Source organism: Variovorax sp. GW821-FHT09D05 (assembly GCF_059416325.1).
The window spans coordinates 223,471-311,432 of sequence record NZ_JBWKOZ010000011.1 but is presented as its reverse complement, the minus strand read 5'-3'; the positions used below and the strand labels follow the sequence as shown (position 1 = coordinate 311,432).

The 87,962-nt window shown below is 66.8% G+C and carries 78 protein-coding genes (1 of these 78 running past the window's edge); 35 read left to right on the top strand and 43 right to left on the bottom strand.

Translation table 11 applies throughout. From position 1 onward, the window contains the following. Positions 1-209 precede the first annotated feature (209 nt). From glgX to AC07O3_RS28525, 4 genes are all read left to right on the top strand, one after another. Complete coding sequence (glgX, locus tag AC07O3_RS28540; protein WP_495340896.1) at positions 210-2,294, top strand: glycogen debranching protein GlgX; 2,085 nt, start codon at positions 210-212, stop codon at positions 2,292-2,294. 91 nt (positions 2,295-2,385) lie between these two features. Continuing rightward, on the top strand, positions 2,386-3,693 hold the full coding sequence (gene glgC / locus AC07O3_RS28535; protein WP_093053999.1) for a glucose-1-phosphate adenylyltransferase: 1,308 nt from the start codon (positions 2,386-2,388) through the stop codon (positions 3,691-3,693). 17 nt (positions 3,694-3,710) lie between these two features. After that, positions 3,711-5,192, top strand: coding sequence for a glycogen synthase GlgA (glgA, locus tag AC07O3_RS28530; RefSeq protein WP_093076951.1), 1,482 nt, complete (start codon positions 3,711-3,713; stop codon positions 5,190-5,192). Between the two features lie 34 nt (positions 5,193-5,226). Then, positions 5,227-7,710 (top strand): glycogen/starch/alpha-glucan phosphorylase, encoded by a 2,484-nt coding sequence (locus AC07O3_RS28525; RefSeq protein ID WP_093053995.1) that lies wholly within the window; start codon positions 5,227-5,229, stop codon positions 7,708-7,710. A gap of 1 nt (position 7,711) precedes the next feature. Here AC07O3_RS28525 and AC07O3_RS28520 read toward each other — a convergent pair whose 3' ends face one another. The 4 genes from AC07O3_RS28520 to AC07O3_RS28505 form a co-directional block, all read right to left on the bottom strand. Continuing rightward, positions 7,712-8,182: an ExbD/TolR family protein gene (locus AC07O3_RS28520; protein WP_495340895.1), complete on the bottom strand. Its 471-nt coding sequence runs from the start codon at positions 8,180-8,182 to the stop codon at positions 7,712-7,714. 12 nt (positions 8,183-8,194) lie between these two features. Further along, positions 8,195-8,890 carry a MotA/TolQ/ExbB proton channel family protein gene (locus AC07O3_RS28515; RefSeq protein WP_495340894.1) on the bottom strand — a complete coding sequence of 232 codons (696 nt, stop codon included), beginning with the start codon at positions 8,888-8,890 and terminating at the stop codon, positions 8,195-8,197. Positions 8,891-8,905: 15 nt separating this feature from the next. Next, the gene (gene dapB / locus AC07O3_RS28510; RefSeq protein ID WP_495340893.1) at positions 8,906-9,748 is read right to left on the bottom strand and encodes a 4-hydroxy-tetrahydrodipicolinate reductase; all 843 of its coding nucleotides are present in this window, start codon (positions 9,746-9,748) and stop codon (positions 8,906-8,908) included. Between the two features lie 104 nt (positions 9,749-9,852). After that, positions 9,853-10,416 carry an outer membrane protein assembly factor BamE gene (locus tag AC07O3_RS28505; RefSeq protein WP_093053987.1) on the bottom strand — a complete coding sequence of 188 codons (564 nt, stop codon included), beginning with the start codon at positions 10,414-10,416 and terminating at the stop codon, positions 9,853-9,855. A gap of 94 nt (positions 10,417-10,510) precedes the next feature. Between AC07O3_RS28505 and fur the strand changes: the two genes are divergently transcribed. Beyond that, positions 10,511-10,930: a ferric iron uptake transcriptional regulator gene (gene fur / locus AC07O3_RS28500; protein ID WP_019655576.1), complete on the top strand. Its 420-nt coding sequence runs from the start codon at positions 10,511-10,513 to the stop codon at positions 10,928-10,930. A gap of 16 nt (positions 10,931-10,946) precedes the next feature. On the opposite strand, the gene hprK is transcribed toward fur, so the two are convergent. The 4 genes from hprK to AC07O3_RS28480 all read right to left on the bottom strand — a co-directional run bounded on the left by hprK (position 10,947) and on the right by AC07O3_RS28480 (position 15,436). Next, positions 10,947-11,906 carry an HPr(Ser) kinase/phosphatase gene (gene hprK / locus AC07O3_RS28495; RefSeq protein ID WP_093053985.1) on the bottom strand — a complete coding sequence of 320 codons (960 nt, stop codon included), beginning with the start codon at positions 11,904-11,906 and terminating at the stop codon, positions 10,947-10,949. Between the two features lie 95 nt (positions 11,907-12,001). Next, positions 12,002-12,469 carry a PTS sugar transporter subunit IIA gene (locus AC07O3_RS28490; RefSeq protein WP_093053983.1) on the bottom strand — a complete coding sequence of 156 codons (468 nt, stop codon included), beginning with the start codon at positions 12,467-12,469 and terminating at the stop codon, positions 12,002-12,004. A 185-nt stretch (positions 12,470-12,654) separates the two neighbouring features. After that, positions 12,655-12,984 carry a ribosome hibernation-promoting factor, HPF/YfiA family gene (hpf, locus tag AC07O3_RS28485; protein ID WP_056515121.1) on the bottom strand — a complete coding sequence of 110 codons (330 nt, stop codon included), beginning with the start codon at positions 12,982-12,984 and terminating at the stop codon, positions 12,655-12,657. Between the two features lie 331 nt (positions 12,985-13,315). Next, the gene (locus tag AC07O3_RS28480) at positions 13,316-15,436 is read right to left on the bottom strand and encodes an ATP-dependent helicase (RefSeq protein ID WP_495340900.1); all 2,121 of its coding nucleotides are present in this window, start codon (positions 15,434-15,436) and stop codon (positions 13,316-13,318) included. Between the two features lie 227 nt (positions 15,437-15,663). Here AC07O3_RS28480 and corA point away from each other — a divergent pair, with 227 nt between their 5' ends. The 3 genes from corA to AC07O3_RS28465 all read left to right on the top strand — a co-directional run bounded on the left by corA (position 15,664) and on the right by AC07O3_RS28465 (position 19,936). Continuing rightward, complete coding sequence (gene corA / locus AC07O3_RS28475) at positions 15,664-16,650, top strand: magnesium/cobalt transporter CorA (RefSeq protein ID WP_093053979.1); 987 nt, start codon at positions 15,664-15,666, stop codon at positions 16,648-16,650. 120 nt (positions 16,651-16,770) lie between these two features. After that, positions 16,771-19,143 (top strand): phosphoketolase family protein, encoded by a 2,373-nt coding sequence (locus AC07O3_RS28470; RefSeq protein WP_495340892.1) that lies wholly within the window; start codon positions 16,771-16,773, stop codon positions 19,141-19,143. A 40-nt stretch (positions 19,144-19,183) separates the two neighbouring features. Further along, the gene (locus AC07O3_RS28465; RefSeq protein WP_093076942.1) at positions 19,184-19,936 is read left to right on the top strand and encodes a YoaK family protein; all 753 of its coding nucleotides are present in this window, start codon (positions 19,184-19,186) and stop codon (positions 19,934-19,936) included. A gap of 1 nt (position 19,937) precedes the next feature. Here the strand turns inward: AC07O3_RS28465 and AC07O3_RS28460 are convergent, their stop codons facing one another. The 10 genes from AC07O3_RS28460 to AC07O3_RS28415 all read right to left on the bottom strand — a co-directional run bounded on the left by AC07O3_RS28460 (position 19,938) and on the right by AC07O3_RS28415 (position 31,120). Next, positions 19,938-20,708 (bottom strand): 5'-methylthioadenosine/adenosylhomocysteine nucleosidase, encoded by a 771-nt coding sequence (locus tag AC07O3_RS28460; RefSeq protein WP_495340891.1) that lies wholly within the window; start codon positions 20,706-20,708, stop codon positions 19,938-19,940. A gap of 3 nt (positions 20,709-20,711) precedes the next feature. Continuing rightward, complete coding sequence (locus AC07O3_RS28455) at positions 20,712-22,343, bottom strand: ABC transporter substrate-binding protein (protein WP_093076939.1); 1,632 nt, start codon at positions 22,341-22,343, stop codon at positions 20,712-20,714. Between the two features lie 35 nt (positions 22,344-22,378). Beyond that, positions 22,379-23,416: a dipeptide ABC transporter ATP-binding protein gene (locus tag AC07O3_RS28450; RefSeq protein ID WP_495340890.1), complete on the bottom strand. Its 1,038-nt coding sequence runs from the start codon at positions 23,414-23,416 to the stop codon at positions 22,379-22,381. Then, positions 23,413-24,438 carry an ABC transporter ATP-binding protein gene (locus AC07O3_RS28445; protein WP_495340889.1) on the bottom strand — a complete coding sequence of 342 codons (1,026 nt, stop codon included), beginning with the start codon at positions 24,436-24,438 and terminating at the stop codon, positions 23,413-23,415. Before AC07O3_RS28445 ends, AC07O3_RS28450 begins: the two co-directional genes overlap by 4 nt. A gap of 17 nt (positions 24,439-24,455) precedes the next feature. Next, positions 24,456-25,361, bottom strand: a complete 906-nt coding sequence (locus AC07O3_RS28440; RefSeq protein ID WP_093053965.1) for an ABC transporter permease subunit — start codon at positions 25,359-25,361, stop codon at positions 24,456-24,458. 4 nt (positions 25,362-25,365) lie between these two features. Further along, the gene (locus tag AC07O3_RS28435) at positions 25,366-26,370 is read right to left on the bottom strand and encodes an ABC transporter permease subunit (protein ID WP_093053963.1); all 1,005 of its coding nucleotides are present in this window, start codon (positions 26,368-26,370) and stop codon (positions 25,366-25,368) included. A gap of 63 nt (positions 26,371-26,433) precedes the next feature. Further along, positions 26,434-28,113, bottom strand: coding sequence for a long-chain-fatty-acid--CoA ligase (locus AC07O3_RS28430; protein WP_495340888.1), 1,680 nt, complete (start codon positions 28,111-28,113; stop codon positions 26,434-26,436). Between the two features lie 102 nt (positions 28,114-28,215). After that, complete coding sequence (locus tag AC07O3_RS28425; RefSeq protein WP_495340887.1) at positions 28,216-29,640, bottom strand: NAD(P)(+) transhydrogenase (Re/Si-specific) subunit beta; 1,425 nt, start codon at positions 29,638-29,640, stop codon at positions 28,216-28,218. Then, positions 29,637-29,969, bottom strand: a complete 333-nt coding sequence (locus tag AC07O3_RS28420; RefSeq protein ID WP_093053957.1) for an NAD(P) transhydrogenase subunit alpha part 2 — start codon at positions 29,967-29,969, stop codon at positions 29,637-29,639. The genes AC07O3_RS28425 and AC07O3_RS28420 overlap by 4 nt, the downstream gene beginning before the upstream one ends. 20 nt (positions 29,970-29,989) lie before the next feature. Continuing rightward, positions 29,990-31,120 carry a Re/Si-specific NAD(P)(+) transhydrogenase subunit alpha gene (locus tag AC07O3_RS28415; protein ID WP_093076932.1) on the bottom strand — a complete coding sequence of 377 codons (1,131 nt, stop codon included), beginning with the start codon at positions 31,118-31,120 and terminating at the stop codon, positions 29,990-29,992. Between the two features lie 441 nt (positions 31,121-31,561). On the opposite strand from AC07O3_RS28415, the gene AC07O3_RS28410 reads away from it, so the two are divergent. The 3 genes from AC07O3_RS28410 to AC07O3_RS28400 all read left to right on the top strand — a co-directional run bounded on the left by AC07O3_RS28410 (position 31,562) and on the right by AC07O3_RS28400 (position 33,298). Next, the gene (locus tag AC07O3_RS28410; RefSeq protein ID WP_093053953.1) at positions 31,562-32,275 is read left to right on the top strand and encodes a response regulator transcription factor; all 714 of its coding nucleotides are present in this window, start codon (positions 31,562-31,564) and stop codon (positions 32,273-32,275) included. 76 nt (positions 32,276-32,351) lie between these two features. Next, positions 32,352-32,786 carry a DUF4019 domain-containing protein gene (locus AC07O3_RS28405; protein WP_093175266.1) on the top strand — a complete coding sequence of 145 codons (435 nt, stop codon included), beginning with the start codon at positions 32,352-32,354 and terminating at the stop codon, positions 32,784-32,786. A 23-nt stretch (positions 32,787-32,809) separates the two neighbouring features. Beyond that, positions 32,810-33,298, top strand: a complete 489-nt coding sequence (locus AC07O3_RS28400; protein ID WP_495340886.1) for an NUDIX hydrolase — start codon at positions 32,810-32,812, stop codon at positions 33,296-33,298. 1 nt (position 33,299) lies between these two features. Here the strand turns inward: AC07O3_RS28400 and mnmA are convergent, their stop codons facing one another. Continuing rightward, on the bottom strand, positions 33,300-34,400 hold the full coding sequence (gene mnmA / locus AC07O3_RS28395; protein ID WP_093076927.1) for a tRNA 2-thiouridine(34) synthase MnmA: 1,101 nt from the start codon (positions 34,398-34,400) through the stop codon (positions 33,300-33,302). A 145-nt stretch (positions 34,401-34,545) separates the two neighbouring features. Between mnmA and AC07O3_RS28390 the strand changes: the two genes are divergently transcribed. Further along, complete coding sequence (locus tag AC07O3_RS28390) at positions 34,546-36,273, top strand: long-chain-fatty-acid--CoA ligase (protein ID WP_495340885.1); 1,728 nt, start codon at positions 34,546-34,548, stop codon at positions 36,271-36,273. Positions 36,274-36,276: 3 nt separating this feature from the next. Here the strand turns inward: AC07O3_RS28390 and AC07O3_RS28385 are convergent, their stop codons facing one another. From AC07O3_RS28385 to AC07O3_RS28365, 5 genes are read right to left on the bottom strand one after another with little or no spacing between them, the layout of a single operon-like run. Continuing rightward, entirely contained in the window at positions 36,277-37,272 is a 996-nt protein-coding gene (locus AC07O3_RS28385) for an LLM class flavin-dependent oxidoreductase (protein ID WP_495340884.1), read from the bottom strand. Between the two features lie 45 nt (positions 37,273-37,317). Then, complete coding sequence (locus AC07O3_RS28380; protein ID WP_495340883.1) at positions 37,318-39,000, bottom strand: FxLYD domain-containing protein; 1,683 nt, start codon at positions 38,998-39,000, stop codon at positions 37,318-37,320. A 45-nt stretch (positions 39,001-39,045) separates the two neighbouring features. After that, positions 39,046-39,642 carry a hypothetical protein gene (locus AC07O3_RS28375; RefSeq protein WP_307615375.1) on the bottom strand — a complete coding sequence of 199 codons (597 nt, stop codon included), beginning with the start codon at positions 39,640-39,642 and terminating at the stop codon, positions 39,046-39,048. Positions 39,643-39,655: 13 nt separating this feature from the next. Further along, positions 39,656-41,449 carry a VanW family protein gene (locus AC07O3_RS28370; RefSeq protein WP_495340882.1) on the bottom strand — a complete coding sequence of 598 codons (1,794 nt, stop codon included), beginning with the start codon at positions 41,447-41,449 and terminating at the stop codon, positions 39,656-39,658. Continuing rightward, the gene (locus AC07O3_RS28365; protein ID WP_495340881.1) at positions 41,446-42,051 is read right to left on the bottom strand and encodes a DUF6891 domain-containing protein; all 606 of its coding nucleotides are present in this window, start codon (positions 42,049-42,051) and stop codon (positions 41,446-41,448) included. Before AC07O3_RS28365 ends, AC07O3_RS28370 begins: the two co-directional genes overlap by 4 nt. A 275-nt stretch (positions 42,052-42,326) precedes the next feature. On the opposite strand from AC07O3_RS28365, the gene AC07O3_RS28360 reads away from it, so the two are divergent. Further along, positions 42,327-43,019 (top strand): hypothetical protein, encoded by a 693-nt coding sequence (locus AC07O3_RS28360; RefSeq protein WP_495340880.1) that lies wholly within the window; start codon positions 42,327-42,329, stop codon positions 43,017-43,019. A gap of 85 nt (positions 43,020-43,104) precedes the next feature. Here the strand turns inward: AC07O3_RS28360 and AC07O3_RS28355 are convergent, their stop codons facing one another. After that, positions 43,105-43,485 carry a helicase SNF2 gene (locus tag AC07O3_RS28355; protein ID WP_093053935.1) on the bottom strand — a complete coding sequence of 127 codons (381 nt, stop codon included), beginning with the start codon at positions 43,483-43,485 and terminating at the stop codon, positions 43,105-43,107. 251 nt (positions 43,486-43,736) lie between these two features. On the opposite strand from AC07O3_RS28355, the gene AC07O3_RS28350 reads away from it, so the two are divergent. Then, entirely contained in the window at positions 43,737-44,213 is a 477-nt protein-coding gene (locus AC07O3_RS28350) for a DUF6314 family protein (RefSeq protein WP_495340879.1), read from the top strand. A 1-nt stretch (position 44,214) separates the two neighbouring features. Here the strand turns inward: AC07O3_RS28350 and AC07O3_RS28345 are convergent, their stop codons facing one another. The 5 genes from AC07O3_RS28345 to AC07O3_RS28325 all read right to left on the bottom strand — a co-directional run bounded on the left by AC07O3_RS28345 (position 44,215) and on the right by AC07O3_RS28325 (position 48,850). Beyond that, positions 44,215-44,808, bottom strand: a complete 594-nt coding sequence (locus tag AC07O3_RS28345; RefSeq protein WP_495340878.1) for a biotin transporter BioY — start codon at positions 44,806-44,808, stop codon at positions 44,215-44,217. 31 nt (positions 44,809-44,839) lie between these two features. Further along, the gene (locus tag AC07O3_RS28340; RefSeq protein ID WP_495340877.1) at positions 44,840-45,433 is read right to left on the bottom strand and encodes an energy-coupling factor transporter transmembrane component T family protein; all 594 of its coding nucleotides are present in this window, start codon (positions 45,431-45,433) and stop codon (positions 44,840-44,842) included. After that, positions 45,426-46,172 carry an energy-coupling factor ABC transporter ATP-binding protein gene (locus AC07O3_RS28335; protein ID WP_093076914.1) on the bottom strand — a complete coding sequence of 249 codons (747 nt, stop codon included), beginning with the start codon at positions 46,170-46,172 and terminating at the stop codon, positions 45,426-45,428. Before AC07O3_RS28335 ends, AC07O3_RS28340 begins: the two co-directional genes overlap by 8 nt. A 42-nt stretch (positions 46,173-46,214) precedes the next feature. Beyond that, complete coding sequence (locus tag AC07O3_RS28330; RefSeq protein ID WP_495340876.1) at positions 46,215-47,051, bottom strand: isocitrate lyase/PEP mutase family protein; 837 nt, start codon at positions 47,049-47,051, stop codon at positions 46,215-46,217. 95 nt (positions 47,052-47,146) lie between these two features. Further along, complete coding sequence (locus tag AC07O3_RS28325; protein ID WP_495340875.1) at positions 47,147-48,850, bottom strand: M14 family zinc carboxypeptidase; 1,704 nt, start codon at positions 48,848-48,850, stop codon at positions 47,147-47,149. Positions 48,851-48,964: 114 nt separating this feature from the next. On the opposite strand from AC07O3_RS28325, the gene AC07O3_RS28320 reads away from it, so the two are divergent. The 4 genes from AC07O3_RS28320 (at position 48,965) to AC07O3_RS28305 (ending at position 51,296) form a co-directional block, all read left to right on the top strand. After that, positions 48,965-49,678, top strand: a complete 714-nt coding sequence (locus tag AC07O3_RS28320) for a YebC/PmpR family DNA-binding transcriptional regulator (protein WP_093053924.1) — start codon at positions 48,965-48,967, stop codon at positions 49,676-49,678. Positions 49,679-49,699: 21 nt separating this feature from the next. Beyond that, complete coding sequence (locus AC07O3_RS28315) at positions 49,700-50,098, top strand: GFA family protein (protein ID WP_495340874.1); 399 nt, start codon at positions 49,700-49,702, stop codon at positions 50,096-50,098. A 140-nt stretch (positions 50,099-50,238) separates the two neighbouring features. After that, positions 50,239-50,937 carry an HAD-IA family hydrolase gene (locus tag AC07O3_RS28310; RefSeq protein WP_495340873.1) on the top strand — a complete coding sequence of 233 codons (699 nt, stop codon included), beginning with the start codon at positions 50,239-50,241 and terminating at the stop codon, positions 50,935-50,937. Positions 50,938-50,942: 5 nt separating this feature from the next. Beyond that, on the top strand, positions 50,943-51,296 hold the full coding sequence (locus AC07O3_RS28305; protein ID WP_093076905.1) for a cupin domain-containing protein: 354 nt from the start codon (positions 50,943-50,945) through the stop codon (positions 51,294-51,296). A gap of 15 nt (positions 51,297-51,311) precedes the next feature. Here AC07O3_RS28305 and AC07O3_RS28300 read toward each other — a convergent pair whose 3' ends face one another. The 7 genes from AC07O3_RS28300 to AC07O3_RS28270 all read right to left on the bottom strand — a co-directional run bounded on the left by AC07O3_RS28300 (position 51,312) and on the right by AC07O3_RS28270 (position 58,322). After that, a complete protein-coding gene (locus AC07O3_RS28300) occupies positions 51,312-52,469 on the bottom strand; it encodes an NAD(P)/FAD-dependent oxidoreductase (protein ID WP_093076903.1) in 1,158 nt (385 codons plus the stop codon). Further along, positions 52,466-53,881, bottom strand: a complete 1,416-nt coding sequence (locus tag AC07O3_RS28295) for an FAD/NAD(P)-dependent oxidoreductase (protein ID WP_495340872.1) — start codon at positions 53,879-53,881, stop codon at positions 52,466-52,468. The genes AC07O3_RS28300 and AC07O3_RS28295 overlap by 4 nt, the downstream gene beginning before the upstream one ends. Further along, positions 53,878-54,258 (bottom strand): (2Fe-2S)-binding protein, encoded by a 381-nt coding sequence (locus AC07O3_RS28290; RefSeq protein ID WP_093076901.1) that lies wholly within the window; start codon positions 54,256-54,258, stop codon positions 53,878-53,880. Before AC07O3_RS28290 ends, AC07O3_RS28295 begins: the two co-directional genes overlap by 4 nt. 19 nt (positions 54,259-54,277) lie before the next feature. Then, complete coding sequence (locus tag AC07O3_RS28285) at positions 54,278-54,772, bottom strand: Lrp/AsnC family transcriptional regulator (RefSeq protein ID WP_097200498.1); 495 nt, start codon at positions 54,770-54,772, stop codon at positions 54,278-54,280. A gap of 78 nt (positions 54,773-54,850) precedes the next feature. Next, entirely contained in the window at positions 54,851-56,254 is a 1,404-nt protein-coding gene (locus tag AC07O3_RS28280; protein ID WP_307615384.1) for an aspartate aminotransferase family protein, read from the bottom strand. 162 nt (positions 56,255-56,416) lie between these two features. Further along, the gene (locus AC07O3_RS28275) at positions 56,417-57,349 is read right to left on the bottom strand and encodes a 2-hydroxyacid dehydrogenase (RefSeq protein ID WP_495340871.1); all 933 of its coding nucleotides are present in this window, start codon (positions 57,347-57,349) and stop codon (positions 56,417-56,419) included. A gap of 94 nt (positions 57,350-57,443) precedes the next feature. Continuing rightward, the gene (locus AC07O3_RS28270) at positions 57,444-58,322 is read right to left on the bottom strand and encodes a GNAT family N-acetyltransferase (RefSeq protein WP_495340870.1); all 879 of its coding nucleotides are present in this window, start codon (positions 58,320-58,322) and stop codon (positions 57,444-57,446) included. A gap of 222 nt (positions 58,323-58,544) precedes the next feature. On the opposite strand from AC07O3_RS28270, the gene AC07O3_RS28265 reads away from it, so the two are divergent. The 9 genes from AC07O3_RS28265 to AC07O3_RS28225 all read left to right on the top strand — a co-directional run bounded on the left by AC07O3_RS28265 (position 58,545) and on the right by AC07O3_RS28225 (position 70,073). After that, positions 58,545-60,026: an aldehyde dehydrogenase family protein gene (locus AC07O3_RS28265; RefSeq protein ID WP_495340869.1), complete on the top strand. Its 1,482-nt coding sequence runs from the start codon at positions 58,545-58,547 to the stop codon at positions 60,024-60,026. Positions 60,027-60,242: 216 nt separating this feature from the next. Continuing rightward, entirely contained in the window at positions 60,243-60,908 is a 666-nt protein-coding gene (locus tag AC07O3_RS28260) for a haloacid dehalogenase type II (RefSeq protein WP_093053896.1), read from the top strand. Positions 60,909-60,939: 31 nt separating this feature from the next. Next, positions 60,940-62,232, top strand: a complete 1,293-nt coding sequence (locus AC07O3_RS28255; RefSeq protein WP_495340868.1) for an NAD(P)/FAD-dependent oxidoreductase — start codon at positions 60,940-60,942, stop codon at positions 62,230-62,232. A 69-nt stretch (positions 62,233-62,301) separates the two neighbouring features. Next, positions 62,302-63,924 carry an ABC transporter substrate-binding protein gene (locus AC07O3_RS28250; RefSeq protein WP_495340867.1) on the top strand — a complete coding sequence of 541 codons (1,623 nt, stop codon included), beginning with the start codon at positions 62,302-62,304 and terminating at the stop codon, positions 63,922-63,924. Between the two features lie 10 nt (positions 63,925-63,934). Beyond that, positions 63,935-64,891, top strand: a complete 957-nt coding sequence (locus tag AC07O3_RS28245; protein ID WP_097200506.1) for an ABC transporter permease — start codon at positions 63,935-63,937, stop codon at positions 64,889-64,891. Between the two features lie 16 nt (positions 64,892-64,907). Continuing rightward, complete coding sequence (locus AC07O3_RS28240; RefSeq protein WP_495340866.1) at positions 64,908-65,825, top strand: ABC transporter permease; 918 nt, start codon at positions 64,908-64,910, stop codon at positions 65,823-65,825. After that, positions 65,825-67,471: an ABC transporter ATP-binding protein gene (locus AC07O3_RS28235; protein ID WP_495340865.1), complete on the top strand. Its 1,647-nt coding sequence runs from the start codon at positions 65,825-65,827 to the stop codon at positions 67,469-67,471. The genes AC07O3_RS28240 and AC07O3_RS28235 overlap by 1 nt, the downstream gene beginning before the upstream one ends. 11 nt (positions 67,472-67,482) lie before the next feature. Further along, positions 67,483-68,571: a tartrate dehydrogenase gene (locus AC07O3_RS28230; RefSeq protein ID WP_093076886.1), complete on the top strand. Its 1,089-nt coding sequence runs from the start codon at positions 67,483-67,485 to the stop codon at positions 68,569-68,571. 17 nt (positions 68,572-68,588) lie between these two features. Further along, complete coding sequence (locus tag AC07O3_RS28225; RefSeq protein ID WP_495340864.1) at positions 68,589-70,073, top strand: NAD-dependent succinate-semialdehyde dehydrogenase; 1,485 nt, start codon at positions 68,589-68,591, stop codon at positions 70,071-70,073. A gap of 15 nt (positions 70,074-70,088) precedes the next feature. On the opposite strand, the gene AC07O3_RS28220 is transcribed toward AC07O3_RS28225, so the two are convergent. The 3 genes from AC07O3_RS28220 to AC07O3_RS28210 form a co-directional block, all read right to left on the bottom strand. Continuing rightward, positions 70,089-72,326, bottom strand: coding sequence for a LamG-like jellyroll fold domain-containing protein (locus AC07O3_RS28220; protein WP_495340863.1), 2,238 nt, complete (start codon positions 72,324-72,326; stop codon positions 70,089-70,091). Positions 72,327-72,503: 177 nt separating this feature from the next. After that, complete coding sequence (locus tag AC07O3_RS28215) at positions 72,504-73,763, bottom strand: NAD(P)/FAD-dependent oxidoreductase (RefSeq protein ID WP_495340862.1); 1,260 nt, start codon at positions 73,761-73,763, stop codon at positions 72,504-72,506. A gap of 74 nt (positions 73,764-73,837) precedes the next feature. Then, positions 73,838-74,980 (bottom strand): saccharopine dehydrogenase family protein, encoded by a 1,143-nt coding sequence (locus tag AC07O3_RS28210; protein WP_093175327.1) that lies wholly within the window; start codon positions 74,978-74,980, stop codon positions 73,838-73,840. Positions 74,981-75,399: 419 nt separating this feature from the next. Here AC07O3_RS28210 and AC07O3_RS28205 point away from each other — a divergent pair, with 419 nt between their 5' ends. The 7 genes from AC07O3_RS28205 to AC07O3_RS28175 all read left to right on the top strand — a co-directional run bounded on the left by AC07O3_RS28205 (position 75,400) and on the right by AC07O3_RS28175 (position 82,786). Continuing rightward, entirely contained in the window at positions 75,400-76,203 is an 804-nt protein-coding gene (locus tag AC07O3_RS28205; protein WP_495340861.1) for a transporter substrate-binding domain-containing protein, read from the top strand. Between the two features lie 10 nt (positions 76,204-76,213). Further along, positions 76,214-77,017, top strand: coding sequence for an amino acid ABC transporter permease (locus AC07O3_RS28200; RefSeq protein ID WP_093053866.1), 804 nt, complete (start codon positions 76,214-76,216; stop codon positions 77,015-77,017). A gap of 1 nt (position 77,018) precedes the next feature. Beyond that, positions 77,019-77,825, top strand: a complete 807-nt coding sequence (locus AC07O3_RS28195; RefSeq protein ID WP_093175330.1) for an amino acid ABC transporter ATP-binding protein — start codon at positions 77,019-77,021, stop codon at positions 77,823-77,825. Between the two features lie 88 nt (positions 77,826-77,913). Then, complete coding sequence (locus AC07O3_RS28190) at positions 77,914-78,366, top strand: Lrp/AsnC family transcriptional regulator (RefSeq protein WP_093053860.1); 453 nt, start codon at positions 77,914-77,916, stop codon at positions 78,364-78,366. A gap of 15 nt (positions 78,367-78,381) precedes the next feature. Next, positions 78,382-79,074 (top strand): aspartate/glutamate racemase family protein, encoded by a 693-nt coding sequence (locus AC07O3_RS28185; protein ID WP_495340860.1) that lies wholly within the window; start codon positions 78,382-78,384, stop codon positions 79,072-79,074. A gap of 364 nt (positions 79,075-79,438) precedes the next feature. After that, on the top strand, positions 79,439-81,202 hold the full coding sequence (locus AC07O3_RS28180) for a branched-chain amino acid transaminase (protein WP_495340859.1): 1,764 nt from the start codon (positions 79,439-79,441) through the stop codon (positions 81,200-81,202). Positions 81,203-81,220: 18 nt separating this feature from the next. Further along, positions 81,221-82,786 carry an acetolactate synthase large subunit gene (locus AC07O3_RS28175; RefSeq protein WP_495340858.1) on the top strand — a complete coding sequence of 522 codons (1,566 nt, stop codon included), beginning with the start codon at positions 81,221-81,223 and terminating at the stop codon, positions 82,784-82,786. A gap of 8 nt (positions 82,787-82,794) precedes the next feature. Here AC07O3_RS28175 and AC07O3_RS28170 read toward each other — a convergent pair whose 3' ends face one another. The 3 genes from AC07O3_RS28170 to AC07O3_RS28160 are packed head-to-tail and all read right to left on the bottom strand — an operon-like array spanning position 82,795 to position 87,225. Continuing rightward, positions 82,795-84,261 (bottom strand): aminotransferase-like domain-containing protein, encoded by a 1,467-nt coding sequence (locus AC07O3_RS28170; protein WP_495340857.1) that lies wholly within the window; start codon positions 84,259-84,261, stop codon positions 82,795-82,797. Positions 84,262-84,268: 7 nt separating this feature from the next. Then, the gene (gene hydA, locus AC07O3_RS28165; protein ID WP_495340856.1) at positions 84,269-85,723 is read right to left on the bottom strand and encodes a dihydropyrimidinase; all 1,455 of its coding nucleotides are present in this window, start codon (positions 85,721-85,723) and stop codon (positions 84,269-84,271) included. Between the two features lie 2 nt (positions 85,724-85,725). Continuing rightward, complete coding sequence (locus tag AC07O3_RS28160; RefSeq protein ID WP_354337193.1) at positions 85,726-87,225, bottom strand: NCS1 family nucleobase:cation symporter-1; 1,500 nt, start codon at positions 87,223-87,225, stop codon at positions 85,726-85,728. A 226-nt stretch (positions 87,226-87,451) separates the two neighbouring features. On the opposite strand from AC07O3_RS28160, the gene AC07O3_RS28155 reads away from it, so the two are divergent. Beyond that, positions 87,452-87,962: the 5' portion of a FadR/GntR family transcriptional regulator gene (locus AC07O3_RS28155; protein ID WP_093076867.1), read on the top strand. Its footprint extends 260 nt past the window's final position; only the first 511 of its 771 coding nucleotides appear in the window; the start codon lies at positions 87,452-87,454; the stop codon falls past the right edge of the window.

Genomic DNA, 87,962 nt, shown 5'->3' with positions numbered 1-87,962 from the left:
AGGGCTCGCCCTTGTCTGAGCGAAGCGAGTTTGGGCGAGACCCCGCGAAACGCGAGCACCGCAGGTTGCCCCTTCGCAAAGCGAAGGGGTCGCAGACAGTGGGGTCGCCTTTTCTTTGGCTACTTTCTTTTGGCGAAGCAAAAGAAAGTAGCTCGCCCGCCGGGGCGAGTCCCGGCCTCGGAAAGCAAACCCACCCAAAGGCCAGCCAAATGCTGAGCCCAGGCACCCCCTTCCCCTTGGGCGCAACACCTTCACCACAAGGCGTGAACTTCGCCCTGGCAGCCCCAACAGCAGAAGCAGTAGAACTCTGCATCTTCGACACCACAGGCAAAAACGAACAACAACGCCTGAAACTGCCAACACAAACAAACGGCATCTGGCACGGCCACCTCCCCAGCGCATCTCCAGGCCTGGTCTACGGCTACCGAGTCCACGGCCCCTGGTCCCCTCAAGAGGGAACCCGCTTCAACCCAGCCAAGCTCCTGCTCGATCCCTACGCCAAAGAGATCGTGGGCAACTACGATGGCAGCGACATCTTCCTGGGCCACGACCCAGCGAACCCAGACAAGAGAGACACCCGAGACAACGCCGCAGTCGCCCTCAAGGCCCGGGTAGCTGCATCAGGTCCGGCACCAGCCACTCCCGGCCACGCTCGCATCGCAGCAGGCGACCGAGTCCTCTACGAGCTGCACGTAAAAGGCCAGACAAAGCTCCACCCCGCCGTCCCCGCAGCCCTGAGAGGTACCTACGCCGGCCTGGCGGAACCCGCCGTACTCGACCACCTCCAGGCCCTGGGCATCACAACCCTGAGCCTCATGCCCGTCCAGCACCGAGCAGACGAGCAGCGCCTGCAGCACATGGGCCTGAGCAACTACTGGGGCTACACCACCATCGGCTGGTTCGCCCCCGAAGCCCGCTACTGGAGCGGCCGCCCCGGCACCACCCCCGCCGGCGAATTCCGCGCCATGGCCGAAGCCATCCGCGCGCGCGGCATGGAACTGGTGATCGACGTCGTCTACAACCACAGCGCCGAAACCGACGAGCTCGGCCCCACGCTCTCGCTGCGCGGCATCGACAACGCCCTTTACTACCACCTGCGCCCCGACGACCGCGCCCTCTACGAGAACTGGACCGGTTGCGGCAACTGCCTCAACCTCGGCGAGCCGCGCGTGCTGCAGCTGGTGATGGACAGCCTGCGCTTCTGGGCCTGCGAGATGGGCGTGGACGGCTTCCGCTTCGATCTCGCCCCGGTGCTCGGACGCGATGCACAACGGGGGTTCGATGCGCGCGCGCCCTTCTTCGCCGCCATCGCCCAGGACCCGGTGCTCTCGCGCACGCTGCTCATTGCCGAGCCATGGGACATCGGCCCGGGCGGCTATCGCCTGGGCGAGTTCCCGCCCGGCTGGCTCGAATGGAACGACCGCTACCGCGACACGCAGCGCGGCTTCTGGCTGCGGCAGGACCACGACGACAAGGCGAGCCTTGGCGACTTCGCCCATCGCTTCACGGCCTCCAGCACCCAGTTTGCACACAACGGCCGCGCACCGACCGCGAGCGTCAACTTCGTCACCGCGCATGACGGCTTCACGCTGCGCGACCTCGTGAGCTACAACGAGCGCCACAACCTCGCCAACGGCGAGGACAACCGCGACGGCCACGGCCACAACATGAGCAACAACTGCGGCGTCGAGGGCCCGAGCGACGACCCCGCCGTGCTGGCCTTGCGCAGTCGCCTGCAGCGCGCGCTGCTCGCCACGCTGATGCTGTCCCAGGGCACGCCCATGCTGCTGGCCGGCGACGAACTCGGCCACAGCCAGCAGGGCAACAACAACGCCTACTGCCAGGACAACGAAACCACCTGGCTCGCATGGATAGGCGCGTCCGCCCCCGGCAGCGACGCCGCCCGCATGAGCGCCTTCGTGGCGCGCCTGGCCGCCTTGCGCCGCGAGGCCCCGGCCCTGCGCAGCACCCGCTGGTGGCCGGCCGAAGCGCCGCAGGGCACGCCACTCGGCATTCGCTGGCTGCGCCCCGACGGCGAGCCGATGACGCCCGCCGACTGGAACAGCACGGGCACGGCCCTTGCAATCCTCTTCGGCGATGGCACCGACGACAACAGCAGCGCGTGGCTGGTGATGGTGAACGCAGGCCCGCAGGCCGTGTCCTTCACGCTGCCCGCGGGCACGTGGCGCCTGAGCCTTTCCACCGACCCCGGGCACGACCCGGGCGAGGTGGGCCAACCGCTCGGCGACACGGCACAAGTTCCTTTTTCAAGCATCGGGATTGCAAGAACGTAGGAGCCAGGCGCACGGCGCGGTGCTAGTCTCGATGCAGAAACTCTGACGACGAATTCCAACAAGCGAATAGACGAACGAACGGAGACACAGGATGGACAACCTCACACCGCAAGCGCACCCGCAGCAGGAGCTGCAGGCCCATCAACTGGTACGCCGCACCATCGCCCTGGTGCTGGCCGGCGGACGCGGCTCCCGCCTCAAGCAGCTGACCGACCGGCGCGCCAAGCCGGCCGTGTACTTCGGCGGCAAGTTCCGCATCATCGACTTTGCGCTGTCCAACTGCCTGAACTCGGGCATCCGGCGCATGGCGGTGGTCACGCAGTACAAGTCGCACTCGCTCATGCGCCACCTGCAGCGCGGCTGGAGCTTCTTGCGCGCCGAGCTCAACGAGATGGTCGACGTGCTGCCCGCGCAGCAGCGCGTGGGCGACGAGCACTGGTACCGCGGCACGGCCGATGCGGTGTTCCAGAACCTCGACATCATCCAGACCCGCTCGACCAAGCACGACTACGTGGTGGTACTTGCCGGCGACCACATCTACAAGATGGACTACTCGATCATGGTGAAAGACCATGCCGAGCACGGCCTGGGCTGCACGGTCGGCTGCATCGAGGTGCCGCGCATGGAAGCCACGGCCTTCGGCGTGATGGCCATCGACGACGGCCGCCAGATCACGGCCTTCCTGGAAAAGCCCGCCGATCCGCCCGCCATGCCCGGCCACCCCGACGTGGCGCTGGCGAGCATGGGCATCTACGTGTTCGACTCCGAGTACCTCTACCAGCTGCTCGAAGAAGACAGCGTCAACCCCGATTCGAGCCACGATTTCGGCAAGGACATCATTCCCCGCGCCGTGGCCCAGGGCCGCGCGCTGGCCCATCCTTTCGGCATGTCGTGCGTCACGCGGGCCTCGCGCGGACCCGACGCCAAGGCCTACTGGCGCGACGTGGGCACGATTGATGCATTCTGGGCAGCCAACCTCGATCTGGCCTCCATCACCCCGGAGCTCGACATCTATGACACGGACTGGCCCATCTGGACCTACCAGCGGCAGCTGCCACCAGCCAAGTTCGTGCTCGACCGGCACGGCCAGCACGGCATGACGGTCAACACCATCGTCTCGGGCGGCTGCATCGTCTCGGGCTCCAAGGTCAGCAGCTCGGTGCTGTTCTCGGGCGTGCGCATCCATTCCTTCTGCGAGATCAACGAGGCCGTGCTGCTGCCCGACGTGGAAGTCGGCCGCGGCGCCCGGCTCAACCGGGTGGTGATCGACCGCGCCTGCGTCATACCCGACGACATGGTGATCGGCGAAGATGCCGCGGCCGACGCCGCCCGCTTCGAGCGTACCGAGAACGGCGTGGTGCTCGTGACACGCGAGATGCTCAAACGACTGGCCGCCTGAGGCCACAACGCCCCACGATGCGAATCCTCCAGGTCAGCGCCGAACTCTTTCCCCTCCTCAAGACTGGCGGCCTGGCGGACATCGCCGGCGCCCTGCCCCTGGCGCTCATGGCCGAAGGCGAGGACGCGCGCGTGCTGCTGCCGGGCTTTCCGGCCATCGTGGCGGGCGTGCGCGACCTGGCGCCCGTGGACGGTTTCAATGCGCCCTGGGGCGAGCGCTTCGGGCTGCGCCTGGGGCACATCGACATCGACGGGGCGCCCGGCATCCCGGCCTACGTGATCGACGCACCCGCGCTCTACGGCCGGCCCGGCAATCCTTACGAAGACACCTCGCGCCAGCCCTACGGCGACAACCACCGCCGGTTCGCCTTGCTCGGCTGGGCCGCGGCGCAACTGGCGCAAGGGCTCGATCCGCAGTGGCGGCCGGAGGTGGTGCACGCGCACGACTGGCACGCCGCGCTCGCGCCGGCCTACCTGCACTTCGCGCGGCAGGCCGGTGGGCCGCACGTAGGCAGCGTCTTCACCGTGCACAACCTGGCCTACCAGGGCATCTTCGCGCCCTGGAACTTCACCGAGCTCGGCTTGCCCGGCGCCGCGTTCCAGATGAACGGGCTCGAATACCACGGCCAGGTCTCGTTCATGAAGGGCGGCCTGTATTTCGCCGACCGGCTCACCACGGTCAGCCCGACCTACGCGCTCGAGATCCAGACGCCCGAGCAGGGCTGCGGACTCGACGGCCTGCTGCGCCAGCGCAGCGGGGTGCTCAGCGGCATCCTCAACGCGGTCGACGACAAGGTCTGGAACCCGGCGACCGACGCCGCGCTGATGCAGGGCTATCACACGCCCGAAGGCCGCCACATGGCCGGCAAGGCGCGCTGCAAGTCGGTGCTGCAGCATCAGCTGGGGCTGGCCGAGCGGCCGGATGCGCCGCTCTTCATTCTCGTGAGCCGGCTCACCGAGCAGAAAGGCCTGCACCTGGTGCTGGGCGGGCTCGATGCGCTGCTCGCCCAGGGCGGCCAGCTGGCGCTGCTGGGCAGCGGCGAGACCTGGCTGGAGGAAGCCTTCCGGCAGCGCGCGGCTGCCACGCCGCAATCGGTCGGCGTCACCATCGGCTACAACGAGACGCTGGCGCACCAGATGTTCGGCGCGGGCGACGTGACGCTGGTGCCTTCGCTCTTCGAGCCCTGTGGCCTCACGCAGATGTACGGCCTCAAGTACGGCAGCCTGCCGCTAGTGCGCCGCGTCGGCGGGCTGGCCGACACGGTGGTCGACAGCTCGCTCGAAGACATGGCCAGCGGCGAAGCCACGGGCTTCGTCTTCGACAGCTTCGAGGTTGCCGACTACGAGCGCGCCGTGCGCCGCGCCTTCGCGCTCTACGAGCGTGCGCCCGACTGGCGGCGCGTACGCGGCAACGCCATGCGGCGGCCGGCCGACTGGGCCACTGCGGCCGCGCAGTACATCGATGTCTACCGGCAGGCGCTCGAACAGCCGCGTGCCTGACCACCACAACAACTTCCACGCAACAAGGGCGCCCATGACGATCAAAGACTTCGCCTATGACCACCCCGACCGCGACGTCGCGGCCTTCAAGCGCGCGGTGGCCAACAAGCTGATCTACGCGGTCGGCAAGGACCCGGTCGCCGCCAGCCAGGACGACTGGCTCAACGCCACCTCGCAGGCAGTGCGCGACCAGCTGGTCGAGCGCTGGATGATGACCACGCGCGCCAACTACGCGCAGGACCTCAAGCGCGTCTACTACCTGTCGATGGAATTCCTCATCGGGCGCACCTTCACCAATGCGCTGCTGGCCGTGGACCTCTACGACACGGTGCGCGAGGCGCTGGCCGACTTCGGCGTCGACATGGACGCACTGGCCGAGCGCGAGCCCGACGCAGCGCTGGGCAACGGCGGCCTGGGCCGGCTCGCGGCCTGCTTTCTTGACTCGATGGCCACGCTCGGCGTGCCGGGCATGGGCTACGGCATCCGCTACGAATACGGCATGTTCCGCCAGCGCATCGTCGACGGCCAACAGGTCGAGACGCCCGACTACTGGCTCACGCGCGGCAACCCGTGGGAATTCCAGCGGCCCGAAGTGAACTACCGCGTGCGCTTCGGCGGCCACGTGCAAAAGCGCGAGGGCACCAACGCCCCTTACGGCGCGGCCGACTGGGTCGACACGCACGACGTGCTGGCCGTGGCCTACGACACCATCATCCCGGGCTACGGCACGCAGGCCACCAACACGCTGCGCCTGTGGTCGGCACGCGCCACCGAGGAAATCGACCTCTCGGCCTTCAATCGCGGCAACTACATGGGCGCGGTCGAGAGCAAGAACCAGTCGGAGAACGTCTCGCGCGTGCTCTACCCCGACGACTCCACGCCCTCGGGCCGCGAGCTGCGGCTGCACCAGGAGTATTTTTTCTGCAGCGCCAGCGTGCAGGACCTGCTGCGCCGCTACCTGCGCAACCACAAGACCTTCGACCAGCTGTCCGAAAAAGTCAGCATCCACCTGAACGACACGCACCCCGTGCTGGCGGTGCCCGAGCTCATGCGCCTCTTGCTCGACGAACACGGCCTCGCGTGGGACGTGGCCTGGGCGCACACGCAAAAGGTGTTCAGCTACACCAACCACACGCTGATGCACGAGGCACTGGAGACCTGGCCGGTGGAAATGCTGGGGCGCATCCTGCCGCGGCACCTGCAGATCATCTACGACATCAACGCGAAGTTTCTCGCCACCGTGACGCAGAAGGTCGGCAACGATGTGGAGCTGATGCGCAGGCTGTCGCTGGTCGACGAGGCCGGCGAGCGGCGCGTGCGCATGGCCTACGTGGCGGTGCTGGCCAGCCACTCGATCAACGGCGTGTCGGGGCTGCACTCGGAGCTGATGAAGCAGTCGATCTTCTCGGATTTCGCGAAGATCTTTCCCGAGCGCTTCAACAACAAGACCAACGGCGTCACGCCGCGCCGCTGGCTGGCGCAGGCCAACCCGCCGCTGGCGGCGCTGCTCGACCAGCGCATCGGCAAGGGCTGGCGGCGCGACCTGTCGCAGCTCGAGGCGCTCAAGCCCATGGCCGCGCAACCGGCCTTCGTACGTGCATTCCGCCATGCCAAGCGCGAGAACAAGCTGCGGCTGGCCAACTGGGTCGAGCAGCACCTGAAGCTCGACATCGATACCGACGCGATGTTCGACGTGCAGGTCAAGCGCATCCACGAATACAAGCGGCAACTGCTCAACGTGCTGCACGTGGTGGCGCGCTACCACCGCATCCTCGACGCTCAGGCGGCGGGTGGGCCGATCGATATCGTGCCGCGCGTGGTGGTGTTCGCGGGCAAGGCGGCTTCGGCGTATGCGATGGCCAAGCTCGTCATCCGGCTCATCAACGACGTGGCGAGCACCATCAACGCCGACGCGCGCGTGGGCAAGCTGCTGAAGGTGGTGTTCCTGCCGAACTACAGCGTGAGCCTGGCCGAGATCATCATGCCGGCGGCCGACCTGTCGGAGCAGATCTCCACGGCGGGCACCGAGGCCTCGGGCACCGGGAACATGAAGTTCGCGCTCAACGGCGCGCTCACCATCGGCACGCTGGACGGCGCGAATGTGGAAATGCGCGAGAACGTGGGGCCCGAGAACATCTTCATCTTCGGCAACACCACGCCCGAAGTGGCCGACATCCGTGCACGGGGCTACCAGCCGCGCGAAATCTACGAAGAGAACGCCGAGCTCAAGCGCGTGCTCGACGCGATCCGCGACGGCGCGTTTTCAGCAGGCGAACCGGCGCGCTACCAGGGCATCTACGACGCGCTGGTGAACTGGGGCGACCACTATTTGCTGCTGGCCGACTACGCGAGCTACGTGGCCAAGCAGGCCGAAGTCGATGCGCTATACCGCGACTCGGATGCGTGGACGCGGATGGCGATTCTCAATGTGGCGGGTATGGGTGCGTTCTCGTCGGACCGCACGATTGCGCAGTACGCGCATGAAATCTGGCACACCAAGCCCGTGGTGCTGGGCTAGGCTAGCTTCCGGGCTTCTTCGGCGGCTCGGCCTCGGTCACAAAGCCGATGCGGCTCAGCCCGGCCTTGTTCGCAATGCCCATCAGCGCCACCACCTTGCCGTAAGGCACGGTCTGGTCGGCGCGCAGTTGCACTTCGGTGTCCTTGCTGTCGGCAGCGGCCTTTTCGAGGCGGGTGGCCAGTTCTTCGTCGGTCAAGGCCTGGTCGTTCAGGAAGACCTTGCCCGAGGCATCGACGGACAGGCTCACGAACTTGGGCGCGTCGTTGGGCTGGCCAGCGTCGGTCTGCGGCAGGTCGAGCTTGATCGAGCTGGCCATCAGCGGCGCGGTGATGATGAAGATCACCAGCAGCACCAGCATCACGTCGACCAGCGGCGTGACGTTGATGTCGGACAGCGGCCGCTGCGCGCCCGCTCCCATGGCACGTCCACCGCCGCCGGCGCTGCTACCCAGTGAAGTGCGACCGAAGGCCATGGTGCTGAGTGCTCAGACCGGCATTGGCCGCGCGGGCGGCGGTGCAGCGGGCTCGGGCGGGGCGCCGAAGCTGCCCAGCAGGTCATGCGCGAAGCCTTCGAGCTCGGCCTCGATGCGGCCGATGACGCGGCCGAAGACGTTGTAGGCCAGCACGGCCGGAATAGCCACGGCCAGGCCGAAGGCCGTCATGATGAGCGCCTCGCCGACCGGTCCGGCCACCTTGTCGATGGTGAAGCCGCCGGTCTGGCCGGCAATGCCCGTCAACGCGCCGTAGATGCCCCAGACCGTGCCCAGCAATCCGACGAAGGGCGCGGTGGCGCCGACCGTAGCGAGCAGGATCTGCCCCGCCTGCAGCCGGCGCAGCGCGCCGTGCAGGGCGTCGCGCAGCACGCGCGTGAGCCGCTGGTTGCGGTCGACCGTGGCGCCCAGCGTGCCGGCCGGCGCACCGGCGGCCACGCTCTTGATGGCCGACACGGCGGGCGACACGAGCGTCGCGCGGTCGAAGGCCTTGAGCTTCTGCTCGGCGTCGACCAGCGTGGACGACTGCCAGAACGCCGCGATGCTGCGCAGCACGTCGCGCGTGCCGCCGCGCAGCAGCCACGCCTTCCAGAGAATGATGACCCAGCTCGCGATCGACATCGCCAGCAGCAGCGCCGCCACCGAACGGCTGACGCCGTCGCCATGGGTCAGCAGATCGAGCACGCTCATCGGCGGTCCTTTTGGTTAGCGCAAGCCCAGCACGTCGTACATGTCGAACAAGCCGGCGCGCTGTTCGGCCAGGAAGCGCACCGCGCGCAGGCTGCCCTGGGCGTAGGTGGTGCGGCTCGACGACTTGTGGGTGATCTCGATGCGCTCGCCGGTGCCCGCGAACAGCACGGTGTGGTCGCCCACGATGTCGCCGCCGCGGATGGCCGAGAAGCCGATGGTGGAAGGGTCGCGCTCGCCGGTGATGCCTTCGCGGGCGTACACGGCGCAGTCCTTGAGGTCGCGGCCCAGCGCATCGGCAATCACTTCGCCCATCTTGAGCGCGGTGCCCGAGGGCGCGTCGACCTTGTGGCGATGGTGCGCCTCGATGATTTCGATGTCGTAGCCCGTCGACATGGCCTTGGCCGCCATTTCGAGCAGCTTGAAGGTGACGTTGACGCCCACGCTCATGTTGGGCGCCATCATGATCGCGATGTCTTTCGCAATCTCGGCGATCTCGGCCTTCTGCTCGTCACTGAAGCCGGTGGTGCCGATGACGGCCTGCACGCCAAGTTCGCGACAGACCGCGAGGTGCGCGAGCGTGCCTTCGGGGCGGGTGAAGTCGATGAGCACCTGCGCGTCCTTCAAGCCGGCGCGCAGGTCGGACACGATGGACACGCCGCTGTCGAAGCCCAGGAAGGCGCCGGCATCGGTGCCGAGGGCCGGGCTGCCCGCGATGTCGAGTGCGCCGGCCAGTCGCAGGTCGGGCGCGTTGCGCACGGCCTCGATCAGCATGTGGCCCATGCGGCCCGACGCCCCGGCGACGGCGACACGGCGCGGCGCAGTGGAGGAACTGGAAGGAGTGGTGGTGGATTCAGTCACGCGGATTCAGTCTTCGAAATTTCGAAACGGCCAATGGCATGCATGGACACGAAACGGACGCCGCCTGACTCGGCGGGCGCCGCCCGCTGTTGCTTGTGCGGCGCTCAGCGCGCGGCTTCGAGCGGGGGGTAGGCGGCCGGCAGCGGCGGCAGGGAGGCCGACGTGCCTGCGGCGGCGTCGGCTTTTTTATCGTCCTTGGCGGGTGCGAATTTCTTGAGCTCGTCTTCCGAGGCCTCGAGCGTCGGCACCTTGCCCGATTTCTTGCGGGTGTCGAGCGTGGCGACGAATTCTTCTTCGCTGGGCATTTCGTCGCCCTCGAAGCGGTCCAAGAGCTCGCCATTGAAGAACACGGTCAGGTGGCGTTCCTGCGGGTCGACGCCCTGGCGGCGGATCGTGAACACGTAGTCCCAGCGGTTGGCGTGGAATACGTCGTTCAGCAGCGAGGTGCCGAGGATTTCACGCACCTGCTGGCGCGACATGCCCGGCTTGAGCGCCGCGACCTGTTCCTTCGACACGAAATTGCCCTGCACCACTTCGACTTTGTAAGGTGTAACAGCGGCCAGCGCGCCACGCGTGCGATCGCTGAAACCGCTGCAGGCACCAAGGCAGAGCGTTGCGGCAACGGCAGCAACCAGCAGCCAGGGACGGCGTTGGAGAATGGCAGGCATGGGAGGAAAAAGGGGGTAGCGATATGATCGGCCATTGTAGCGGCTGGCCTTTTTCGGGGCCTTTTTGCCGCAGCCCCAGGGCGCAGGAACCAACATGGCCAACATCGACGAACTGAAGAACACCGGCCTCAAGGCCACTCTACCGCGCCTGAAGATCCTCGAGATCTTCCAGACCGGCAGCCAACGGCACATGACGGCGGAAGACGTGTTTCGCGTGCTGCTGAACGAACATTCCGACATCGGCCTTGCCACCGTCTACCGGGTGCTGACGCAGTTCGAGCAGGCCGGCATCCTCGAGCGCAGCCACTTCGAAAGCGGCAAGGCCGTATACGAGCTGAACGAAGGCACGCACCACGATCACCTGATCTGCACCTCCTGCGGCAAGGTCGAGGAGTTCTACGACGCCGAGATCGAACGCCGCCAGCAGATGATCGCCAAGGACAAGGGCTGGATCCTGCAGGACCACGCCATGTCGCTCTACGGCCTGTGCGGAGACTGCGCAAAGAAGCGCTGATCCGTCTCCCTCGTTTTCAGTCCCCGTCGCGGGAGTTTTCCATCGCCTTGTGGTGGCGCGCCACGAAGTCGGCGTACGTGTCGATGCCGCGCAGCTGCAGGATCGAATTGCGCACCGCCGCTTCCACCAGCACGGCGATATTGCGCCCCGCCACCACCTGGATGATGACCTTGCGCACCGGAATGCCCAGCACGTCCTGCGTGAGCGGCGCCGAGGGCATGCGCTCGTAGTCGCGCTCGAAGCTGTCGCGCCGCACGAGGTGCACGATGAGCTTCAGCCGCATCTTCCGGCGCACCGCCGTCTCGCCGAAGATCGCGCGGATATCCAGCAGGCCGATGCCGCGAACTTCGAGCAGGTTCAGCAGCAGGTCGGGGCAGCGGCCTTCGATGGTGTTCTGGTTGATGCGGAACAGGTCGACCGCATCGTCGGCCACAAGGCCATTGCCGCGCGAGATCAGCTCCAGTCCCAGCTCGCTCTTGCCCAGGCCCGACTCGCCCGTGATCATCACGCCCATGCCCAGGATGTCCATGAACACGCCGTGCATCGAGGTGCGCTCGGCAAAGTGCTTGGACAGGTAGGCGCGCAGCAGGTCGATCACGAAGGCCGACGACTCGCGCGTGGCGAACAGCGGCAGCTGGGCGCGCTCGCAGATCGACAGCAGCTCGTCGGGCGCAGCCTGGCCGTCGGCCAGCACCAGCATCGGTGGCTCCAGCGTAACGATGCGGGCGATGCGCCGCGCGCAGTCTTCCTCGCTGCCGCGCGTCAGGTAGGCCACCTCACGGGCGCCGAGGATCTGCACGCGGTACGGGTGGATGTAGTTGAGATAGCCAACAAGGTCGGCCGCCGACTGGGCGCGGCTGATGACTTCGGGGTCGAACTGGCGCTCTGAAGCACCGAGCCCCGCGAGCCATTCCCAGCGGAGCGAACCGCGGAACTCCTCGAACATGGCATCGGCGCTGATGACGGTCGGCTTCATGCGTTCAGGAGACGGCGCCCGGCGCCGGCATTGGATGAGTGACGGGAAGAAGTGCCGCGCAGCTTATCAGCAGCCGCACGCGCCGACACATGCGCTCAGGCGACTTGGGTCGACTGCCAGCCGGCAATGAGGCCGTGCAATGCAGAAGCGTCGGTGCTGGACTTGATCTGTTCGCGCAGGCTGGCGTCGCTCAGCAGTTCGGCGATTTCAGAGAGGATTTCGAGGTGCTTCTGCGTGGCCGCTTCGGGCACCAGCAGGAAGATCAGCAGCGCGACGGGTTGCTCGTCGGGTGCGTCGAAGCCGATGGGGTTGGCCAGCTGGAACACCGCGGCCATCGGCGCCTTGAGGCCCTTGATGCGGCCATGCGGAATGGCAACGCCGTGGCCCAAACCGGTGGAGCCGAGGCGCTCGCGGGCAAACAGGCTGTCGGTGATGAGGGCACGGCCCAGACCGTGAAGGCTTTCGAACAGCAGGCCGGCTTCTTCGAAAGCACGTTTCTTGCTAGTAGCGTCAACGCTCACAAGCACTTGAGCGGGCGGCAGGATGGACGCGAGGCGATTCATGGTGGGTGCAGAGCGGGGGCGATTATGCACCCGCTTGGTAAAAACCCCCAGTCCCCCTATTTACTTTCTGTCTACATGTTGTCCTGAGGCCTCGTGCTTCCCTCTGGGGGCTTGCCAAAGCCCTACCGCAACAGTCGGAAAACAAAAAGCCGCCCGAAGGCGGCCTTGATGCGAGCCGGGGGCTCTTACATCACGCGCTTGGGCGCCGCGTGATGGTGGTCCTGCAGGCGATCCTTGTGGCGCACCACCTGGCGGTCGAGCTTGTCGACCAGTTCATCGACCGCAGCGTAGAGATCAGCGTGGCTCGACTCCGCGAACATGTCATTGCCCTTGACGTGAATGTTGCACTCCGCCCTTTGGCGGCGTTCCTTTTCCTTCTGCTTTTCCACCGTGAGGATCACCTTCACATCGACAACCTGGTCGAAATGTCGGGTGATCCGGTCCAGCTTGCTCGTGACGTAGGTGCGCAAGGCAGGGGTGACGTCGAGGTGATGACCGCTGATCGTCAAATTCATGAATGACCTCCTGGAATTGACGGTTGGGGAAATGACCGCGCTACGGAATGCAGCGTGGCCGGCGAAAAACGGGAGTTTTGAGAGGGGGAACGGGAGGAAGGGAAGAAGAGGAAAGAGGGGTGGGTCGATTCACTATGCCCAAGCTGTCACGGTATTGCAATACCTGAGTTGCCCGGGGTTTTGCGGCTTCGTGCGCAGCTTTTCACACGCTAGCGAATCAATAGCAGCTGGCGCTCGCGGGGCAGGCGATGCAGCGCTTCGAGAACAAATGTTTCAGCCCCGGTCCACGTGTGACCCTGCCACCGGAAGGGCCAGCAGCCCGCTCAGCGATTCAGCGCCAGGCCGCGCGCATCCGGTTGCGCAGGTCGATCACCGCGCTCGGCGGCGGCACGGCCGGCGGGCGTATCGGCGGAGGCGGCCAGGTCTGCTGCTCGAAGCCTTCGAGATCGGCATCGGCGATGAAGCGCGTGCGGTTGGCATACAAGTGCCGGTCGCCGCGCGCCGCTTGCTGCGTGATGTGGAAGCGCTGCGGTATCAGCAGGTGCAGGTGGTCGCGCGCCCGGGTCATTGCCACGTAAAGCAGCCGGCGCTCTTCTTCCAGCTCGTGCGCGCTCTGCGCCACGTCGGCCGGCAGGCAGCCGTCGACCACGTTGAGCACGTGCACCGAATTCCACTCCTGCCCCTTGGCCGAATGGATGGTCGAGAGGATCAGATAGTCCTCGTCGAGCAACGGCGGGCCCGGACGGTCACTGGTGGCTTCGGGCGGGTCGAGCGTGAGTTCGGTGAGGAAGCGTTCGCGCGAGGCATATCCGGCCGCGAGTCGCGCCAGTTGCTCCACGTCTGCGCGCCGCACGCCGGAAGTGTCTTCATACAGCCGCTCAAGGTGCGGCAGATACCAGTCCATCGCCAGCTCGACATCGGCCGGCCACTTCAGCGCGGGTGCGCGCAAGGCGGCGTAGGCCTCGGCAAAGTCGGCCCACTGCGCGCGTGCCGCGGAAGGCGGCACGAAGTCACGCACCGCCGCAGCGGGGTCGGCCGCCTGGTCCATTGCATCGAGCAGGCGCGCGCCCGTGACAGGGCCGATGCCCGGGATCAACTGCGTCACGCGAAAGCCCGCCATGCGCCCGCGCGGGTTCTGCGCAAAGCGCAGCACCGCGAGCAGGTCCTTCACGTGCGAAGCCTCGAGAAACTTGAGCCCGCCGAACTTCACGAACGGGATGTTGCGCCGCGCCAGTTCGAGTTCGAGTGCCGCGCTGTGCGTCGAAGTGCGAAACAGCACCGCCTGCGACTTCAGCGCGAGCCCGCCCTCGCGGTGCGCCAGCACCTTGTCGGCCACCCAGCGCGCCTGCCCCGCTTCGTCGGGCACGAGCACCAGCAGCGGCTTGCCGGCCGAGGGCTTGTCGGTCCACAGCGTCTTGGCATGCCGCTCGGCCGCATGCGCGATCACGCGGTTCGAGACATCGAGGATCGGCTGCGTCGAACGGTAGTTGCGCTCCAGCGTGACCACGCGCGCGGCCTGCGTGAACTGCGACGGAAAGTCGAGGATGTTGCGCACCGTCGCGCCGCGAAAGGAATAGATCGACTGCGCGTCATCACCCACCACTGTCACGCCGCGCCCGTCGGGCTTGATCGCGAGCAGGATCGAAGCCTGCAGCAGGTTGGTGTCCTGGTACTCGTCGACCAGCACGTGGTCGAAGCGCTCGCCGATGTTCGCAGCCAGCGCGGGCTCGGCGGCCATCTCGGCCCAGTAGAGCAGCAGGTCGTCGTAGTCGAGCACGTTCTGCCGTTGCTTGGCCTCTACGTAGGCGCCGAACAGCTTCTTCAGTTCGGCCTCCCATTCACCGCACCAGGGAAAGGCCTCCTTCAGCACATCGGCCAGCGGCGCGTGCGTGTTCACGCAGCGCGAGTAGATCGACAGGCAGGTGCCCTTGCGCGGAAAACGATTGACGGTGGAAGACAGGCCCTGCTCGTGACGCACCAGCCCCATCAGGTCTTCGGCATCGCCGCGGTCGTGGATGGTGAAGTTCTCGTCGAGCCCGATCTGCGGTGCGTACTCGCGCAGCAACCGCGCGCCGATGCCGTGGAAGGTGCCGGCCCACGGCAGCGCGGGCGGGGCTTCGGACTTCAGGCCGAGCACGCGTGCCAGCACCTGGCCTGCGCGGCGCTCCATCTCCTGCGCGGCACGGCGCGAGAAGGTCAGCAGCAGCAGGCGCTGCGGATCGACACCGCCGGCAATGAGGTGTGCGACACGGTGCGCCAGCGTGCTGGTCTTGCCCGAACCTGCGCCGGCGATCACGAGCAGTGGCCGCTCGTCACGCTCGGCAATGGCTGCTCCCACCCCATGTTCGACCGCCGCGCGCTGCGCGTCGTTGAGCGTGGCCAACGCGTCGGCCAGGCGCTCGGCCTGGGTCTTCGCGACAGCGGAAAAAACGGGGAGCGCAGCGGTCTGCATGGGCACGACTTTACTGTATGCCCGTCCAGTCCAGCCACCGTGCTGCCATGTGGCCGGTGACATAATCGCGCCTCGCTGCAACCGGAGATTCTTCCCAATGGAAACCGCCCCGTCTCGGCAGCTTTCAACTCCCTTTCACTGACGCGTTTTTCTTAGCGCACGTCGGGCCCGGGAATTGAAAGCGCCCCTCCCTCGCCCATCGTTCAGTCATTCCCGGGAGTGAGCCAATGCTCAACATCTTCACGCTCGCCAACGGCCGCCTCGTTCAGGAAGAAATCGAGGCGCTCGAGGAGCTCTCCAAGTTCCAGCCGATCTGGGTCGACCTCGAGTCGCCCACGCTCGAAGAAAAGCGCTGGATCAAGCAGTACTACGGCCTGTCCATTCCCGAAGACGCGATGGACGAGGACATCGAGGAGTCGGCCCGCTTCTACGAAGAAGACAACGGTGAGCTGCACATCCGCTCCGACTTCCTGATCGACGACGACGAAGACCCGCGCACCGTGCGCGTGGCCTTCATCCTCAACCAGCACAACACCGACCTGCGCAGCCGCGGCGTGCTGTTCTCGATCCACGACGAAGACGTGCCCGTGTTCCGCCTGCTGCGCATGCGCGCGCGTCGCGCACCGGGGCTGATCGAAGACGCCAAGGAAGTGATGCTCAAGCTCTTCGACGCCGACGCCGAATACTCGGCCGACACGCTGGAAAACATCTACGACGAGCTCGAAGTGGCCGGCAAGAAGGTGCTCTCGGGCAATGTCAGCGACGAGCTGGCCGGCGAAGTGCTCGGCGCCATCGCGCGGCAGGAAGACTTGAACGGCCGCATCCGCCGCAACGTGATGGACACGCGCCGCGCGGTCAGCTTCATGATGCGCAGCAAGATGCTCAACGCCGAGCAGTTCGAGGAAGCCCGGCAGATCCTGCGCGACATCGAGTCGCTCGACAACCACACGGCCTTTCTCTTCGACAAGATCAACTTCCTGATGGATGCGACCGTCGGTTTCATCAACATCAACCAGAACAAGACCATCAAGATCTTCTCGGTGGCCAGCGTCGCGCTGCTGCCGCCCACGCTGATCGCGAGCATCTACGGCATGAACTTCAAGTTCATGCCGGAGCTCGACTGGGCCATGGGCTATCCGTATGCCATCGTGCTGATGGCGGCGAGCGCGCTGGTGCCGATGTGGTACTTCCGCCGGCGCGGCTGGCTCAAGTAGCCTGAGCGGGGCGCGCCGGCGCGCGCAGCCTCACGGGCGCTTTCCTGACAGGGCGGTGCGCATGCGCGCCGCATGATGGTCCGATGGCCGGCGCCGCTTCGGTCCATCGGAGCCGTCCCCATGCCACATTCCCCCGCCCCTGCCATCCCCGCGCGCTTCGCGTTGCTCGACGCCTGGTGGCGCGCCGCCAACTACCTGTCCGCGGGACAGATCTACCTGATGAGCAACCCGCTGCTGCGGGAGCCGCTGGCCCTCGAGCACATCAAGCCGCGCCTGCTCGGGCACTGGGGAACCACGCCGGGGCTCAACTTCATCTACGCCCACATGAACCGCGCCATCAACGCGCGCGACCTCGATGCCATCTTCATCGCCGGCCCCGGCCACGGCGGGCCGGGCGTGGTGGCCAGCACCTACCTCGAAGGCACCTACACCGAGGTCTACCCGCACATCTCGCGCGACACCGAAGGCCTGAAGCGGCTGTTCACGCAGTTCTCGTTTCCGGGCGGCATCCCGAGCCATGTGTCGCCGGAAACGCCGGGGTCGATCCATGAGGGCGGCGAGCTCGGCTATTCGCTGCTGCATGCGTACGGCGCGGTGTTCGACAACCCCGAGCTGCTGGCCTGCTGCGTCATCGGCGACGGCGAGGCCGAAACCGGCGCGCTCGCGGCCAGCTGGCATTCCAACAAGTTCCTCAACCCCGCGCGCGACGGCGCGGTGCTGCCGATCCTGCATCTCAACGGCTACAAGATCGCCGGCCCAACCGTGCTCGCGCGAGTCGGCGACGAGCAGCTCACGCAGCTGATGCGCGGCCACGGCTACGAACCGCGCTTCGTGTCGGGCCACGACCCCGCGCTGATGCACGGCCTGATGGCGGACGCACTCGACGCTTCGCTCGATGCGATCCGTGCAATCCAGGTGGAGGCGCGCTCGGACGGCTTCGGACAGCGGCATCGCTGGCCGATGATCGTGCTGCGCTCGCCCAAGGGCTGGACCGGGCCGAAGACGGTGGACGGCGTGCGCATCGAAGGCACGCAGCGCGCGCACCAGGTGCCGCTGACCGGCTTCGCCGAGAAGCCCGCCCACATCGCGCTGCTGCAGGAATGGATGCAGAGCTATCGCCCCGAAGAACTGTTCGATGCCGACGGTGCCCTGCGCGCCGACATCGCTGCCCTCGCGCCTCGAGGCACGCGCCGCATGAGCGCCAACCCGCACACCAACGGTGGCCTGCTGCTCAAGAACCTCAAGCTGCCCGACTTCCGCGACTACGCCGTGGCGGTGCCGAAGCCAGGCGCCGTCGACGCCGAGGCCACGCGCGTCACCGGCGAGTTCCTGCGCGACGTGATGCGGCTCAACGCCGGCGAGCGCAACTTCCGGATCATGGGCCCGGACGAGACCACGTCGAACCGCCTGGGCGCGGTCTTCGAGGCGACCGACCGCATGTCGAGCGCCGAGATCCTGCCGGGCGACGACCACGTGGCACCCGACGGCCGCGTGATGGAAGTGCTCAGCGAACACCTCTGCCAAGGCTGGCTCGAAGGCTACCTGCTGACCGGACGGCACGGTTTCTTCTCGTGCTACGAGGCCTTCATCCACATCGTCGACTCCATGTTCAACCAGCATGCGAAGTGGCTGAAGGTGACGCGCAACATCCCCTGGCGGCGCCCCGTCGCGTCGCTGAACTACCTGCTGACCAGCCATGTCTGGCGCCAGGACCACAACGGCTTCAGCCACCAGGACCCGGGCTTCATCGACCACGTCGTCAACAAGAAGGCCGAGGTCGTGCGGGTCTACCTGCCGCCCGACGCCAACACGCTGCTGTCGGTGACGGACCATTGCCTGCGCAGCCGCAACTACGTCAACGTGATCGTGGCGGGCAAGCAGCCCGAGGCGCAGTGGCTCGACATCGCCGCGGCCGAGCGCCACTGCAGCGTGGGCCTGGGCATCTGGGACTGGGCCAGCAACGACAACGGCGTGGCGCCCGACGTGGTGATGGCCTGCGCCGGCGACGTGCCCACGCTGGAGACCATGGCGGCGGTGGACCTCCTGCGGACCCTGCTGCCGGACCTCAAGGTGCGGGTGGTGAACGTGGTCGACCTGATGGCGCTCGAATCACCCTCGGGGCATCCGCACGGCCTGCCCGATGCGGTCTTCGACTCGATCTTCAGCACCGACGCACCGGTAATCTTCGCCTTTCACGGCTATCCCGCCCTGATCCATCGGCTGACCTACAAGCGGCGCAATCACGGCAACTTTCATGTGCACGGCTACCTGGAAGAAGGCACGACCACCACGCCCTTCGACATGACGGTGCTGAACCGGCTCGACCGCTTCCACCTCGCGGCCGATGCCATCGATCGCGTGCCCCGCATCCGCGACACGGCGGGCCACGTGCAGCAGCACCTGCGCGACCGGCTGCTCGAGCACCGGGCCTACATCACCCGGCACGGGCAGGACATGCCCGAGATCGCCGACTGGCGCTGGGTGCGACACTGAGCGCTTGCGGGGCCGACGGACGACGCCCCGGGAGACCACCGTGCGCAGACTTCGTTTCCTCACCAACCGCCATCGAGCGCCGTCTACCAACACCGCGCTCGGCCTGCTGCTGGCCTTCAATGCCGGGGCCGTCAACGCGGGCGGATTCCTTGTGCTGCACATGTACACCTCGCACATGACCGGCTTCGCGTCGCAGCTCGCGGACGGCATGGTGCTGGGCAACGCCACGCTGCTGCTGAACGCGCTGGGCGCGATCCTGGCGTTCCTGAGCGGCGCCGCAGTATGCGCGGTGCTTGTGAACTGGGCGCGGCAGCACCGGCTGCACGGCGTCTATGCGCTGCCTCTGCTGCTGGAAGCCGCGCTGATGTTTCCGTTCGGACTCGCGGGAGCCATCACGCTGACCTGGCCAACGCCGTTCGCGGTACCGCTCACGGTGCTGCTGCTGTCGTTCATCATGGGCCTGCAGAACGCCGTGGCGTCGAAGACCTCGGGCGGCAGCACGCGCACCACCCACATGACCGGCAACATCACCGACATGGGGATCGAGCTGGGCAAGATGCTCTACTGGAACCGGCGCATGCCGTCGACACCCCTGCCGGTGCGCCACGACCGCAGCAGGTTGCGCCGCTGCGGCGGGCTGGTCGGCATGTTCGTGCTTGGGGGAACGGTGGGCGCGCTCGGCTTCAAGCACGTGGGGTTCGTCTGCGTCGTGCCGCTGGCCGCCCTGCTGCTGGTGCTGTCGATCCCGCCCCTGCTTCGCGACCTTCCGCATTGGCGGCGGGCCACGCCTTAGCTCAGGCCCTTTTCGCGTCCCGACCGGCCAGCCACGCGTTCACGAGCGCGAGGCTGTAGCGGCTCGCGACCTCGGCCACGAACCGTGCGAAGTCGCCATGCGCCTCATCGTCCGCGCGATCGGAGATCGTCCGCATGGCCGCGAAAGGCACGCCGTAGTCATGGCACACCTGCGCCACCGCGGCGCCTTCCATCTCGACCGCGAGTGCGTCGGGCAAGCTGAGGCGCAGCGCTTCGCTTTCGGCGGCGGTCGAGACGAAGCGATCTCCACTCACCAGCAGGCCGCGATGCACCTTGGGCGACTGGAGGCCGAACTCGTCGACCGCCTCTTGCCCCACCAGGGCCACCGGATCACGCAGCGTCACTTCGGCCACACCCGCCAATGCGTCGCTGATCGCCGCATCGGCCGTGAAGCGCGAAAGGCCCAGCAAGGGCACTTCGTATTTCGGAAAGATGGGCGAGGCATCGAGGTCGTGCTGCAGCAACTGCGTGGCAACGACCACGTCGCCGACATTCACGCCCGGCGCGAGTCCGCCCGCGACACCGGTGAAGACGATGGCCCCGACGGCAAATCGCTCGAGCAGCATCGTGGCCGTCACCGCCGCCGCGACCTTGCCGATGCGCGACAGCACCGCGACCACAGGCTGGCCATGCAGATGGCCGACCCAGAAGTCGCGCCCGGCGATGCGCACGCGCTGCTCGTCGGGCATCTGCGCGAGGAGCGCACTCAGCTCCTCGTGCATTGCCGCGACGATGGCGATGGGCGCAGCCACCTGTTACTTGATGTCCACGCCGTAGAAGGTGTGGCGGCCGAAGGGGCTGAGCTTGAAGTCGACCACTTCCTTGCGTACCGGCTTCAGCTGCACCGCATGCGCGATCGTGAACCACGGCGCCTGCTCCTTGAAGATCAGCTGGGCCTTCTTGTAGAGCGCGTCGCGGTCGGCCTGCTTGGTCGTGCTCTTGGCCTTCACCACGAGGTCTTCATACGGCTGGTAGCAGAACTTCGAAATGTTGCTGCCGCTGGCCGACTTGGCCGAGGCGCAGCCCAGCAGCGTGTACATGAAGTTGTCCGGGTCGCCGTTGTCGCCGGTCCAGCCCAGCATGCCCATCTGGTGCTCGCCAGCCTGCAGGCGCTTGCGGTACTCGCCCCACTCGAAGCTCTTGATCTCGGCCTTGACGTTGATCTTGGCGAGGTCTGCCTGCATCAGCTCGGCAATGCGCTTGGCGTTCGGGTTGTACGGGCGCTGCACCGGCATGGCCCACAGGTCGGTCGAGAAGCCGTCGGGGAAGCCGGCCTGCGCCAGCAGCTTCTTGGCGGCTTCGGGATCGTACGGGTCGTCCTTCACGGCATCGTTGTAGGACCACATGGTCGGCGGAATCGGGTTCTTCGCGGCCACGCCGGTCGAGAGGTACACGCCGTCGATGATCGCCTTCTTGTTGATCGCCATGTTGATGGCCTTGCGCACGCGCACGTCGTCGAAGGGCTTCTTCGTGGTGTTGTACGAGAGGTAGCCGACGTTCAGGCCGGGCTGCTCCAGAAGCTGCACGTTCGGGTCCTTGCGGATCGCGTCGAGGTCGGCCGGGTTCGGGTAGGGCATGACGTGGCATTCGCCCTTTTGCAGCTTGGCCCAGCGCACCGAGGCATCGGGCGTGATGGCGAACACGAGGTCGTCGATCTTCGCCTTGCCGCCCCAGTACTGCGGGAAGGCCTTGAAGCGGATGATCGCGTCCTTCTGGTACTGCACGAGGTAGAAGGGGCCGGTGCCGATCGGGTCCTGGTCGACCTTCTCGGGCGTGCCGGCCTTCAGCATGGCAATGGCGTATTCCTTCGACTGGATGCCCGCGTACTGCATGGCCAGGTTCGCGAGGAACGGCGCCTCGGGCTGGTTGAGCACGATCTTCACCGTGTAGTCGTCGATGCGGTCCACCGTCTTCAGCAGCTTGGGCATGCCCATGTCGTTGAAGTAGGAGTGATTCTGGCTCGTGACCTTGAAGAAGGGATCGCTCTCCTTCCACTGGCGCTCGAGCATGAAGATGAAGTCGTCGGCGTTGAAGTCGCGCGTGGGCTTGAAGCTCTTGCTCGTGGTGTGCCACTTCACGCCCTTGCGCAGGTGGAAGGTGTAGACCGTGCCGTCGGCGGAGATGTCCCACTTCTCGGCCAGGCCCGGCACGACCTTTGTGCCGCCGCGCTCGAACTCGACGATGGTGTTGTAGACCTGCGTGGTCACGTCGAACGAGGTGCCGGTGGTGTTCATCCCCGGGTAGAAGTTCTCGGGGCTGCCTTCCGAGCAATACACCAGCGTCTTGGCAGACACTGCGCCACAGGCCAGGGTAAGGGCCGCAAGCGCTGTCGGTGCCAGGAGCGCCAGGCTTCGTGAGCGGCGCGAAACGGTGGGCTGGGTCTTCATGTGGACTCCTTGAGACACGGTTGAAAAAGCGAACGTTAAGGGTTCGTCGCCATCGCGATGGCGGCGGAGGGAACATCGGCGCGCACGAGCGGCGCACCGTCGAGAAACTTCTCGGAGAAGTGGCAGGCCACCAGCCGCTCGTCGAGCATGCGCAGCAGCGGCCGCTCTTCGTGGCAGCGCGGCGCCACGTGCGGGCAGCGCGTGCTGAACACGCAGCCCGAAGGCGGATTCAGCGGCGACGGCAGCTCGCCCTTGAGCACGATGCGCTGGCTGCTGAGGCCCGGCGTCGAGGCCAGCAGCGCCTGCGTGTACGGATGCAGCGGCCGCGCGAAGATGCGCGACTTGGGGCCCTGCTCCACCGCGTGGCCGAGGTACATCACGAGCACGTCGTGCGCGATGTGCCGCACCACGCCGAGGTCGTGCGAGATGAAGAGATACGCCAAGCCCAGTTCGGCCTGCAGGTCGGCCAGCAGGTTCAGCACCTGCGCCTGGATCGACACGTCGAGCGCCGACACCGGCTCGTCGGCCACCAGCAGGCGCGGGCTCAGCATCAGCGCGCGTGCAATCGCGATGCGCTGGCGCTGGCCGCCCGAGAACATGTGCGGATAGCGGTTGGCGTACTCGGGCCGCAGGCCCACGCGCGCGAGCATGTCGCGGGCCTTGGCGGCGCGCTCCGACTTGCCCATGGTGGTGTTGATGGCCAGAGGATCTTCGAGCACCGTCGAGATCTTCTTGCGCGGATTGAGCGAGCCGTACGGGTTCTGGAACACCAGCTGCACGGCCTGCCTCAACTCGCGCTTGCGCTCTGGCGGCGGGTTCACCGCATCGGCGCCGATCAGCGTGAGCTGGCCTGCCGTGGGCTTCTCGATCAGCGCGACCATGCGCGCCAGGGTCGACTTGCCGCAGCCCGATTCGCCGACCACGGCCAGCGTGCGCCCGCGCTCGATGCGGAACGAGATGTCGCCCACCGCGCGCAGATGCGACGGCGCGCGGAACAGACCGCGGCGGATGTCGTAGGTGCGCTGGAGGTTGTTCGCCTCGACAACCACTTCAGTCGATGTGCTCTCGCTCATGACAGCACCTCGGCCGCTTGCTGCTTCGGCGGATCGCTCTCTATGGCCGCCTTGCGCTCCGGCTCGCCGAGCGGAAAGTGGCAGCGCACCTCGGCGCTCTGCCACTCGCGCAGCGCGGGCCGCACCTGGCAGGCACGCTCGGTGACGTAGCTGCAACGCGGCGCGAACAGGCAGCCTGAGGGCCTGTCGTGCACGCCGGGCACCACGCCGCTGATGGTGGCGAGCCGACCCTCGGGCGCGGCGCGCTCGGGCAGCGCAGCAAGCAGCGCCTCGGTGTACGGATGCTGCGGCGACGCGAAGAGCCGGTCGACGCGCTGGTGCTCCATCACCTGCCCCGCGTACATCACGGCAATGCGCTGCGCCATTTCGCTGACCACGCCCATGTTGTGCGTGATGAGCACCAGCGCCATGCCGCGCTCCTTCTGCAGGTCGCGCAGCAGGTCGAGGATCTGCGCCTGGATGGTCACGTCGAGCGCGGTGGTCGGCTCGTCGGCGATCAGCAGGCGCGGGTTGCAGGCGATGGCCATGGCGATCATCACGCGCTGGTTCATGCCGCCCGAGAGCTGGTGCGGATAGCTGCCCAGGCGCGACGACGCGGCCGGGATGCCCACCTGCTCGAGCAGCTCGGTCGCGCGCTTCTTCGCCTCGCGCTTGTCGAGCTTCAGGTGCAGTCGCAGCGTCTCCATCAGCTGGAAGCCGATGGTGAAGCAGGGGTTGAGGCTGGTGGTCGGCTCCTGGAAGATCATCGCGACCTCCTTGCCGACCAGCGCACGGCGCGCCTTGTCGGAAATGCCGAGCAGTTCCTTGCCCGCAAAGCGCATGTGGTCCGCGCGCACGCGGCCCGGAAAGCCGACAAGGCCCATCAGCGCCATCATCGTGACGCTCTTGCCCGAGCCCGATTCGCCGACGATGCCTAGCACCTCGCCTTCTTCGAGCGTGAGACTCACGCCGTCGACCGCATGCAGCACGCCGCCCTGGGTGGGGAACTCGACGTGCAAATTCTTTATTTCAAGCAAAGGCATCTTTTCTTTCCTTTGCTTCAGCGCTTGAGCTTCGGGTCGAGTGCATCACGCAGACCGTCGCCCAGAAGATTGAAAGCCAGCACCGCCGCGAGGATCGCCATGCCCGGGAAGGTGACGACCCACCACGCGCGCAGTACGAACTCCCGCGCATCGGCCAGCATGGTTCCCCACTCGGGCGAAGGCGGCTGCGCGCCGAGCCCGAGGAAGCCGAGCGCCGCCGCATCGAGGATCGCGGTCGAGATACCGAGCGAGGCCTGCACGATCAGCGGCGCGGCGCAGTTGGGCAGCACCTCGCTGAACATCAGGCGCAGCGTGCCGGCGCCGCTCACGCGCGCGGCGGTCACGTAGTCGCGCGAGACCTCGGCGATGACGGCGGCGCGCGTGATGCGCACATAGTGCGGCAGCACCACGATAGCCACCGCGAGCATCGCGTTGACCAGCCCCGGCCCGAGGATCGCGACGATCACGATGGCCAGCAGCAGGCTCGGCAGCGTGAGCACGATGTCCATCAGCCGCATGATCGCGATCTCGAGCACGCCGCGGAAGAAGCCCGCGATCAGCCCGAGCACCACGCCCACGACCACCGACAGCGCCACCACCGCGACACCGATCGACAGCGACAGCCGCGCGCCGTACATCAGCCGCGAAAGAATGTCGCGCCCGATCGCGTCGGTGCCCAGCAGGTAGCTGACGGAGCCGCCCTGCTGCCACGCCGGCGGCTGCAGGAAGACGGCGCTGTTGGTTTCGTTCGGCGCGTGCGGTGCGATCCACGGCGCGAACAGCGCAACCAGCAGCAGGAAGACGATGGTGGCGAGCCCGATGACCGCGCCGCGGTTGGCCGAGAACGCCGTCCAGAACTCGCGCCACGGACCGGGAGGGGCGGTGCTTTTCGCACCTGTGGAAATGGTTTGTGTCGAGGCCATGAGCTCAGCGCCGGATGCGGGGATTGATGACGCCGTAAGCCACGTCGACGAGCAGGTTGACCAGCATCACGATGCCGCCGAGCAGCAGCATGCCGCCCTGCAGCACCGGATAGTCGCGTCGGCCGATGGCCTCGATGAGCCACTTTCCGACGCCGGGCCAGGAGAAGATGGTCTCGGTGAGGATCGCGCCCGTGAAGAGCACGCCCACCTGCAGCCCGATGACGGTCACGACCGGGATCAACGCATTGCGCAGCGCATGCAGCCCCACCACGCGAAAGCGCGACAGGCCCTTGGCGCGCGCGGTGCGGATGTAGTCCTCGCCCAGCACTTCGAGCATGGCCGAGCGCGTCATGCGCGCAATGACCGCAAGCGGCACCGTGCCGAGCACGATGGCCGGCAAGATGAGGTGATGCAGCGCCGACCAGAAGGCATCGACGTCGCCGGCACGCAGCGAGTCGATCAGCAGGAAGCCGGTGTCGGGCTCGATGTAGTACTGCACCGCGATGCGCCCCGACACGGGCGTCCATCCGAGCTGTACCGAGAAGAACAGGATGAGCAGCAGTCCCCACCAGAAGATCGGCATCGAATAGCCGGTGAGCGACGTGGCCATCACGCCGTGGTCGAAGATGGAATTGCGCCGCACCGCCGCGAGAATGCCGGCCGGCAACCCCAGCAGCAGCGCGAAAAGAATGGCGCAGACCGCAAGCTCGACAGTGGCCGGGAAGAGCGCAAGGAACTCGCTCATCACCGTGTCCTGCGTGATGAGCGACTTGCCGAGGTCGCCGTGCAGCACGCGGCCGATGTAGATGCCGTACTGCACGATCACCGGCTTGTCGAAGCCGTAGGCGGTGCGCAGTTCGGCATGGCGCGCGGGGTCGATCCCGCGCTCGCCGGCCATGGTTTCAATGGGGTCTCCCGGCACGAGCCGGATGAGGAAGAAGGCGAGCAGTGTCATGCCGATGAAGGTCGGCACCAGCAGGCTCACACGGGTCAGTAGGAATCGAAACATCGACCCGCGAATATGCAAGATCGATGCCGTGGCCCTACCCGGGCCGAACCCTTACTTCAGCGCTTACTTCTTGGCGTCGCGCAGCTCGCGGCGAAGGATCTTGCCGACCGGCGTCTTCGGCATGTCGCTACGAAACTCTACGATTCGCGGCTGCTTGTAACCCGTAAGGTTTGCTCTGCAGTATTCGCGCACCTGCGCCTCGGAGAGCGAAGGGTCTTTCTTCACGATCACGAGCTTCACGGCCTCGCCGGTCTTGTCGTCGGACACGCCGACCGCCGCGCATTCGAGCACGCCCGGAATCAGTGCAACCACGTCTTCGATCTCGTTCGGGTACACGTTGAAGCCCGACACCAGGATCATGTCCTTCTTGCGGTCGACCACCTTGAAGTAGCCGCGCTCGTCGACCACGCCGATGTCTCCGCTCTTGAAGTAGCCGTCGGGCGTCATGACCTTGGCGGTCTCGTCGGGGCGCTGCCAGTAGCCGGCCATCACCTGCGGGCCCTTGATGGCGATTTCGCCGCGCTCGCCGGTCGGCACTTCGTTGCCGTCGTCGTCGAGCAGCTTGAGCCAGGTGCTCGGCAGCGGCAGGCCGATGGTGCCGGTGTAGGCGGTGCTGTTGGTCGGGTTGCAGGTGGTTGACGGCGAGGTTTCCGACAGGCCGTAGCCTTCGCAGATCGGGCAGCCGGTTTTCTCGAGCCAGAGCTTCGCGACCGCGGCCTGCACCGCCATGCCGCCGCCGACCGAGACCTTGAGGTTCTTCCAGTTGACGGTGTTGAAGTCGGGGTGGTTCGCCAGCCCGTTGAACAGCGTGTTGACGGCAGGGAAGCTGTGAATGGTGTGCTTCGACAGTTCCTTCAGCACGCCGGGAATGTCGCGCGGATTCGGAATCAGGATCAGCTTGCCGCCCGTGCGCATGTTCAGCATCATGCCGACCGTGAACGCGAAGATGTGATACAGCGGCAGCGCGCACACGCTGGTGGGCTGCTCGTTGGCCGGCACCTTGTTCATGACCGGCTCGTTCCAGGCCTCGGACTGCAGCACGTTGGCGATCACGTTGCGATGCAGCAGCACCGCGCCCTTCGACACGCCGGTGGTGCCGCCGGTGTACTGCAGCACCGCCACGTCGTCGGGGCCGATGGCCACGGGCTTGAGCGATGCGCTCGCGCCCTTGTCGAGCGCGTCGTTGAAGCGCACCGCGCCCGGCAGGTTGAACTGGGGCACCCTCTTCTTGACGTTGCGCACCACGTAGTTGACGAGCGCGCCCTTCAGGAAGCCGAGGCGGTCCCCCATGGAGGCCAGCACGATGTGCTTGACCGGCGTGGCCCCGATGCATTGCTGCAGCGTGGTGCCGAAGTTCTCCATGATGATGATCGCCTTCGCGCCGGAGTCCTTGAGCTGGTGCTCGAGTTCGCGCGGCGTGTACAGCGGGTTCACGTTAACCAGGATCAGCCCGGCGCGCAGGATGCCCGCAACCGAGATCGGGTACTGCGGGCAGTTGGGCATCATGACCGCCACGCGGTCGCCCTTGGCTAGGCCCAGGCCCTGCAGGTAGCCCGCGAAGGCCTTGCTCTGCCTGTCGGTTTCCGCGTAGCTGATGTCCTTGCCCATGAAGCTGTAGGCCGTGCGGTCGGCGTACTTCGTGAAGCTCTCTTCCATGAGCGCGACCAGCGAGGGGTACTGCGAGGCATCGATATCGGCGGGCACACCCTGCGGGTAGCTGCTGAGCCAGGGACGATCGGTCATTGGATTTGTCTCCTCCGGGAAGTCGGACTTGTTGAAAACGAAAACGGCGCTCGAAGTGGCGCCGCGAAGAACTCGCCCGCCGTGCGGGCAGGGACCTTCGGCCTATTCGATGGCCTTGCCCATATCTTCCACTACTTTTTTAGCATCGCCAAAGACCATCATGGTCTTGTCCATGTAGAAGAGCTCGTTGTCCAGCCCGGCATAACCGGCGGCCATGGAGCGCTTGTTCACGATGACGGTCTTGGCCTTGTAGGCCTCCAGGATCGGCATGCCGTAGATCGGGCTGCCCTTGGTGTGCGCGGCGGGGTTCACCACGTCGTTGGCGCCCAGGATGATCGCCACGTCAGCCTGGCCGAACTCGCCGTTGATGTCTTCCATCTCGAACACCTGGTCGTAGGGCACTTCGGCCTCCGCCAGCAGCACGTTCATGTGGCCAGGCATGCGGCCCGCCACCGGGTGGATCGCGTACTTCACGGTGATGCCCTTCTCGGTGAGCTTGGCCGCGAGTTCCTTCACCGCATGCTGCGCGCGCGCGACTGCAAGGCCGTAGCCCGGCACGATCACCACCGTCTCGGCATTGCCGAGCACGAAGGCCGCGTCGTCGGCGCTGCCGGTCTTCACCGGGCGCTGCTCCTTGGCCGCGCCGCCGGCGGTGGCCGCCTCGCCGCCGAAGCCGCCCAGGATCACGTTGAAGAACGAGCGGTTCATGGCCTTGCACATGATGTAGCTCAGGATCGCACCCGAGGAGCCCACCAGCGAACCGGCCACGATCAGCATCGCGTTGTTCAGGCTGAAGCCGATGCCCGCGGCCGCCCAGCCCGAGTAGCTGTTGAGCATCGACACCACCACCGGCATGTCGGCGCCGCCGATCGGGATGATGATGAGCACGCCCATCACGAAGGCCAGCGCCAGCATCGCGAAGAAGGCCGGCCAGCTTTCGGTGAAGACGAACACCAGGCCCAGGCCGATGGTGGCCAGGCCCAGCACAAGGTTCAGCATGTGCTGGCCCCCGAACTGCACCGGCGCGCCCTGGAACAGGCGGAACTTGTACTTGCCCGAGAGCTTGCCGAAGGCGATGACCGAGCCGCTGAAAGTAACGGCGCCGATGGCCGCGCCCAGGAACAGCTCGAGCCGGTTGCCGCTCGGAATCGGGTCGCCCTTGATCGCGATGCCGAAGGCATGCGGCTCGGCCACTGCGGCGACCGCGATGAACACCGCGGCCAGGCCGATCATGCTGTGCATGAAGGCGACCAGCTCGGGCATCTTGGTCATCTCGACCTTGTTGGCCATGTAGGCGCCGAGGCCGCCGCCGAGCACCAGCGCGACCAGCACGTAGCTCAGCCCGTTGAGGTTGCCGCTGGCGAGCTTGTAGATCAGCGCGCCGGTGGTCAGCACGGCGATCGCCATGCCGGTCATGCCGAAGATGTTGCCGCGGATCGAGGTGGTCGGATGGCTCAGGCCCTTGAGGGCCTGGATGAAGCAGATGCTGGCAACGAGGTACAGCAGCGTGACGAGGTTCATGCTCACTTGGCGGCTCCCTCTTCAGCCTTCGGTGCGACGGCCTTCTTTTCTTTCTTCTTGAACATCTCCAGCATCCGCCGCGTGACGAGGAAGCCGCCGAAGACGTTCACCGCGGCCAGCGCCACGGCCAGCACGCCCATGGTCTTGCCCAGCGGCGTGTCGGTGAGCGCGGCCGCCAGCATGGCGCCCACGATCACGATGGCCGAGATGGCGTTGGTCACGGCCATCAGCGGCGTGTGCAGCGCGGGCGTGACGGTCCACACGACGTGGTAGCCGACGTAGATGGCCAGCACGAAGATGATCAGGTTGATGACTGTGTGCGAAACGATGTCCATGTTCTTCTCCTCGGCGGGCGTTATTTCTTCGTGACCTGGCCGTCTTGCGTGACGCGGCAGGCGGCGACGATGTCGTCCTCGAGGTCGATCTTCAGCGCGCCCTCCTTGGTGACGATGAGCTTGAGAAAGTCGAGCACGTTGCGCGCGTAGAGCGCCGAGGCATCGGCCGCCACGAGCGCCGCGAGGTTGGTTTCGCCGACGATGGTCACGCCGTGCTTCACCACCGTCCTGTCGGCTTCCGACAGCGGGCAGTTGCCGCCCACGCCGCCCGCGCCCTTGCCGGCGGCGATGTCGACGATGACGGAACCCGGCTTCATCGACTTGACCATGTCCTCGGTGATGAGGGTCGGCGCGGCACGGCCCGGAATGAGGGCAGTGCTGATGACGACGTCGGCCAGCGCCACGCGCTTGGCGACTTCGACCTGCTGGCGCGCGAGCCAGCTCGGGGGCATCGGCTTGGCATAGCCGCCGACGCCGACCGCGGCTTCTTTTTCTTCGTCGGTGTCGTACGAGACTTCGATGAACTTGCCGCCGAGCGATTCGATCTGCTCCTTGACGCTGGGGCGCACGTCGGACGCCTCGATAACGGCACCCAGGCGCTTGGCCGTGGCAATGGCCTGCAGGCCCGCCACGCCGACGCCGAGGATGACGACGCGCGCGGCCTTCACCGTGCCGGCCGCCGTCATGAGCATCGGGAAGAAGCGCTGGTACTTGTCGGCCGCGATCATCACGGCCTTGTAGCCGGCGATGTTGGCCTGCGACGAGAGCACGTCCATGCTCTGGGCGCGGGTGGTACGCGGTGCGGCTTCGAGCGCGAAGCCGACGACGCCTGCAGCCGCCAAGCGCTGCAGGCCGGCCGCGTCGAAGGGATTGAGCATGCCGATGACCACGGCGCCGGACTTCAGCAGCGCGGTTTCGGCATCGGTGGGCGTGCGCACCTTGAGCACCATGTCGGCGGAGAAGGCCCCGGCCTGGTCGGTGATCTCGGCGCCTGCGGCTTGGTACGCGGCATCGGTGACGCTGGCTGCAACGCCGGCCCCCGACTGCACCCGTATGGAGTGCCCTGAAGCGACCAGTTTTTTCACCGTCTCAGGTGTAACAGCCACGCGGGTTTCGCCAGCCAGTGTCTCGGCGGGCACGCCTATCAGCATAGAGATCTCCTCAGAGCAAGGGGGCACAGGGAATGCGGGCAGAGCTTACAGCAAGATTACAGCCGCCCGCCGTCGCCAAAACGCTCTGTGGTTTTGACCCCAAAGTGCCGATGAATGCTGTCGGCATCGCTATTCAATTGATAGCAAATTCGGGTATTCGATAGCCGCCTCGCGAAGACCGCGGCACGTGCCCAACCTCGCGCCGGCCGAACTCCAGGCGGTTTGTCCAGCGAGAAGTTGTCGATGGCCACCCATAACGCCTTCCACTCAGGATCTCGATTTGTATTCAACTGCCGTTAACTTCGTTAACAAGTGAACTGAAAACCTCGATTTGCGTGCATTAGTTGCAATTCAAAAACTTTACGTTAGTCGCAGATAGATACACTTCAGCCCAATCGCCAGTTCACAGAGACTGACGAAGGGGAGGAAGAAGGGGATGGAATGCGAATCGCGGTACTCAATGACGGTGTAGATCAATTCAAGCGAATCAATCGAACCATGGCGGCACTCGAGCACGAGTGCCATCCCTACACGGAAGGAAAAGCGCTGTTGCAGGCAATGCGCCGGCAGACCTTCGACCTGCTGATACTCGACTGGAACCTGTCCGATATGGAGGGCCCGGACGTGGTGAGGTCCATCCGTCACGAACTCAACAGCCGGCTTCCCATTCTTTTCGTGACCGACAAGCGTGACGAGGCGGACATGGTCGAAGGCCTCAACGCGGGCGCGGACGACTTCATGGTCAAGCCCACCCGTGCCGGCGAACTCGAAGCGCGTGTGAACGCGCTGCTGCGCCGGTCCTACCCGGCCCAGCACGAGATGGAACTGGTCTTCGGCCCTTACCACTTCTATCCGCCCTCGCGCGTTCTGAAGGTTCGCGGCGTGCAGGTCGAGCTGAAGAACCGGGAGTACGAGCTCGCGCTGTTCCTGTTCCAGAACGTCGGGCGACTGCTTTCGCGGGAGCACCTGCACGAGGCCGTCTGGGGCCTTGGCATCGAGGCGCTGTCGCGCTCGCTCGACACCCATGTCTCGCGCCTGCGAACCAAGCTCGACCTGCGCCCCGCAAACGGCTTCCTGCTGCTGGCCATCTACGGCCTGGGCTACCGGCTGGAAACAATCGAAGCCGATGCCCTGTCCAGCATCAGCGCGCGCTGAGTCGGGAATCTCCGGCACGCTACAGTCTCCAACGGCACCCCGCCGTCATGTGCTTGCGCCACAAGGAATGAGACGAATGAATTCGATGATCCGGTTGCTGCTCGCCGCCACGTTGTTCTGGAGCTGGTTCAGCCCGGCCGCTGCGCAGGAGGTCGAAGCCAGCGACATGGTGCGCGGCGGCATGCTGGCGATCCAGATGATCGACCAGGGCAAGGCCGGCGAACTGTGGGACGGCGCCACCCCGGCCACCCGCAAGCGCGTGACGCGCGCCGACTTCACCGGCCAGGTCGCCAGGAGCCGCGCCCCAATTGGCGCACCGCAGATGCGCACCTGGGTGGCAGTCAATCGCCAGGTCGTGGCCGACGCGGACAGCGAGACGGCCGGCCAGTACGTCAGCGTCGAATACGAGACCCGCTTCGCGAACAAGCCCGACGGCACGCTGCGCGAGCTCGTGAGCTTTCACCTCGACAGCGACCGCGTCTGGCGCTTCAGCGGCTACGTGCTGAAATAAGCGCCCAAAACACGGTAAATCCCATGGCAGGCCCGCGCTGGAAACCCAACGTCACCGTGGCTGCGGTAATCGAGCGCGACGGGCGCTTCCTGCTGGTCGAGGAGCAGACCAGCGACGGCCTGCGGCTCAACACGCCCGCAGGGCATCTCGACCCCGGCGAATCCCCGACCGAGGGCTGCGCGCGCGAAACCCTCGAAGAAACAGCCCATCATTTCACGCCAACAGCGCTCATCGGCGTCTATATGGCGCGTTCCCGGCCGCTGGCCGAGCGCGGCGAAGACACCACCTATATGCGCTTCGCCTTCACAGGCATCCTGGGTGCATTCGAAGAAGGCCGACCGCTCGACGAAGGCATCGTGCGCACCATCTGGATGACGGCGGACGAAATCCGCGCCAGCGTGGCGCGGCATCGCAGCCCGCTGCTGTTGCAGTGCATCGAAGACCATCTGGCCGGCAAGCGCCACCCGCTGGACCTGATCCACGTCGACGAATCGGTGCGGTCGGCGCCCTGAATCAGACGATGACGCCGCCGCCAAGGCAGCGTTCGCCGTCATAGAGCACGGCCGACTGCCCCGGCGTCACAGCCCACTGCGGCTCGCCGAAGCGCAAGCCGAACGCAGCGGCATCACCAGCATCCATCTCGCAAGCCGCATCGGCCTGCCGGTAGCGCGCCTTCGAGCCGTAGCCGCCCGGCACCGGCGCCTCGCCGGAGACCCAGCTCGCATCGTCCGCCTTCAGCACCGACGACAGCAGCCACGGATGGTCGTGCCCCTGCACCACCCACAGCGTGTTCTTCTCGACGTCCTTGCGCGCCACGAACCACGGCGAGTGGTCGCCCGAGCCGCGCTGCGCGCCCTTCTCCTTCACACCACCAATGCCCAGCCCCTGCCGCTGCCCCAGCGTGTAGAAGCTCAGCCCCTGGTGCTCGCCCAGCTTGCGGCCGCGGTCGTCCTTGATCGGGCCCGGCTCCTTGGAGATGTAGCGGTTGAGGAAATCGCGGAACGGCCGCTCGCCGATGAAGCAGATGCCGGTCGAGTCCTTCTTCTTCGCGTTGGGCAGGCCGATTTCCTCGGCGATGCGGCGCACCTCGGTCTTGTGCAGCTCGCCCACCGGGAACAGCGTCTTCGACAGCTGCGCCTGGTTCAGGCGGTGCAGGAAGTAGCTCTGGTCTTTCGAGGGATCGAGCCCCTTCAGCAGTTCGTGCTTGCCGGTGGCCTCGTTCAGGCGCACGCGCGCGTAGTGCCCGGTGGCGATCTTCTCAGCGCCCAGCCGCATGGCGTGGTCGAGAAAAGCCTTGAACTTGATCTCGGCGTTGCACAGCACATCGGGGTTCGGCGTGCGGCCGGCCTTGTATTCGCGCAGGAACTCGGCGAACACGCGGTCCTTGTAGTCGGCCGCGAAGTTGACGTGCTCGATCTCGATGCCCAGCACGTCGGCCACGCTGGCGGCGTCCACGAAGTCGATGTTCGACGAGCAGTATTCGCTGTCGTCGTCGTCTTCCCAGTTCTTCATGAAGATGCCGACCACCTCGTGCCCCTGCTGCTTGAGCAGGTGCGCCGTGACCGCGGAGTCCACTCCGCCGCTCAGTCCCACCACGATCCGTTGCTTTGCCATAAGCCCGCCATTGTCCCAGCCCGGCGGTAGGGGCTTCCCGTGTGTGGGAAATCGGGAAAACCCCTGTCGCCGGCTTGTCAGCTACCGCCCCACGATGCGAAAGGCCGGCGCTAAAGTGCCGCAAAGCACAGCGGAGACAAGACGCATGGCCACCCCCTCCCCCGCCGCCCTTTCCGGCGACAACACCCCCTGGACACGCGCCTACCCGCCCGGCATGCGCTGGGACGCCGAACTGCCCGTGAAGCCGGTGCAGCAGATGCTCGACGAGGCCGTCGAGCGCTGGCCCGACCACTCCGCCGTCGAGTTCATGGGCCAGGCCATCACCTACCGCCAGCTCGGCGCCGCGGTCGACCGTGCCGCCAAGGGCCTGCAAGACCTGGGCGTGAAGCCCGGCGTGCACGTCGGCCTCTACCTGCCCAACACGCCTCACTACCCGATCGCCTTCTTCGCCGTGCTCAAGGCCGGCGGCACGGTGGTGAACTACTCGCCGCTCGACGCCGAGCGCGTGCTGGCCCACAAGATCGAGGACAGCCGCACCGACATCCTCATCACGCTGGACCTCGTCAACCTGTACCCGCAGATGGCGCGTCTGCTCGACAACTCGCGCCTGCAAAAGCTGGTGGTCGGCAGCCTCGGCGACTACGGCGCGATAGGCGGCAAAGTGCAGGCCCAGTTGCAGGGCGCAGGCCAGATCGCTCCCGTGCCCGCCGACGACCGGCATGTGCGCTTCACCGAGCTGCTGAAAAGCGAAGGCACGCACAAGACCCACCCGATTGGCGACCTCGCCGAAGAAATCGTGGTGCTGCAGTACACCGGCGGCACCACCGGCCTGCCCAAGGGCGCGATGCTCACGCACGCCAACCTCACGTCGGCCTCGGCGCAGTACTACGAGTCGACCAAGGGCGACCCGCCCATCCTGGCCGAAGGGGCAGAACGCTTCCTGGTCGTGCTGCCGCTCTTTCACATCTTCGCGCTCAGCGCCGCGATGCTGCTCGGCGTGCGCCTGGGCGCGGCGCTGGTGCTGCACACGCGCTTCGATGTCGACGCGGTGATGAACGAGCTCGCGGCCAGCAAGATCAGCGTGTTCCCCGGCGTGCCGACGATGTACACCGCGATCCTCGCGCACCCCAAGGCCAAGGAGATGGACCTGCGCTCGCTCAAGTTCTGCGGCTCTGGCGGCGCGCCGCTGCCGGTGGAGGTGGAGCAGCGCTTCTTCGAGCTCACCGGCTGCCACCTCAACGAAGGCTGGGGCATGACCGAGACCTCGCCCGTGGGCACCTTCACGCCCGCGCGCGGCGTGCGCAAGGCGGGCTCGTGCGGCATGCCGCTGCCGCAGGTGCGCATCAAGCTCGTGAGCCTTGACGATCCGGCGAAGGACGTCACCGCGTTCGGCGAGCCTGGCGAGCTGTGCATCAAGGGCCCGAACGTGATGAAGGGCTACTGGAACAACCCGAAGGCAACCGCCGAGTCGATGACGGCCGACGGCTATTTCCGCAGCGGCGACGTCGCGAAGATGGACGCCGACGGCTACTTCTACATCGTCGACCGCACCAAGGACATGCTGCTGTGCGGCGGCTACAACGTCTACCCGCGCGTGCTGGAAGAGGCGGTGTACGAGCACCCCTCGGTGGCCGAGGTCTGCGTCATCGGCATCCCCGACGAGTACCGCGGCCAGTCGCCCAAGGCCTTCGTGAAGCTGAAGGAAGGCGCGAGCGAACTGACGCTCGATGCGCTCAAGGCCTTCCTGAAGGACCGCCTGGGCAAGCACGAGATGATCGGCGCGCTGGAGATCCGGCCGGAGCTGCCCAAGACCGCCGTGGGCAAGCTCTCGAAGAAGGACCTCGTGGACGAGGAAGCCCGCAAGCGGGCCTGAGCTCTATTGCTTCGGCGTCTGTCCGAACGCGTTGGCCAGCAGCTCATAAGAGCGCAGCCGGGCCGCGTGGTCGAACACCTGCGAGGTGATCATGAGTTCGTCGGCGCCGGTGCGCGCGACGAACGCTTCCACGCCCTTCTTCACCGTCTCGACCGAGCCCACCGCGGAGCACGACAGCACCGAGTCGAGTAGCGCGTTCTCCGCGGGCCCGACCTTCTGACGATAGTTTTCCACTGGCGGCGGCAGGCGCCCCGGCCGCCCGCTGCGCAGGTTCACGAAGGCCTGCTGCCACGAGGTGGCGCGGAACTCGGCCTCTTCATCGGTGTCGGCCGCGAACACGTTGAAGCCCAGCATCACATACGGTTTCTGCAGCTGTGCCGACGGCTTGAAGGTCTCGCGATAGATCTGGATGGCCTGCATGATCTGCTGCGGCGCGAAGTGCGAGGCAAAGGCGTAGGGCAGCCCCAGGTGCGCCGCGAGCTGCGCGCCGAAGGTGCTGGAGCCGAGGATCCACACCGGCACCTCGAGCCCCGCGCCGGGCACGGCCCGCACCGGTTGCTGCGGCGTCTTCGACATGAAGTCCATCAGCTCGATCACGTCCTGCGGAAACTGGTCCGCGTCCGATTCGAGGTTGCGCCGCAAGGCCCGCGCGGTGCGCTGGTCGGAGCCGGGCGCGCGCCCCAGGCCCAGATCGATGCGCCCCGGGTACAGCGATTCCAGCGTGCCGAACTGCTCGGCAATCACCAGCGGCGAATGGTTCGGCAGCATCACGCCGCCTGCACCGATGCGGATGGTGGAAGTGCCCGCCCCTACATGCGACAGCAGCACGGCAGTGGCCGCGCTCGCAATGCCCGGCATGCCGTGGTGCTCGGCCAGCCAGTAGCGCGTGTAGCCCAGCTTCTCGCCATGCTGCGCCAGCGAGAGCGAGTTGCGGAACGACTGCGCGGCGTCGCTGCCCTCGGTGATCGGGGAAAGGTCGAGGATCGATAACGGAATCATGGCCGCGATCATGGCGCGAACCGCCCAACGCCGTCGCCCGAGGGGCTATTCGGTTTGGTATAGCGTCGTCACGCTCGCGAAGTCGCGGCCGTTCTGCTCCACGTTCACCTGGAACGGCACGCTCTCGCCCGGCGCGATGGCCGGCAGGTTCTCCACCAGCTTGAAGCCCGTGAGCTGCCCGTTGCGGTCGCGCAGGCTGACCCACAGCCGCACCTTGCCGACGATGCCCGTGCCCGGGTTCTTCACGCTGCCCGTGACTTCCACGCTCTTGTAGGTGAAGCGCTGGCTGAAGTTGAGCAGCACGCTGCCGGTCTCGGCCTTGGTGCCCGTCACCTTCACCTCCAGCGGCTTGCGCGGACCCGGCAATGCCGCGCGGCGCATCGGCTTCCATTCGATGCGAGTCGCGGTGATGCGCTCCATGTCCTCGGGCTCGAGGAAGATCGGAAAGCGCTCGCCCGGATAGAGGTACGCCAGCCCCGTGATGTTCGTAGTGCCATGCGCCTTGCTGCCGCTGAAGCGCGAGATCACGCCGCCCGGCGCGAGCACCACTGCATCGGTGCTGCGGTTCACCAGCTCGCCCAGGAACAGCCGCTGCTGGATGTTGTTGCGCCCGTCCACCAGCGGGAGCAGTTCGAGTTGCTTGTCGTCGAAGCGCTCGCTGTCGTCGGCCAGCAGGTCGTCGGTGCCCAGGCGCAGCTCGGGGTTGAAGGACTCGGGGCCGCCCACCGTGCGGATCACGCGGTCGGCATTCAGCACCGGCGTGCGCGTGCCCGACGACTCGACCGTGCTGTAGCCGATGCGGTAGTCCCATGCCGCGATGGCCGTCGCGCGGCCGAAGCGCGCGATGCTCACGTCCATCGAAGTCCGCGTGCCCGGCTGGATCTCGTTGGCCTGCCCGTAGCCGTGGCCGAAGCCGATCACCTGCCCCGCGTCGTCGTACAGCGTGACCAGCACCTCGAAGCCGCCGAGCACCGTGGCGTCCTTGCGGTCGTTGGCGATGCGGCCCACCAGCCGCACGCGCTCGCCCTGCTGGATGAGCCGCACGCGCGAGAAGGCCATGCGCGGCCCCTGCACCGCGCTGTAGGGCTCGGCCAGCTTCTGCACGCGCAGCTCCTGCCGAGTGACGTTCTTGCCGCTGGGCATGTCGATCAACACGGGCGCACTTTCGCCGGGCTCCAGCACGGACACCGGCAGCATCTCGCTGCGCTCGTCGAGCTTGCTGTCGCCGTCGTAGTACGTGGCGCGAATGCCCGCGCGCGACAGCGACTTGCCGGTTTCGTTGCGCGCCACCACCAGCAGCTTGGGCATGGCCGAACTGCCGCTGCCCACCAGCACCTGGCGCGGCTCGTTGAGCTTCAGGCCATCGACGGGAATGGTGCGGTCGACCGCAGCGGCCACTACGGACCGCGGTGCACCGGATGCGGCGTCGCGGGAGTCGAAGAGAAACAACCCGACCACGCGAAACACCAGCACCACGCCCAGCAGGATGGCTATGGCTATGCCGACCTTGCGTAGCATCAGCTTCTGCCTCAGCGCCTCTTCAGCCGCGAGCCGGCGGCCGGCTTCGTTCTTCACCTGGTTGAGCACGCGCTCCAGCCGGTCGGACACGTTGTCTTCCACCAGCGTGACCGAGCCGCAGTGGTCGCAGGTGTATTCGTTGAGGCCGGTGCGCTTGAGCACGCTGCTGCCGCATTCGCCGCACTTGAGCGTCTGGAGGTCGATGGTCATTGAAGTGCTGCTCCCGTATTGTTTTTCCTGCGACGCGCCAGCTGACTACCAGTCGAACAGGTCCGCGATGTCGCCGGCCTCGCTGGCGCCAATCAGCGGCGTGAGCCGCTCGATCAGGCGCGCGCGGTGCACCGGGTTGACGGAATCGTCGTCCATGAAGATGTCCTCGCCCGCCTCGTCCCACACTTGGCCGATAGTGCCGAGGCACGCGGCCATCTCGAGGATGTCGGCAAAGATCGGTGCATCGTCTTTCCACACACCCTCGCCATGCCGGGCGAACTGTATCGCGCCTGTGTTCAGGTCGAAGATGAAGGGGTCCGCGCCCTGGTCGGCCACCACCAGCCAGTGATCGGGCCAGTCGGCAATGCGCTCGCCGGTGATGCCGTGCCAGCGATAGCCGGCCTGCAGCTCCCACAGCCGCGCGAGCGTCGGAATGCTGAAGGGGTTGCCGGCGGTCGGCACCGTGAGGCCCGCATGGCCCACGCGGTCGTTGATCCACTCGCCGAGCGGGCCGACCTGTGCGTAGAAGGTTTCGATGGCGGCCGGCAGAGGGATCTCTCCGCGCCAATGCTCGGCGGCGGACTGCGGCGCCAGCGCGCCATGGGAAGCCAGCGCCGCGCGGGCCTGTTCGATCGATGCCATCTGTCCTCTCCGTTCAGGGGATGCAAGCAGCCTGCAATGCGGCGCGCAGGGCCTCGACGTCGCCCGGTGCTACCTCGCGCACGCCGGTCAAGCCTGCGAGGCCGCATGCGGTCGAGGCCACCACGGGTACGCCGGCCGCCACGGCGCGCAGCACCGCGCGCGGTGCGTGCTCGACGTGCGCGGGCAGCACGACGACACTGGCGCCGGCCAGCCAGTCGCCTTGCCAGTTCATGTGTTCGATGTGCGCGATGCCGCGCCAGAGCTGCGCGTCATCCGAAGGCGCACCCAGCACACGCAGCCGGTACGGCCAGCCTTGCAGCGCCGCGGCAAGTTCGCGCGCACCCTTGCGTGCCAGTGCGCTTGCGGCGAACACGACGAGCGGCGGCCCCCTGCGTTCGATGAAAGCAGCAGCCTTGACCGGGGGCAGCATCCAGTCGAGCTGCGTCAATGCTGCTTGCGGTGCCAGCTTGGCGAGCTGCCGGGCGACATCTGCATGCGGCGTGACCACGGCCTTCGCACGGGCAAGCGCCAGCGTCTCGGTGCGCACCAGCGACGGATCGGCGCGAAAGTCGCGCAGCGCTCCGTCACCGGGCCAGTGCCGGGCCGCGGCATCGAGCCGATGTTCGATTTCGGCCATCGGCAACGCGCTGGCCAGCACGGTGACGCGGCGCCCGTCGAGCGCACCGATGCGCTGCAGGTGCGGCAGCAGTGCCTGCTCGACCACCAGCTCCGTGTGCTCCGGCGTCAGGCGGCTTGCCAGGGCGCGCGCAAGCCAGCGCTGGCCGTCGATCAGGCTCGCCTGCCGCCGGCCTGCATGCCGCGCCCAGAGCCGCTGCCACAGCGCGCGGCGCAGGCTCACGGCCCACAGTGTCTGCGCGGGCACTGCGGTCTCACGGTGCCAGCCCGTCGCGGGCAGACGCCAGAACGCAAGCCGCAGCGGCGCCGGCTGCAGGCGCTGCGCGTGTGGATGTTCCTCTCGCAGGTAGCGGGCGAACTCCGGCGTCCAGCCATCGACCAGCACCGCCGCGCGGCCCTCGGGGCCGACGTCGACCTGCGGACGATGGCGAAAGCACGTGACCTGTTCGCAACTCAGGCAACCGCGCGCCAATGGCAGTGCTGCGCCCGCGTCGTCATACGTTCGGCGCAGCACGACTGGCGCAGCCAGTGCCGCCAGCGGAGAACGCGCACGGATGCGCAGCACCAGCTCGCTATCGGTCAATTCCACTTCGAGCCGCCACGCATGCTTGGCGCGCAGCTTGAGATCGACGTAGTTCCAGAACACCGTCGCATCGACCGCGTCACCGTCGGCCGCGCCGGCCTGCTCGATGCGCGCCGTGTGCCCGTGGCGCTCGACCAGTTCGAAGCCCGCGCGCACCGCCACGGTGGCGAGCGCGTTCGACAGCTGGCAGAGCCCGCCGGCCAGCGTCGGCACTACGCAACCGCCGCGCAGCTCGCGGCCCTGCACGAAGCCGCGCCATGCGCCCGGCCGCCCCAGCTGGCGCCAGAAGCTCAGCACTTCGCCTGCCGGCACCTCGATGGCATCGAAGGCACGGCGCGCCACGCGCAGGTTCTGCACCTTGCCGGCCACGAGCGGAAATTCTTCGGCGCGGTCGTCGGACCACAAGGGAGTGCGGTATTGCGCGAGCACCGGCGCGTCGGCCAGTGCGTTGTCGCCGCCATGCCAGCGCCGGGCCGAAGGTCGCAGCGTCTCGCGCAACGCATGGGCCGTGGCCAGCAGCCGCGAGCGCAGCCAGAAATCGATCGCGTCGATGCGGCGCGGCGGCTGCCAGGCCTGCTGCACGCTCACGCGGAGGGGCCGCGCTTGCGCCATTGGCCGAGGTCGGCTTCGATGCGCTGGTCGATGTTGCCGCTCCATTGCACGCCGAAGCCGGCCGCACGCAGCAGCTCGGCGATGCGATGGCCCACCACCACGGTGTTGGCTTCGCGCTGCTCGATCTCGGGGATCATGCCGCCGCTGAAGGCCAGGTGCAGGCGGCCGGTGCGCACTGCCGCATCGAGGTCTTGCGCGTGATAGAAGCAGCAGCCGCGAATGCCCGAGTCCATGCGGCCCGCGGCGCGCCATTGCTCGCGCACGTCGTCGTGGCCATCGGCGAGCGTGTTGCCTGCGCGGTGCAGCGCAATGATCTTCTCGCTGCGCAGCTGCGCGAACACGGCTTCGAGGCGGTCGTATTCGGTCTGCGCGGGCCACCCGGCCTCGGCCGCGCGCTTGGCGGCGCATGCACTTGCGGCCTCGGCCTTGACCCAGGCCCGGTCTTCGGTGGTGACCTCATCAGGATCGAGGTACTCGTCGGTGATCAGCCATTCGACATCGGCGTCGGGATAAAAGCCGCTCCACACCAGGTCGTGGATGCGTCCGCGCGTGTCTTCGGGGTCGAGAGTAAGGGCCATGCGTGTTGGGTTGCCGCCTCGGCTGCAACGGGATCATGCTTTCTTTTTTCCTGACGGAAGCGTGCTCGTATTTTCACCCGGCCGCACCACGATGACGCACTAATGCGAAAGCATGAAGACTTGCGGCCACCCCTTCCGCGCCGCGCAATCATGAAGGATGCGCCGTGGCAAGGCAATGCGCCTTTTGGCGAAGGCGGCTCCGCCACATGGCCGGGAGCCGCACCGGCGTGGTGCTGCCTGCTTGCTGCGCGACTGGCTATGCTCGGCGGCTCTTCATGCTGCAGCGCCATTCATCCATCGACCCGATCGCCCAGCCGGACGACGAAAGGCTGCCCACCGAATGGACCTCGCGCGCGCCGCAGGCCACGGAACGCGCGCCGAAGTCGGCCGCCGACTGGGCCGCGTGGCTGGTCGCGCTCGCGGTGCTGGTGTTCATGGCGGTCTTCGGCTTGCGGGCAATGACCTGGGCGCTGGCCGGTGGCTGGCAATGGCTCTGGCTGGCGGTGGGGCTGCCGTTCTTCGGGGTCTTCTCGGTGTCGGCGGTGCTGCTCGTCGTCACGAGGCTGCGCGAGCGCCGCCGGGTGCGCGTGGCGCTTGAAGGCATGTCGCTGGAGCGCGGGGAAGGCTTTCGCGTCGGCGAGCCGTTCGAACTTCGGCTGCGTGCGACGGTGACCGTTGCGCGGGAAGGCGAACGCACAGTGGCGCCGGAACGCATCGTCATGCGGCTGATGCGGCGGTCCTTCGTCGGTGCGCCCGATGGCACGCGGTCGCTGGTCGATGAGTGTTGCGATGAAGCCATCGCGTCCCGGGAGGATGCGCGGGCAGGAAGGCTGCTCTATGCCTGCGAACTCAGCGCAGGCTCCGGATACGGCGACGCCGCGCAATGGTTCGTCGAACTGCACGACCCGACCGACGACGACAACGCGCCTTTCCTCATCGCCGCGCTGCGGCCGCTGCCCGCGCGCTGACCAGGCGCAGCAAGCCAGACGCAAAAAGGCCGGGCCATGCATCGCATGGCCCGGCCTTTTGTCTCAGCCCCTGTCGGGGAACTGATTACAGCGGCAGTGCGTCACCGCGAGCGGCAGCGCGGGCTGCGGCACGCACCGCGGCGCGGTCGACCGTGCTTGCCACGACCGGTGCGACACCAGCGGCAGCGCCTTCGGCATACGGGTCAGCGCTGTGTGCAGCGGCAACTGCATCGGCGCGAACGGCGGCACGGCTGGTCGTCGAGACGATCACGCGAGCGGGGCCTGCGTCGGCGCCGGTGGCATAGGGGTTGGCGCTATGGGCTGCAACCACGGCCTGGCCGGCAACGTCGGCGCGGCTGGCGGCCGAGGTCACTTGGTGCACGCCTTCATACGTTTCAGCGTGTGCGGCACCGGCAGCGGCCAGCAGGGCGATGGAGATAGCGGAGAGGAGCTTAGAGGCGGTCATTTGGATGTCCTTCAATTCGTTTCAGTTCTTTGGATGATTTCGAACCGGTCTTGGGTGGGTCACCGTCCCTCCGGGGGCGGCCACCTCGCTCGGGGCCCTGTTCACCCAGATCGGCTTTGGGGCCGGTCTGTGAGATGAATTGTGCGCCGTTGTCTAAGTAAAAACCCTTAGAGAAAAGAACCACGGCGTTCACGAAGTGGAAACAATCAGCTGCTCCAAAGGGAGATCAGGGCTTGTCGTAGAGTCTTTGCATGAGCGCGCCGGCCCCTGCCTTTCCATCCCCGCCCCCCTGGGGCACTGCGGACACTGTCTTCGACAGGCTGGTGGGTGCATGGGACCTGGAACGAACCATCGAGGGCCAGGCCTCCATGACCGGCACGGCCGTGTTCACGCCGCTCGAGACAGGGATGTTGAAGTACCGCGAAGAGGGCCGGATCCGCCTTGCCGACGGCAAGGAATTCGACGGCCACCGCGAGTACCTCTTCGAACGCGCTCCGGGCGGCTTCGTGGTGCACTTTGCCGAAACCCCGCCGCGCCTGTTCCACGCCATCGGCATCGTGCGCGACGGCGATGCGCTCGCCGGTTCGGCCACGCACCTGTGCACGCCCGACACCTACGACAGCAGCTACCGCTTTCTGGCGGACGGCTCCTTCACCATCCGCCACACGGTCCACGGCCCGCGCAAGGACTACCTCTCGGCCACCGTGTTCAGGCGACGCGGCAAGTAGCTCAGTCGCGGTCGAGCCGCCAGCCCGGCATGCCGCGCATCACCGTCTGCACGAGCATCGCGCAGATGCCGCACTTGATCAGGTCGCCGGGAATGAACACCAGCATGGCCAGCGCGGCCTGCGGCAGCGACATATGGGCGATCAACGAAAGCCCGACGATGCCGAAGCCGTAGACCACGACGATCCCGCCGACCACCGACGACACAAAAGCCGCAACCAGCAGCCCCACGCCCGTGCCCCCGGCCATGCGACGCACGGCAAGGCGCATCAGCAAGCCGCAGGCGAAGGCCCCGAACATCCAGCCGAACAGGAAGCCCCCGGCCGGCGCCACGAACACGCTCAGGCCGCCACGGCCGCCGGGCAGCAGCGGCAGGCCCAGTGCCACTGCGAGCAGGAACAGCGCAATCGCCAGGAAGCCACGGCGCGGCCCGAGCAGGCAGCCCGCCAGCATCACGCCCAGCGACTGCAGCGTGATCGGCACACCGAACGGCAGGTCGATCTTCGGGATCAGGCCGAACACCGCCATCAGCGCTGCGAACAGCGCGATGTACGACAGGGAGCGGGACGAAGTGAGGGAGCCTGAAGTGGTGGTCATGGCAATCGCAATCGAGGAAAAGGAAGGAAGCTCAGCGCCCGAGCCGCGCGGCGAGCGCATCGGCCACGCGCTCCGCCGTCTGCAGCGTGCGGATGGTCAGCGGCGCCAGCAGCCGCAGGCCGCCGCCGTGGCCTGAACGCGCGCGGTAGGCGTCGTCGAGGCGCTGCCACTGCACATAGAAATTTTCGGCGAAGCGCAGCATCAGGCCAAGGCCCAGTGCGATCCGCTCGGTCGGCACGCCAAGGCACTGCAGCGGATGCAGCACCGCTTCGAGCACCGCCAGCAGGTCTTCGAAGCGCGTGGTCAGCGTGAGCATCAGCGCGAGCGTGGCCGCGCTGGCAAGGCGCAATGCGCTGGCCACGCCGAGCGGGGTCGTGCCCATCGCCCAGTGGAAGCCGACGATCAGCCCGCCAGCGATCGCCACGCCGACCAGCATGCGCACCCGGCGCCACGCAGGTGGCCCGAGCGAGACGAAGATCAGCAGCACCACCGCGCAGGCAACGGCCAGATGCACCGGCCGCTCGACCAGCACCAGCAGCGTGCCGCACACCGACAGCACCGCGAGCTTGACCCACGCCGCAATCGCATGCATCCACGTCGGCTGCTCCGAATAGAGGCTACGCATGGCGACCCCGCTCTGCCGCAGCGCGCTCGCGCACGTTCTCGGCATAGGCCTCGCACACTTCGCGGCCCGGCCCGTCGGCGCGCACCTTGCCCTGTTCGAGCCACAGCACGCGTTCGAAGTCGTAGACGTGTTCGAGCAGGTGCGTGGACACGAGGATCTGGTGATCGCTCGCCTCGAGCTGCGCGGCCAATCGCGCCTGGCTCAGCAGGTCGAGGCTGGCAAAGGGCTCGTCGAGCAGCAGCGTGGCGGGCTCGCTGATCTGCAAGGCCAGCAGGCACACCTGCTGGCGCTGCCCCTGGCTCAGCTCGCCCACGGCGCGCCCGGCCCAGGCTTCGAGCCCGCGCTGCGCAAGAAAATCGCGCGCCTGCTGCCGCGCCGCCTGCCGTGTTTCGCCGCGCGCCGTGAGGCTGAAAGCCAGTTCCTCGGCCACGGTCGGAAAAATGATCTGGTCGTCGGGGTTCTGGAACATCAGGCCCACGTGCTTCGACAGCTGCCTGCGGTCGGCCTGCGTGTCGCAGCCATGCACGACCACGCGCCCCTGCTGCGGCTGATCGAGTCCGCTGATGAGGCGGAACAGGCTGCTCTTGCCAGCCCCGTTGTCGCCGATCAGGCCAATGCGCGTCTCCTGCAGGCTGAGCGTCAGCCCCTCGAAGACATGCTGGTTGCCGCGCACCAGCGTCACCGCCTCGAGGCGGATGCTGTGCGGGGAGCTGGTTTCGGGCGGGGTCGGCTGCGGCAAGGGGCGCCCACTGTACCCGAACGCGCCATGGGGCCAAGGAGCTCAGGCAGTGGCAGCAAAGAGCCCGTTGATCTCGCCAACCGACAGCATGCCCTCGCCCATCGTGCCGAAACGGCCATGCTCGAAAGCCTCCTTGGCGATCCGGTCTACCAGCCCCAGTGCCGACTGCAGCGGGCCGCAACCCAGGCTGATGCGCCGCGCACCGGCGCGTGCCAGGCCATCGGCCGAGGGTGCGCCGGCATAGCCAGCGTACACGTTCACCGGCAGGCTCAGCGCGCCCGCCAGCCGTTCGATCTCTTCAAGACTGGACATGCCGGGCACGAAGATGCCATCCGCACCCGCCGCCGCATAAAGCTGTGCGCGGCGCAGCGCCTCTTCGAATCGTGCCATCGGGTCGTTCCAGGGCACGAAGTAGACGTCGGTGCGCGCGTTGATGAAAAAGCGCGCATCGAGCTTGCGGATGGCGGCAATGCGCTCGCACATCACCTCGGGCGCCGCCAGCTCGCGCGTGCCCGGCCTTGTGCCGTCCTCGATGTTGATGCCGGCCGCGCCCATGCCGATCAGCGCGCTTGCCACGTCGCCCACCGCCTGCGTGCTGTCGCCGTAACCCTGTTCGATGTCCACGCTCACCGGCACTCCTGTCACGCGGCAGATACGCGCACAGGCTGCGATCAGCTCGCTGACGGGCATGCGCTCGCCGTCCGCGTAGCCAAGCGACCAGGCCATGCCCGCGCTGGTGGTTCCGATGGCGCTTGCACCGGCGCGCTCGACGATGCGGGCGCTGGCGGCGTCCCATGCATTCACGAGAACCAATGGATCAGGGCCGGCGTGCAGCCGGTGAAAGGCATCCGTCTTCTGTTGCGCGTCGCTGGATCGCATGTCTGGTCGTTCCAAAGGAGTTGAAGGATGACCGCAGCCTAGACGCAATGCGCCGCCGGGACTTGGAAAAAACTGCTGTCCGGGCCGCGACCTGCCTACATCAGCCCGACCACCGGATAGCGCTGCCACCCCGGCTCCGCATGGCGCCGGCCGTGCGCAAAGAGAAAGCCCAGCACAGCCTGCTGGTCAGACAGCTTCTCGGGGTGGTCCGCCTTCCATTGCTCGAACTGGCGCTTCAACTCGGGCTCGTCCTCCAGCATCTGGAGTGCGGTGTCCTCGAAGACATAGGCCGAGAAGTTCTCCTTCTTCTCCAGCACGCTATTGAAGAAGCCCCAGCGGAAGAAGCTGTCGTGGGCTTCGGGCTCCAGCGTTTCGACCGCGTAGCGGGCGTTGGGTTGGTCCAGTGGCACCAGCACGTCGCCCACGCGCGCCTGGAAGCGCTCGGTGTGCGTGGCGAGCACCAGCTGGTCATGGAACATGTGGCCTTCGTAGGCGCTCGCGCGCGAGGTCACGCTCTGCACGCGGTACACCCGGGCCGCATCGAACAACTGGTCCGCTTCCAGGCGCCGCAGCTCGACGCCGTTCCATTGCAGGCGCTCGATCACTTCGCGCCAGGCCTGGGGCACCAGGTAGGCCTTGGGCGCCGCGACCGCCAGGTCTTCCACGCAGCGGTCGAAGTGCACGATGTCTTTCTCCCAGGGCTGGCTGCGGTCGTAGGCCAGGCGCTCGTAGTTCCCGAGCCGGCTCGGCGTGCGAACCGCGCGATAGCCCTTGAAACGAAGGCTCGCCGGCCGGCTGCGGTCGTTGCGCCATGTCAGCGGCCAGCGCGCCTGCTGCGCTGCAGCAGCCTTGGCGTCGCGGCGCAGATTCTGAATCTGCGCCGCATGCGCGACGGTGAATTCCAGCACCACATCGACCAGCGTCCGCATGGAAGCCACGCGGTCGGCAAAGGGCTTGAGCATGTGGGTCTCGGGCATGAAGCCGATGGTGTGGTGCAGCGCCGCATAGCCGGTGGAAAAGCGCGGCAGGTCGAGGAAGTCCTCGATGCCGTCGTCGGGCGTCTCGGCCAGCAGGTTCATGTACGGGCAGGTGGGCCAGCCGCGTTGCGCCATATCGCCGTAGATCGCAGGCAGCATGCTTTCGCGCAGGAACTGCCCGAGCCCGCCGCCCAGCTTGTCGGGCTGGGTCGGGATCAGCGTCATGGTGTAGCTGTAGTCCGCGCCGTTGGAGGTGTGGGTGTCGACCATCACGTCCGGGTCCCACGCCGTGAAGAAGCGGTTGAACACCTGCGCGGCCAGGCTGTCGCACTTGATGAAGTCGCGGTTCAGGTCCAGGTGCCGGCCGTTGCCGCGGAAGCCGAACGACTCGGGCCCGAGCTGGTTCACGCGCGAGGTGTTCTGCCGGTTGATACAGCCGTCCACGTTGTAGACGGGAATGAACAGGAACACCGTGTCGCCCAGCGCCGCCAACCGCCCGGGCTGCGTGCAGAAATCGCGCACCAGCGCCATGCAGGCGTCGATGCCCTCGGGCTCGCCGGGGTGGATGCCGTTGTTGTTGAAGAACACCGGGCGGCGCTGCTGCCTGAGCGTGTCGCGATCGAACACGCCGTCGGCAGTGACCACGCCGGCGTGAAGGGGAACACCGGTGTCCGACACGCCGATCTCGCCCCAGCGCAGCACGCCGGGAAATTGTCCGGCCAGCCGCTCGTAGAAGGCGATGCATTCGGCCCAGGTGGTGGTCTGGTTGCCGTTGCCGGACTCGAACGGCGTGGGGTACTGGTTTTCGTGTGCAGCAGTCATGGGAAGAAGGCTACAGTAGTCGCCCCGATCCGGTCATCCAGCCCTTCTTTCTGCAAAGAGCCAGGAGCCTGCCAGGCACGGCCGCACGCACAACACACATTCAAGGAAACAGACATGGGCGCCCAATGGAAAGCGAAACACAAGGATCTGGCGGCCAATGCCAAGGGCCGGCTGTTCAGCAAGCTCGCCAAGGAAATCATGATGGCCGCGCGCAACGGCGCCGATCCGGCCTCCAACTCGCGCCTTCGGCTGGTCGTGGAGCAGGCGCGCAAGGCCTCGATGCCCAAGGACACGCTCGACCGCGCCATCAAGAAAGGCGCGGGCCTCACTGGCGAGGCCGTGCATTTCGAGCATGTGATGTACGAAGGCTTCGCGCCGCACCGCGTGCCGGTGATGGTCGAGTGCCTGACCGACAACGTGAACCGCACCGCGCCTGAAATGCGCGTGCTGTTCCGCAAGGGCCAGCTGGGCACCTCGGGCTCGGTGTCGTGGGACTTCGACCACGTCGGCATGATCGAAGCCGAACCCGCCAAACCCGACGCCGACCCCGAAGTGGCCGCCATCGAAGCCGGCGCCCAAGACTTCGAACCGGCCAGCGAAGGCCACCCCGCGGTCTTCCTGACAGACCCCACCGACCTCGACCTCGTGAGCCGCGCGCTGCCGGCCCAGGGCTTCACCGTGCTGTCGGCCAAGCTGGGCTACAAGCCCAAGAACCCGGTCGATCCGGCGAGCCTGAGCGCGACAGACCTGGAAGAAGTCGAAACCTTCCTGGCGGCCATCGACGCGAACGACGACGTGCAGAACGTGTTCGTGGGCCTGGCGGGCTGAGGCAGCTTCTTCATCGGCCGCATGCTCGCGGGAAAGTGCCTCTGCGGCGCCGTCCACTACAAGGTGGCGGATGAATTCGCCTACGCCCTGAACTGCCATTGCTCGGACTGCCGGCGCGCGACCGGCTCGGCCTTCAAGCCCTTCGCGGGCATCGAGCGCGGCAAGCTCGCCATTACGCAGGGCGAAGACGCGGTGATGATCTACGGCAAGAAGGACGCGGGCGACATTCACTGCGCAAAGTGCGGCTCGCTGCTCTATTCGGTGGTGCGCGACGGCCAGTTCGTGCACGTCACCCTGGGCACACTGGTCGATGCGCCAGCGATTCGCCCGACCGCGCACATCTTCGTCAGCTCGAAGGCGCCGTGGTTCACGATCACGGACGACCTGCCGCAGCACAAGGGCCACGTCGGCGAGAACTGAGCGCCGCCCGCGCAAGAAGATGCCACCGCGGCGCCGACAACCGCATCCTGTGCCGTGACGCGGCCCCACTTCGGGCCGGCATTCGCAGGGTGCGCACCTATGCTCGATGAAGTCCTCTTCTTCATCCCTGGAGCGTTTCCATGTCCCTGCAAGATTTCAAGGTCCTCACCTTCGACGTCGTCGGCACGCTGATCGATTTCGAGGGCGGCATGCTCGCCTACCTGCGCAGCGCGGCGCCCGATGCCGACGTGAGCGACGACGACTTCCTGGCCGCCTACCGGCGCGCGCGCGCCGACGGCAACGCCGGCTGGTACCCCGACGACCTGGAGCGCTGCTGGCACGCCGTCGCGCCGGCACTCGGCTTGCCCGATACCGACGCCATCGCGCAGGGCCTGCGCGACTCGGTCGCGCAATGGCCGGCGTTCCCCGATTCGGTGGAAGCGCTGAAGCGGCTCGGCAAGCGCTTCAAGCTGGTGACGATGACCAACGCCCAGGCCTGGGCACTGGCGCATTTCGACAAGACCCTGGGCTCGCCCTTCGACATGCTGCTGAGCTGCGACGACGCGCTGTGCGAGAAGCCCGACGCGCGCTACTTCGCCTATGCCCGCGGCCGCTTCGAAGGCGCCTGGGGCTACAAGCAGGCCGACAACCTGCACGTGGCGCAAAGCCAGTACCACGACATCGGCATCTCCAAGCAATTGGGCATCACCACCTGCTGGATCGAGCGTCGGCATGCACAAAAGGGTTCGGGCGGCACCATCGAGTCGAAGCACACCGTGCCCGACTACCACTTCCACACGCTGGCCGAGCTGGCCGCTGCGGTCGAGGCCGGACGTTGAGCACCATGGGCATCACCATCCTTCGCCAGTCGGCCACCATCGGCGGCCTGCAAGACCAGGGCACGCCCGCACGCCCCCTGAGTCAGCCACCCTGCCGGCTGAGCGGCATCGACGTCGAGCTCGCCGGCGCAGGTGACAACAAGAGCGGCATCTGGCAATGCGAGCCCGGCCGCTTCGAGCGCCAGCTGGCCAACGCCGAGGTCATGCACATCCTGGCCGGTGCCTGCACCTTCACGCCGACCGATGGCGCCGCGCTGGAGATTCGCGCGGGCGACACGCTGTTCTTTCCGGCGCACACCACCGGCGAGTGGCATGTGCACGAGACCCTGCGCAAAGTCTTCGTCGTGATGGCGCAGTAGCGGGCAGCAGCGGCCTCAGGCCGCCTGCTTCGTCAGCTCATTCGCGAACCGGCCGATAGAGAAGCTCTCGATAGGCGTCGATGTCTGGCCGGTTGCGATCAGCTCGGCCATCGTCTCGCCCACGCCCGGGCTGATCGCAAAGCCCTCTCCATTGAAGCCGAAGGCATAGTGCAGGCCCGGCACGCGGGCACTCGGGCCCATCACGGGTTGCCAGTCGGCGGTGTAGCCCTCGATGCCGCTCCACACGCGGATCAGTTGCACGTGCTCGAAGGCCGGCACGAAGCGGCGCAGCTCGCGCAACTGGCGCAGCACGTTGTCGGGCTTCACGTAGGCGCGGATGTGCTGCGCATGCGCCGGCCCCTTGAGCCCGCCGCCGAAGACGATGTTGCCGCGCGCGATCTGCCGGAAGTACAGGCCCTCGTGCTCGATGGGCGAAGAGATGCCGATCGACGGCCCGATGGCGTAGGGCAGCGGCTCCGTCACGCCCATCTGCGGCCCGCGCGCATCCATCGGCACGGCTTCGCCGAACTGTTCGGCCATGCGGTTCGACCACGCGCCGCAGGCTACAAAAAGCTGCGCCGCGCGAAAGCGCCGGCCGTCCGCCGTGTGGGCGACGAAGCCCGCGCCATCGCGCTCGACCTGCATCACCTCGGCCTGCTCGACGATGTTCGCGCCCGCGCGCCGCGCGGCGCGTGCGAAGGCCGGGCCGGCCAGGCGCGGGTTGGCGTGGCCGTCGTTCGGCGACAGCGATCCGCTCACGATGCCGGGCGCGAAGATGCCCCAGCGCCGGCGCAGATGCTCCGCATCGAATAGTTCGAGATCGAGGCCGAGCGGCCTCACGTCTTTCGCGTGCTGCTCCAGCACCGCAGCCTGCTGCTCTGTGTAGCAGACGCGCAGGTGGCCGTAGGGCACGAACTCCAGGTCTTCGCCGAGCAGTTCCTTCACGCGGCCCCAGACGGCGCGCGCACGGTTGGCCAGCGGCATCTGCGCCAGCGCGCGGCCCTGCCTGCGCACATTGCCGAAGTTGGTGCCGCTGGCCTGGCGGCCCACGAGCTCGCGTTCGAGCAGCGTGACCGACAGGCCATGCTGGCGGCGCAGGAAGAAAGCGGCGGTGGTGCCCATCAGGCCGCCGCCGAGCACCAGCACGTCGGTGGTGGTCGTCGTATCGCTCATGCCTGCACCTCGCGCGTGTTCATCATCAGCGGCTTGACGGGTGCCTGCGAGCGCAAACGCCCCACCAGTTGCACCGGCACGCCGCTGGCCTGCGCCACGATCTCGGCCGAGGCGTGGCCGCAGAAGCGGCCCTGGCAGCGCCCCATGCCAACGCGGCTGAAAGCCTTGGCGCGGTTGACTTCATGGCTGTCCATCTCGTTGACGCAGCGGCGCAGTTCGCCTGCCGTCACGGCCTCGCAGCGGCACACGACCGCGTCGTCGGGCAGTGCCGCAGCCTGTGCATGCGGCCATGGAAAGGCACGCGCCAGGCCTTCGCGGAAGCGATTCATCTGCGCCAGCGTGCGACGCAACGCGGCGGACTCGGCGTCGTAGAGCGCACGGCCCGGTGCATGGCCGAGATCGGCCAGCGCGGCGAGCGCTGCCAGTCGGCCGGCCGCTTCGGCACCATCGGCCCCGAGGATGCGAACGCCGTCGCCCGCCAGGTACACGCCCTTGGTGCTGCTGCGGCCATCGGCGTCGATGCGCGGCAGCCACTGCCGGCTCAGCGGCTCGAATTCGAAGTCGCAGCGCGCAATGTCGGCCAGCTGCGTTTCGGCGCGCAGGTGCCAGCCGAGGCCCACGGCATCGCACTCGAAGCGCTGCTCGCGCCCCTGGGCATCGCGCACGGCCACGGCCTGCACGCCCAGGCTGTCGTCGCCGTCGATGCGCTGCGGCGCCACGCCCTGCAGCACCGGCACGCCCGCGCGGCGCAGGCCGCGAATCAGCGCGAGCCCGCGCAGTGCCAACCGCGGTCTTGCAAGCAAACCGGCCACGGCGCCCCAGGGCTTGGCGGCCGGTGCGGTGTCGAGCACCGCTGCCACCCGCGCGCCGGCCTGCACGTACTGCGAGGCCACGAGGTACAGCAGCGGACCGCTGCCCATGAAGACGACGCGCGAACCAATGGCGCAGGCCTGCGCCTTCAGCGCGATCTGCGAAGCGCCAAGGCTGTAGCAACCGGCGCGGTGCCAGCCCACCACCGGCATCAGGCGATCGGTCGCGCCGCTGCACACCAGCAAGGCATCGAAGGGCAGCGTCTGCGGCTCGCCGGCATGCACGACATGCAGCGCGCCTTCGCTCACGTTCCAGGCCAGCGTGTCGCCGCGGTAGTCGATGTGGTCGCGCAGCGCGTCGAAGTCGCTGTGCAGCGCCTGCGCTTTTTCGGCCTCGGTGCTGTAAAGCTTGGCATAAGGGCGCTTGAATCCCTCGGGCTGGCGGCGGTAGATCTGGCCGCCGTCGCGCCGGCTTTCGTCGACGACGATGGGCCGCACGCCGGCGCGCACCAGCGCCTGCGCGGCGCGCACGCCGGCGGGGCCGGTGCCGACCACGACGATGCGTGGCGAAGCAGAAGGAAAAGAAGGAGGCGCCCCGCTCATGCCCCACCCTCCGGCGCATGGCGAGCCAGCGACTGCTGCAGGTCCGGTGTCGGCAACCAGTGGTCCGCCGGCGGGCGCGTGAACACCGACATGCCCTCTTCCACCGGCGTCGAGCAGGCGCGCAGGCGCTCGCCGGCCGGTGTCCACACCCAGCAGTCCTGGCAGGCGCCCATCAGGCAGAAGCCGGCGCGCGGCCCGTCGCCGAACTCGCTGTCGCGCACGCGTCGTCCGTTGCTCAGCAGCGCCACCAGCAGCGTGTCGCCGGCCAGCGCGGTGCGGGCTTCGCCATCGATGTGCAGGGTCAGCGCGGGCCGGTCGGTTTCCGCGAGCCGCACGAAGCGGGCTGGCGGCTGGAAGCGAGGCTTTGGTTCAGGCATGGACGGTCGAAGGCGCCGGTCAGCGCTCGTGAGGAAAAAGCCGTTCGATCGGACAGTGCGTCTTGATGAACGGCGACTTGATGACGATGTAGCTGAAGTACTTCGCGATGCCGATGTTGCGTTCGAGCAGCCCCTCGATCACTTCCTGGTAGTGATTCACGCCACGGGTGAGAAAGCGCAACAGGTAGTCGTAGCCGCCGCTGACCAGGTGGCATTCGAGCACCTCGTCGACCTCGCGGATCGCGGACTCGAAGCGCACGAAGTCTTCGCGGTGGTGGTCCGACAGCGTGACCTCGGTGAACACGGTCAGCGTGTCGCCGAGTTTTTCGAGCCGAAGGTGCGCGCCATAGCCGGCGATGTAGCCGGCCTGTTCCAGCCGCTTCACGCGAATGAGGCAGGGGCTGGGCGAGAGCCCCACCGCATCCGCCAGGTCGACGTTGGTCATGCGCCCGTTCTTCTGCAACTGGGCCAGGATGCGAAGGTCGAGTCGGTCGATCTTGAAAGCTTCTGACATGGCGGTGCCTGATAACGAGAGAAAGCCCGATTCTGCGTCGTTGGCCGCCGGTCTTGCGGGCTTTGCGTACCTGTTCGCTCAGGCCGCCATCGCGGCGCGAACGTCGGGTGCGGCCAGCACTTCGTCGAGCGTCTTCTTCAGCCGCGCGAACATCTGCGCAAACTCGTCCTCGGTGAAGGTGAGCGCAGGCGCAAAGCCGAGGATGTGGTCGCCGAATGAGCGGAACACCAGCCCGTTGCGGTAGCCGGCGGCGAAGATGCGGTCGGACAGCCCCAGCGCCGCATCGAAACGGCGCTTGCTGGCCTTGTCGCTCACCAGCTCCAGCGCGCCCAGCAGGCCGCGGTGGCGTGAATCGCCCACCAGCGGATGCGCGAGCAGCGCATCGAGCCCGGCGGCGAAGTGCGCCGCGCCGCGCTGGCCGTTGGCGAGGATGCCGCCTTCCTCGTAGAGCCGCAGCACTTCGAGCGCAACAGCGGCGCCGACCGGGTGCGCCGAATAGGTCGCGCCGTGGCCGACGGAGGCGCCCTCGGGCGCGCCGTCGGCGATGCCGGCGTAGACCTTCTCCGACATCATGGTCGCGCCCATCGGCACGTAGCCGGCCGTGAGGCCCTTGGCCATGGTCATCAGGTCGGGCTCCACGCCTTCGGCTTCGCAGGCGAACATGGGACCGGTGCGGCCGAAGCCGGTGATGACTTCGTCCACGACGAAGAGGATGTCGAGCTCGCGCGCGGCCTCGCGCATGGCCTTCAGCCAGCCCTTGGGCGGCACGATGACGCCGCCCGAGCCCTGGATCGGTTCGCAGAAGAAGGCAGCCACGTTGTCCGCGCCCAGCTCGGCCACCTTGGCGCGCAAGGCCGCGACCGACGAGGCGATCAGCGCCTGCGGGTCGGCGCCGTCGGCATGGCGATAGGCGTAAGGCGACGCAATGTAGTGCTGCGTGGGCAGCGGCAGGTCGAAGCCGCGATGAAAGGCCGGCAGCGCCGTGAGGCCAGCGCCGGTGGACGACGAGCCGTGGTAGCCGCGCTCCAGCGAAATGAACTGCTTCTTCGACGGCCGGCCGGTCGCGTTGTAGTACTGCACGATGAAGCGCACGGCGGCATCGACCGCCTCGGAGCCACCCAGCGTGAGGTACACGCGGGTCAGCGAGGCGGGCGTGATCTGCACCAGTTTTTCAGCAAGGCGGATGGCCGGCTCGCTGCTGAAGTGGAAGTAGCCGGTTGCGTACGGCAGCTTGCGCATCTGCTCGGTGGCGGCCTGCACCACGCTCTCCTGCCCGTAGCCCACGTTCACGCACCACAGGCCCGCAAAGGCGTCGAGGAGTTCGTGGCCGTTGCCGTCGGTCAGCCATGCGCCACGGCCTGAAGACAGCACGGTGGGGCCGCGCTGCTCATGCACGCGCCAGGGCGAGACGGGGTGGATCAGATGCGCGCGGTCGATTGCGTCGAGCGCGGCTTGGTGGGGCAATGCGGTGGGGTGCGTCATGACGGTGTTGGAGGGAGCGAGAGCGAAGGAGCTTTCGATGCCCTCAGCTTAGGCGGCGCACCGCACGAGGTGGTGCTGCTTTGGGGGTGCCGCACAAAGCAGGCTGCGGTTGTGTGCGTGGCAGGCAGCAGATCGTGCGGTCGGTCTTCCTTCTTCCCGTCTTCAATACCCACGCGCGCGGTCGACCAGGCCGACCATCGACTCGCCGGCTTCGAAGCGCTCGAGGTTGTCGAGCACCACTTCCGCAGCACTCAACGGCTGCGTCATGCTCGCGATGTGCGGCGTAAGCTGGATGCGCGGATGGCGCCAGAAGGCATGCTCCGGCGGCAGCGGCTCGGGGTCGGTCACGTCGAGCACCGCATCGCCGATCTGTCCGCTTGCGAGCGCGGCCAGCAGGTCGGCATCCACAAGCTGCGGCCCGCGCCCCACATGCACCAGCCCGGCGCCCGTGGGCAGCAACGAAAACAGCCGCGCATCGAGAAAGCCGCGTGTCGAATCGGTCAGAGGCAGCAGGCACACGAGGATGTCGGTGCGCGCCAGAAAGGCCGGCAGCTCATCGGCGCCGGCATGGCATTGCACGCCGTCGACCTCGTGCCGCGAACGGCTCCACCCTGCGCAGTCGAAGCCCAGCGCAACAAGCTGCGCCAGCACGGCCTGCCCGAGCGAGCCCAGCCCGAGCACGCCGATGCGCCGTTCACCAGCGGGCCGCACAGGCAGCGGCTTCCACAGGCCCCCCTGCTGCTGGCGCCGGTATTGCGGCATGTCGCGATGCAGGCCAAGCACAGCATGCGTCACGTACTCGACCATGCCGCGCACGATGCCGGGCTCCACCATGCGCACCACCGGCAGTTTGGCCGGCAGCGCCGCGAAATCGAACTGGTCAACACCAGCGCCGGAGGAAAACAGCACTTCGAGATTGGGAAAGCGCGTTGCCAGATCTTCCGGCGGCTCCCAGGCTGCGAGGAAGCGCACCTGCGCTGGGTCGCCGATGTCGGGCCAGATGCGGAAGTCGATGCCTGGTGAGCGGCGGCTGAACACTTCGGCCCACAGGCGGCCTCTTGCCGGGTCGGATTTGTAGAGGAAGGTAGTTTTCATGATTGACTGGGACTCGGCTGGGAACACGTTCAGGGTGCGTGCGAATGACACCGGGTACTCCCGTCGGCGTGATCGCACCCTGAACAGCAAGTGCTCATCCAACAGCCTGAGTAACGATGGCAAAGAGCGAAGGACCACCCGCCGGAGTGACAAGCGGCGCACCACGCACCATCGTCGTAGGCGCATCCACACGCAGCAGCCCGATGCTCTCCAGGCACTCAGACAGCCCACTGTCGAAGTCGATGTCGATGCGCGTGAAGTGCCCGGCATTCACACTGGCCAGATGCGCGATCAACGCCTTCGCACCGTCGACATCAGGCGCAACCACCGGCCCGATCGAATACCCACGCCCGAAGCGACGCAGCATCGCAAAGCCGCGCGGTTCGTTGTCATGGTCGAGCACCACGCAGGCATCGGCGGTGGACAGCAGGTCGGCAATCAATGCATCGCGCGGCATGCCGCGCGCCGCCGCGTCGAGGGCCTGCAGCGCCGCGGCCTCATGAACGCCGGCAGGCCGCAGACGCCAGCCTGGCTGCAAGGCCACCAGCGGCGCCGACTGCGCGATGCCCTGGTGCTGCCGCAATTCGCCGGTGCGCACGAACCCCAGCCGCTCGTAGAGGCCGCGACCTTCGGCGGTGGCATGCAGCAGCACCGTGCGGTCTTCCAGGCCGTCGAGCAGCGCGCTCATTAAACGGTGTCCGATGCGCCGGCCCTGGCAGGCTGGCGTCACGACCACGAGGCCGAGGGTGGCGTGGCGTTCGCCCCAAAGCCAGCGCAGGGCACAGCCGACGATCTCGCCGTCGCGCTCGGCCACGATGCCTTCGGCATGCGCGAACACCTGCGCCCAGTCCGCCAGCCGATGCGGCCAGCGCAACAGGTCGGTCAGCGCCTGTGCGAACGGCAGGTCGGCAGGCGTCATCGGTCTCAGCACCACGCCGTCTCCGGTGGATGCATTCGGGGTCTGATCGGGCATTGAAAGGTCTCGGTAGCGAAGAGGATGTTCCTTCCATCTTGGACGACATCGGCGCACGGTGCCAGACCGAAATCGACGTTCACTGCAACTCGCAAGCTTCGGCTGCAACGTGCCCGGGTTTTGCAATTCGCTGCGGTGCGGTGCCTGCGTACGCATACAAATGCTGTGCCAACCTGCCTAGGATCGATCGCCGCCCTTGCGGTGTTCTCGCAACCTACGCCCATGCAAGCCTTCGACCCGCGACAGATCCACGTGCCTTCGGGCCATTTCATCGGTGGGCGCCTCGTGCCCGACGCCGGCCGTATCGTGGTGCACAGGCCCTCCGATGCGCAGGCGCATGCCGAGCTTCCACTGGCCAATACCGACACGGTGGACGCCGCCGTGCGCGACGCATGGAATGCCTGGCGCCACAGCGACTGGGCACGCCGTGCACCGCGCGAACGCGCTCGCGTGATGCGCCGCTGGGCCGAGCTGATCGAGGCCGATGCGGCAAATCTCGGCCCGCTGGAAGCCGTGTGTTCCACGCGGCCGGTGCGCGACGCCATCGCGTGGGACGTTCCATTCACGGCCGAGGGCCTGCGCTTCTTCGCCGAGTACGCGGACAAGCTCGGCGGCGAAGTCGCGGCAACGCGCCATGACCACCTCGGCATGGTGGTGGCCGAGCCCTATGGCGTCATCGGTGCGATCACGCCGTGGAATTTTCCGCTGGTCATGGTGTCGTGGAAGGTCGGCGCGGCGCTCGCGGCCGGCAATGCGGTGGTGCTCAAGCCATCGGAGCTCACGCCCTGGTCGGCGCTGCGGCTGGCCGAGCTGGCCGTCGAGGCCGGCGTGCCGCCCGGGCTCTTCAACGTCGTGCAGGGTGATGGCCGCATCACCGGAGACGCGCTCTCGCGGCACCCGCTGATATCGAAGATGACCTTCACCGGCTCCACCCGCACCGGCGCCGCGATCATGGCCGCCTGCGCCATGACCGGCCCCAAGCCGGTAACGCTGGAGCTCGGCGGCAAGAGCCCGCAGCTGGTGTTCGACGATGCGCCCGACATCGACCGCCTGGCCGGCATGATCGCCGGCGCCATCACCGGCAACGCGGGGCAGGTATGCGTGGCCGGGTCGCGGCTGATCGTGCAGCGCGGCATTGCCGAGGCGCTGGTGGAGCGCATCGCGGCGCGCTTCGCGGCGATGCGCCCGGGTGCGACCTGGGACGACACGGCCACGCTGCCGCCCATCATCTCGACGCCGCAGGCCGGCCGCATCCTGGAGATCGTCGATCGCGCGCGCGACGCCGGGGCCACCGTGCGCTGCGGCGGCGGCCTGTTCGACGGCGGGCCGGGCGGCGCCTACTTCCAGCCCACGCTGATCGAGGGCGTTGACGGCGCCAACCCCGCCGTGCGCGAAGAGATCTTCGGACCGGTGCTCACGGTGCAGACCTTCGCCGACGAAGAAGAAGGCCTGGCGCTTGCCGCGCACGAGCACTACGGGCTGGCCAGCGGCGTGCACACCGCCGACATCGGCCGCGCGCTGAGGGCGATGCGCGGCATCAGTGCCGGCACGGTCTGGATCAACCGCTACGGCCGCAGCGCCGACTTCGTGATCCCCACCGGGGGTTATCACCAATCGGGCATCGGCAAGGACCTGGGGCGCCAGGCGGTCGAGGCCAACCTGCGCTTCAAAAGCGTGCTCATCGACTTCGCCGCGACGCACTGAGGTGCGCCGCCGCACGCATGGAGGGCAGACCGCATGGCATGCCGCCACGCCCCCTTCAAACCGCAGCTTTGTCGCGGCGGGCAACGTTTTTCCCTACAACTCCGGAGCGGCTGCGTGCTGCAATCAATTCGTAATGAGCTTGTCGCAATTGCCATCCAAAGCAAGCGACCCGACCCGGCCGGCGACCGGTTTGAATGAACCCAAGGATTCGAGACCATGACCTTCAAGCCCAAGTACGTGACCTTCGACTGCTACGGAACGCTGACGCGCTTCCGCATGAAAGAGATGTCGCATGAGCTCTTTGCCGATCGCATTCCGGCCGAGCACATGGAGCAGTTCATCGCCGACTTCGCGGCCTACCGCTTCGATGAGGTGCTGGGCGCCTGGCAGCCCTACGAGGTGGTGCTGAAGAACGCAGTGCGCCGTCTGTGCCGCAAGTGGAAGATCCAGTACTTCGACCTGGACGCGCAGAAGATCTACGACGCGGTGCCCACCTGGGGCCCGCACGCCGACGTGGCCGCCGGCCTGGCCAAGGTCGCGAAGGAAATCCCGCTGGTGATCCTGTCGAACGCATCGGACGACCAGATCCAGAAGAACGTCGCGATGCTCGGCGCGCCCTTCCACCGCGTCTACACCGCGCAGCAGGCCCAGGCCTACAAGCCGCGCCTGACGGCCTTCGAATACATGCTCGATTCGCTCGGCTGCAACCCGGAAGACGTGCTGCACGTGTCGTCCAGCCTGCGCTACGACCTGATGTCGGCGGACGACCTGGGCATCGTCAACAAGGTGTTCGTGAATCGCGGCCATGGGCCGGGCAACCCGGCGTACCGCTACACGGAGATCCAGGACATCGGCGGCCTGCCCGGCGTCGTCGGCCTCTGATCTTTCTTTCTTGCAGCACCAGCCCCACGCCATGAAGCTCGACTCCTACTGGACCGATTCGGCGCCAGCCTTCGCCCCTGAGGCACATGAGTTGCCGGCGCAGGTCGATGTCGCGATCGTCGGTGGCGGCTTCACCGGCCTGTCGGCGGCGCTGGCACTGGCCCGGCGTGGTGCCCGCGTCGCGGTACTGGAGGCCGGTGAGCGCGTGGCGGCCGAAGCGTCGGGGCGCAACGGCGGGCACGTCAACAACGGGTTGGCCGTCGACTACGCCGATGTGGCGGCCAAGGTCGGCATCGAGCGCGCGCGCGGCTGGTATCACGCGTACGACGCGGCGGTCGATACGGTGGCGCGGCTGGTGCGCGACGAGGCCATCGACTGCGACTTCATGCGCCACGGCAAACTCAAGCTCGCCACGCGGGCGAACCAGATGGCCGCGCTCGAACACAGCGCCCGACGCCTGGTCGACGACGGCGTGGACTGCGACGTCGAACTGCTCGACGCGGCCCGCGTGCGCGCAGAGGTGCAGAGCGATCGCTTCCACGGTGGCCTGCTCTACAAGCGCAGCGGCCAGATGCACATGGGCCGCTTCGCGCACGGACTGGCGACGGCCGCGCAGCGCAACGGCGCGCAGATTCACACCGGCACCGAGGTCAGCCGCATCGAACGCATCGGCCAGGGCCATGCACACCGGTTGCACACCGGGCGCGGCGTGGTCACGGCGCAGCAGGTGCTGCTGGCCACGGGCGCGACGCGCCATGGCGGCTACGGCAGCTTCGGCTGGCTGCGCCGGCGCATCGTGCCGATCGGCAGCTTCATCGTCGTCACCGAGCCGCTGGGCGCCGAGCGCGCGCAGGCATTGCTCGCGGCGCGGCGCACGTACACGACCATCGCGAACATCCACCACTACTTCAGGCTCACGGCCGACCACCGGCTGGTGTTCGGCGGACGCGCACGCTTCGCGGTCTCCAGCCCGCAGTCGGATGCCGCGAGCGGCGACATCCTGCGCGCGGGGCTGGCCGAGACATTTCCGCAGCTCGGCGCGGTGCGGCTCGACTATTGCTGGGGCGGACTGGTCGACATGACACAAGACCGCCTGCCGCATGCCGGCGAACGCGACGGCCTCTACTACGCCATGGGCTACAGCGGCCACGGCACGCAGATGTCGGTGCACATGGGCGAACGCATGGCCGCCGTGATGGGCGGCAATGCGGGCGCCAACCCCTGGCAGGGCCGCGAGTGGCCCGCCATTCCCGGCCACTTCGGCCCGCCGTGGTTCCTGCCGGCGGTGGGCTTCTATTACCGGCTCAAGGACAGGCTGGCCTGAGGACTTGCAGTCATCTCTTTCGTTCGTTTCCGATTTCTTCCACCCCACGGCCCCTCAGGAGCACCCACCATGAGCGACAGCAGCAACAAGAGCTTCGAAAACCTCGTCGGCCCCGACGAAAGCCTTCGCGTGATGGCATCGCTGCGACGCGGCGCCTCGCGGCGCGACATCCTGACGATGCTGATGGCCGGCGGCATGCAGGCCACGCTGGCCGGCAGCCTGGCGGGCATGGCGGTGTCGGCCCATGCGCAGACGCCGCGGCGCGGCGGGCGCATCCGGGTGGCGGGGGCCACCGCTGCCGCGACCGACACGCTCGATCCGGCCAAGCAGTCGAACCAGACCGACTACTCGCGCTGCAACATGATCTACAACGGCCTGACGACGCTCGACGGCAGCCTGACGCCGCAGCCCGCGCTGGCCGAATCGTTCACCACCAAGGATGCCAAGACCTGGGTGTTCACGCTGCGCAAGGGCGTGCTGTTCCACGACGGCAAGGCGCTCTCGCCCGCCGACGTTGTCTTCTCGGTGATGCGCCACAAAGACCCGGCCGCGGCCTCCAAGGCCAAGGTGCTCGCCGACCAGATCGAGAGCGTGAAGGCCACGGGCCCGAACGAAGTGACGGTGGTGCTGAGCGCGCCCAACGCCGACCTGCCGGTGATCCTGGGCACCTTCCACTTCCACATCGTCAAGGACGGCACCACCGACTTCAACACCGGCATCGGCACCGGCCCCTACAAGCTCAAGGAGTTCAAGCCCGGCATCCGCTCGCTGGTGGTGCGCAACGAGGCCTACTGGAAACCCGGCAAGCCGTACCTCGACGAGATCGAGTTCGTCGGCATCGGCGACGAGAGCGCCCGCGTCAACGCGCTGCTGTCGGGCGGCATGGACCTGGTGGGCTCGGTCAACCCGCGCTCGGTGGAACGCGTGAAGGGCACGCCCGGCTTCGGCATCTTCGTGACCCAGTCGGGCCAGTACTCCGACCTGGTGATGCGCAAGGACGCGGGCCCCGGCGCCAACTCGGACTTCGTGCTCGGCATGAAGCACCTGTTCGACCGCGAGCAGATGAAGAAGACCATCGCGCTCGACTACGCAGTGGTCGCCAACGACCAGCCGATCGACCCGACCAACCGCTTCTACTTCGGCGGCCTGCCGCAGCGCCCCTTCGACCTGGACAAGGCGAAGTTCCACCTGCAGAAGGCCGGCGTCACCGGCAAGGTGCCGGTGGTGGCGTCTCCCGCAGCGCTTTACTCTGTGGAAATTGCTCTGATGCTGCAGCAGACCGCGCAGCGCGCAGGCCTGGAGCTCGACATCAAGCGCATGCCGGCCGACGGCTACTGGTCGAACCACTGGCTCAACAGCCAGGTGGGCTTCGGCAACGTCAACCCGCGCCCGAGCGCCGATGTGCTGCTCACGCAGTTCTTCCAGTCGGGTGCGGCCTGGAACGAGTCGCGCTGGAAGAGCGAGAAGTTCGACCAGCTGCTGCTCGCCTCGCGCGCCGAGACCGACCTGGCCAAGCGCAAGCAGATGTACGCCGACATGCAGACCATGATCCACCAGGACGCCGGCATCGGCATTCCGCTTTTCCTCGCGAGCATCGACGGCCACACTTCCAAGCTCAAGGGGCTGTCGCCGATTCCGCTCGGCGGCCTCATGGGCTACAACTTTGCCGAGAGCGTATGGCTCGAGGCATGAGCCCGCTGACATGAACCGACAGATCCTCAAGCTGCTCGGCCAGCGGATAGCGCTGGCGCTGCTGTCGCTGCTGGCGGTGTCGGTGATCGTGTTCTCGATCACCGCGGTGCTGCCCGGCGACGCAGCCCAGGAGCAGCTCGGCCAGGACGCCACGCCGGAAGCATTGGCCGCGCTGCGCGCGCAGATGGGCCTGGACGTACCCGCGCCCAAGCGCTATGCGCAGTGGCTGCTGGGCATCGCGAAGGGCGATCTCGGTCGCTCGGCCACCACGCAGATGCCGGTGTCGGAGCTGGTTGCCAGCCGCCTGCCCAACTCGCTGCTGCTGGCTGCTGTCACGGCACTGTTCTCGGTGCCGATCGCGCTGGCGCTGGGCATCGCCTCGGCGGTGTGGCGCGGCTCCTGGTTCGATCGAGTGGCCTCGACCTCGGCTGTGGCGGTGGTGTCGGTGCCGGAGTTCCTGGTCGCGACGCTGGCAGTGCTGGTATTCGCGGTCAAGCTGCGCTGGCTACCGGCGCTTTCCTTCGTCAGCGACATCGATTCGCTGGGCCAGATGCTGCAGGCCTTCGCGATGCCGGTGCTGGTGCTGTGCTGCGTGATCGTCGCGCAGATGATGCGCATGACGCGCGCCGCCGTCATCGACCAGCTCGAGGCGCCCTACATCGAGATGGTGCGGCTCAAGGGCGCTTCGCCGATGCGCATGGTGCTGGCGCACGCTCTGCCCAACGCGGTAGGCCCGATCGCCAATGCGGTGGCGCTCAGCCTGTCGTACCTGCTCGGCGGCGTGATCATCGTCGAGACCATCTTCAACTACCCGGGCATCGCCAAGCTGATGGTCGACGGCGTATCGCAGCGCGACATGCCGCTGGTGCAGACCTGCGCCATGATCTTCTGCTGCGCCTACCTGATCCTGGTGACCGCTGCCGACATCTGCGGCATCGTCGCCAACCCGCGGCTGCGGCACCGCTGAAGAAGAGGCAGCAAGCATGGAACCGTCCACTTCCCCCTCCTCTTCTCCAGCTGTGAATGCCACGGCCCCCGCCACTGCCGTGCCGCCACCAGAGCGGCAACACGGCCGTCTGCACTGGCTCGCAGGCTTCGGCGCCTCCGGCCTGCTCGGCCTCGCGGTGCTGCTCTTCTGGATGCTCGCGGCGGTGTTCGGCCCCTGGCTGCTGTCGTACAGCACGGCATCCACCGGCACCTCGAACGTCTTCATGCCGATCGGTGCGGCGCATTGGCTCGGCACCGACTACCTCGGGCGCGACATGCTGGCGCGCGTGATCGAAGGAGCGCGCTACACGGTCGGCGTCGCGCTGCTCGCCACGCTCGTGGCCAGCGGCACCGGCACCGTGCTGGCATTGCTGGCAGCAGCCAGCGGCCGCTGGATCGACGCGACGCTCAGCCGCTGCCTCGACACCCTCACGGCAATCCCGAGCAAGATGTTCGCGCTCATCATGGTGGCGGGCTTCGGCTCCTCGGTGCCGATGCTGGTCTTGACCGCGGCCATCATCTACGTGCCCGGCGCCTACCGCATCGCGCGCTCGCTGGCCGTGAACATCAACGCGCTCGACTACGTGACCGTGGCGCGCACGCGCGGCGAAGGCACGCTCTACATCATGCTGCGCGAGATCCTGCCCAACATCGTCGGCCCGATGCTGGCCGACCTGGGCCTGCGCTTCGTCTACACCGTGCTGCTGCTGGCGAGCCTGAGCTTCCTCGGCCTGGGCATACAGCCGCCGGCCGCCGACTGGGGATCGCTGGTGCGCGAGAACATCGGCGCGCTGGCCATGGGCGGCGCCTCGGTGATCGTGCCGGCGCTGGCCATCGCGAGCCTGACCATCGCGGTCAACCTCGTCATCGACAACCTGCCCGGCGGCGCCGCGCGAGAAAAAGGAACACGCTGATGGGAGCACCACTCACAGTCCAGGGCCTGAGCATCTGCGCCGGCTCAAGCACGCTGGTCGACAACCTGAGCTTCTCCGTGCAGCCCGGCGAGGTGCTGGCGCTGATCGGCGAGTCGGGCTCAGGCAAGACCACCACCGCGCTGGCGCTGATGGGCTATGCGCGCCACGGCTGCCGCATCTCGGCGGGCAGGGTGCAGATCGGCGACACCGACGTGCTGGCGCTCGATGCCCGCGCACAGCGCGCGCTGCGCGGGCGCACCGTGGCCTACATCGCGCAGAGCGCGGCTGCATCCTTCAACCCCTCGCGCACGATCATGGACCAGGTGGTCGAGCCGACCGTGATCCACGGCTTGTGCAAGCGGGCCGAGGCCGAGGCAAAGGCGGTGCAGCTGTTCCGCGAACTGGCGCTGCCCGATCCGGAGAGCATCGGCTCGCGCTATCCGCACCAGGTGTCGGGCGGCCAGCTGCAGCGGCTGATGGCGGCGATGGCGCTGATCGGCGACCCGGACCTCGTGATCCTCGACGAGCCGACCACCGCGCTCGACGTGACCACGCAAATCGAAGTGCTGCGCGCCTTCCGCCGCGTGGTGCGCGAGCGCCGCGCCACCGCGGTGTACGTGAGCCACGACCTGGCGGTGGTGGCGCAGATGGCCGACCACATCCTGGTGCTGCGCAACGGACGCATGCGCGAGCTGAACGCGACGGGGCAGATCCTCACCGCGCCGGCCGACGAATACACGAAGAGCCTGCTGGCCGCCGCACGGCCGGTGCCGCGTGCTTCAGCCGGGACAACCGACGACGGCCGCGAACTGCTGCTCGAAGTGCGCCAGCTCTCGGCCGGCTACGGCGCGGTGGATGCGCAGGGGCGCCCGGCCAAGCCGATCCTGCAGGACATTGACCTGAAGCTGTACCGCGGCCAAGCAATCGGCGTGATCGGCGAATCGGGCTCGGGCAAGACCACGCTGGCGCGCGCGGTGGCGGGCCTGCTGAAGCCCAGCCATGGCAGCGTGCTGTTCCACGGCCGCGAACTGAAGCCCACGCTGCAGCAGCGCGAGCGCGACGAACTGCGCCGCATCCAGATCGTGTTCCAGATGGCCGACACGGCGCTGAACCCGTCGCAGACCATCGAGCGCATCCTGGCGCGGCCGCTGGAGTTCTACAAAGGCCTGCGCGGCGAACCGCTGCAGAGGCGCATCCGCGAACTGCTCGACCTGGTGAAGCTGCCCCAGACCGTGGCCGGTCGCCTGCCGGGTGGGCTGTCGGGCGGGCAGAAGCAGCGCGTGAACCTGGCGCGCGCGCTCGCGGCCGACCCCGACCTGATCCTGTGCGACGAAGTCACGTCGGCGCTCGACACCGTGGTCGGCGCGGCGGTGCTGGACCTGATGGCGGAGCTGCGGCGCGAACTCGGCGTGTCTTACCTCTTCATCAGCCACGACCTGCACACGGTGCGCGCCGTGTGCGACGAGATCGTCGTGATGCAGCATGGCCGCAAGCTCGCGCAGGTGGCGCGCGCCGACTACGACCGCGGCCCGCACCACCCCTACTACGAGCTGCTGGCGCGCTCGGTCCCCGAGTTGCGCCAGGGCTGGCTCGACGAGATGGACCGCGCGAATCACGTGGACCGCGCCACGGCCCTCACATCATGAGAAAGACCGAAATGACACCGACCTTCCGCATCGCGCTGATCGCCGGCGACGGCATCGGCAAGGAAGTGATGCCCGAGGGCCTGCGCGTGGTGCAGGCCGCCGCGGAGCGCTTCGGCTTCGAGCTCGACTGCCGCACCATCGACTGGGCCAGCGCCGACTACTACGCAGCGCACGGCCAGATGATGCCGGACGACTGGAAGGAACAGCTCAAGGGCGTCGACGCGCTGTTCTTCGGCGCCGTCGGTTGGCCCGCGACCGTGCCCGACCACGTCTCGCTCTGGGGATCGCTGCTGAAGTTCCGCCGCGAGTTCGACCAGTACATCAACCTGCGTCCGGTGCGCCTGTTCGAGGGCGTGCCCTGCCCGCTGGCCGGCCGCAAGCCCGGCGACATCGACTACCTGGTGGTGCGCGAGAACACCGAGGGCGAATACACCTCCCTCGGCGGCGTGATGTACGAGGGCACCGAGCGCGAAATCGTGATCCAGGAATCGGTCTTCTCGCGCCACGGCGCCGACCGCGTGCTGCGGTACGCCTACGAGACCGCGCGAGCGCGCAAGCGCAAGCACCTGACGGTGGCCACCAAGAGCAACGGCATCGCGATCAGCATGCCCTGGTGGGACGGACGCGCCGACGCGGTGGGCCTCGACTTTCCTGACGTGACGGTCGACAAGCAGCACATCGACATCCTGTCGGCGCGCTTCGTGCTGCAGCCCACGCGCTTCGACGTGGTGGTGGCGAGCAACCTGTTCGGCGACATCCTCTCCGACCTCGGGCCCGCGACCACCGGCACCATCGGCCTTGCGCCGTCGGCCAACCTGAACCCCGAGCGCAAGTTTCCGTCGCTGTTCGAGCCGGTGCACGGCTCGGCGCCCGACATCTATGGCCAGAACATCGCCAACCCGATCGCAATGATCTGGTCGGGCGCGCTGATGCTGGACTTCCTCACGCAGGGGCAAGGCGCGGGCCGCGCGGCGCACGACGCGATCCTGGGCGCGATAGAGGCGGTGCTGCGCGACGGTCCGCGCACGCGCGACCTCGGCGGCTCGGCGAGCACCACCGAAGTGGGCATCGCGATTGCAGAGCGCGTCGCGGCGGCCTGAAGAAAGACTTTACGACCATGACGACACTCGAACTCGAACACAAAGACCTGATGCCCGGCCGCCAGCTCATCGGCGCCGATTGGCGCGAGGCCGGCGACGCCCGCCGCCTCGACGTGACCAACCCCGCCACCGACGCCGTCTTCGCGAGCGTGCCCGACGGCACGGCCGCCGACGCACGCGCAGCCGTCGATGCCGCGCACGCAGCCTTCCCAGCTTGGCGTGCGGTGCCTGCCAAGCAGCGCGCGCAGATCCTCAAGCGCTGGAACGACCTGATGCTGGCGCATCAGCAAGACCTGGGCCGCCTGGTCTCGCGCGAACAGGGCAAGCCGTTGGCCGAGGGGATCGGAGAGATCGCCTACGCGGCCAGCTACGTCGAGTGGTTTGCCGAAGAGGCCACGCGCGCCAACGGCGAAGTGATTCCCGCGCCGGTAACGGGCCGCCGCATGCTCGCGTTGAGAGAGCCGGTGGGCGTGGTCGCGGCGATCACGCCGTGGAATTTTCCGGCCGCCATGATCGCGCGCAAGATCGCACCGGCTCTCGCGGCGGGCTGCACGGTGGTGTGCAAGCCGGCCGAAGACACGCCGCTGACCTCGCTGGCCCTCGTGAAGCTGGCGCAGGAAGCGGGCGTGCCTGCCGGCGTGCTCAACATCGTGACCGCATCGCGCGAACGCACGCCCGAGGTGGTGGACGTGTGGCTGGCCGATGCGCGCGTGCGCAAGATCAGCTTCACCGGCTCGACGCCTGTGGGCAAGCACCTGGCGCGGGCTTCGGCCGACACGCTGAAGAAGCTCTCGCTCGAGCTCGGCGGCAATGCGCCCTTCATCGTGTTCGACGACGCCGACATTGACGCCGCAGTGGAAGGCCTGATGGCCTCCAAGTTCCGCAACGGCGGCCAGACCTGCGTGTGCCCGAACCGCGTGTTCGTGCAGGCCCGGGTGCACGATGCATTCGTCGACAAGCTGGCCGCGCGGGTCGGTGCGCTGCGCGTGGGCCCGGCTACCGAGCCAGACTCGCAGATCGGCCCGATGATCAACGCGCGCGCGGTCGACAAGATCGAGCGCCATGTGCGCGATGCGGTCTCCAGGGGCGCGCGCATCGTGGTCGGCGGCGAGCGGCTGCGCAATGCGCGCTGCGACGGCCCCAACTACTACGCACCCACCGTGCTGGTGAATGCCGACGCGACGATGGAATGCAGCTGCGAGGAAACCTTCGGCCCCGTGGTGCCCGTCACGCGCTTCGAGACCGAGGCCGAAGTGATTGCCGCCGCCAACGACACGCCCTTCGGGCTCGCGGCGTACTTCTATTCGACCGACGTGCGCCGCATCTCGCGCGTGGCCGATGCACTGGAGTCGGGCATTGTCGGCATCAACGAAGGCGCTCTGGCGGCCGAGGCCGCGCCCTTCGGCGGCGTGAAGGAATCGGGCTACGGCCGCGAGGGCTCGGTGCATGGCCTGGAGGACTACATGCACATCAAGTACGTCTGCCAGGGTGGGCTGGGCTAGACGCTACCGGATCGCCTACTGGGCCAGCGCCGCCACGTCCGCGCTGCCCAGCGCGCCGCTGTAGATGCGGAAGTCGTCGATGCGCCCCTTGAGATACGAATCGCCGGAGAACTGCGAGCGCCCCAGCCAGTTCTGCGTCGTTGCGCCGAGATCGAAGGGCCCCAGGCTCATCTGCGCATTGGAGCCGGCCTCGACGCCGTCCACGTACAAGGTGCCGAGCGCGCCGGACACGGTCACCGCAACGTGCACCCACTTGCCGGTCGGCAGCGCCGCCGATCCGTCGATCACCTGCTCGTTGTAGCCGTGGACGGTGGAGATCGCGAAACGCGGCGTGCCGCTGTTGCTGCGGGCGGTCAGCATCATGTAGCGACGCTCGCCGGAGCCGACGTCGAAGACCCGCGACCACGTCGCAAGGCTGTCGATGTACAGCCAGGCGGTGATGCTGAAGTCGGCAAGGTCTTTCGACACCACGCCCGCAGGCAGGGCGACATAGCTGCCGGCCTTGCCGTCGAGCACAACTGCATTGCCTTCGCGTCCGGCAACCCGGGCCGTGCCGCCTTGCAATGCGCTGGCGCCGAACCGGCCGGTCGCGTCGGCAGCTGTGGTGCCGCTCGCTTCATCGAACTTGAGCTGCATCAGCAGCTCGGCCTTGATCGCGGCCCTCTCTTCGTTGGAGGCAGCGCTCTCTCCCGACGCGGTTACCGCAACGATCACGTAGTACCAGACTTCTCCGGCAACGACGCTGCTGTCCGTGAACGTGAGCGTGTCGGTGATGTCCGGGGCGATGGTGGTGTACGGCCCGCCCGCGGTGCTCGCGCGCTTGACCGAATAGCTCTGCGCGTCGGGGCAGCCCCACCATGACAGCACCACCTGCGTGCCGCGCACCCGGGCCGTGAGCCCGCTCGGCTTTCCCGGTGCCGCGAGCGGATCGCGCGTGAAGGTCAGCGTTCCGAAGCCCAGTTGGTCGCCGTTGCCACCGTCCCCCTCAGGGGACATCTGCGCGACCTGCAGGGCGGTGTAGGGCGTCGCGATGCCCAGGCGATTCGCGTAGTGGTTGTGCACGCTTTCCCATATGCCGCGCCGGTGCCCCTGGCCGGCAGTCGACAGCACCGACTGCGTGCCCTGCTTGTTGATGTTGGTGAAGAAGGGCACGGTGTAGAAGTCGCCGTTGCCGTCGCGCAGGTTGGACTTCGCCACGTACTCGGCGCCTGCGAGAAAGCGGTTGTTCTCGTAGCTGTACGTGTCGTCGCCCTGGTTCCACGCCATTTCGTGGAACGCGCCCGCCAGGCCGATGCCCAGGGTGCAGTGGCCCTGATCGCGCCCGCTCTCCTGCCACTGGCCGAGGTAGCCCGGATGCACCTGGTAGACCGCCTGCAGGCCGGCCCCGTTGCCCTGGCCGGTCTTGTAGTAGCTCATCGCCTCGTCGTAGATGTCCTGCCGGTCGCACAGCACGCCGATGGCCAGCATCGCGGCCAGGGTGCACTGGTCCCAGTTGGCCCAGTAGTTGGTGATCTGGGCGCCGTTGTGGTTGGTCAGGAAGCTGTGGTTCAGCGGATAGAACACGGTGAGCATCATGTTCTGGAAACGCGCGAAATCGGTGGCGGCCCAGCCCTCGTAGGTGCGCATGATCTCGGCCGCATTGGCGAACTGGTAGCCGTAGATGCCGGCGGCCAGGAAGCGGTCCGCATTGCCGGTGAGCGTGGTCAGCGTGGACGACCATTCGTTCAGGAAGACCACGGCCAGATCGGCATAGCGCGTGTCCTGCGAGACCTTCCAGCGCAGCGCCAGTTGATAGGCGCGCGCGATGTCGATGTACATCTGCGCGAAGTTGGAGTCGTCGCCGCCGCGGATCACGGTGGCCAGCGGGCGCGGCTTCGCACCAAGCTGCGCGCGGCCATTGCCCGTCAATGCGTTCCAGCCGTCGAGCCAGGGTTGCGCCTTGTCCTTGACCTTCTGGCGCATGCGCTCGAAGTCGGCTTCGGTGTGCAGCAGGCCGGGGTGGACGAACTTGCGCGCCTCCACGGATGGAGTCGTCGATTCGGGGACAACGACATCGGCAACGGCCACTGCATCGGCCGACGCCGCCGCGGCCGTTCCCTGCTGTGCGGCGCCAGAGCCCGCCGCCATCGAGAAACCACCGCCTCCCCCACCGCCGCAAGCTGTTGTTCCCAATGCGAGGGCGCTTGCCGTGCCAAGAAAAAATACGCGGCGGTCCAGGGAGAAGCCGTTCTTGTCGTCCAACGAATGTGCCATCTGCCGAATTTTTGTAAAAATTTAATTCAGCAACATGCATGCCATTCGCTTTGCGCCGTGCAACCCCGTGCCATTGGTAGCACGGATGAATGCATTGGGCCTGGATTGCGTTGGCGAATCGCGCAATCCCATGACATTGATGTCACAGGCGGCTTGCGACTGCGCCAGAAATGTCGGCTATCGAAGAAAGCGGCCGGGCGCGAACGGCAGTGGATCGATGTCGCAAGGCTCGCCGTGCATCAGCGATGCCAGCAGGCGGGCCGTTCCCGGACCGGTGTTGAAGCCGATGTGCTGATGGCCGAACGCAAGCCACAGGCCGGGACGCTGTGGGCATTCGCCGACGATCGGCCGGCTGTCCGGCAATGTGGGCCGGCTTCCCATCCAGGCCTCCGGTTCGAGGCGGCTTTCCAGCGGAAACGCTTCGCGTGCCGCGCGTTCCGCAAGTTCGAGTTGAACGAAGTTCTTCGGCGCATCGCGCTGCGCGAGCTGCACGCCGGTGGAAAGCCGAAGGCCCTGCTCCATGGGCGACAGCACATAGGCGCCGCCGGCGTCGTACACGGGCCGTCCGAGCGAGGCGTTGCCCACTGCGCTGTAGTGCATGTGATAGCCGCGCTCGAACGCCATCGGCACGGAAATGCCGAGCGACTTCTTCGCGAACTCCCGGGTCCACGGCCCCAGTGCGAGCACGACCTTCGATGCCTCGTGCACCGAGCCGCCCTCCTCACGGAGCTGCCAGACATCGCCTGCGCCGGAGCGGCCGAGTCCGCTGATCGACGCCTGTTTGATCTGCCCTCCGCGCGAGACGAAAAGCCTGGCGTACGCCTCCACGACGCGGCCCGGGCTGTCCACCGAATCGGTGTCCTGGATCCACAGCGCGCGCGGAAAAAGAGGCTTCAGATGAGGCTCGAGGTCCGAGAGCTCTTTCGCATCCAGCACGCGCGTGGCAACGCCGAAGCGATCGAAGGTCTCGCGCGAAAGACGGCTGCCGGCAAAGCCTTCTTCGCTGCGGTAGAGAAACAGCCACCCGTTGGTACGCAAGCGATGCGCCGCACCTGCTTCGACGAGCAGGCGCCGGTGTTCCGACGTCGAGAGCCGGATCAGCGCATCCAGCGCGGTAGTGGTCTCCTGGAACACGCTGGCGCGCGCGCTGGCGAGAAAGCGCACGGCCCACGAAAGGTTCTTCGCAAGGAATGCGGGGTCGTAGCGAAAGCTCGCCGCAGTGTTCTTCAACAGCTTCGGCAGTACCGACCACAGCCCAGGATGATTGAACGGCATCAGCGAGCTGCGTGCGATCACCCCGGCGTTGCCATACGAGGTCTCGCGGCCCGGGGCAGTGCGGTCGAACAGCGTGACCTCGTGCCCTCTGCGTTGGAGCTCCAGGGCACACGACACGCCGACGATGCCGGCGCCCAGAATGGCAACAGTGTTCTTGTTCATTCCCTCGATTTTCGTCGGCGGCGAGGGCCAAGCCAGGTGCGTAACGCACTCGGGCTGCGAGATGGACGAATCAATCAGGCGTGCGCAGGCTCGCCCTTGGGCCTTGGCGCGGGAGCGAACGACGCCACGCCCAGGCCCTGGTAGTAGTGGCCGACCTTGGTGGCAAGGAACTGCCCGAGCGGTGCCTGCTCCTGCCCGACGAAACCGTGCGCGGGAAGCTGGCCCTGCCGCAGCAGTTCGAACACGCCGACGACGCCGGCGGCCGTGGTCAGCTCGATGGCGGTGCGGTCCTTGCCGCGCAGCGGCGCTCCGAACACGCGCCCGACGCGCGTCTCCTGCTCGAAGCGGCCATTGCGCATGCCCGAGGCCGATGCAAACAGGATCACCACGTCTTCTCGGCTGTGCGGCACTGCATGCTCGAGCACCTGGCGCAGCAGGTCGCGCCGCTCGATCAGGCGCAGGTCGTGCAGCAGGAAGTTCATCGCGTCGCGATGGCCGGGATAGCGGATGGTCTTGTAGTCGAGATTGCGGACCTTGCCTTCGAGCGTCTCGCACAGCGTGCCCAGGCCGCCTGAGGTGTTGAAGGCCTCGAAGGCTTCGGCATCGAGCGTGAAGGTCTCGTGCCCTTCCATCGGCTGCACCGACACCAGCTGGCCGTTCACGATGGCGTCGCACGGGTTGCAGTACTCGTTGATGACGCCGTCGATGCTCCAGGTGAAGTTGTAGCGCAGGCTGTTGGTGGCATTGCGCGTGAGTGCGCCCACGCGCAGGCGCAGGTCGTAGAGCTCGTCGAAGCGGCTTGCGAGGTAGCCGCCGAGCATGCCGATCACGCCGGGCGCCAGGCCGCTCTGGGGCATGAGGACCGAGGTCGCCGTCTTCGAGATCTCGCGGATGGCCTTGGTTGCCGCCACGTCCTCTGTCAGGTCGAAGTAATGCACGCCGCATGCAGCAGCCTCGGTGGCCACGCGCTGCGCGAGGAAGAACGGCAGGCAGTTGATCACCACCGAGTGCGCGCGCAACGTGGTGCGCAGGTCTTCGGTGCTCTCCACGTCGAGCGCGATGCGCTGCACCAGCGGGTCGTTTTCGTCGCCGCGGCCCGGCCTCACGTCGGCCAGCGTCACGGGCAGGCGGTGGTATTCCGCAATCATGTCGGCCACGGTGCTGCCGACCTTGCCGGCACCTAGAACCAGGACTTTCTCGATCTTCACTTTGGTCATTTCATTTCTCCTGCGGGGCACCGTTGCCCTGTAAAAGAACTGTAAAAGTGAGTCCTGGCAGTTGATAGAGAGCAGATCGGCGAAAGGGCTGCGCGCTTCGTCGATACGACGACGCCGTTCGTCAGCTTGGCCTGTCGGCACAGGGACAATGACTTCCAGGCCTGAAGTCGCCCCGCGCAACGAAGCGCCGCATGCCCGGCCGAAACCGTCGAAACGACGCGCCAGACTGCATATCGCCGAAGACTCTGACGGTATGACGAGAGAAATCCGTCGTCCTGACGATGTGCCGCGTTGCTTGTGACAGTCCGCACTTCTAGACTCGGACTCGGGCTGGGAAGCGATACTTTCCTTTTCTTTTTATGGCGAGCTTCTTGCTTGGAGTGAACGTGCTTACCAAACGAATCCTTTTCCGTGCCCTCGTGGCTGTGACAACCGTCTGCGCGCTGGGCTCGACCTTTGCGCAGGAATCAGCAGAAAGCTCGCTGGCCCGGGTGCAGCGCACCAAGGTATTGCGCATCGGCGCCGTCGCAGGCGCCATTCCGTATTTCGCCAAGGACATCACCACCGGCAAGTGGGAAGGCTTCGGCCCCGACTTCGCGGAAAGCCTGGGGCAGAAGCTCGGCGCCAAGGTCGAATACGTCGAGACCACCTGGGGCAACGCGGTGCTCGATCTGCAGTCCAACAAGATCGACGCCATGTTCGGCATGGCCCCCACGCCGGCCCGCAAGGAAGTGGTGGGCTTCTCCGACACGCTCTTCGACAACACCTACACGGTGGTGTGCAAGAAGGGCATTCCGCAGAAGACCTGGGAGCAGCTGAACTCGCCCGACATGAAGATCGTGGTGGACGTCGGCTCCAGCCACGACCAGCTGGCAACGCGCGTGCTGCCCAAGGCCGATGTCTCGCGCCTGGAAAACTCCGGCGCCGCCACGATGTCGCTGCAGGCCGGCCGCTCCGATTGCCAGGTGCTGGTGATCCTGCTGGCCCAGCCGCTGCTCGCCAAGCGCGGCTCCATCGGCACCATGTACATCCCGCAACCGGTCTACACCGCCCCGGTGAGCATCGGCCTGCGCAAGGAAACCGACACCGGCATGCAGAAGGCCGTCAACGCCTGGCTGGCCGATGTCCGCGCGAAGGGCGAAGTCCGCAGCGTCATCCTGAAGAACATGGAGAAACTCGCGGGCGTGCCCGCCAGTGCCTTCCCGCCCGAAATCAAGTTCTGAGGACGCCCCGATGGACAGCGTGGAATCTTCGAGCGAGCCGAAGAGCCGCTCCCAGCTCGGCACGGCCCTGCTGATCGTCCTGGCCCTGGCGGGCGCCTGGGCGGCCCTGAAGCACTTCTCGGGCGGAGCCCTGGGAGGCGGTGCAGGCAGCTACGACTGGGACTTCGGCGTGCTCTGGAAATACCGCAGCCTGCTGGTGTCGGGCCTGCTCTACACCCTGCTCTTCACGGTGATCTGCGTGGTACTGGGGCTGTTCGTCGGCCTGGTGACGGGCCTGGGCCGGCTGTCGAGCAACCCGCTCATCACCGCGCCGCTGCGCGCCTACATCGAAGTCTTCCGCTGCACGCCGGTGCTGGTGCAGCTCGTGTGGTTCTACTACGCGCTGCCGGTGCTGACCGGGCTCGAGATGTCGGCGGTCGTGGCCGCCACGCTGTGCCTGTCGCTCTACGGCGGCGCCTTCTATTCGGAGATCGTGCGCGGCGGGATCATCTCGATCGACGCCGGCCAGACCGAAGCCGCCAAGGCGCTGGGCATGACGCGGCTGCAGCTGCTGCGGCGCGTGATCCTTCCGCAGGCGTTCAAGAAGATGGTGCCGCCGCTGATGAACCAGTCGATCATGCAGCTGAAGAACACCTCGCTGCTGTCGGTGCTGGCCGTTCCCGACCTGCTCTACCAGGGCCAGGTCATCGCGCACGACACGTACCGGCCGCTGGAGCTCTACACCTTCATCGCGATCGCGTACTTCGCGGTTCTGCTGCCCATCACGATCTGGGCCAAGCGCATGGAATTCGGCTCCGGCCCGAAAGAGGTTTGACATGGCCAGCCCCCTGATCGAAATCGCCAACCTGAAGAAGGCCTTCGGGCAGAACGTCGTACTGAAGGACATCTCGCTGCAGATCGAACGCGGCCAGGTGGTCGCGATGATCGGGCCCTCGGGCTCCGGCAAGTCGACGCTGCTGCGGTGCATCAACCTGCTGTCGATACCGAACGCCGGGCGCATCACGGTCGGCGAGCAGACCATCGAGTTCGACGGCGCGCGCACCACGCTGCCCAGCGAGCGCAGCCTTGCGCGCTTCCGGGCCTCGACCGGCATGGTGTTCCAGCACTTCAACCTCTTCCCGCACATGACCGCGCTGCGCAACGTGATGGAAGGACCGGTCACCGTGCTGAAGACGCCCAAGGCGCAGGCCGAGGCCGAGGCGCGCGCGCTGCTGGCGAAGGTCGGCCTGCTCGACCGGGCCGACTACTACCCGGACAAGCTGTCGGGCGGACAGAAGCAGCGCGTTGCGATCGCGCGTGCGCTGGCGATGAAGCCCACGGTGATGCTGTTCGACGAAGCGACTTCCGCGCTCGACCCGGAACTGGTCGGCGAAGTGCTCAACGTCATCAAGGGCCTGGCCCGCGAAGGCATGACGATGATCCTCGTGACGCACGAGATCGGCTTTGCGCGCGAAGTGGCTGACCAGGTGATCTTCATGCGCGACGGCGTCGTCGCCGAATGCGGCCCGCCGGGCGTGGTGATCGACAACCCGCAGCAGGAATCGACGCGTGCCTTCCTCGGGCGCTTCAAGGCTTCGTCGGAAGCTGCCAGCAGCAGCAACGTCGTCACAGCCGTGGCGTAAGCGGGCGATGGTCCCCGCCATCGAGATCTCAGCGTACGACGGCCGCGACGCGGCGGCACAATCCACTCATTTCCGCTGCAGGGCCGCCATGGACCTACGACTCGACGACCTGGACCGTCACCTGTTGACGCTGCTGCAAGCCAACGCCCGCGAGCCCGCCGCCAACCTCGCGCGCAAGCTCAAGGTCGCCAGGACCACCGTGGTCGCACGCATCGCGCGGCTGGAGCGCGATGGCATCGTCTCGGGGTACGGGGTGCGCCTCGGCCAGCGGCTGGAGCAAGCTGCGGTGCGGGCCTTCTGCGGCCTCAGCGTCAATGCGAAGAGCGCCCCCGTGATCATCAAGGCGCTCGGGCGTTTGCCCGAAGTGGAAGAAGTGTGGGCCGTGAGCGGCCAGTTCGACTACATGGTCCTGCTCCGGTGCAGCAGCCCCGAACAGCTCGACACCCTTCTCGACCAGATGGGACAGATCGACGGCGTCAACCAGACGCAGACCTCGATCGTGCTGAGCCGCAAGATCGATCGCCGCAGCACGGTGGAGTGACTGCAGGCCCCCACGATGACAACGACCCGCGACGCCGGTGCCTTCCTTGGCGTGCTGATGCTCGACACGCGCTTTCCGCGGCCACCGGGCGACATCGGCAACCCTGAGACCTTCAGCCGGCACGGCATTCCGGTGCGGTTTCATGTGGTCACGGGCGCTTCGCCCGAGCGCATCGTGAAGCAGGCCGACCCTGCGCTGCTGCAGCCCTTCGTCGATGCCGCGCGGGCGATGGTCGACGAGGGCGCAGCGATGATCACGACCAGCTGCGGCTTTCTGGCCGCCTACCAGGACACGCTGGCCGACGCGGTGCCCGTTCCCGTCGTCACGTCGAGCCTGCTGCAGTGCAAGGACTTCGCGCGGCCGGGCGTCCTGACCTTCGATGCGGCTTCACTGAGCCCCGCCATCCTGGCCATGGCCGGCGTGCCGCAGGCGACGCCCGTGCAGGGCGTGGAGCCGGGGTGCGAGTTCCATCGGCGCATCCTCAACAACGAAACGCAGCTCGACCTCGAGGAGGCCGGCCGGAATGTGGTCGATGCCGCATGCCGCCTCATGGACCTGTCGCCATCGGTCGAGGACATCGTGCTCGAGTGCACCAACATGCCGCCCTACCGCGAGGCGATTGCGCGCGCGACAGGGCGGCGCGTGCACGACATCGAAACCCTGCTGATCGCGCGTTGGGCGGAACGCGGGAAGCCCCACAGCACGTAAAGGCGCGCCGCAAGCCGGCCGCCTCTTCCACCCCCTGAATTCCTGACTGCGGGCACGCCATCGGCGGCAGCCCGGGCGGCGCCGACGGCCGAATTGCGCCACCAATACAGCCCCCACTTTGGTGCCAATACAGTTATTTATAACGATTTGAACCGTAAATGGAATGCCTTCGACAAGGCACCGTACGATCCGCTCGGCTTCAATTGTTTTTATTCTTCAATCTTCTTTTAGAGCAAATCCGGACAATTAATCCTTTTTATTTAATTCGACAAATCACCAATCCCGACAGGGACTTTTTGGCCCAACCGATGCCGAAGGCTGTTTATCGCCTCGGATTTTCTTTTCTTCATCTCCTGGAGATTTTATGGACAGCAATTCCGGTCGATCGATATTTCCAGCACCGCACCCCAGCATCGCGTGGATGGACGGTGAATTTGTCAATTGGGAGCAATGCACTTTGCATGTTCGCACCCAGGCTGGATTTTTTGGTGCGAACATATTCGAAGGGCTTCGGGCTTATTGGGACGAATCCACGAAAAAATCGTACATCTTCCGCCTGGACGACCATCTGAAGCGGCTCGAGCAGTCGATGAAGATCATGCGAATGAAGTCGCGCTTCGATACGCCAACGCTCCGGCAGGCGACGATCGAGTTGCTGAGCCGCTGCGAATTTCAGGCGCACGCGCAAATCAACCTGTCGACGTATTTCAGATATTCCGGCCCCGGCGAGCCACTGGTTGCTACCGAAGACACGGGCGCGCACATTACCGCAATTCCGCTGCCGCGCTCCCCGAAGATAGAAAAAGGCGTTGCCGCTGCTATTTCCACCTGGCGCCGGATTTCCGACGACTGCATACCGCCGCGCGCCAAGGTAGCAGCCAATTACCAAAACAGCCGTCTTGCACAAAATGAAGCGCGCGATAACGGTTTTGATATCGCAATCATCCTGAATAACAGGGGCAAGGTGTCCGAAGGCCCGGCGGCGTGTCTTTTCATCATCAGGGACGGCGTCTTGATCACGCCTCCGACATTCGCCGATATCCTGGAAAGCCTGACCCGCGACACACTGATCGTGCTGGCCAGGGAGAAATTGGGGCTGCAAGTCGTGGAGCGCGAAATCGACCGCACCGAATTGCTGATTTCCGATGAAGTCCTGATGTGCGGCACCCTGTTCGAGATACTCCCCGTGACTTCCGTCGATCGTCTGCCCATCGGCGACGGCGAGGTGGGGCCCATCACCCGCCAGCTGCAGGCGCACTACCTGACGACGGTGACGGGCGGATACCCGGAATATTCGTCTTGGTGCACCGAGGTGGCCGCGCCGCCCGCGGCGCTTCCACCCAAGGTCACGCTGACTCACCAGGAGGCCATCGAATGGGTGGACAGCGCCGACAACGCCTACCACGCCTACCCATGGGCCAAGGCGAGCCTGGACGATTTCAGCGGCTACCTGCGGGAGCCGAGCAAGTTTCCATGCAACTTCGCACGCGCGGCGTTCCGCACGAACACGCTGCATTTCGTCTTCGCGGGCTCCGACACCGATCCGCTCGAACTCGCTCGCGTGCGCCAGGGGCTGCGCGAATACCTGAAGACGGTTTCGGTGATGACGGGGATCGAGGAATCCATGAACGTGCTGGTGATCCTGTTCAAGCCCGAAGCACAGGAGCGGGCGCTCGATCACTACCACCAGACCGCCTGGCACGTGATGCAGGACTGGGTCGACAACGATCCCGAACCGTGGCCGCCCGAGATCCCCACCGACCCCGAGCAGCCGTTCTGGAGTCTGTGCTTCGCGGGCGTTCCGCTCTTCATCAACGTCAGTGCGCCGGCGCACCGGCACCGCAAGAGCCGCAATCTCGGTCGATCGCTGGCCATGGTCACGCAGCCGCGGGCGGGCTTCGACCTGCTCGCCGGCCCCACGCCGGAAGGCGACAAGGTGAGGCAGCGAATCCGTCGGCAGGTGGAGCTGTACGACGGGCAGCCGGCGCCGGACGTCGTCGGCACCTACCACCGGGGCGACCTCGAGTGGAAGCAGTACGTCTTCACGGACACGAACGACGAGAAGCTGACCCGCTGCCCGCTGCACATCGACGCCGCAGCACCCACGCAGCAACGCCGCACGGGCTGAAGAAAAAAGGAGAACGAATTGAACGGTTCCGATGTCATTTGCGAAACCTTGATCGCCTCGGGCGTCGAGGTGTGTTTTGCCAACCCGGGAACCTCCGAGCTCCACCTCGTGGCCGGCATGGAGCGCCGGGCGGACCTGCGCTGCGTGCTGGGCCTTTTCGAAGGCGTGGTCACGGGCGCGGCCGACGGCTATGGGCGCATGACCGACAAGCCCGCCGCGACCCTGCTGCACCTGGGCCCGGGCCTGGGCAACGGGCTGGCGAACCTTCACAACGCCAGGCGTGCCAGGACGCCCATCGTCAACATCGTCGGCGACCATGCGACGCACCACCTGCCCTTCAACGCTCCGCTGACCTCCGACATCGAAAGCCTCGCCAAGCCGATGTCGAACTGGTACGGACGCATCGGCTCCGTGCATGACATTGCCTCGAGCGTTTCCGACGCGTGCCGGGCAGCCAGGTCGCTGCCCGGTGTCGCCACGCTGGTCGTGCCCGCGGAAGTCACCTGGGGCGATGCCGATCCGGTGCAGCCACCGAGTCTCACAAGATTCGCAGACTCACCGCCGCCTCCCGATCGCGAGAAGGAACAGCGGGCCGTGGCCCTGCTGCGCAGCGACCGGAAGACGGCGTTGTTTCTCGGTGGCCGCGCACTGCGGCAGGAAACCCTTGCGCTCGCTTCCGAGATCGCGCGCAAGACCGGCGCCAGCCTGCTGGCCCCCTTTGCGAATGCGCGCATGGCACGCGGGGCAGGAAGGCCCGCCGTGCCGCGCGTGGCCTACGCGACGGACCTGGCCGTGGCCCAGCTGGGGCAGTTCGATGCGATCGTCATGATCGGCGCCGAGCGGCCGGTGGCATTCTTTGCGCATCCGGGCATGCCGAGCCGCCTGCTTCGCGACGATTGCGAAGTGATCGAGCTGTGCGAACCGGGGGGCGATGTTGCTGCGGCCATCGAAGGTCTCGCGGAATACTTCGCTTCGGCCCGGTTGGTCCTGGACGAGCCCCCGCCCGCAAGACGCCGCGACCAGCCACATCTTCCACTAGGCCCACTCACGAACGAAGCGCTCGCGGAGCTGATTGCCCGGCTGCTGCCGGACAACGCCATCGTCTGCGACGAGGCCCTGTCTTCCGTGACGCAGCTTTTTGCCAAGTCGTACGACGCGGCACCGCACGACTGGCTGCAGATTACCGGCGGCTCGATCGGCATCGGGATTCCGCTCGCAACGGGCGCTGCCATCGCCTGCCCCGACAGAAAGGTGATCACGCTTCAAGCCGACGGCAGCGGCATGTACACGCTGCAGGGGCTCTGGACGCAGGCGCACGAGAACCTCGACGCGATCACGATCGTTCTGGCCAACAGGAAGTACGCGCTGCTGATCGACGAGATGCGGCGCATGGGCGTGAAGCCCCCCGAGCACCAGACGCGCGGCAGCTTCGACCTCACCGATCCCATTCTCGATTGGGTCTCGCTGGCAAAGGGCATGGGCGTGGAAGCCGCGCGTGCTTCCACGGCGGAAGAGTTCATCAAGGTCTTCGTCGGCGCGCTGAAGCGCAGGGGGCCTTTTCTGATCGAGGCGGTTCTCTCATGAGAACGCGCTCATAGCGCGGACAGGAACTGCCAGAACCTGTCCGTGTCGCAATAGGCCACGTTGAAACGGAACCAGGCGCTGGCGGTGTCCGATGCGCTGAAGTACATGCCCGGGGCGAGCCAGATGCCCTGCCTGAGTGCGCGTGCCGTCACTTCCCTGGCCTCGGCAGGATCGATCGGCAGGCGCCCCCAGAGAAAGAGGCCTCCGCGCGGGCGATGGAACAGTTCCACGCCGGCAGCGCAGAGCTTTCGCTCGATCTGCGTGTGCACATCCGCCAGGCGATGGCGCAGCCGTTCGAGATGCTGGCGATAGGCGCTGTCGACAAGAATCTGGTGAACGGCCTTTTCCGTGACCGCGGAAGAAGTGAGCCCCGTGACCATCTTCAGGTGCACCAGCGCTTCGAGGGTGGCCGCATCGGCCGCGATGAAGCCCACGCGCAGCAGCGGCGAAATGGTCTTTGAGAATCCGCCGATGTGGATGACCGGCCCGAGGCCCGCCATGGCGGCCAGCATCGGTGCGTCGGGCGGAGCGAGCCCCCGGCTCACGTCGTTCTCGACGATGAGCATCTGCGTGCGCTGCGCAATCTGGAGCACCTTGTAGGCCATCGGCAAGGTGATCGACGTGCCCGTGGGGTTGTGCAGCGCGGAGCTCACGAAGAGGGCCTTGGGCTTGTGCTTCTGCACCAGGGCCTCCAGCACGTCGGTGTCCAGGCCGGCCGGCGTGCGAGGCACGGACAGCAGCTGCACGCGCGCCAGCTTCAGCCGTTCGAGCAGGTTGCAATAGCAGGGGTCCTCGACCACGACGACGTCGCCTGGCTTGAGGAGAAAGCGGATGACGAGGTCGATGGCCTGCGTGGCGCCCTGCGTGATCAGCACCGAGTTGATGTCGGCAGGCACGCCGAAGCGCGCCAGCTCGAAGGCCACGCGCGACCGCAGGCTGGCATCGCCGAAGGGCTGGCCGTACCCGCCGACCTGGCTCTTCATGGTGCGGCTCAGCGATCGCAGGGCCCGGCCGAATTCGATGCCGTCGAGCCAGCCCGATGGAAGCCACCCGCAGCCGGCCTTGATGGATGCCGTCTGGTCGGAGAACACCTCCGACAGGAGCCACGCATCGTTGGGGCCGGACGGTGGCACGCGCAGCTGCGGTGCAGGCTCCATCGTGACCTGGCTCGCCACGATGAATCCGGCGCCGGGGCGCGACGCGATCATGCCGAGCGACACCAGCCGCTGGTACGCCTGTGCAATGGTGAAGGTGCTGAGCTGCAGATGCATTGCCATCTGCCGCACGGATGGCAGCTTCTCGCCGGACAGAATCCTGCGCTGCCCGATCGCCTCGGCAATGCCGTCCACAAGCTGGCTGACCAGCGAGCTTGCGCGGCCTTTGCGGCGATCGATGGAGAGCTTCAACCCATGGTCGCTCAGCTCCACTGCGTCCCCACCGGCCATGGCTTGCGCGCAGCGCCGGGGTTCGAGCACAGCCTGCTCAAGGCTTCGCCGCCATTGGAGCGAACTGCTGCTTTGCACGTTTGTCGAGCGCCTGGAAATTGGCACCAAATGCAGGGCGCGGCAGATAGCGGCCCGCGCCCCGCTCTGCGCGCAGGTCGCCGTTGGCATACACCACGCGCCCCTGGCTGACCGTGTGCGTCGGAATGCCGCGCACGGTGCGTCCTTCGAAGATGTTGAAGTCGCCCCTGGAGTGCTGCGTTGCCGCCGAAAGGGTCTTGGAGGCCTGCGGGTCCCACAGCACGAGGTCGGCATCGGCCCCCTGGGCGATCAGGCCCTTGCGGGGATACAGGTTGAAGAGCCTGGCCGCATTGGTCGATGTGACGGCGACGAATTCGCTGGGCGTCAGCCGACCGGAGTTGACGCCAGCATCCCAGATCACGGCCATGCGTTCCTCGATGCCGCCGCAGCCGTTCGGTATCTTGGCGAAGTCGTCCTTTCCGGCGGCCTTCTGGGCCGCGCAGAAGGTGCAGTGATCGGTCGCGGTGGTCTGCAGGCTGCCCGACTGGAGGCCGCGCCAGAGAAACTCCTGGTGCGCCTTCGAGCGGAATGGCGGGCTCATCACGTGTGCAGCAGCGCTGGCAAAGTCTGGCGCGCGATAGACGCTCTCCTCGACCACCAGGTGGCCTGCAAGGACTTCGCCGTAGACCCGTTGCCCGGCCGCGCGGGCGCGCGCAATTGCGTCGGCCGCCTCCATGCAGGACACGTGCACGACGTACAGGGGAACGCCCAGCACGTCGGCGATGGCAATGGCCCGCTGGGCCGCCTCGGCCTCGACCGCGGGCGGGCGCGACCGCGGGTGGCCCTCGGGTCCGGTTACGCCCTTGCGGGCCAGCTCCTGCTGGAGAAAGTAGACAAGCTCGCCGTTCTCGGCATGCACCGTGGGCATGGCACCGAGTTCGAGTGCGCGGCGAAAGCTCTTCACCAGGATCTCGTCGTCGCACATGATGGCGTTCTTGTAGGCCATGAAGTGCTTGAAGCTGCTCACGCCTTCTTCATTCACCAGGGTGCCCATGTCGCGGTGCACGCTCTCGTCCCACCAGGTGATGGCGACGTGGAAGCCGTAGTCCGCGGCGGACTTGCGCGCCCATTCCCTCCAGGTGCCATAGGCTTCCATCAGGGACTGCTGCGCGTTGGGGATCACGAAGTCGAGGATGGTCGTGGTCCCGCCGGCCAGGCCCGCGGCCGTGCCGGTGAAGAAATCGTCCATCGTGACCGTGCCCATGAACGGCAGCTGCATGTGCGTGTGAGGGTCGATGCCGCCGGGCAGCACGTACTGCCCGGAAGCGTCCAGCTGCACCGCGCCGACCGGCGCCTGGCGTGCGGCATCGATGCCGATGGCGGCAATCTGCCCTTCGACGCACAGCACGTCGGCTGTGAACTCCCGGTCGGCGTTGACGACGATCCCGCCTCGGATCAAGAGCGCGTTCGTCATGCTCAAGCCTCCGAAGGCCTGGTCTGTTGCGGCACCGTCGTCTGCTTCTGCAGCCGCATCGACGCAACGTACACGACGGTCGAGATGGCGATGCCCGCGAACCATGCGTAGGTGTAGATCGTCTTGAAGACTTCGGGCACGGTCGGAAAGACGCTCGGCAGCGCCGCATTGAGGAATCCGGGGAGATTGGGCAGGACACCGGCGATGAACGCTGCGATTGCAGCAGGGTTCCACCCGTTCCTGTACCGGTACTCGCCATGGTCGCTGTACAGGTCGTTCACTTGCAGCTGCGTGCGGCGGACGATGTAGTAGTCGGCAATCAGGATGCCGGCGATCGGCCCGAGCAGCGCGGAGTAGCCGATCAGCCACGTGAAGATGTAGCCCTGCGTGGATTCGAGCAGCTTCCACGGCATCATCGCGACCGCGATACCGGCCGTGATGTAGCCCCCCGTGCGGTACGAGATGGCCCGCGGATTCAACGCCGAGAAATCGTAGGCCGGGCCCACCAGGTTGGCCGCCAGGTTGACGCTGACGGTATCGACCAGCAGCACGATCAGTGCGATGAGCACGGCCGCGCCCGTCATGCGGCTGGCCAGGTCGACCGGGTCCCAGATCGCCTTGCCGTAGATCACGACCGTGGCGGAGGTGACGACCACCGCAAGGGCCGCGAGCAGCCCCATGGGAACGGGCAACCCGACCGCCTGCCCGACGATCTGGTCGCGCTGCGATTTCGCGAAGCGCGTGAAGTCGGGAATGTTCAGCGCAAGGGTGGCCCAGAAGCCCACCATGGCCGTCAGCGACGGCCAGAAGACCGCTGCGAACTGACCCGCCTTCTTGCCGCCTTCGACGAACTGCGAGGGCTGCTGCAGGATCGGGCCCAGGCCTCCGGCGCGGTTGAGCGCCCACGCCAGCAGCACGAAGCAGATGAGGATCTTCAGCGGCGCCGTGTACGTCTCGAGCTTGCGGATCGATTCGATGCCGTGAATGACGAAATAGAACTGGAGCGCCCAGAAGACAAGGAAGCTCGCCAGCTGGAAGAAGTTGATGCCCAGCCAGGCGATCTTCTCGCCTTCGAGCGGATGGCCGATCAGCACGCCGACCAGCGTGTAGATCATCATCCCGCCGAACCAAGTCTGGATACCGTACCAGCCGCATGCCACGAGCGCGCGCAGCAGCGCCGGTATGCGGGCGCCCCGGGTGCCGAACGAGGCACGCGCGAGCACCGCGTAGGGAATGCCGTACTTCACGCCCGCATGCCCGATCAGCAGCATCGGGATCAGCACGATGAAGTTGCCCAGGAAGACCGTGCCGACGGCCTCGGACCAGGACATGCCGGACTCGATCAAACCGGCGGCCAGGGTGTAGGCGGGAATGCACATCACCATGCCCACCCAGAGCGCGGCGAAGTGATACCAGCGCCAGGTGCGCTGCTCGGGCCGCGTGGGCGCCAGGTCGTCGTTCCAGAGTCTCGAGTGGGCTTGCAAAGGTTCGCTTGATTTCATGATTTTTCCTTTGAGAGAGTCACGTGGGGCTGGGAATTGAGCTTCTTCGATATGCCTACTATTTATCCGTATAAAACATATAAATAGGAGCATTACATAGCAAGTTCGATGCCCGAACAAGCCCGATCACCGGCCTATTGCGCATGTTTTTGACTCAATTGCATTCAATTGCATCGATTTATCATGGGCGATCGGCTCCGCTCGGGAGCTCCCCAAGGAACAGGGCATGCCCATTGGTCAACGCGCAAGAAAACGCCCCAAGCTCTCGGACCTCGTCGTCGAAGACGTGAAGCGCTGGATCGTTACGGAGCGCAAGCAGCCGGGCGACCGGCTACCGAACGAGAAAGAGCTCGTCGAGCTTTTCGGCGTCTCGAAAAGCACGATGCGGGAGGGACTGAAGGCACTGGAAGTGCGCGGCCTGATCAAGACGCGCACAGGCCCGGCCGGCGGCGCCTATCTCCAGCAGGTCTCGCTGGATCACGCGTCAGAGCCGCTGAGAAACTTCCTGCACTTCCACCACCTGGACGGGCATCACATCTACCAGTTGCGCAAGATCCTGGAGCCCGAACTCGCGGTCAGCGTCGTCGGCCGGCTCGACGCGAAGCAACTGGATCTGATCGAGCAGACCATCCGCCTGTGCGAGCAGGAGCCTCGCAACGACATCGAGTTGCGTGCACAACGCGTCGCCGAGCTGGAGTTTCACAACCTGCTGGCGGACAAGTGTCCCAACGCCCTGC

Coding starts and splice junctions, on each gene's coding strand:
- AC07O3_RS28230 (WP_093076886.1), top strand. CDS start 67,483: ATGACACCGACCTTCCGCATCGCGCTGATCGCCGGCGACGGCATCGGC.
- AC07O3_RS28430 (WP_495340888.1), bottom strand. CDS start 28,113: ATGACCGATCGTCCCTGGCTCAGCAGCTACCCGCAGGGTGTGCCCGCC.
- AC07O3_RS28160 (WP_354337193.1), bottom strand. CDS start 87,225: ATGAAATCAAGCGAACCTTTGCAAGCCCACTCGAGACTCTGGAACGAC.
- AC07O3_RS28420 (WP_093053957.1), bottom strand. CDS start 29,969: ATGGACATCGTTTCGCACACAGTCATCAACCTGATCATCTTCGTGCTG.
- AC07O3_RS28525 (WP_093053995.1), top strand. CDS start 5,227: ATGACGATCAAAGACTTCGCCTATGACCACCCCGACCGCGACGTCGCG.
- AC07O3_RS28435 (WP_093053963.1), bottom strand. CDS start 26,370: ATGTTTCGATTCCTACTGACCCGTGTGAGCCTGCTGGTGCCGACCTTC.
- AC07O3_RS28405 (WP_093175266.1), top strand. CDS start 32,352: ATGAATTCGATGATCCGGTTGCTGCTCGCCGCCACGTTGTTCTGGAGC.
- AC07O3_RS28270 (WP_495340870.1), bottom strand. CDS start 58,322: ATGCCCGATCAGACCCCGAATGCATCCACCGGAGACGGCGTGGTGCTG.
- AC07O3_RS28400 (WP_495340886.1), top strand. CDS start 32,810: ATGGCAGGCCCGCGCTGGAAACCCAACGTCACCGTGGCTGCGGTAATC.
- AC07O3_RS28505 (WP_093053987.1), bottom strand. CDS start 10,416: ATGCCTGCCATTCTCCAACGCCGTCCCTGGCTGCTGGTTGCTGCCGTT.
- AC07O3_RS28520 (WP_495340895.1), bottom strand. CDS start 8,182: ATGGCCTTCGGTCGCACTTCACTGGGTAGCAGCGCCGGCGGCGGTGGA.
- fur (WP_019655576.1), top strand. CDS start 10,511: ATGGCCAACATCGACGAACTGAAGAACACCGGCCTCAAGGCCACTCTA.
- AC07O3_RS28300 (WP_093076903.1), bottom strand. CDS start 52,469: ATGAGCGATACGACGACCACCACCGACGTGCTGGTGCTCGGCGGCGGC.
- corA (WP_093053979.1), top strand. CDS start 15,664: ATGCTCAACATCTTCACGCTCGCCAACGGCCGCCTCGTTCAGGAAGAA.
- AC07O3_RS28480 (WP_495340900.1), bottom strand. CDS start 15,436: ATGCAGACCGCTGCGCTCCCCGTTTTTTCCGCTGTCGCGAAGACCCAG.
- AC07O3_RS28240 (WP_495340866.1), top strand. CDS start 64,908: ATGGAACCGTCCACTTCCCCCTCCTCTTCTCCAGCTGTGAATGCCACG.
- AC07O3_RS28210 (WP_093175327.1), bottom strand. CDS start 74,980: ATGACCAAAGTGAAGATCGAGAAAGTCCTGGTTCTAGGTGCCGGCAAG.
- AC07O3_RS28280 (WP_307615384.1), bottom strand. CDS start 56,254: ATGACGCACCCCACCGCATTGCCCCACCAAGCCGCGCTCGACGCAATC.
- AC07O3_RS28305 (WP_093076905.1), top strand. CDS start 50,943: ATGGGCATCACCATCCTTCGCCAGTCGGCCACCATCGGCGGCCTGCAA.
- AC07O3_RS28350 (WP_495340879.1), top strand. CDS start 43,737: ATGAGCGCGCCGGCCCCTGCCTTTCCATCCCCGCCCCCCTGGGGCACT.
- AC07O3_RS28345 (WP_495340878.1), bottom strand. CDS start 44,808: ATGACCACCACTTCAGGCTCCCTCACTTCGTCCCGCTCCCTGTCGTAC.
- glgX (WP_495340896.1), top strand. CDS start 210: ATGCTGAGCCCAGGCACCCCCTTCCCCTTGGGCGCAACACCTTCACCA.
- AC07O3_RS28375 (WP_307615375.1), bottom strand. CDS start 39,642: ATGGCATCGATCGAACAGGCCCGCGCGGCGCTGGCTTCCCATGGCGCG.
- AC07O3_RS28445 (WP_495340889.1), bottom strand. CDS start 24,438: ATGCCTTTGCTTGAAATAAAGAATTTGCACGTCGAGTTCCCCACCCAG.
- AC07O3_RS28440 (WP_093053965.1), bottom strand. CDS start 25,361: ATGGCCTCGACACAAACCATTTCCACAGGTGCGAAAAGCACCGCCCCT.
- AC07O3_RS28285 (WP_097200498.1), bottom strand. CDS start 54,772: ATGTCAGAAGCTTTCAAGATCGACCGACTCGACCTTCGCATCCTGGCC.
- AC07O3_RS28235 (WP_495340865.1), top strand. CDS start 65,825: ATGGGAGCACCACTCACAGTCCAGGGCCTGAGCATCTGCGCCGGCTCA.
- AC07O3_RS28260 (WP_093053896.1), top strand. CDS start 60,243: ATGACCTTCAAGCCCAAGTACGTGACCTTCGACTGCTACGGAACGCTG.
- AC07O3_RS28340 (WP_495340877.1), bottom strand. CDS start 45,433: ATGCGTAGCCTCTATTCGGAGCAGCCGACGTGGATGCATGCGATTGCG.
- AC07O3_RS28390 (WP_495340885.1), top strand. CDS start 34,546: ATGGCCACCCCCTCCCCCGCCGCCCTTTCCGGCGACAACACCCCCTGG.
- AC07O3_RS28355 (WP_093053935.1), bottom strand. CDS start 43,485: ATGACCGCCTCTAAGCTCCTCTCCGCTATCTCCATCGCCCTGCTGGCC.
- AC07O3_RS28470 (WP_495340892.1), top strand. CDS start 16,771: ATGCCACATTCCCCCGCCCCTGCCATCCCCGCGCGCTTCGCGTTGCTC.
- AC07O3_RS28325 (WP_495340875.1), bottom strand. CDS start 48,850: ATGACTGCTGCACACGAAAACCAGTACCCCACGCCGTTCGAGTCCGGC.
- AC07O3_RS28490 (WP_093053983.1), bottom strand. CDS start 12,469: ATGAATCGCCTCGCGTCCATCCTGCCGCCCGCTCAAGTGCTTGTGAGC.
- AC07O3_RS28455 (WP_093076939.1), bottom strand. CDS start 22,343: ATGAAGACCCAGCCCACCGTTTCGCGCCGCTCACGAAGCCTGGCGCTC.
- AC07O3_RS28290 (WP_093076901.1), bottom strand. CDS start 54,258: ATGCCTGAACCAAAGCCTCGCTTCCAGCCGCCAGCCCGCTTCGTGCGG.
- AC07O3_RS28255 (WP_495340868.1), top strand. CDS start 60,940: ATGAAGCTCGACTCCTACTGGACCGATTCGGCGCCAGCCTTCGCCCCT.
- AC07O3_RS28450 (WP_495340890.1), bottom strand. CDS start 23,416: ATGAGCGAGAGCACATCGACTGAAGTGGTTGTCGAGGCGAACAACCTC.
- AC07O3_RS28410 (WP_093053953.1), top strand. CDS start 31,562: ATGCGAATCGCGGTACTCAATGACGGTGTAGATCAATTCAAGCGAATC.
- AC07O3_RS28330 (WP_495340876.1), bottom strand. CDS start 47,051: ATGCGATCCAGCGACGCGCAACAGAAGACGGATGCCTTTCACCGGCTG.
- AC07O3_RS28315 (WP_495340874.1), top strand. CDS start 49,700: ATGCTCGCGGGAAAGTGCCTCTGCGGCGCCGTCCACTACAAGGTGGCG.
- AC07O3_RS28225 (WP_495340864.1), top strand. CDS start 68,589: ATGACGACACTCGAACTCGAACACAAAGACCTGATGCCCGGCCGCCAG.
- AC07O3_RS28190 (WP_093053860.1), top strand. CDS start 77,914: ATGGACCTACGACTCGACGACCTGGACCGTCACCTGTTGACGCTGCTG.
- AC07O3_RS28185 (WP_495340860.1), top strand. CDS start 78,382: ATGACAACGACCCGCGACGCCGGTGCCTTCCTTGGCGTGCTGATGCTC.
- AC07O3_RS28310 (WP_495340873.1), top strand. CDS start 50,239: ATGTCCCTGCAAGATTTCAAGGTCCTCACCTTCGACGTCGTCGGCACG.
- AC07O3_RS28200 (WP_093053866.1), top strand. CDS start 76,214: ATGGACAGCGTGGAATCTTCGAGCGAGCCGAAGAGCCGCTCCCAGCTC.
- AC07O3_RS28250 (WP_495340867.1), top strand. CDS start 62,302: ATGAGCGACAGCAGCAACAAGAGCTTCGAAAACCTCGTCGGCCCCGAC.
- AC07O3_RS28265 (WP_495340869.1), top strand. CDS start 58,545: ATGCAAGCCTTCGACCCGCGACAGATCCACGTGCCTTCGGGCCATTTC.
- AC07O3_RS28415 (WP_093076932.1), bottom strand. CDS start 31,120: ATGCTGATAGGCGTGCCCGCCGAGACACTGGCTGGCGAAACCCGCGTG.
- AC07O3_RS28380 (WP_495340883.1), bottom strand. CDS start 39,000: ATGACCATCGACCTCCAGACGCTCAAGTGCGGCGAATGCGGCAGCAGC.
- AC07O3_RS28195 (WP_093175330.1), top strand. CDS start 77,019: ATGGCCAGCCCCCTGATCGAAATCGCCAACCTGAAGAAGGCCTTCGGG.
- glgC (WP_093053999.1), top strand. CDS start 2,386: ATGGACAACCTCACACCGCAAGCGCACCCGCAGCAGGAGCTGCAGGCC.
- AC07O3_RS28180 (WP_495340859.1), top strand. CDS start 79,439: ATGGACAGCAATTCCGGTCGATCGATATTTCCAGCACCGCACCCCAGC.
- hprK (WP_093053985.1), bottom strand. CDS start 11,906: ATGAAGCCGACCGTCATCAGCGCCGATGCCATGTTCGAGGAGTTCCGC.
- glgA (WP_093076951.1), top strand. CDS start 3,711: ATGCGAATCCTCCAGGTCAGCGCCGAACTCTTTCCCCTCCTCAAGACT.
- AC07O3_RS28215 (WP_495340862.1), bottom strand. CDS start 73,763: ATGAACAAGAACACTGTTGCCATTCTGGGCGCCGGCATCGTCGGCGTG.
- mnmA (WP_093076927.1), bottom strand. CDS start 34,400: ATGGCAAAGCAACGGATCGTGGTGGGACTGAGCGGCGGAGTGGACTCC.
- AC07O3_RS28295 (WP_495340872.1), bottom strand. CDS start 53,881: ATGAGCGGGGCGCCTCCTTCTTTTCCTTCTGCTTCGCCACGCATCGTC.
- AC07O3_RS28220 (WP_495340863.1), bottom strand. CDS start 72,326: ATGGCACATTCGTTGGACGACAAGAACGGCTTCTCCCTGGACCGCCGC.
- AC07O3_RS28275 (WP_495340871.1), bottom strand. CDS start 57,349: ATGAAAACTACCTTCCTCTACAAATCCGACCCGGCAAGAGGCCGCCTG.
- AC07O3_RS28320 (WP_093053924.1), top strand. CDS start 48,965: ATGGGCGCCCAATGGAAAGCGAAACACAAGGATCTGGCGGCCAATGCC.
- AC07O3_RS28245 (WP_097200506.1), top strand. CDS start 63,935: ATGAACCGACAGATCCTCAAGCTGCTCGGCCAGCGGATAGCGCTGGCG.
- hydA (WP_495340856.1), bottom strand. CDS start 85,723: ATGACGAACGCGCTCTTGATCCGAGGCGGGATCGTCGTCAACGCCGAC.
- AC07O3_RS28515 (WP_495340894.1), bottom strand. CDS start 8,890: ATGAGCGTGCTCGATCTGCTGACCCATGGCGACGGCGTCAGCCGTTCG.
- hpf (WP_056515121.1), bottom strand. CDS start 12,984: ATGAATTTGACGATCAGCGGTCATCACCTCGACGTCACCCCTGCCTTG.
- AC07O3_RS28385 (WP_495340884.1), bottom strand. CDS start 37,272: ATGATTCCGTTATCGATCCTCGACCTTTCCCCGATCACCGAGGGCAGC.
- AC07O3_RS28365 (WP_495340881.1), bottom strand. CDS start 42,051: ATGGCCCTTACTCTCGACCCCGAAGACACGCGCGGACGCATCCACGAC.
- AC07O3_RS28360 (WP_495340880.1), top strand. CDS start 42,327: ATGCTGCAGCGCCATTCATCCATCGACCCGATCGCCCAGCCGGACGAC.